General features: G+C 34.8%; 87 protein-coding genes and 1 pseudogene (1 of these 88 running past the window's edge). 51 read left to right on the top strand and 37 right to left on the bottom strand.

The annotated features are described in order from the left end of the window. From H6X70_RS00430 to H6X70_RS00415, 4 genes are all read right to left on the bottom strand, one after another. A protein-coding gene (locus H6X70_RS00430) for a family 16 glycosylhydrolase (RefSeq protein WP_194765706.1) crosses the window boundary here: on the bottom strand, positions 1–940 show its 5' portion. The gene continues 98 nt to the left of window position 1, outside the view; 940 of the gene's 1,038 nt are visible here — the first part of the coding sequence; it begins with the start codon at positions 938–940; its stop codon lies beyond the left edge, outside the window. 87 nt (positions 941–1,027) lie between these two features. Next, a complete protein-coding gene (locus tag H6X70_RS00425; RefSeq protein WP_194765705.1) occupies positions 1,028–2,476 on the bottom strand; it encodes a hypothetical protein in 1,449 nt (482 codons plus the stop codon). A 35-nt stretch (positions 2,477–2,511) separates the two neighbouring features. Further along, on the bottom strand, positions 2,512–4,029 hold the full coding sequence (locus H6X70_RS00420) for a RagB/SusD family nutrient uptake outer membrane protein (RefSeq protein WP_194765704.1): 1,518 nt from the start codon (positions 4,027–4,029) through the stop codon (positions 2,512–2,514). A 13-nt stretch (positions 4,030–4,042) separates the two neighbouring features. Then, positions 4,043–7,159 carry a SusC/RagA family TonB-linked outer membrane protein gene (locus tag H6X70_RS00415; RefSeq protein WP_194765703.1) on the bottom strand — a complete coding sequence of 1,039 codons (3,117 nt, stop codon included), beginning with the start codon at positions 7,157–7,159 and terminating at the stop codon, positions 4,043–4,045. Between the two features lie 1,377 nt (positions 7,160–8,536). Here H6X70_RS00415 and H6X70_RS00410 point away from each other — a divergent pair. Together H6X70_RS00410 and H6X70_RS00405 are read left to right on the top strand one after the other, a co-directional pair. After that, the gene (locus H6X70_RS00410) at positions 8,537–8,878 is read left to right on the top strand and encodes a hypothetical protein (protein ID WP_194765702.1); all 342 of its coding nucleotides are present in this window, start codon (positions 8,537–8,539) and stop codon (positions 8,876–8,878) included. 327 nt (positions 8,879–9,205) lie between these two features. Continuing rightward, entirely contained in the window at positions 9,206–9,958 is a 753-nt protein-coding gene (locus H6X70_RS00405) for a ThuA domain-containing protein (protein ID WP_194765701.1), read from the top strand. 138 nt (positions 9,959–10,096) lie between these two features. Here H6X70_RS00405 and H6X70_RS00400 read toward each other — a convergent pair whose 3' ends face one another. The 3 genes from H6X70_RS00400 to H6X70_RS00390 all read right to left on the bottom strand — a co-directional run bounded on the left by H6X70_RS00400 (position 10,097) and on the right by H6X70_RS00390 (position 13,260). Then, complete coding sequence (locus H6X70_RS00400) at positions 10,097–10,798, bottom strand: DUF1080 domain-containing protein (RefSeq protein ID WP_194765700.1); 702 nt, start codon at positions 10,796–10,798, stop codon at positions 10,097–10,099. Positions 10,799–10,895: 97 nt separating this feature from the next. Further along, on the bottom strand, positions 10,896–11,528 hold the full coding sequence (locus H6X70_RS00395) for a gluconate 2-dehydrogenase subunit 3 family protein (protein ID WP_194765699.1): 633 nt from the start codon (positions 11,526–11,528) through the stop codon (positions 10,896–10,898). 4 nt (positions 11,529–11,532) lie between these two features. After that, positions 11,533–13,260 (bottom strand): GMC oxidoreductase, encoded by a 1,728-nt coding sequence (locus H6X70_RS00390; protein ID WP_194765698.1) that lies wholly within the window; start codon positions 13,258–13,260, stop codon positions 11,533–11,535. A gap of 143 nt (positions 13,261–13,403) precedes the next feature. Between H6X70_RS00390 and H6X70_RS16985 the strand changes: the two genes are divergently transcribed. From H6X70_RS16985 to H6X70_RS00305, 17 genes are all read left to right on the top strand, one after another. Beyond that, positions 13,404–14,435: an AraC family transcriptional regulator gene (locus tag H6X70_RS16985; protein ID WP_194765697.1), complete on the top strand. Its 1,032-nt coding sequence runs from the start codon at positions 13,404–13,406 to the stop codon at positions 14,433–14,435. A gap of 125 nt (positions 14,436–14,560) precedes the next feature. After that, the gene (locus H6X70_RS00380) at positions 14,561–15,523 is read left to right on the top strand and encodes a sugar phosphate isomerase/epimerase family protein (protein WP_194765696.1); all 963 of its coding nucleotides are present in this window, start codon (positions 14,561–14,563) and stop codon (positions 15,521–15,523) included. A gap of 30 nt (positions 15,524–15,553) precedes the next feature. Beyond that, positions 15,554–16,744 (top strand): MFS transporter, encoded by a 1,191-nt coding sequence (locus H6X70_RS00375; protein ID WP_194765695.1) that lies wholly within the window; start codon positions 15,554–15,556, stop codon positions 16,742–16,744. 5 nt (positions 16,745–16,749) lie between these two features. Continuing rightward, on the top strand, positions 16,750–17,898 hold the full coding sequence (locus tag H6X70_RS00370; protein ID WP_228530217.1) for a Gfo/Idh/MocA family protein: 1,149 nt from the start codon (positions 16,750–16,752) through the stop codon (positions 17,896–17,898). A 17-nt stretch (positions 17,899–17,915) separates the two neighbouring features. Further along, a complete protein-coding gene (locus H6X70_RS00365) occupies positions 17,916–18,968 on the top strand; it encodes a sugar phosphate isomerase/epimerase family protein (protein ID WP_194765694.1) in 1,053 nt (350 codons plus the stop codon). A 3-nt stretch (positions 18,969–18,971) separates the two neighbouring features. After that, a complete protein-coding gene (locus H6X70_RS00360; RefSeq protein ID WP_194765693.1) occupies positions 18,972–19,751 on the top strand; it encodes a DUF1080 domain-containing protein in 780 nt (259 codons plus the stop codon). 157 nt (positions 19,752–19,908) lie between these two features. Continuing rightward, positions 19,909–20,325, top strand: coding sequence for a hypothetical protein (locus H6X70_RS00355; protein WP_194765692.1), 417 nt, complete (start codon positions 19,909–19,911; stop codon positions 20,323–20,325). Between the two features lie 75 nt (positions 20,326–20,400). Further along, on the top strand, positions 20,401–22,473 hold the full coding sequence (locus H6X70_RS00350) for a TonB-dependent receptor (protein WP_228530216.1): 2,073 nt from the start codon (positions 20,401–20,403) through the stop codon (positions 22,471–22,473). Positions 22,474–22,497: 24 nt separating this feature from the next. Then, the gene (locus H6X70_RS00345; protein ID WP_194765691.1) at positions 22,498–23,352 is read left to right on the top strand and encodes a hypothetical protein; all 855 of its coding nucleotides are present in this window, start codon (positions 22,498–22,500) and stop codon (positions 23,350–23,352) included. A gap of 338 nt (positions 23,353–23,690) precedes the next feature. Further along, positions 23,691–24,200 (top strand): c-type cytochrome, encoded by a 510-nt coding sequence (locus tag H6X70_RS00340; protein WP_194765690.1) that lies wholly within the window; start codon positions 23,691–23,693, stop codon positions 24,198–24,200. A gap of 7 nt (positions 24,201–24,207) precedes the next feature. Beyond that, the gene (locus tag H6X70_RS00335) at positions 24,208–24,786 is read left to right on the top strand and encodes a fasciclin domain-containing protein (RefSeq protein ID WP_194765689.1); all 579 of its coding nucleotides are present in this window, start codon (positions 24,208–24,210) and stop codon (positions 24,784–24,786) included. A 28-nt stretch (positions 24,787–24,814) separates the two neighbouring features. Continuing rightward, positions 24,815–26,779, top strand: coding sequence for a Sec-dependent nitrous-oxide reductase (gene nosZ, locus H6X70_RS00330; RefSeq protein WP_194765688.1), 1,965 nt, complete (start codon positions 24,815–24,817; stop codon positions 26,777–26,779). A 124-nt stretch (positions 26,780–26,903) separates the two neighbouring features. Next, positions 26,904–27,518 (top strand): hypothetical protein, encoded by a 615-nt coding sequence (locus tag H6X70_RS00325; protein WP_194765687.1) that lies wholly within the window; start codon positions 26,904–26,906, stop codon positions 27,516–27,518. Beyond that, the gene (locus H6X70_RS00320; protein WP_194765686.1) at positions 27,515–27,964 is read left to right on the top strand and encodes a nitrous oxide reductase accessory protein NosL; all 450 of its coding nucleotides are present in this window, start codon (positions 27,515–27,517) and stop codon (positions 27,962–27,964) included. The genes H6X70_RS00325 and H6X70_RS00320 overlap by 4 nt, the downstream gene beginning before the upstream one ends. A gap of 38 nt (positions 27,965–28,002) precedes the next feature. Further along, positions 28,003–29,214 carry a nitrous oxide reductase family maturation protein NosD gene (locus tag H6X70_RS00315; protein WP_194765901.1) on the top strand — a complete coding sequence of 404 codons (1,212 nt, stop codon included), beginning with the start codon at positions 28,003–28,005 and terminating at the stop codon, positions 29,212–29,214. Then, positions 29,211–29,918 carry an ABC transporter ATP-binding protein gene (locus H6X70_RS00310; RefSeq protein WP_194765685.1) on the top strand — a complete coding sequence of 236 codons (708 nt, stop codon included), beginning with the start codon at positions 29,211–29,213 and terminating at the stop codon, positions 29,916–29,918. Before H6X70_RS00315 ends, H6X70_RS00310 begins: the two co-directional genes overlap by 4 nt. Further along, positions 29,911–30,693, top strand: a complete 783-nt coding sequence (locus H6X70_RS00305; RefSeq protein ID WP_194765684.1) for an ABC transporter permease — start codon at positions 29,911–29,913, stop codon at positions 30,691–30,693. The genes H6X70_RS00310 and H6X70_RS00305 overlap by 8 nt, the downstream gene beginning before the upstream one ends. A 135-nt stretch (positions 30,694–30,828) precedes the next feature. On the opposite strand, the gene manA is transcribed toward H6X70_RS00305, so the two are convergent. The 16 genes from manA to tssD all read right to left on the bottom strand — a co-directional run bounded on the left by manA (position 30,829) and on the right by tssD (position 48,828). Then, complete coding sequence (gene manA / locus H6X70_RS00300) at positions 30,829–32,031, bottom strand: mannose-6-phosphate isomerase, class I (RefSeq protein WP_194765683.1); 1,203 nt, start codon at positions 32,029–32,031, stop codon at positions 30,829–30,831. A gap of 400 nt (positions 32,032–32,431) precedes the next feature. Then, entirely contained in the window at positions 32,432–33,523 is a 1,092-nt protein-coding gene (locus tag H6X70_RS00295) for an SH3 domain-containing protein (RefSeq protein WP_194765682.1), read from the bottom strand. A 3-nt stretch (positions 33,524–33,526) separates the two neighbouring features. Beyond that, a complete protein-coding gene (locus tag H6X70_RS17050; RefSeq protein WP_410529798.1) occupies positions 33,527–33,940 on the bottom strand; it encodes a M23 family metallopeptidase in 414 nt (137 codons plus the stop codon). Between the two features lie 43 nt (positions 33,941–33,983). Further along, entirely contained in the window at positions 33,984–35,033 is a 1,050-nt protein-coding gene (locus H6X70_RS00285) for an SH3 domain-containing protein (protein WP_194765681.1), read from the bottom strand. Between the two features lie 9 nt (positions 35,034–35,042). Beyond that, a complete protein-coding gene (locus H6X70_RS00280) occupies positions 35,043–36,116 on the bottom strand; it encodes a hypothetical protein (protein WP_194765680.1) in 1,074 nt (357 codons plus the stop codon). 56 nt (positions 36,117–36,172) lie between these two features. Then, positions 36,173–36,985: a hypothetical protein gene (locus tag H6X70_RS00275; RefSeq protein WP_194765679.1), complete on the bottom strand. Its 813-nt coding sequence runs from the start codon at positions 36,983–36,985 to the stop codon at positions 36,173–36,175. An 11-nt stretch (positions 36,986–36,996) separates the two neighbouring features. Further along, a complete protein-coding gene (locus H6X70_RS00270; RefSeq protein ID WP_194765678.1) occupies positions 36,997–39,138 on the bottom strand; it encodes a M23 family metallopeptidase in 2,142 nt (713 codons plus the stop codon). 744 nt (positions 39,139–39,882) lie between these two features. Next, positions 39,883–40,596: a hypothetical protein gene (locus tag H6X70_RS00265; protein ID WP_194765677.1), complete on the bottom strand. Its 714-nt coding sequence runs from the start codon at positions 40,594–40,596 to the stop codon at positions 39,883–39,885. A gap of 10 nt (positions 40,597–40,606) precedes the next feature. Continuing rightward, complete coding sequence (locus H6X70_RS00260) at positions 40,607–41,848, bottom strand: hypothetical protein (RefSeq protein ID WP_194765676.1); 1,242 nt, start codon at positions 41,846–41,848, stop codon at positions 40,607–40,609. Positions 41,849–41,867: 19 nt separating this feature from the next. Continuing rightward, positions 41,868–42,386, bottom strand: coding sequence for a hypothetical protein (locus H6X70_RS00255; RefSeq protein WP_194765675.1), 519 nt, complete (start codon positions 42,384–42,386; stop codon positions 41,868–41,870). 226 nt (positions 42,387–42,612) lie between these two features. After that, positions 42,613–43,125 carry a hypothetical protein gene (locus H6X70_RS00250; protein WP_194765674.1) on the bottom strand — a complete coding sequence of 171 codons (513 nt, stop codon included), beginning with the start codon at positions 43,123–43,125 and terminating at the stop codon, positions 42,613–42,615. 1 nt (position 43,126) lies between these two features. Next, complete coding sequence (locus tag H6X70_RS00245; protein WP_194765673.1) at positions 43,127–45,100, bottom strand: DUF3289 family protein; 1,974 nt, start codon at positions 45,098–45,100, stop codon at positions 43,127–43,129. Continuing rightward, positions 45,100–45,537: a DUF4280 domain-containing protein gene (locus tag H6X70_RS00240; protein WP_194765672.1), complete on the bottom strand. Its 438-nt coding sequence runs from the start codon at positions 45,535–45,537 to the stop codon at positions 45,100–45,102. The genes H6X70_RS00245 and H6X70_RS00240 overlap by 1 nt, the downstream gene beginning before the upstream one ends. After that, on the bottom strand, positions 45,534–46,400 hold the full coding sequence (locus H6X70_RS00235) for a hypothetical protein (protein WP_194765671.1): 867 nt from the start codon (positions 46,398–46,400) through the stop codon (positions 45,534–45,536). The genes H6X70_RS00240 and H6X70_RS00235 overlap by 4 nt, the downstream gene beginning before the upstream one ends. A gap of 4 nt (positions 46,401–46,404) precedes the next feature. After that, positions 46,405–48,222: a type VI secretion system Vgr family protein gene (locus tag H6X70_RS00230; protein WP_194765670.1), complete on the bottom strand. Its 1,818-nt coding sequence runs from the start codon at positions 48,220–48,222 to the stop codon at positions 46,405–46,407. Between the two features lie 207 nt (positions 48,223–48,429). Next, positions 48,430–48,828 carry a type VI secretion system tube protein TssD gene (tssD, locus tag H6X70_RS00225; protein ID WP_194765669.1) on the bottom strand — a complete coding sequence of 133 codons (399 nt, stop codon included), beginning with the start codon at positions 48,826–48,828 and terminating at the stop codon, positions 48,430–48,432. A 677-nt stretch (positions 48,829–49,505) separates the two neighbouring features. On the opposite strand from tssD, the gene H6X70_RS00220 reads away from it, so the two are divergent. The 13 genes from H6X70_RS00220 (at position 49,506) to H6X70_RS00160 (ending at position 64,554) form a co-directional block, all read left to right on the top strand. Then, positions 49,506–49,964 carry a hypothetical protein gene (locus tag H6X70_RS00220; protein ID WP_194765668.1) on the top strand — a complete coding sequence of 153 codons (459 nt, stop codon included), beginning with the start codon at positions 49,506–49,508 and terminating at the stop codon, positions 49,962–49,964. A gap of 34 nt (positions 49,965–49,998) precedes the next feature. Beyond that, on the top strand, positions 49,999–51,360 hold the full coding sequence (locus tag H6X70_RS00215; protein WP_194765667.1) for a DUF5458 family protein: 1,362 nt from the start codon (positions 49,999–50,001) through the stop codon (positions 51,358–51,360). Positions 51,361–51,608: 248 nt separating this feature from the next. Further along, entirely contained in the window at positions 51,609–52,031 is a 423-nt protein-coding gene (locus H6X70_RS00210; RefSeq protein WP_194765666.1) for a GPW/gp25 family protein, read from the top strand. Positions 52,032–52,044: 13 nt separating this feature from the next. Continuing rightward, the gene (locus tag H6X70_RS00205; RefSeq protein ID WP_194765665.1) at positions 52,045–53,817 is read left to right on the top strand and encodes a type VI secretion system baseplate subunit TssF; all 1,773 of its coding nucleotides are present in this window, start codon (positions 52,045–52,047) and stop codon (positions 53,815–53,817) included. Between the two features lie 5 nt (positions 53,818–53,822). After that, complete coding sequence (locus H6X70_RS00200) at positions 53,823–56,261, top strand: AAA family ATPase (protein ID WP_194765664.1); 2,439 nt, start codon at positions 53,823–53,825, stop codon at positions 56,259–56,261. A gap of 4 nt (positions 56,262–56,265) precedes the next feature. Further along, a complete protein-coding gene (locus tag H6X70_RS00195) occupies positions 56,266–57,228 on the top strand; it encodes a hypothetical protein (protein WP_194765663.1) in 963 nt (320 codons plus the stop codon). 18 nt (positions 57,229–57,246) lie between these two features. Continuing rightward, positions 57,247–58,122, top strand: coding sequence for a TssN family type VI secretion system protein (locus H6X70_RS00190; RefSeq protein WP_194765662.1), 876 nt, complete (start codon positions 57,247–57,249; stop codon positions 58,120–58,122). 80 nt (positions 58,123–58,202) lie between these two features. After that, the gene (locus tag H6X70_RS00185; RefSeq protein ID WP_194765661.1) at positions 58,203–59,384 is read left to right on the top strand and encodes a hypothetical protein; all 1,182 of its coding nucleotides are present in this window, start codon (positions 58,203–58,205) and stop codon (positions 59,382–59,384) included. 58 nt (positions 59,385–59,442) lie between these two features. Then, a complete protein-coding gene (locus tag H6X70_RS00180; RefSeq protein WP_194765660.1) occupies positions 59,443–59,934 on the top strand; it encodes a hypothetical protein in 492 nt (163 codons plus the stop codon). Between the two features lie 32 nt (positions 59,935–59,966). After that, complete coding sequence (tssO, locus tag H6X70_RS00175; protein WP_194765659.1) at positions 59,967–60,422, top strand: type VI secretion system TssO; 456 nt, start codon at positions 59,967–59,969, stop codon at positions 60,420–60,422. Between the two features lie 5 nt (positions 60,423–60,427). Further along, positions 60,428–61,372, top strand: a complete 945-nt coding sequence (locus H6X70_RS00170; RefSeq protein ID WP_194765658.1) for a PKD domain-containing protein — start codon at positions 60,428–60,430, stop codon at positions 61,370–61,372. Next, complete coding sequence (gene tssR, locus H6X70_RS00165; RefSeq protein WP_194765657.1) at positions 61,369–63,771, top strand: type VI secretion system protein TssR domain-containing protein; 2,403 nt, start codon at positions 61,369–61,371, stop codon at positions 63,769–63,771. Before H6X70_RS00170 ends, tssR begins: the two co-directional genes overlap by 4 nt. A gap of 3 nt (positions 63,772–63,774) precedes the next feature. Next, the gene (locus H6X70_RS00160) at positions 63,775–64,554 is read left to right on the top strand and encodes a DUF5457 domain-containing protein (protein WP_194765656.1); all 780 of its coding nucleotides are present in this window, start codon (positions 63,775–63,777) and stop codon (positions 64,552–64,554) included. A gap of 419 nt (positions 64,555–64,973) precedes the next feature. Here the strand turns inward: H6X70_RS00160 and H6X70_RS00155 are convergent, their stop codons facing one another. From H6X70_RS00155 to H6X70_RS00140, 4 genes are all read right to left on the bottom strand, one after another. After that, a complete protein-coding gene (locus H6X70_RS00155) occupies positions 64,974–66,980 on the bottom strand; it encodes an OmpA family protein (protein ID WP_194765655.1) in 2,007 nt (668 codons plus the stop codon). 11 nt (positions 66,981–66,991) lie between these two features. Next, positions 66,992–67,924, bottom strand: coding sequence for a type IX secretion system membrane protein PorP/SprF (locus H6X70_RS00150; RefSeq protein WP_194765654.1), 933 nt, complete (start codon positions 67,922–67,924; stop codon positions 66,992–66,994). A gap of 41 nt (positions 67,925–67,965) precedes the next feature. After that, positions 67,966–78,621: a PKD domain-containing protein gene (locus H6X70_RS00145; RefSeq protein ID WP_194765653.1), complete on the bottom strand. Its 10,656-nt coding sequence runs from the start codon at positions 78,619–78,621 to the stop codon at positions 67,966–67,968. Positions 78,622–79,031: 410 nt separating this feature from the next. Continuing rightward, positions 79,032–80,630: a DUF6377 domain-containing protein gene (locus tag H6X70_RS00140; protein ID WP_194765652.1), complete on the bottom strand. Its 1,599-nt coding sequence runs from the start codon at positions 80,628–80,630 to the stop codon at positions 79,032–79,034. Positions 80,631–81,057: 427 nt separating this feature from the next. On the opposite strand from H6X70_RS00140, the gene H6X70_RS00135 reads away from it, so the two are divergent. From H6X70_RS00135 to H6X70_RS00100, 8 genes are all read left to right on the top strand, one after another. Beyond that, positions 81,058–81,576: a DUF5004 domain-containing protein gene (locus tag H6X70_RS00135; RefSeq protein WP_194765651.1), complete on the top strand. Its 519-nt coding sequence runs from the start codon at positions 81,058–81,060 to the stop codon at positions 81,574–81,576. A gap of 97 nt (positions 81,577–81,673) precedes the next feature. Beyond that, entirely contained in the window at positions 81,674–82,756 is a 1,083-nt protein-coding gene (locus H6X70_RS00130; protein WP_194765650.1) for a hypothetical protein, read from the top strand. A gap of 25 nt (positions 82,757–82,781) precedes the next feature. Continuing rightward, the gene (locus H6X70_RS00125; protein ID WP_194765649.1) at positions 82,782–85,718 is read left to right on the top strand and encodes a SusC/RagA family TonB-linked outer membrane protein; all 2,937 of its coding nucleotides are present in this window, start codon (positions 82,782–82,784) and stop codon (positions 85,716–85,718) included. 27 nt (positions 85,719–85,745) lie between these two features. Further along, positions 85,746–87,254, top strand: a complete 1,509-nt coding sequence (locus tag H6X70_RS00120) for a RagB/SusD family nutrient uptake outer membrane protein (protein ID WP_194765648.1) — start codon at positions 85,746–85,748, stop codon at positions 87,252–87,254. 114 nt (positions 87,255–87,368) lie between these two features. Next, complete coding sequence (locus tag H6X70_RS00115; RefSeq protein ID WP_194765647.1) at positions 87,369–88,619, top strand: glycoside hydrolase family 71/99-like protein; 1,251 nt, start codon at positions 87,369–87,371, stop codon at positions 88,617–88,619. Positions 88,620–88,646: 27 nt separating this feature from the next. Beyond that, positions 88,647–90,665 carry a glycoside hydrolase family 97 protein gene (locus tag H6X70_RS00110; protein WP_194765646.1) on the top strand — a complete coding sequence of 673 codons (2,019 nt, stop codon included), beginning with the start codon at positions 88,647–88,649 and terminating at the stop codon, positions 90,663–90,665. 326 nt (positions 90,666–90,991) lie between these two features. After that, a complete protein-coding gene (locus tag H6X70_RS00105) occupies positions 90,992–92,851 on the top strand; it encodes a tetratricopeptide repeat protein (protein WP_194765645.1) in 1,860 nt (619 codons plus the stop codon). A gap of 97 nt (positions 92,852–92,948) precedes the next feature. Next, complete coding sequence (locus tag H6X70_RS00100) at positions 92,949–93,302, top strand: hypothetical protein (protein WP_194765644.1); 354 nt, start codon at positions 92,949–92,951, stop codon at positions 93,300–93,302. Positions 93,303–93,351: 49 nt separating this feature from the next. Here the strand turns inward: H6X70_RS00100 and H6X70_RS00095 are convergent, their stop codons facing one another. Then, positions 93,352–95,262 (bottom strand): ABC-F family ATP-binding cassette domain-containing protein, encoded by a 1,911-nt coding sequence (locus H6X70_RS00095; RefSeq protein WP_194765643.1) that lies wholly within the window; start codon positions 95,260–95,262, stop codon positions 93,352–93,354. Positions 95,263–95,348: 86 nt separating this feature from the next. Here H6X70_RS00095 and H6X70_RS00090 point away from each other — a divergent pair, with 86 nt between their 5' ends. Further along, positions 95,349–95,732 (top strand): DUF983 domain-containing protein, encoded by a 384-nt coding sequence (locus H6X70_RS00090; RefSeq protein ID WP_194765642.1) that lies wholly within the window; start codon positions 95,349–95,351, stop codon positions 95,730–95,732. A 50-nt stretch (positions 95,733–95,782) separates the two neighbouring features. Here H6X70_RS00090 and H6X70_RS00085 read toward each other — a convergent pair whose 3' ends face one another. The 8 genes from H6X70_RS00085 to H6X70_RS00050 form a co-directional block, all read right to left on the bottom strand. Continuing rightward, the gene (locus H6X70_RS00085) at positions 95,783–96,856 is read right to left on the bottom strand and encodes an FAD-binding oxidoreductase (RefSeq protein ID WP_317171431.1); all 1,074 of its coding nucleotides are present in this window, start codon (positions 96,854–96,856) and stop codon (positions 95,783–95,785) included. Between the two features lie 78 nt (positions 96,857–96,934). Next, positions 96,935–97,825, bottom strand: a complete 891-nt coding sequence (gldN, locus tag H6X70_RS00080; protein ID WP_194765641.1) for a gliding motility protein GldN — start codon at positions 97,823–97,825, stop codon at positions 96,935–96,937. Positions 97,826–97,980: 155 nt separating this feature from the next. Continuing rightward, complete coding sequence (gldM, locus tag H6X70_RS00075; RefSeq protein ID WP_194765640.1) at positions 97,981–99,543, bottom strand: gliding motility protein GldM; 1,563 nt, start codon at positions 99,541–99,543, stop codon at positions 97,981–97,983. Positions 99,544–99,598: 55 nt separating this feature from the next. Then, positions 99,599–100,237 carry a gliding motility protein GldL gene (gldL, locus tag H6X70_RS00070; RefSeq protein ID WP_194765639.1) on the bottom strand — a complete coding sequence of 213 codons (639 nt, stop codon included), beginning with the start codon at positions 100,235–100,237 and terminating at the stop codon, positions 99,599–99,601. 69 nt (positions 100,238–100,306) lie between these two features. After that, complete coding sequence (gene gldK, locus H6X70_RS00065; RefSeq protein ID WP_194765638.1) at positions 100,307–101,674, bottom strand: gliding motility lipoprotein GldK; 1,368 nt, start codon at positions 101,672–101,674, stop codon at positions 100,307–100,309. Between the two features lie 160 nt (positions 101,675–101,834). Further along, positions 101,835–103,001, bottom strand: a complete 1,167-nt coding sequence (locus H6X70_RS00060) for a formimidoylglutamase (protein ID WP_194765637.1) — start codon at positions 102,999–103,001, stop codon at positions 101,835–101,837. A 6-nt stretch (positions 103,002–103,007) separates the two neighbouring features. After that, a complete protein-coding gene (gene topA, locus H6X70_RS00055) occupies positions 103,008–105,515 on the bottom strand; it encodes a type I DNA topoisomerase (RefSeq protein ID WP_194765636.1) in 2,508 nt (835 codons plus the stop codon). 135 nt (positions 105,516–105,650) lie between these two features. Beyond that, the gene (locus tag H6X70_RS00050) at positions 105,651–106,433 is read right to left on the bottom strand and encodes a hypothetical protein (protein ID WP_194765635.1); all 783 of its coding nucleotides are present in this window, start codon (positions 106,431–106,433) and stop codon (positions 105,651–105,653) included. 183 nt (positions 106,434–106,616) lie between these two features. Here H6X70_RS00050 and miaB point away from each other — a divergent pair, with 183 nt between their 5' ends. Then, positions 106,617–108,056: a tRNA (N6-isopentenyl adenosine(37)-C2)-methylthiotransferase MiaB gene (gene miaB, locus H6X70_RS00045; protein ID WP_194765634.1), complete on the top strand. Its 1,440-nt coding sequence runs from the start codon at positions 106,617–106,619 to the stop codon at positions 108,054–108,056. A 116-nt stretch (positions 108,057–108,172) separates the two neighbouring features. Further along, a pseudogene (locus tag H6X70_RS17045) lies at positions 108,173–108,664 on the top strand (sigma-54 factor interaction domain-containing protein); the annotation flags it as partial. Between the two features lie 275 nt (positions 108,665–108,939). Here H6X70_RS17045 and H6X70_RS17040 read toward each other — a convergent pair. Then, on the bottom strand, positions 108,940–109,110 hold the full coding sequence (locus H6X70_RS17040; protein ID WP_410529797.1) for a helix-turn-helix domain-containing protein: 171 nt from the start codon (positions 109,108–109,110) through the stop codon (positions 108,940–108,942). On the opposite strand from H6X70_RS17040, the gene H6X70_RS17035 reads away from it, so the two are divergent. The 8 genes from H6X70_RS17035 to groL all read left to right on the top strand — a co-directional run bounded on the left by H6X70_RS17035 (position 109,049) and on the right by groL (position 115,124). Then, on the top strand, positions 109,049–109,447 hold the full coding sequence (locus H6X70_RS17035; protein WP_410529795.1) for a helix-turn-helix domain-containing protein: 399 nt from the start codon (positions 109,049–109,051) through the stop codon (positions 109,445–109,447). The two genes, H6X70_RS17040 and H6X70_RS17035, sit on opposite strands and share 62 nt — an antisense overlap. Before the next feature lie 33 nt (positions 109,448–109,480). After that, a complete protein-coding gene (locus H6X70_RS00035; protein ID WP_194765632.1) occupies positions 109,481–110,182 on the top strand; it encodes a DUF922 domain-containing protein in 702 nt (233 codons plus the stop codon). Then, complete coding sequence (locus H6X70_RS00030) at positions 110,169–110,936, top strand: hypothetical protein (RefSeq protein WP_194765631.1); 768 nt, start codon at positions 110,169–110,171, stop codon at positions 110,934–110,936. The genes H6X70_RS00035 and H6X70_RS00030 overlap by 14 nt, the downstream gene beginning before the upstream one ends. A gap of 83 nt (positions 110,937–111,019) precedes the next feature. After that, positions 111,020–111,529, top strand: a complete 510-nt coding sequence (gene lptE, locus H6X70_RS00025; RefSeq protein WP_194765630.1) for an LPS assembly lipoprotein LptE — start codon at positions 111,020–111,022, stop codon at positions 111,527–111,529. 25 nt (positions 111,530–111,554) lie between these two features. Continuing rightward, positions 111,555–112,526 carry a hypothetical protein gene (locus H6X70_RS00020; protein WP_194765629.1) on the top strand — a complete coding sequence of 324 codons (972 nt, stop codon included), beginning with the start codon at positions 111,555–111,557 and terminating at the stop codon, positions 112,524–112,526. Then, positions 112,526–112,879, top strand: a complete 354-nt coding sequence (gene secG, locus H6X70_RS00015) for a preprotein translocase subunit SecG (RefSeq protein WP_194765628.1) — start codon at positions 112,526–112,528, stop codon at positions 112,877–112,879. Before H6X70_RS00020 ends, secG begins: the two co-directional genes overlap by 1 nt. 172 nt (positions 112,880–113,051) lie before the next feature. Further along, positions 113,052–113,327 (top strand): co-chaperone GroES, encoded by a 276-nt coding sequence (gene groES / locus H6X70_RS00010; RefSeq protein WP_194765627.1) that lies wholly within the window; start codon positions 113,052–113,054, stop codon positions 113,325–113,327. A gap of 168 nt (positions 113,328–113,495) precedes the next feature. Next, complete coding sequence (gene groL, locus H6X70_RS00005; protein ID WP_194765626.1) at positions 113,496–115,124, top strand: chaperonin GroEL; 1,629 nt, start codon at positions 113,496–113,498, stop codon at positions 115,122–115,124. Positions 115,125–115,343: the final 219 nt, after the last annotated feature.

The following is a 115,343-nucleotide window of genomic DNA, read 5'->3' as shown; positions in this document are numbered from 1 at the left end:
ATGCCAATACAAAATAGAATTTATCATTAAACGGATATGGTTGCCCGTTTGCTTCAGTAATGCTTGGTGTTAAAGTATGGTAAGGCACATCGTTAACCAACCAGGTTATTTTATCTTCTTCCCAAACAATAGAATACACATAATAGGCTTCGTTAAAAGGTTCGCCATTTTGCGACTTATAATGTTTAGAATTGTAACGATGATTATCTGGAAAATCGGTACCGTAATGTCCTGTACCCATAATATCGTTATGATCTTCCCCTAAATATTCCATAATATCGATTTCACCACCACTTGGCCAATACGCCCCTGGATTTTGGATATCGTAATTTTTATTCATCATAAATAAAGCCGTCCATGTACCAACAGGATTTGGCATAGCTGCACGAATATCTACACGTCCATACTGAAATTCATATAAATCATCGGTATGAATTCTTGATGATGTATATTTATGTCCTTCAATGTTTTCATTTTTGGCTTCAATAATAAGGTTTCCCGCATCGAAATACACATTGTCTTTCCGGTTGGTAAAATATTGCAATTCGCTATTCCCCCAGTAACATAAACTCGGACAACCATTTCCTAAATGAAATCCCCATTTATTAGTATCCAAATCATTGGATTCAAATTCGTCATTCCATTTTAGAGAATAACCACTGTAGTTCTTTGGGGCATCATAGCCTATTTTCGGAATATTTAACTGCGGAATACAAGCATCGCAATTGCCGCCACAATCAATTCCAGTTTCATCGCCATTCATAATTCCATCATCGCAAGTGGCGCAAGGTTCGCAATCGCCACCACAATCTACTCCTGTTTCTGTTCCGTTTTTAACCCCGTCAATACAAGAGGCTTTTATTTCGTAATGATCTTCATTTGAAGAGGAACAAGAGCAGAGAAACAGCAATAGAACACTATAAAAAACAGTAAACTTCATGTAATCTAGAATTTATTATTAAAAATAGAGGCTATTCAACAATGTAACAGCCTCTATAAACTAAAACTAATTAACAATCATAATGACTTATTTTGAAACAAATCCATTAAAACTTCTAACATAAAAAGTCGCTGCATCTTGATGATTTGATCCTCCTAACCTGATTCCAATTTGATCGTAAATTGAAGTACCAACAACTGGAGTTCCATCAAACTGAATAGTTTCCCATTCGCCTGTTTTAGTTAATACGCCTGTTAAAATTGTCCAAGTTTCCCAGAATGCAGAGTTGCTTTTATCTAGAAAAATCAACTCGACTGTTGGCGTTACATCACCATGAATTGTGCCCTCGGGTGTAAACACTTCAATAACAAAATTGGTTCCTGACTCAAAATTATATTTGGCATCGTTTACACCAAATTTATAATCTGAAAATCCATCAGAAATTAAACCTTCTGGACGGTTATAACGACTAACAATACCTTCTTTAGGTCCTGCTACACCAAAACTCATCATAGGTAAAGCGGCACCCTGATCTACATCTACATTATTTCCTGGATCGCTTGTTAAATCTAAGTTATAGCCCATATCATTATTGAATAATGCTTGCATAAATACGTCTTGACTAACTACAGCGAAATCTTTTACAAAGAAAGTCGCTCCTGTTTGATGATTCGAACCACCAATTCGTATGGCAATTTGGTCGTAATCTGTTTTTCCTACTAAGCTAGAACCATCAAACATAATTGTTTCCCATTCTCCAGTTTTGGTTAACACACCAGATAAAATCGTCCAGGTTTCCCAAAAAGCAGGATTATCTCTATCTAAAAAGATGAGTTCAACTTGAGCGGTTACATCACCAGTTATTACTTCTGAAGGTGTGAATACAGAAACTTCAAACTGGTTTAAATTATCGAAGTTATACTTACCTGTTTCGCTTATCGCGAATTTGTAATCTGAAAAGCCATCAGAAATTAAACCCTCTGGTCTATTATAACGTCCTACCATTCTAGTAGCATCTACAGGATCTGCAACACCAAACGTCATCATTGGTAAAGCGGCACCTTGATCTACATTAACATTATTTCCAGGATCACCATCAATAACACCCACACTAGTATCTTCAGACTCAAATGTGTGGAACATCGGGTTACCTAGTGCCATATAATTATGGTAACTTACTATTGCTTGATCTACAGCAACAGCACAAGGCTCGCAATTTGGCCCGCCACAATCGACTTCGGTTTCACCATTATTTTTAATACCATCGTCACAGGTTTCTGGACATGCATCACAATCTGGTCCACCGCAATCTACACCTGTTTCATTTCCATTTTGAATACCATCATCGCAAGTGGCACATGGCTGACAATCGCCACCGCAATCCACACCTGTTTCTATACCATTCATGGCACCATCAAAACAAGTTTCTGGTAATTTATTAATATCGTCGTCTACACACGATTGCATTAGCCCCATAGCCCCTACCAATAGGATAACTGCAAAAGCATACTTAATTTTTGTTATTGTATTTTTCATAATTCTGAATGGTTTCATTATTAGTATTTGTTTAGTTAATAGCCTGGGTTTTGTGTTATTACACCAACACTCTGATCGATTTCCAGTTGTGGAATGGGTAATAATTCATCTCGACCTGTAGTAAATCCTTTTTCGGATAATACTGTTGAAGCATCACCCCAACGTACTAAATCTGAAAATCGATCTAGGCCTTCAAAAGATAACTCTGCTCTACGGTTATACTTAATATCGTTCATGGTATAACCACTAGATAATGGTAATCCTGCTCGAGAAATAACTTGACCTAAAGCGGCATCTCCTGCGCCTGGACCATTTAACATGATTTGAGCTTCCGCTTTAATTAATAACACATCGGCAAAGCGCAAAATCAAATCGTTTATATCACATTGCTGTGTATTTCCGGTAGCATTTAATCGCGCTATTTCATCAGGTGTTAAATAATATTTACGCTGAATAGCGCCCACATTAGGAAACGACACTGCTATAATTTGGGTTTGAGCTCCTGTAAGACCCTCTTGAGGTTCACCGCCAACAACTAGAGTTCCCAGTTTACGTTTATCATTTGCTACAAAAAAATCGACAAACTCTTTGGTAGGCAACATGTTATTCCAAGTAGAATTAACACCACCAATTCCTCCTGCCATTTGGTAAATTCCAGAACCTTGCATTTCTGAAGTTTCTGCGGCAGACTCGAACCCTAATCCAGATAATCCCTGAGTATAAGGCACTTCCAGAATGGTTTCATTTCGGTGTCCTTCTGTTGATAATCTAAAATTATCTACAAACTCGCTTTCTAGAGTATAACCGCTAACCATATTAGCATAATCTATAGCCTTACTATAATCCTTTTTATAAAGGGATACTTTTGCAAGTAAAGCGTAAGCTGCTCCTTGAGTTGCCTCATATTTTTCTGAAGGATTGTTATCTAAATCTGAAACAGCCTCTAACAAATCTGAAATAATTTGATCGTAAACCACATTAACAGAATCTGGTCTTGGCAAGGCCGTTGCCTGATTTAAATTGGTTACAGCTTCTAATCGAATTGGAACTGCTCCGAAATTTTTGGCTAATTCAAAATAAAAATAGGCTCTAAAAAATTTTGATTGTGCAATTAGGTTTTTCCGCAATGTTTCATTAGAAAATCCTTGATAATTAGTTAAATTTTCAATGGAAGCATTTGCTCTATTTATCCCTTTAAACCACTTAGACCAAAAGGCATACACGCTAGGCTGACTAGGTGTTATGGTTGAAAATTGATTAAAATCTCGACCCGAAATCCAGTTTACAGGATTTTTTTCTGAAACCGCATTTCCGCCGCGTATATCTTGAAACATGATTCCAAACGTATGCGAATTGGCAGACGGACTATTAGAACTTTGCCATTTTAAAACATCTTTTACATTATATGCTATTTCAATCACATCATTTTCTGATAAATCTAAGGTTGTTGTAGAGTCTTTTTGTACAACATCCACATCGCAAGATCCCATAGTAATTGCGCTAATACTAAATAATGCAGTAATGAATAATCGGTTATAATTTACTTTTCTCATATCTTATATTTTATTAGTATTCAAATTGAAAACCCAACATAAACGTTGTTGGTTGTGGATAAAATCCTCTATCAATTCCGACATCTAAGGCCGAGTTAGGATTATCTGAAGCTGGGCCAATTTCAGGATCACCACCTTTATAATTCGTTATTGTCCAAAGGTTTTGACCTTGAATAAAAATGCGCAATTGCTCTAATCCAACCTGTTCGGCAGCTTGTTTAAAAGAGTAGCCAAGCGTTACATTTTTTAATTTAGCGAAAGACCCATCTTTTACATAAAAATCGGACACTTCGCCTTGCGAGCCAGCTAAACCAGATAATACAGGTCTTAAACCATAGGTTAAATAATCTCTAGAACGGTTAGAAAATGGTACCGCTGAATTATAACGAGCATCGAAAATATCATTTCCTGTCGCGCCATATAAATTTGCGTTTAAATCGAATCCTCGATACGATGCGCTAATTAGCAAACCATAGGTAACATCGGGGTAAGGATTTCCAATAATAGTTCGGTCGTCTAAATCTGTAATTGAAGCACCATTACTTCCAACGCTATTAACAACGCCATCACCATCTAAATCTTTAAAAATTAATTCGCCGCGATTATTAATATAATCGACTTTATAACCATAAAAAGAAGAGATTCCATAACCGCCTAAAGTATTGGTTACAGGGGTTCCAAACTGTCGTAAATTACCTCCCGTTAACGACCCCGGTGGAATACTAGGATCTGCCTCGAATGTGTTTTTGTTAAAACCAACATTAGCACTTGCGCTCCATGAAAAACCACCAACTTCTTTCGCAATAGAACGGAAACTTAATAAGGCTTCAAAACCTTCATTTTTCACCCCTCCAGCATTTTGAAATGTTTCTCCTGGTGCACCAGAACTTAATTGAGGTGGCAATTCTAATAAAATATCATTTGTGTTTTTAATGTAATAATCTAAGGTTAATCCCAATTTATTATTGAAAGCATTTAAATCCAATCCTATATTAGTTTGTTCGATTTCCTCCCATTTTATGTCTGGATTCCCCAATCGTGAAATTTCAAAATCATCATTATAAACGGTATTGTATTCGTCCTCTCGTATATTATCTACTCCATTAATACCCCAACTTGCTCGTAATTTTAATAGGTTAATAGCATCAGAATCTTTTAAAAATGATTCCTGAGAAATAACCCATCCTGCAGATACTGCTGGAAAATATCCAGTTTGGTTATTTGGTCCAAATTTTGAAGATTTATCAGCTCGAATAGAAGCTGTGAATAAATACTTTTCATCGAAATCGTAAATTGCTCTTGCATAGATTGAGAATAATTTTGATTCATTACTCGATGTTGTAAATCCGTTTGTTTGATCTGCTGGATTTAAAATGGTAACAACACTGGCTTGATCTAAAGAAGCCTTATCGAAAGTATTCTCTGTTAAGTTATTCCCCTGTCTAAACAAAGCAGTCCCTTGATCGTGTTGGTAGGAAGTACCAATCAATCCTCTTAAATGGTTTTTGCCTATATTTTTAAAAGTATACTCTGCGTTGGCATCAAAATTATCGATATCTCTTGTCCATTCATTTTGATTTAACTGATTGCCAATTAAAACAAAATAATACTGCTCATCGGTAATAGGTGTTCCTGCGAAATCTGGCTGAAACGCTTTAAATGTTGCTTTTGAAGAAAACCGAGAATACGAACCAACAACCCTTAAATTATCAAGAGGATCCCATTTAATATTACCGCCGTATTGTTGAACATCTGTGGTTTGTAATTGATCGGCTGCCATTAACATAAACAACGGCGATGTATAAATATTCATTGAGTTTAATAAAACACCATTCGAATAGACTTGATTATTTGCATTTGGTCCACCTGTTCCAAAACTCGGATTTATTGGCACGCCCTTATCATCATAGGCTTGATAAATAGGAGCTACAGCATTGGCCGCTGTAACAATTCCAATACCATTTGTTTCGTTGTTTTCATTTTCTAAAACCCTTTTCTGATCCATACCTACAAGGTCTGCATTCGCGCTAACAGTTAGGTTTTTAAGGATGTCGAAATCTAAATTTAAATGAATGTTCTTCCTTTCAAAATTAGATTTATCGGGACCGCCAACAACACCGCCTTGCTCAAAAAAGCCTGCTGAAACACCCCACGAATAGGTCTCGCCACCATCTGATACAGAAGCATGTAAATTTTGAATAGGTGCATTATCAGCAAAAATTAAATCTTGCCAATCTGTATCCGGCAAAGCATCTTGGAAAGCTGTTACCTCTCCAATCGTATTAAAAACCGCTGGACGGTACTGTTCTCCAAATGTATTAGCGTACTGTAACGCGCTCTTATAAAAGAATGTGTATTCATCTCTATTCATTAAATCGGATTCTCTTCTCACATTTTGAAAACCGTAATAACCTTCTATAGTTGCCTTAAAGCGATCCATATTACGAACCCCTTTTTTCGTTTCTACGAGTACGACTCCACTACCACCACGCGCTCCATAAACAGCAACTGCTGCTGCATCTTTAAGAATATTAATGGTTGCAATATCTCCTGCATTTAGATGCTGAAGATTTGGTACCTGAAACCCATCGACTAAATACAAGGGGTCTGCACTATTTGGCGTAGACACCCCTCTTACTCGAACAGCTAATGGCGCTCCTGGTGACCCTGAATTTTGAGCAACTACAACCCCAGGCATGGTACCTTGTAAGGCTGCTTCTGGTCTTGTAATAGATAATTCCTTAATTTCCTCAGAGGACACTTTAGCTATAGCGGTAGAGACTGTACGCTTGTTTTGGGTTTGACCAAGACCAATAATTACGACTTCATCTAGAGTTGCGGCGTCTTCAACCAAAACAACATCTACTTTATCTCTCCCATTTACCATAAACTCTTGAGTTTTAAATCCCAAATAACTGCAAGTAATCACAGCATTGGGTGGTACGTTTTCAAGAATGTACTGTCCCTCAAAATCTGTTTGAGTACCCTGTAAAGTGCCTTTAATTACAATATTAACACCAGGCAGTGGTTGAGAATCGCTTGTAATTGTTCCAGAAAGTGTCTGGGAAAAAGCATTAGCAGCAAACAAGAACGTTGCCGATAACACGATTTTAAACAAATAGTTCTTCATAGTTTAGTTAGTTTGAATGTTTATCAATAAAACACCAAGTATTTTATTTTATCAACAAATTAGTTGAAACAAAACTACCTTTTATTCGAGTATTCCCTAAAAAATTTCACAAACACGCAATTTTTTAACCAAACAAAAAGATTAACAAAACAAGCCGTAAAACATCAAGTCCAAATACTGATAAACACAGACATAGCTTGACCTTATAGGCTTTTCAAAAAAATTAAATTTAAACAGAAATGAAGCTACACAAACCTTTACGTAAATTTTTAAATATTTACTTCTACAGAAGTCATTTCACAAAAAAAACCTTATTATAATTTAATTTCAAATCTGTTTTTGAAGAAAGAAGAAATCAATACAGTACAATCACTCTCAAAAGGTAAAATACAACTAATATTGGGTAAGTCCTTTTAGAGAAAATTGTCGTTAATTTTGCTACTTTGAAGATTACTTTTTAACTTCAACTAAATGAGAACTCTTATTAAAATCACTGTAGGTTTATACTGTATATTAGCGTCTTTTCAAGCCTTTGCGCAACAAAAACAAGCGCATTAAGTGTCGATTCTCCTAATGAAGTAAAGTCATTTATTTACCCAAACCCTTCCGATAACAACATACATTTTAGCTAAACAGAAGCATGGGAAATTACCAATATTATAGAAAAAAAGGTTTTAAGAGGTCGTGACAAAACAGCTAATATTAGTTTTCTACCTAGCGGTTTATATTTAGTAAATCAAGGACTTGTGGTATTTAAATTGATAGTTAAATAAAGAAAGCTCTTTAAATGCAGAAACAGAATTCATAAATTAGTTGATTATAGATTGATTGATTTAATTTTTATGAATTTTAAGTCGTTAACAATATTTATAAAATATTGCTACTTTAGCACAAATAGTTTAGGCGTTTTTTTTCTGATTTAAACTACGTTCAGAAGTATATTCACACTTATTCGTCACAACAAAATCATACGAATCTTAAACACATTTATGTAAAAATATGGAGAAAAAAATGCTTAGTTTATTAAATATCATAAGCTTAATTTTAGTTTGTTGGATACAATTAAAACTATTTCCTCTAATCGAAGTTTCAAATGAGAGGTTTGATGTCAATGGCATAAATAATATTGTGCTTACATTATCTTATGGGATAATCACCAGTACCATATTTTATATAATTGTCGTTCTTATTCCTAATCAAAAACGTAAAAAAACAACTAAACTAGTCATTCAAAGACATATCAATTTAATTACGGATAAACTTACAGTTATTTTCCTCTACTTGTATAAAAAGAACAACAATAAAATTGAAGAACTACATATCGAAAAATTTTCAATTTCAACTTTTGGAAAAACCGTAATCTACCCCAATTAACCAATGAACTTTGTTTGTCAAAGAGAACGTGACTCAGGAGAATGGAATGGAATTAGCACTGGAGCCATATACCTCAAAAAGTACTTAACAAACGAAATAGAACAAATTGTAAAATCAATAGACAGTATATTAAATAACCCTACTATTTCAAGTCAAAATGATGACTTTATCAAATCGCTTATTGAAATACGTGAATCCTGGTTTTTTACCGTAATAAACACTTTTAAAGACTTAAATAATAATTCTACTGGAATTCAATTTCATAATGACGCAGAATACTTACTTTATAAAGAGTATCTGTCGGTAAGAAAGTATTCGGACAAAAGAGGGTTTACTTTAAAATAATTATACACAGCAAGGTTTTCATTCTCATTACCATTACTTAAAGAATAAAAACTTAATCATTGAGAAACCAGACAATAAATTGATATACAATATATTTAAAAGTAAATTAAACATATTTATTGTTTAACCAGATTCTTATAATAAACATTGTTACTTTAGCATAAACAGCAATGGACGTAACTTCTTATTTATGCTGATTTTCCTGCGGAAAATCTAGCTCATAAATCGCAATGTTTATTTTACGAGGCTGATAACTTACTGTTTCAATTCAAATTCCTTATTTCATTACAATACAATTAACTATATTTAAAGCTAAATATTTTTTTAATGAAAACTGCTACGCTCCGATTATTAATTCCTGTTTTTTGTTTCATTGTTACACTGTCTTCAAACGCTCAAGAAAAGGCTTCAGCTGAATTACCTTCACTTAAAAACAAACATGTCATTTTAGTTTATGGTGGTTGGGAAGGCCATCAGCCAAAAGCTTCAGCAGAAAAAATTCAAGAATGGCTTTTAAAGGAAGGCGCTCAAGTGACTTTAAGTGATTCTTTGGGAGTTTATACACAAACCGAAATTATGAAACATGCCGATTTGATTATTCAGCATTGGACCATGGGCGAAATTTCAAACACTCAAATTAAAGCGCTTGAAAATGCTGTTAAAAACGGTGTTGGTTTAGCTGGTTTTCACGGCGGATTGGGCGATGCGTTTAGAAACAATACAGAATACCAATATATGATTGGAGGCCAGTTTGTAAAACACCCAGGCGGTAAAGTTGATTACAAAGTAACAATTGCTGATAACATTAATCCAATTACCAAAGGCCTTAAAGACTTTAAAGTTTCGCATACCGAGCAATACTATATGCACATGGACCCTAAAGTGAATGTATTGGCAACTACCACATTTTCGGGCGCACATGATAGTTGGATAAAAGGTGTTGTCATGCCCGTTTGTTGGACCACCCAATACGGAAAAGGAAAGGTGTTCTATTTATCGATAGGCCACCAACCTTCCGATTTAGACACTTACGAAACAAGACAGTTATTAATTCGTGGTTTTCGCTGGGCCTGTAAATAAATTTAAGCTCGAATTATTCAATCAAACCTTAACACTTAATTCCAAAAGCGAAGCCATCTTGAAACTAAAGCAAAGCGGTCATAACTCATAACTCATAACTCTTGACTCTCAACTCCCAACTCCCGTCTCAAAAAAAACCTACAACTCTAAAATTTCAATATTTCTAAAGGCTACAGGATGACTTTCACTTTGTAAAGAAATAAAGCCCTTTTTAAGCGATTTTCCTTGTTGTTGTTCCCAATAATCAGCTCTTCCAGAATCTGCTACGCCACCACCGCCAATTTGTGGTTTAGTGTATGACATGACCGTTTTTCCATTAATTTTATGAGTTATTAAAGAATCGTTTAGAACCGTAATTTCTAAAGTTACCCATTGATTGCCGTTATATGTTTCTGAACTTGAATTGACACAATGGTCGGTAACCCGTTTTTCATCAATTACCACATCTGTTCCTGGTGTGCATAAATTTCCTGTTGGCCGTTCTCCTGAACTTAAACCACCTAACAACTGTACTTCTAAGCACACAGGGAAATTTTGATTTAACCCCATGTTTTTCGGGTTTTCACAGTGAATCATCACCCCACTATTTCGGGTTGCCCAGTCCGCCCCACCTTCAATCTGATTGCCAGTAAATTGATATTGAAGTCTGAGTTTATAATTAGAAAATTCTTGATTATAAAAAATATGTCCGAAGGCATCATTAAACGATTCATATAAATCATAATTTACCTTAAGCACTCCGTTTTCCAACCTAAAGGTGTTTTTATAATTTTCGCCAGCAGGATGTCCTTTTATTTTAACGGTCCAATTTTTTAAAGTTGAATCTTGCAATAAATTCACCCAACCGGATTCTGAAACCTTTTTTCTTCCGTCTGATTTTTACAGTTAGTGAAGCAAAAAATCAACAATAAAAAAACAATGTATTTTGAAATCTTCATCATAACGACCACGCTTTTCCTTTTGAAGCTTCTTCCACAGAAATACAACCACGATAAACGCCCGGAATAGGATCGTACGTCAAAATATTTTCACCAACTTCTTCTGAAGTACAATAGCCAAACAGGGCATAATAGCGTACAGCTAGTAAAAAATTATATACCATATAACGATCTGTATTTTTGGCATCAATAGTATCAACCGAAGCTTTTTGCTCTTGCAGCACCAAGTGTTCTTCAGCTTCAGGAAGGTTGAAATAAGACTCTAATAGCTTTTCAAAATCTTTCTTTTCTCCATTTAAAACTTCCGTATTAAACTCTGTTTTAAATTTTTCAGCAAAAACCATAGCACCTTTTTTAAACGACTGCTTAATGTGATCTTCTTCAATTTCTGCATACATCATGTCTAAAAACTGAGGCACATTTACAGCCAAAGCCCCAGGGATTTCGGTTGCTGGCAAAATGATGTCTAGCAATTGTGTTACCATATATTTTTCTTCATCGGACAAAAACAAAGGGGTCCAGGTCGAATCTGGTTTTGATGAGCACGAACTAACCATATTTAAAATGGTTGGCATGGCTACCGTATAACCAAGCCCCATACACAAATTTTTTAATGCGATTCTTCTATCCATAATCTTAACTCATTTTATTCTTTTTAAAAGCTTCTGCAGCATGATTTGCTGCTCTTGCTGTTATTGCCATATAGGTTAAAGACGGATTTTGGCATGCCGAAGAGGTCATACATGCTCCATCGGTAACATAAACATTAGGTACGGCATGAATTTGATTATTTTCATTTAACACCGAAGTCTTAGGGTCACGCCCCATTCTTGCTGTACCCATTTCATGAATACAAGCACCAGGAACTGCTTTTCCCATATGCCCATGCACATTTTTATAACCCGCCGCTTTAAGCATAGCAACTGCCTGATCCATCATATCTTGTCGCATGTTTTCTTCGTTTTCTTTAAACTCGGCATCAACATCAATGGTTGGTAAGCCCCATTGGTCTAATTTTTCATAATTTAAAGTTATTTTATTATCGTGATACGGCAAGCATTCGCCAAAACCGCTCATACCAATGAACCAAGGTCCTGGTTTTAACGCCTCTTCCTTTAATTTTTTACCATAACTTAATTCGGAAATTAAATGGGTCCAATCGGTACGACTAGCACCGCCTTGATACCCAAAACCTCTGATATAATTTTTCTTAGCCGTAGCAGCATCGCCTAAATTTTGAAAACGCGGAATATAAAATCCATTTGGACGACGTCCCTTATAATATTTATCTTCAAAACCATCTACTTGTGCCGAAGCACCTACCTGATAATGATGATCCATAAGATTATGTCCGAGTTCTCCGCTATCATTCCCCAAACCATTTGGAAATCGTTTGGATTTAGATTGTAAAAGGATGGATCCTGTTGCTAATGTTGAAGCACAATTAAAAATGATTGAAGCTTTAAAAAAGAATTTTTCATGCGTTTCAGAATCAATAACTTTTACGCCTGAAGCCAATCCGGTGCTTTCATCGTACACAATTTCGTAGGCTATAGAATTAGGTCGTAAATGCAAATTTCCTGTACGTTCGGCAGCGGGTAAAGTTGATGAATTACTACTAAAATACCCTCCAAAGGGACAACCACGAATGCATCTATTTCGATACTGGCAATTGGAACGCCCTTCGTGCATGGCGTTTCCGGTAAGATGCGCCACACGACCAATGGTTAATAACCTGTTGTCTTTAAAATTTTTAGGTAGGGTTTTCTGAAATTCTTCCTCGACACAATTAAGCTCCATAGGTTCGGAAAACTGACCATCGGGCAAATGCGGAAGCCCTAAGTTTTTGCCCGATACTCCTATAAAAGTTTCAACTTTGTCGTACCAAGGCGAAATATCTTTATAGCGAATGGGCCAATCAACGCCATGTCCATCTTTTTTATTCGCTTCAAAATCTAAATCACTTAATCGATAAGTTTGTTTTCCCCACATAATTGAGCGTCCGCCAACATGGTACCCCCGTAACCAATCGAAAGGTTTCACCTCATTATAAGGATGTTTTAAATCATCAACAAACCAATGCCTACTCTCTGGCTTGGTTAAACCACCACCCCAAAGTCTGCTTTGCACCTTTTGATTAGCCAATTCTTTATCCGACTGCATACCTCTATGCTTCAAATCCCAAGGATCCATATACATGGTTGGATAATCTTCAATATGCTTCACCATGCGACCACGATCTAAAACCAATGTTTTCAAGCCGTTTTCGCATAATTCCTTAGCAGCCCAGCCGCCGCTTATCCCCGTACCAATTACAATGGCATCATAAACTGTCGGGTACTCGGTAATCCCAGCTTCTTTCATTTTAATTATTTATTGTTATGGCTTACTACAGGAAATTAAATAATCAACAAAACATCCTGCAAAAACTTATTAAATTACTAAATAAACTCATAATTAATGGAAAAATAATTATTTTGCAGAATAATCATGTTTAAATTATTTCAGTGAAAATAAACACACATAAAATCCAACCCTATAAAGCAGATGGCATTACGTATCAAGCAGACACTTGCATACCACTTATAGACGCCGCTAAACGCAATAAAGTGAAATTTAAAGCATTAGCACGACACACTTACCCTGGAGACCGTTTGGACGAACACACTTTAGGCCTTAACAGCATAGGCTATTGGGATGCCAACGAACCACAAGATTGGGGTCTTGATTGGCATAGAAATGAAGGCATTGAATTTCATTTTTTAGAGTCTGGTACCATGCCATATTCTCAAGAAAACAAAGAGACCATCTTAACACCCAACCAACTTACCATTACACGCCCATGGGAAGCCCATAAAGTTGGAAATCCCAATATTGGCATGGGTAAATTTTATTGGGTTATAATCGATTTAGGCGTTCGCCGACCACACCAAAACTGGGTTTGGCCAGACTGGATTACCTTAACCGACAAAGATTTAGACAGGCTAACTGCTATTTTAAGGAAAAATGAAAAATCCATATTAAAAACCAATCTACGTGTTCGAGATTGTTTTGCGCGCATACAAAAAATTGTAGATACCGATATAAATGGCAGTAACGCTTCCAAAATTAGACTCCAAATTAACTACCTCCTCATTTTATTATTAGATTTATTAGATACTAATGACATTGTTTTAAATGAATCCTTAACAGATAGCTCCAGAAGCGTCGCTTTCTTTTTAAAAGAATTAGAAAAAAAACTTTCTGAAAATTGGACTATCGATCGTATGGCACAGTCTTCAGGCGTTGGCCTTACTCGTTTTACCCACCACTGTAAACAACTAACCAACTTAACCCCCATGCGCTATTTAACCATGAAACGTCTAGAAATGTCTAAAGACATTTTAATTAAAGACCCGACACTTTCTATTGCTGAAGTCGCCTATATGTGTGGTTTTACAACCAGTCAATATTACTCTACGATATTTAAAAAACATGAAAAATGTACACCAAATGCATATCGAATGAAACATAATATTGAAAATTTTCAGTTTTTGTAATTATAAATTGAAACAAACTCTATTTTGTATAAATTCTTTCACTGAATAATTATACACAGTTTTAAAAAATCATTTTTTTATTTTCACAATATCTGACGGTCTATTTGACTACTAAACAAGATATTATGAAACGCCGTAACTTTATTTCAAAATCTGTTGGAGCAGCCACTGCCTTAACGCTACTGGGTTTAAGCGCATGCAAAGATAAATCCAATACAAAAAGTGATTCCCAAAACATAAATCACAGTAAAACCAACCCCTTATTTTTTAAACTTTCCTTAGCGCAATGGTCTCTGCACCGTGCATTATTTAACAAGGAGATGCAGCATTTAGATTTCGCTGCCAAAGCAAGACAATTTAATTTTGAAGGTTTAGAATATGTGAATGCCTTTTTTCACGATAAAGCGAATGATAAAGCTTTTCTAAGTGAAATGAACTCGCGAGCAAACTCTGAAGGCTTACAAAATGTATTAATCATGATTGATGGTGAAGGTGCTTTAGCCGATCAAGACAACGCAAAACGACTTCAAGCCATAGAAAATCATTATAAATGGGTGGAAGCTGCTCATTATTTAGGCTGCCATGCCATTCGCGTTAATCTTGCCGGAGGTGTACATGCTGATGAAGCTGCTAAAGCAAGTCTAGATTCTTTATCAAAACTTTCAGATTTCGCAGCAGGTTCAAATATTAATATTTTGGTTGAAAACCACGGTGGTTTTTCGTCTAACGGCGCTTGGATGGATCAGGTTTTTTCAAAAGTTAAAAACAAAAACTGCGGCACACTTCCAGACTTTGGAAACTTCTGTATTGAAAAAGATAACAATGGGCATTGTATTGAAGCCTACGATAAATTTCAAGGCATTAAAGATTTACTGCCTTACGCCAAAGCCATAAGCGCAAAGTCATACGATTTTAATGATGAAGGTGATGAAACACAAATCGATTATTATAAAACCATCAAACTAATTAAAGACTCGGGCTACAATGGATTTATTGGTGTTGAATATGAAGGCAAAAACACTTCAGAAGAAAAAGGCATCATACTTACTAGAGATTTGCTAATACGCGCAGGAACACAGGTTTCCTAACCAATACAAAACCAAACTAAACCACTACATATGCAGGATATTAATAAAAAACACCTTTTTATAGCAAGTTGCCTTGCTTTAATTACCACCGCCATGACCTTTGCAATACGCGCCCGTCTAGAAACGGTTTTCGGACCAGAAGGCGTTGGTTTAACTTTAGAACAAATTGGATACGCCTTTACGCCGGCCTTTTTTGGTTTTACTTTGGCCATGCTATTTGGAGGTCCTTTAGTAGATTTTTTAGGCATTAAAAAAATTACATGGATTGCCTTTTTTACACATATAATTGGGATAATCTGGACCATTATGGCAAGTTCCATGACCTCTTTATTTCTTGCCACCCTATTTGTTGGCATAGGAAACGGTATGGTTGAGGCTGCTTTAAATCCTCTTGTTGCCTCGATGTATTCCGATAAAAAAACTAAAATGTTAAACCGGTTTCACGTTTGGTTTCCTGGAGGCATCGTTATTGGATCGCTTGTAGGTTGGTTGGTTATGGACGTTCTAGGCTTAAGTTGGCAGATTATGGTGGCCACTTTATTTATACCAACCATTATGTATGGGCTTCTATTTTTTAATCAAAAATTCCCTGTTACAGAACGCGTTAAACTAGGCATAAGCACAAAAAGCATGTTTCAAAGCTTAGGAAAACCATTATTCATATTTATGGTATGTTGCATGTTTTTAACCGCTGCATCCGAATTAGGCACCACACAACGCATTGAATCTTTATTAAAACAATCGGTAGAAGTTCCGTTACTTGTTTTAGCGTTTATCAACGGTATTATGGCTTTAGGCCGTTTGTTTGCAGGCCCTATAGTTCATAAATTAAAACCTGCAGGTATGTTGCTGTTTTCTGCAATTTTCACTTTTATTGGTTTGTGGCTACTCACCGTTACTAGCGGGGGCATGACTTTTATTGCTGCTGCTGTTTTTGCCGTAGGAGTTACCTTTTTCTGGCCAACCATGTTGGGTTTTGTTGCCGAATATTTACCAGAAACAGGCGCTCTTGGCCTATCCATCATGGGCGGAGCTGGCATGTTTTCGGTATCACTTGTACTTCCCGTTATGGGAAATCTTATGGACAACGCCAGTGCTACCGAAGCCCTACGCACCATGTCTATTTTACCAGCTCTATTAATTTTAGCTTTTTTAGGACTGAATATTTATATGAATAAAAGAAACCAAGCAGAAGCAGAAGCAGAAACTGTATTAGAATAAACAATATGGAAAGAAAATTAAGAATGGGAATGGTTGGCGGTGGTGCCGATTCCTTTATTGGCGATGTACACCGAAAAGCATCGGCAATAGATGGCATGATTGAATTGGTTTGTGGTGCGTTTAGCAGTAACCCTGAAAAATCGATCGCCTCTGGCAAAGCTTTATTTCTACCTACAGAACGCTGTTACGGAAGTTTTGAAGAGATGATTTTAAAAGAAAAAGAACGTCCAGAACAGGATCGCATGGATTTTGTTGCCATTGTTACGCCCAATCACATGCATTTTCCGCCTGCTAAAATGGCTTTAGAAAATGGTTTTCATGTCGTTTGCGACAAGCCAATAAGTTTAACCTTAGATGAAGCCATCACTTTAGAAAAAATTATCGCGAAAAGCGGAAAACTATTTGCCTTAACCCACAATTACACAGGACATCCTTTAGTAAAACAAGCTAAAGCTATGGTTGCTCAAGGCGATTTAGGAAATATTAGAAAAATACAAGTACAGTATTTACAAGGCTGGTTGGCCACTTCGGTTGAAAAAACAGGGCAAAAACAGGCCTCTTGGCGCGTCGATCCAAAACGCTCTGGTATTGGAGGCGCTTTAGGCGATATTGGCACCCATGCCGAAAATTTAGTGGAATATATTACAGGTTTAAAAATTAAAGAACTCGCTGCCGATTTAGGCAAATTTGGTGACGGACGTGTTTTAGACGACGATGGCAATATGCTGCTTCGCATGGAAAACGGCGCCAAGGGTACCATGTCTATTTCGCAAATCGCTTTGGGCGAAGAAAACAATTTAGCCATTAAAGTTTATGGAGACAAAGGCAGCCTAGAATGGCGCCAAGAAAACCCCAATCAATTAATAACACATAAACTGAATGCGCCAATAAAAATATTCACCACAAACGGCCCTGATTTGTATCCTGAAGCAGTGCAAGTATGCCGAATTCCAGCCGGGCATCCCGAAGGGTATTTGGAAGCATTCGCTACCATTTATAAAAATTTCGCCACACATCTTATGGCGGTTTTAGATGGCAAAAACATAAAAAAACCAGATTACCCAACGGTTAAAGATGGTATTCGTGGCATGCAATTTATTTATGCAGCCGTAGATAGCGACCGCCATAACGCAGCATGGACAAAATTAGACTAGCACAAAAGAGATAGCTTATGAAAACAATAAAAGGACCAGCCCTATTTTTAGCGCAATTTGCAGGAAGCGATGCCCCATTTAATAGCCTTGAAGGCATGTGTAAATGGGCTGCAGATCTGGGCTATAAAGGCATTCAAATTCCTACTTGGGAATCTAGATTAATCGATATTGACACCGCTGCCGAAAGTCAGACTTATTGCGAGGATTTAAAAGCCAGAGTGCATGCATACGGATTAGAAATCACCGAATTATCCACTCATTTACAAGGTCAGTTAGTTGCCGTAAACCCTGCTTACGACACTCTGTTTGATGGTTTCGCTCCAGATGCCGTTAAAAATAATCCCAAAGCACGCACAAAATGGGCTATTGATACCCTAAAAAAGGCAGGAACCGCAAGCGGACGATTGGGACTAAAATCGCATGCAACATTTTCGGGAGCTTTATTATGGCATACGGTTTACCCCTGGCCACAACGCCCGAATGGCTTGGTAGAAATGGGCTTCGAAGCTTTAGCGGAGCGTTGGTTACCAATTCTGAATCATTTTGACGAACATGGTGTAGATGTTTGTTACGAACTTCATCCGGGAGAAGATTTGCACGACGGCGTATCATTCGAACGTTTTTTGGAAGCTACCAATAATCATAAACGCGCCAATATATTGTACGACCCGAGTCATTTTGTATTGCAACAACTCGATTACTTAGCGTTTATCGACCATTATCACGAACGTATTAAAGCCTTTCATGTTAAAGATGCAGAATTTAATCCCACAGGAAAACAAGGGGTTTACGGCGGATATTCCAATTGGAAAGACCGCGCAGGACGCTTTAGATCCTTAGGGGATGGGCAAGTTGATTTTAAAAGTATTTTTTCTAAACTAACAACTTACAACTGCGATGTTTGGGCAGTTATGGAATGGGAATGCTGTATAAAATCTTCGGAACAAGGAGCTAGAGAAGGCGCTCCTTTTATTCAAAATCATATTATTGAAGCCGCAGAACGCAGTTTTGATGATTTTGCTGGTGGCGAAACAGACAGCAAGCATTTAAAATCCATTTTAGGTTTATAACTCATGAAGAAATTCAGTCTTAGTCTTTTAATCTGCTTCATTTTAATGGCCTGTTCAGGCTCTGTAAAAAAAGAAAACACCATCCCGTTAAAGGAACCAACCGACCCCAAAGACACAGAAATTTGGAGTCCTGCACCCCCTACGGTAAATCCTGTTAGCCAAAATGGCGCGCCTAGTGATGCTATTGTTCTTTTTGACGGAACCAATTTTGATGAATGGGTTTCCGCCGAAGGCAGCGAAGCGATTAATTGGAAAATTAACCAAGCCGAAAAAAGCATGACCATTATTCCAGATAGTAGTTCTGGCAGCATTAAAACCAAACGTGATTTTGGAAGCGTACAACTGCATTTAGAGTGGAAATCGCCATCTATTATTGATGGCGACGGACAAAACCGAGGCAATAGCGGTGTATTTCTTCAAAGTAAATACGAGGTTCAAATATTAGATAATAACAATAACGAAACTTATGTAAATGGTCAAGTAGGTGCGATATACAAACAAGCCATTCCATTAGCAAAAGCTTCTGTTCCCACTGGCGCATGGAATACTTATGATATTATTTATCATGAACCAATCTTCAATAAATCAGGAGAAAAAACAAAATCGGCAACCATTACTGTACTTCATAATGGTGTTTTAATTCAAGATCATTTTGAAATAAAAGGCACAACTGAATATATCGGCTTTCCAAAAAACATCAAACACGGCAAAGCACCTCTATTTTTGCAAGACCATCATTGTGCTGTGAGTTTTAGAAATATATGGATTAGAAATCTAGATTAAAATTTAGAAAAACAAGCTTCAACAAGCACACTATTTTCAAAACAAGCACATCAATTCGTGATTTATTAGTTAAAATTCAAGAACATTCAAACATAAAAGACAAAAATATCCTCAATATGACTTTTGTCATCTTTTTTAGTACTTTTGCGCTTTAAATTTGAAACCACAAACTAAGTTAGCACAAGCTGTAGCGTTACAAATGAAAAGCATCATTCCTGTAATTTTAGCCTTTACCATACTTTTAAAGCCTTTATGGCCTGTGCTTGAGTATGTTTCAAATTACGACTATATTGCTACCGTGCTTTGTGAAAACACAGATAAGCCAGAATTAGCTTGTAATGGAAAATGTTACCTCACCAAACAACTTGCTAAAGAAGCACAAGAATCGGAAGAAACGCCTAATAAATCACAAAATAAAATAGAATCTCATAACATTCTGTTTCAAGACTTTGAGGCAAACTACAACTTAGCTCAACCTATACCTAGTCTGGTAAAACACACTTTTAGTACTTCGCAAGAATTATACTCTAAGGTATTTATCACGACCATTTCTCCGCCGCCACAAATTGCATAGTTAAACACCGAATACTGTAGTTAAAAAACAAGCTACGGTAATCTACTGTATTACATAACTATCAAAAACTATAGCATGCAACATATTAAAGCTATGGGCATAATGCTATACCCAAATCAAGCTATTAACAAGCTAAAACGGGTATGTTTTCTTGTGGCACTAACACTTCCCTTATGGAGCTACAGTCAGCAAGAAAATCATAAAAAACATGCACAAACAGAAGTCGATTCTGTTAAAACAAACATTCTTAAGGAAGTGGTGTTAATCGCTTCTAAGAAAAAACTTTTTTATCAGCAAGAACCTAAACCATTGGCATCGGTTGATGAATTTTTAGATAGCGCTCAAAAAGTTAACATGATAAAAAGAGGCGCTTATGCTTGGGAACCCGCCGTAAATAATATGGTTTCAGAACGCTTATCGGTTACTATTGATGGCATGCGTATTTTTGCTGCTTGTACCGATAAAATGGACCCAATTACATCGTATGTCGATGTGTCGAATCTTTCTAAAATCACGGTGGCTTCTGGTCAAGAAGGCAGTGAACACGGTGTTTGTGTAGGTGGCGCCATCGATTTGGAGCTCGATAAAACGGGTTTTAAAGAAGATTATTTTAAAGTAAACATAGAAAGCGGTTTTGAAAGCAATAACAAGCAAAAAATAATTGGTGCCGACCTCAACTTTGCAGACACAAATTTCTACGTCGATGCCGATGTTATTTACCGAAACGCAGATAATTATTTTGCTGGAGGTGGCGAAGAAGTGCTTTACTCGCAATTTGAAAAGTACAACCTGTCCTTTAACGGCGGTGTATTATTGAAAAATGAAAGTAAATTAACTACGAGTTTTATTTTTGATGAAGCTAGAAACGTAGGCTACCCTGCTCTGCCCATGGATGTTTCGTTGGCGCGTGCTTTTATTGGCTCGGTAAGTTATGAGCAGTTACATTTAGGCCAACTTACGCATTGGGAATCTAAACTGTATGCCAATTCGATAACACATATTATGGACGATTCCAAACGTCCAGATGTGCCTATTCGCATGGATATGCCAGGTTGGAGCGACACTTACGGCTTTTACTCGCAAGCCCAATTAAATAAGCAAAAGCACAATGTTTTGTTCAAAGTAGATGGGTATTACAATCGCGCTTTAGCAGAAATGACCATGTACCCTAACGACCCGAATCAATCTGCCATGTTTATGCTCACTTGGCCAGATGTACATACTTTAAATTCGGGAATTTATGTTCAGGATCAGATCACTTTTGCGCAATCAGATTTAAAAGTATCTACACGACTTTCGTTTCAAAACAACCGTGTCGCCGATGAGTTTGGCTTAAACAGTTTAAAGATTTTTTATCCAGACATGGAAGCCTCACAAAATCGTTTTTTAACAAGCATGGCAGCGCAGTATCACAAAAAAATAAATGCGTTTGATGTTGCTGCAGGCCTATCGTATGCTACACGTGCTCCATCGGTTTCCGAAGGTTATGGTTTTTACTTGTATAACAGTTCAGACAATCATGATTATATAGGAAATCCTAATCTTAAAAACGAGCAAGCGCTAGAGTTAAATGGTTCGGTGGCTTTAAATAAGAAGACCTTTAATATAAGTTTGGACGCCAATGCTTTTAAAATGCCCAATTATATTATTGGAGAAGTGGATACAAATTTAAGCCCCATGACCATTGGTGCCGAAGGTGTTAAAGTATATCAAAACCTTGATTACGCAGTGATTACTAATGTGGCGTTAAGTTCGGCGTATAAAATATCGAAAACGCTAAACTTAAACGGGGTAATTTCATACCATCGCGGGATAGATAACGACCAACGCAACTTACCTTTTATTAGTCCTTTGGCTTACGGCGCAACGCTTAAATATCATAAAAAAACATTTAACGGCGAATTGGCCATGCGTGGCGCAGGAAAACAAATCCATTACAACCCCGATTTTGGTGAAGACCAATCTGATGCCTACACCATTTTTTCATTAGCATTAGGTAAAACATTTTATGTTTCAAAAAATCAATTGTATCTAAAAACTGGTGTTGAAAATATTTTTGACACCTATTATTCAACCTATTCCGATTGGAATAATATTCCAAGAATGGGACGTAATATCTATGTCTCACTTTCTTATAAAATCAATTAATAAAAACCTTTTAAACCATATACAATGAAAACAATTAAGTACCTATTCGCAATCACTATTCTTTTTACAAGTTTCGTTTCATGTTCATCAGATGATTCCGACGATCTTAAAGAAGAAAACCCTGTTGAAGGTTTAAACTTGGTAGAAACCATTGAAACAGATCATCATGATATTGAATTATATTCAGCAAACAAAAGCTTCATGATTGGATACAATGATATTTCCATCAGAATTAAAGATCAAGCTACAAACACATACATTTCTAATGCAGAAATAAGCTGGACACCTGTTATGCACATGACAAGCATGATGCACTCTTGTCCTACTTCGGAAGTTTCACTTACTGAAAACACAACGGTTTCAAACGGCTTTATCGTTTTTCAAATGCCAGGAAACGATACGGAGTATTGGAATTTAAAACTAAACTACAGCATAGATGACGAATCTTTTGAAGCTTCAAAAAACATTGAAGTCATTGCTGATGAAGATGATATGCGCAGTGTAAGTTCCTTTATGGGGAGTGATAATTCAAGATATGTTCTTGCTATGGTAACGCCAGTAAATCCAGAAGTTAAAGTAAACGATTTTACTGCAGTTTTATACAAAATGGAAGACATGATGACTTTCTCTGTAGTTGAAGATTTTACTGTTACGGTAGACCCAAGAATGCCAGGCATGGGAAATCACAGTTCGCCAAATAACGAGGACTTAACATATAATGCAGCCTCTAACATGTACGACGGAAAACTATCCTTAACCATGACAGGCTATTGGAAAATGAATTTGAAACTACTTAATGAAGATGGCGATGTATTAAAAGGTGAAGATGTTACCGAAGAAAACATTGAAAGTAGCTTATACTTCGATTTTGAGTTTTAAAACTCGATTATAATTAAAACTAGCCTTTTATAAAGCATCCCTTTCTCACAACGTGAAGAAGGGATGTTTTTTTTACAACATTTTCTAACATCGAAAACACAAAACTAAAACCACAAAACATTAAATAACAAAATATTAAACCCCACAAGTGTTTCCTTTTTTATATTGAAAAATCCTTTTTCTTACCTCATCTAGGACAAAAAGGTCTTTTTATGACAAATGTCATCTTTTCAATTAAATGCTTCCTATATTTTTATGATGTTAAAAAGGGCTGTCTTTTTTAGCGCTTATATATAATAATCTCAACTTAATTTCAGTAACTAAAAAATCAAAAATCAATGAAAGCACTAATCAAATTTGTATTTCTCATCACAGCAGGCATTCTAATAAGTTGTGGCGGAAAAGAAGAAAAAAAGACCAAAAAATTTGAATACAACCAACAACCAGCAACAGAAAAAACAGTTGAGCAACCCGCTGCAGCCTCTGAACTTCCTGCTTCAAAAAGAGCTTCATTGGATAACAAAGGGGTTGGAAAAGTAAAACATGTAGAATTAAATCCAACCATAGACGAAGCTATGGCTGCAAGAGGCGCCGAGCTTTTTAAAACCAATTGTACGGCTTGCCATAAACCAAACAAGCGTTTTATTGGTCCGAGTCCTGCAGGAATACTAGAACTTAGAACACCTGAATGGGTTATGAACATGATTCTAGACCCCAAATTAATGACCGAACAAGACCCCATTGCAAAAGCATTATTGGTTGAATTTAATGGTGCTGCCATGGCCAATCAAAACCTTACCGAAGCTCAAGCTCGCGACATTTTAGAATATTTTAGAACACTTAAATAATTCCATTATGAAGAGTTTTCCATTTTTTAAAATAGGCACTTTACTAGTGTTTTTAGTCCTTTTTTACAACTGTAAAAATGAGGTAAAACAAGACAATACACCTGTACAAACAAGTTCCGAGGCTACTTCAAACAGTCAAAAAGGTCAGGCCTTTATAGACGACAGCAGCTCCACGCCAAACATTTTACAAATAGCCATGCAATCGCCAGATCATACCACATTGGTTGCTGCGGTTCAGGCTGCAAATTTAGAAAATGTGTTAGTAAATGCAGGGCCTTTAATGGTTTTCGCTCCTACTAACGAAGCCTTTGATGCTTTACCAGCTGGAACGGTAGAAACCTTATTAAAACCAGAAAACAAGGAGAAATTAGCTGCCATTTTAAAACACCACGTTACTGCTGCCAATTACAGCAAAGACTTTTTAAAGAAATTTAAAAAATTAGGTCAGGCAGACGATACCAGTACTACCGTTGAAGTTAAAGGAGACGATGTGTATGTAGGTGGTGCAAAAATAATAGCGAGCATAAAAGCAGGCAATGGCATTATTCACGTTGTGGATAAAGTGATTTTACCAGAAACCAAGTAACCTAAAAATCTTTCAAACTATATATCCCATGAAAAAACATAAATTACAATTACTTACCCTATTTGGTGCGTTAATGCTACTTACAAGTTGTGGCAATAACAATAACCAAAACAAATCAAGTGGCGCATTAAGGTCTAGTGCCGCCGAAAAAGTATATGTAGCACCAGGAGAACATGACGAATTTTATGCGTTTATGTCTGGTGGTTACAGTGGCAACGTTACCGTTTACGGCTTACCGTCTGGTAGAATGTTTAAGGAAATTCCTGTTTTTTCTCAATTCCCTACCTCTGGTTATGGTTATTCTGAAGAAACCAAACCTATGTTAGAAACTTCTCATGGTTTTGTGCCTTGGGATGATGCCCACCACCCCGATATTTCTCAAACTAATGGCGAATTAGACGGACGTTGGATTTTTATAAACGGGAATAACACCCCTAGAATAGCAAGAATAAGTCTAACCACATTCGAAACTGAAGAAATTATAGAGGTTCCAAACAGTGCTGGTAACCACAGTTCATCTTTCGTTACCGAAAACACAGAATACGTGGTAGCAGGAACCCGATTCTCGGTACCAGTTCCGCAACGTGATATGCCTATAAAAGAATACAAAAGTGAATTTAAAGGTGCGCTTTCATTTATAAGTGTCGATCCTGAACATGGCCATATGGATATTAAATTCCAACTTATAATGCCCGGGTTTAATTATGATTTATCGCATCCTGGTCGCGGAAAATCTCACGGATGGTTCTTCTTTACAACATATAACACCGAAGAAGCACACAGTTTATTAGAAGTAAATGCATCACAAAATGATAAAGATTTTATAGCAGCCATAAACTGGAAGAAAATAGAAGACTATGTAAATAATGGTGGTGGTACTAAAATGCCTGCAAATTATGCGCATAATATTTATGATGAATCTACACATACAGGTACTACTACCATGAAAAAGGAAGTGCTTACCGTAGATCCGCTTAAAGTTCCTGGCGCTATTTATTTCTTACCAACTCCAAAATCGCCACACGGTTGTGATGTCGATCCTACAGGGCAATACATTATTGGAAACGGAAAATTATCTGCGGATTTAACAGTACATTCATTTGATAATATGATTGCCGCTATTGAAGCTAAAAAATTTGATGGTGAAGCTTACGGAATTCCAATTTTAAAATTTGAAGATGTCCTTGCTGGAACTGTAAAAAGTAGTGGTTTAGGCCCATTACACACCGAGTTTGATGATAAAGGCAATGCGTATACCACATTCTTTATTTCTTCGGAAGTGGTAAAATGGAAACTAGGAACTTGGGAGGTTTTAGACAGAAAACCAACCTACTACTCAGTTGGTCACTTAATGATTCCTGGCGGAAATTCAAGAAAACCATTTGGTAAATATGTGGTAGCTTTAAACAAAATCACAAAAGACAGATACTTACCAACAGGTCCTGAGATGGAACACTCTGCACAGATTTATGATATTTCTGGTGATAAAATGGAGCTTATTTATGATTTCCCAACTCATGGCGAACCGCATTATGCCGCTGGTATTCCTGCAAGCATCTTAGCGCCAAAATCTAAAAAAATATACCGACTAGACGAAAATAAACACCCGTATGCGGTAAGCAGTCCAGATCAAGCTAAAGTTGTACGAGAAGGCAAAGAAGTTCATATTTATATGTCTACCATTCGCAGTCACTTTACACCAGATAATATTGAAGGCATTAAAGTTGGCGACAAAGTTTACTTCCACATTACAAACCACGAGCAAGATTTTGATGTTCCTCATGGTTTTGCAATGATAGGACAACAAACTTCAGAATTATTAGTTATGCCTGGGCAAACTAAAACCTCGGTTTGGTACCCAAAACAAGTTGGTGTTTGGCCGTTTTATTGTACCGATTTCTGTAGCGCACTGCACCAAGAAATGCAAGGTTATATAAGAGTTTCTCCTGAAAATTCTAATATAGAAATAAGCTATTCACTAGGTGAAGATTAACAAACAATTTTATACAGGCAGTACCCAAAAAGTGCTGCCTGTGTTAAATAGTATGGTTTCGATGGAAATAATATAAACTGCCCCAAATTTACTATTGAAGCACAACCAAACTAAACTAACTATTATGAAAAAGGCAAGTATTCTAATGATTATTGGAGCGCTGCTGTTAACCGGCTTGTTTAAATTTCCTTTATGGAATATTACACTGGGAGCGCCGCAATATCCAGAACCATTAGGCATGAACATCCATATTAATGGTATTAAAGGCATGCACGAGTTTGATATTCAAAACATTGATGGCCTGAATCATTATATTGGAATGAAAATTATTCCTAAAAATGAAGATATGTGGGAATTTAAAGTGTTTCCTATAGTAATTGGTAGCATGGTGGCTTTAGGACTACTCATTGGAATCTTAGGCTTTTTAGGGAAAATAAGCTATCACTGGTTCTTAGGCTGGCTCGTTTTAATGACCATATTAGGCGTTTTAGGCATGTACGATTTTAATGCCTGGATGCTAGATTATGGCACCAACCTTAATCCGAATGCCATTATAAAACTAGAAAAACCTGATGGTACACCTATGACTTACAAGCCCCCGTTATTCGGACATGAAAAGCTGCTTAATTTCGATGCTTATTCTTACCCCAGATTTGGCGGTTATTTAATGGGATTAGGCATGTTTTTTACGCTTCTAGCCTTTGTAATTGGAAAACACTCTAAAACCACAAACTCATGAAAACAATATTAAAAACAACTTTAACCTTAATAGCGCTGGTGGTTTTATGCAGCTGCAATAGTGGCCCACAAGCCATAGACTATGGCAATGATGGTTGTCATTTTTGTAAAATGACCATTGTAGATAAAATTCATGCTTCCGAACTTATAACCGATAAAGGCAAAGTTTTAAAATTTGATGCAACCGAATGCATGCTAAATTTTGTAGAAGAAAACAATACCCTTTCCGTAAAAGAATTTTTGACAAATTATTATGAAGCGCCTACTGCATTTATTAACGCAAAAGAAGCCATTTTTTTAATAAGCAAGAACTTACCCAGCCCAATGGGCGCATATTTAACGGCGTTTAAAACCAAGAAAGCTTCAGATCAAGCCCAGAAGGAACACGGTGGAAAACTCTACACTTGGGAAAGTTTAAAAGCGCACCTCATAAATAAAGCGCAATAATCCTTTTGAAAACATTCACCCTACATAAGGTCCTATTTATTCTTATACTGTTTGTATCGCAGTTCTCTTCCGCGAAAGCGAAAACGGTATGCAACACCTGTGAGCTAAAATCATTAAAAGAAGCCATTGCTGTTGCGCATGCGGGCGATACCATTTTAGTGAAAAAAGGCACCTACAAAGAGTACAACATTGTCGTAGATAAGCCGCTTACTATTATAGGCGAAAATTTCCCGGTTATAGACGGTGAAGACCAAGGCGAAATTATACGAATTGTATCAGATTATGTAACCATAGACGGCTTATTCATAATTAACGTAGGCACGAGTTACACGAGCGACCACGCCGCCATTCGTGTTGTAAGAAGTAAAAATTTCTTGATACAAAATGTGGTTCTAGAGAAACTCTTTTTTGGAATTTATATTGAAAAATCTAACCACGGAAAAATTTATCACAATAAAATAATTGGCGATGCCCAAAACGAATACAATTCGGGGAACGGCATACAGTTATGGTATTCAAAAAATGTGGTCGTTGAAAAAAACATTGTTCAAAAAGTACGTGATGGTATCTATTTAGAATTTTCAGATCATATTTTAATAAAAGATAATATCAGCACTAAAAACCTAAGATACGGCCTGCATTTTATGTTTTCTAATGATGATGTTTACACCAACAATACATTTGAAAACAACGGTGCCGGTGTAGCTGTTATGTTTTCAAAACGCATTAAAATGAATCAAAATACCTTTAGGAATAATTGGGGACCTGCAGCCTACGGCTTACTACTTAAAGAAATAAACGACGCCGAAATATATAACAATGTTTTTGAAGAAAACACCACCGCCATTCATATTGAAGGTTCTAACAGAGTCACTTATTCTGGAAACAATTTTACCCGTAATGGCTATGCTTTAAAAGTACATGGTGCTTGTTATGCGAATGTTTATGAAAAAAATAATTTCGCGCACAATTCATTCGCCGTTTCTTATAACAGTAAAATTAACGACAACGTTTTTAAAAACAATTATTGGAGCAGTTACACGGGATACGACCTTGATAATGATGGCGTAGGCGATGTGCCTTACCGACCTGTAAAACTGTTTTCTTATATCGTAAACCAAACCCCAGAAACCATCATATTAATGCGAAGTTTGTTTATAGGTATTATAGATTTTTCTGAAAAAGTATCACCTGTTTTTACACCTGATAATTTATTGGATATGTCGCCACAAATAAAACGGTACGAATGATTAAAATAGAGCAATTACATAAAAAATTTGGCAAAAACCAGGTGCTTAAAGGCATTGATTTAGACATTTCTCAACAAGGTGTGTTTGCCGTTTTAGGCCCCAATGGTTCTGGAAAAACTACATTAATTAAAACCCTACTAGGCATGGTGATTCCAGATCGGGGCAATTTATCTGTGGATGGCAAGTCAATTAAAAACAACTGGAAATATAGAAATCAAATAGATTATCTGCCACAAATAGCAAACTTTCCCGAAAATCTTACCGTGCAAGAACTTATTGCTATGATTAAAGACTTACGCAATCGTCCTGTAGAAGATGAAAGATTAATTACTTTGTTTAAGCTCGAACCCTTTTTAAACAAAAAACTAAGTAACCTTTCTGGAGGAACTAAACAAAAAGTTAATCTGGTACTCACCCTGATGTTTGATAGTCCTATTATTATTCTAGACGAGCCCACAACAGGACTAGACCCCATCGCTTTATTACATTTAAAAGCCATTATTAAAGCCGAAAAGGACAAAGGGAAAATTATTTTGATTACCTCGCATATTATGAGTTTTGTTGAAGAAATGGCCGACGAAATTGTGTTTCTACTTGAAGGCAAAATCTATTTTAAAGGCCATATTGAAGCCCTTAAATTACAAACCAAAGCATCAAATTTTGAACAAGCCATTGCCAACCTTTTAACTCAAGACCATGTTTAAAATATTAAAATATAGTTTTTACGATTTAATTCGTAGCCGATGGAGTTTCGTTTACTTACTATTCTATCTTATGTTAGGCTCGGTTTTACTTTTTTTGAATAACGACCTTTCAAAAGCAGTCATCACACTAATGAATGTGATTATTATTTTAGTCCCATTAATAGGAACCATTTTTGGGGTGATGTATTATTACAATTCCAAAGAATTTACTGAACTCCTACTCGCTCAACCCATTAAGCGATCCACTATTTTTATTGGGCAATATTTAGGGGTCGCCTTATCCCTCTCGTTAAGTCTTATTATCGGATTAGGTATTCCGTTTGTACTTTATGGATTATTCCAATCGAATGAGATATGGGATTTTGTTTTATTACTTATAACCGGATTATTTCTCACCTTAATATTTACGGCACTAGCATTTAATATTGCGCTTTATAATGAAAACAGAATTAAAGGTTTTAGTTACGCCATTTTAGCATGGCTTTTTATGGCTGTGATTTATGATGGCTTGTTTTTAATGTCGCTAATTGCGTTTCAGTCGTATCCTTTAGACTCCTTTTCAATAACAGCAACCATGTTTAACCCCATCGATTTATCTCGAATTTTAATCTTATTAAAACTAGATATTTCAGCATTATTAGGGTATACAGGGGCGGTGTTTCAAAAGTTTTTCGGCACGGGTTTTGGCCTTTTACTTTCAACTAGCGCATTGTCGGTTTGGGTACTTCTCCCTGTATTTAATATGTATAGAAAATGCAGAAAGAAAGATTTTTAAAATTTCTATCTGCATTTTACAAGATGCGTTTTCAATAAATTTATGAATCCTACAAAGTTTCTTTTGGACTGATTTTTATTTCTGAAAAGAAAAAATTCGGAAGGAATTTCAATTATAATTCAATCAGCTACAAAATTAAGGTGCTGTAGCTTTATAGAGTACCGCTGAAGCTGGAGATGTTATTTGATAGCTACTATTTGCCAACAAAATAACTGATTCACCTTTTTTAACGGTTATAACGGTATCGCCTTCACTAACTTTTGCTCCACCATCTACAACAATTAGGATTTGAGCAGTTTTAGATTTCGAGTTATAAATATCGGAATTATTTAAAATAATCTGACTCAATTCAAAATCTGGCGCTGGACTTTTATAAATGCGTTCTAACCCATCGGCTTGCAATTCGCCTTGCATGATATTGGGATGCGTAGCTTCAAAAGCAACATGTTTTAATAATTCTGGCACATCAATATGTTTTGGTGTTAATCCGCCACGCAATACATTATCTGAATTTGCCATAAGCTCCATATTCTGCCCTTCTAAATAGGCATGAGGAATTCCGGCATCTTGAAAAACAGCTTCTCCTTTATTGGCCTTAACGATGTTGAAAAAATATATGGAATAAATACCTTTATCTAAAACAGAAGTATCCTCAGCTGAATCTACCGCTTTTGCAGCCCAATAATCTGGACTAGATTTATCAAGTTTTCCTGCTTTGTACAAGGGCAAAATTCGATCGACAAGCGGCTGCAACATGTGGTTACTTTCCTCTACCGACTGCTCCATTACTGTTTTGTAAAGTCCGTAATATCCGGCGGTTTCAAAAATTGGAAGTAATGAAGTGAATTCTGGGGTGTTTTTTAGAATGCCAGTAAGATTAGCTTTTGGTAAAAAACCATGCAACAACCAAAACTCGCTAAGCGCGACCATGATTTCTGGTTTATGGTTATCGTCTTTATAATTTCTATTTGCAGCAGTAAGCGGTATTCCTAATTCGTTTTCTTTTTTAAAGCCTTTTTCCGCTTCAATTTTAGTAGGGTGTACTTGAATGGACAGCATATCATGTACGTCTAAAACCTTGAACAGAAATGGTAGTCTTCCAAATTTGTTGGCGATATCCGCTCCTAATTTTGCAGTTAAATCGGAGTCCAAAAAGCTGTTTAAATTTTGCTCCCCGTCATTAGTTTTTAATACAGATGGGGCATTAGCATGAGCGCCCAGCCAATATTCTGCACATTTTTGGGTAGTGGGTTCCTCCCCTAACAAATGTGATATAAATTGCGTCCCTCCCCATGCATAATTTTGAATTTTTCCTTTAAGTGAAAATAATTTGGTCATTTTGATTTTTTAAATAGTTGTTGTTGTCAATTTCAATGTCCAAATTTACAATTAGTTTTTTAGGTGAGATAAAATTTAATAACCGTTAATTATGAACTTTATAAAACAATCCTACACTTATTTAACAATTTAACTAAATACAATAACTTTAAACCTGTCTTAGAGATGTAAGTTGTTCTAATATGGGGAAGCCTACAGCATCATGTATATCAAAAGAATCATCCTCTAAAAAAAACATTTGCATTTTACAAGAAACAAGTTTTCAATAGTTTCACTTTTTATTAATTAAGTGATTTTACACTCACAGTCGCTATATCCCTTTTTCAATTTACTTAGCTAGATCTATCGACCTTAATATTATTTACAATGCTATTATTTTAGTTCGAGAACTGCAAAGTTGTCACAAACATGGACACCCAAATAGATCCAAATGACTCGATAAGTGATAATATATTTTATTATCGTCAAAACTAACTATATATCTATAAGGCTCTATACTGTTATGATCGCTATAATTAGAGTCGTTCCTATATCCAAAAAAATAATTTTCGTGTTTCAAAAAAAAAGTAATATGCTCATTGTCATTTTCAAATAAACAGTCTGCCCATAAATGGCATATATCCGTTTTGTAGTTAAAATGTGTTGTTTCCTTTTTAAAAGAATTAAATTCAATATTTTCTAATCTTCTTTTTGAAGCAAAAAGAGGTATACCTGTAGTTTCATTAAATAATTTTTCATCAAGTTTTAACATAATAAAAGATACTGAGCATTCGTCAGTATGAAAAAACACATCTTCAACTTTAGCCTTTACAATTTTATTATAACAATAAATATAAAAATCTTCCCCAACCATTGAGTTATACTTTGACGTAACCAATTTATTCTTAAATAACCTAACAAAAGTATCTTTATACAAAGAATGACTATTTACTGAATCTATAAGCTCATTAAAATAATTTTCATTTGTTTTATTAAAATCAAGTTTTGCGTCATTGCCTTCTTCATCACTTTCTAATAAAGCTATTCCAATGACATTATTACTAAATTGATAGACTCCATAAAAATCTTTCCATTTTTTTTCTTTATAAACATACATTGGTCTTTCACAAGCTTCCTCTATTTGTCTAATAGTTTTTAAGAAACCGTTAAAAACGTAAGATTCATTATTAATTGAATCATTCTCAATCCGAACCCAATGTCCTTTAATTTTAAAGCCATTTTCTGTAATTGTTAATGAATCATATGTTTGATTTATAACTGTAACCTCTGTTCCATAAGGTAGTAAATTAGCCTTTTCAGCATTAATGCTTGAGTTAATTCTAACAAAAAGACCATTTGAAGCGGTTACGAGATATTTTTCCTTTAAATCTTCATTATTTAAGTTTAAATCTTTTTTTTTCTGTTTATTATTTATATTGTCTACAGTGTTTTTTACATCAGGCTTACAGAAGCAGATAAAGAAGCATACAAAAGGATATATAAAATATTTCATTCTTTAATTTAGTATAGAAAGTTTTGGTACAGGGTTATGTTTATATTTTTTATTTTTTCTATCTAGTTGTATTTTCTTGTCGGATTCCGTTAAATCTTCCAATTCTTTCCAGTTCACATAATAGGCTGGATTAACTAGATAATTCTCTTGCTTTTTAGTACTATAAATATTAAAGTGTAAGTGAGGATCATGTGTACCCAAAGCAATTCCAGAAACGCCAGATTTACCGATAACATCTCCTACTTTTATATTATCACCCTTTTTAACTAATATATCCTCTAAGTGAGCATAGCGTAAATAAAAAACATCCGAATTCTCATCAAAGCTTGATTTCTTATCTAAATCCGTTGAAAATGCTTTTGTGTATTCTCTTTTTCTATTTCTTAATTCTTGAGGATTTTTTACTTTTAAAGTTATATTGTGACCATAACCACTTTTTGTCTTGCTTGTCCATTTTATATCAAAGGAATTTTAATATAAAATATTGAAATGATTTTTTTTGTGTTTTCCCATCGCTCCACTCTACCCCATATTCTATATAAAGATTATCATCATTAAAAACAAAATCACTTACTTCTATGTCTAAGGTAAAAGTATGCGTTAATTTATACTCTTTATTATCTAAAGAATAAATCACAAATTCGGAAACCTTATAACTATCAGTATCTACAGTAATTATTTTTGAATTATCAGAATTGAATACAGGATATCCCAAATATTCAACAAATTCGCATGAATTCTTATTTATTAAAAGATAAGAACTCCATTCATAACCATTCTTCTCTATCAAATATGAATTAATATTTTCAAATGTCCCTAAATAATAATATGTTTCAATCTCCCAATCATCATCTGGGTTCGTATCCTTATACATTAAAATTTTGTTGTTAAGGCATTTTAAGGTAATGACACTATCTATTTTTTTTATCTGTTCTTTATTACTAAGGTTTTTATATTCTTTAGAGACAGTTTTATACCCATCTTTTTGTATTTTACGAACACTCATAAAAGAATTAACAGGAATCTCTTTAATAATAACCGAATCATTAACAAGCTTACTTACGTATGGATTTGTTTTGAATAAGTCATCTGTTTTTTTTATAAAAAACTCATTCTCTTCTTGTAAATCACTTACATCTTTATTTAACGATAAAAATGCACTAAACACATATACCGTATCTTTTTTAACTAATATAGAAACCCATTCTCCTTTCAAAATTTCACCTTCATCTAATATTTCTTTATAGACACCAGTAGTTCCAATTATATTAAGTTTTGTATTATATGGTAATTTACCAATTACGTTTCCCTTTGGTGTGTCTCTGTAATTTAATCCATTTTCAGCATTTACGTACCTTATATCGTTTTCTTGACTACTATATTTTATTTGCGATATACTATCTTTTTTATGACTACTCTGCGAATATGCTGACTTCTTTTCCTCTTTAATATTTAAATGACAACTGAAAAGGAAAATGAGAGTTATTAAATAATATAATATTTGTTTCATTTTATTTTGTTAATTTTTATAATTAGGCTTAATCCCTTGAATATGTAGATGATTCCAGTGATGAGAATCATTTTTACAATGGTTAAATTTTTTATTTTCAGAAGTTTTATTTGCAAGATTCTTTTCTGTTACTCCCCAACCAAATTTATGTAAGGCGTCAATAAAAGTATTTTGTCTATCTATATCCAGTTCTGAATCATTAGAGAGAATTATGGGGATTAAAGCTCCATTAGCATCCTTATCAATTTTGGCTTTTTTCTTATCTTTTCTTAAAAATTTAAAATCAGTACTAATTCCATTATAATGTGTAAGACTATAAGCGCCTGTGGCATCTATCCCAACAGAACCATTACACACAACATCACTAAAACCAACTTCTGCTAAAGCTCCGAATATCGTAGCCATAGCAATCGGGTTGTGGTACTCTCTATCTGTCTTTTCATAAAGTTCAATATTAATTCCTTCATGAGAATATGAAAATAATTTATCTTCTCCTAAGTTATTAAATGGTGTTACTAAGGGAGTTTTCCTTTTTTCATCATACTGATAATACCTTGTTTGACCTCCAACAGTTACTTTTTTCCATCCCAAATCCCCTCCTTTCCAACTATGTTTAGTAGCATCTTTCCATTTCTGCGCCCAAACAATATTAAACTTTCCTAGTTTATGCTTCTTTTTAGAGGAATCGTGGTAAATGAATTTTACTTTTTTCATTTTTACTTCACCTACTTGATATTCTACTCTTCCTATTTTGCCATCATGATAAATATCCTGAACTACTGTAGTACCATTCATATTAAAAGGCTTACCCTCCAAAAACACCCCGTCGTTTACTACCTTCAACCCATTTTCAGCAACCTCTACTTTTATAAACAATTCAGCTGTTTTTAACTCGCCCTTGTCTGGGTCTAGTCTATTTTCCCAATCTGTATTATCTGTGTCCTCTTTACAGTTTTGTAATTTTACTTCGGCAACAGCAAAACCTTCAGTAACCTCAACTTCCATACGACAAACAGGGGTTTCTTCATATATAAAATGTAGAGCTTCATCTTTTTTTGCTAATAATCCTGATTTATCAAACACTTGAAAGCTTACCTTTTTACCTTCTAAGTTGGGGTATTAGGCTATAAATCGCTCTTTTAACGTTGTAAAACCTTATTTCTTAAATCTTCAATTTTATAAAACTGGAAGCTTTTTAAATCTTCAATTTTATAGAAACTTTCTTTATTACCTTTAAACAATAACACAGGTAATTGTTTTTGCCATTTGGGATACCTTCCTTCTCTATCATCATTAATAAACGTATAATTTTCAATACATTTAAAAACAATATTATTTTTCTCTTTTTTATATATAATGTCCTCTATTAAATGTTGATAACCCAAATAATAATTACCGTCATACTCTATGACTGGCAAAAAGTAAAATAATTCTTTTTCCCTTAAATTATTTACATCACACAAAACATAATCAACAATTTCTTCTCCATCAATGCGGATATATTCTAACTCAGTATCATTGTCTATATTTAAAAACCCGAAAATATAGGAATAAGCGTTTGTCCTATAAGAACGTATTATTTCTAAATCCTTTGTTATCCAGTATTCTATGATTGGTTTTTTCCCTTCTTGGATATCTTCAACTCTTGTAATGTATCTTAAACCATTATTGCCAACAACATCAACAATAAAGGTCTCTGAAGCTCCTTTTATTAGATTAGATATTTCTTTTGGAGTTTTTATATACTTAGTCTTTCGCAAAAATTTATTTTCTAGTATGAAAGTATCACTTATCACTTTAACTTTTATCTTACTTTCATATTCAACCCTAGACAAAGAGTCTTTAGTTTTTATTAATTTGTCTTCTATCTGTTTTTTTGCTACTCTCTCTTCTTGTTTTTTATTTTCCTTACACGAAAAAACAAATAATAGTAATATAAATAATATCCTCATCTGAAATATTTTTAAGGTTGTGTGCTTTCTAAAGGTGTTTTATCTAAATTTTCTTCAATTTCTGGTATTGTTGCTAAAACAGCTAATCGTCCTCCTGTTTTAGTATCTATATTTCTTACCTCAAAATGCAGGTGATTTTTTCTAGACTGAGTACTTGCGTTTCCTGTAATACCTGCATATCCAATAACATCTCCTGCCTTCACCTTCATTTTTTTGTTAAAAAGAGCAGGGTCTCTTAAATGTGCATAGAAAAAATAATATGTGTTACCATAATAATTTGCTTTTATTCCAAATGTGTTACCATAAGTATCCGATTTATAATTCATATAAACTTCTCCATCCATACAAGCATAAACAGTAGTACCTACTGGTGCATATAAATCTAACCCTTCGTGCTTACCACTTCCTCTATATATTGTAGACGGCAAGTATTCACTTCTTTCAGGGTGCCATTTATCTGCTCCAACACCATACCAACCTCTATATGCCATAGCATCTAATGGATCATGCCATTTGCAAGCTTCTAGCTTGAATGCGCTATCTTTTAAAAACTCGCCTTTACTTTTTACAATAAATACATTCTCTTTTGCTTCTACTTTTAGATATAATTGTGCTGTTTTATAAGAGTTGGAATCTTCTCTTAAAATGTTTTTCCATTTTTTTAAGCCTTCTTCTGTGTTATCCTTTAGTAATTTTATCTCTGCAACGGCAAAACCTTCAGTAACCTTGGCCTCTATACGGCAAACAGGGGTTTCTTCATATATAAAATGTAGGGCTTCATCTTTTTCTCCTAACAATCCTGTTTTATCAAACACTTGAAAGCTTACTTTTTTGCCTTCCAGATTAGCACAGGCTGCTACAAGGTTTACTTTTTGCCCCAGCACACCATTGTCTATTTTTTTATAATAGTTTACCTTGGCTTTTGGAGACAGCCTGGTATCTCCTGTTTTTTTATCTTTAATTTTGGGTGCATCGGCTTGTACTTCTTCCTTCTCTATTTCTGCAAAAAAGGCATTAGAAATAAGCTCTTTGGTAGTCAGTTTTAAATTGGCATACGCATTATCTTCAGGTAGTTTTAGGGTTTTCCAATCGGGAAAATGGATGTATAACTCTAGGTCTTCATTGTTTTTTTCGGTTGAATCAATTATAGTAAAAAAGTTATCTTGAGAAATCGCAGTATCATACCAAGTTTTGTATTCCCCATCCTCGTCTGCAGCAGCATTCTCATACCGTTCTTTATCGCCTACTTTAAATTGTTTTATGGTGTTTCGATCTTCTATTTTTATGGTATTATTTTCCCATACAATAAGATCGTCTTGCGGAGTACTCCCATAAAAAATAGCGGGTTCGAGAGGTGTAGGGTAATAGTCTTTATCATAAACATTTACTTCTAATTCCTTATTGTTTAGCCCTAGTGTTTTTAGGTACAAATAAACATCTTGAACAAAGCCTGTTTGTAGAATCTTTTTACCTTCTGCATTAAGCCAATAACTCTCAACGAGCTCTGGATTTGCCTGCACAGTACGTGAGAGCGTAGTCGCTGCTCCATCGCCTTTTATAGGATCGCCTAATAAGTAGGACTCTACACGTATTTTATAGGTGTCCATCCATTTGGAGAATTTCACCTGTAGTTTAACTTCTTTCTTTTCCTTGTCTACAGTTATAATGGCATAATAATAACTGTGGTCTGCTACATTCTTAGTAAAATTCTCACCTGCTTTTATTTCTAAAAAATCAGATTGGTATCCGGTGGAAGCCTTGTTTCCTTTTTTTACAATTTGTATCGCATTACGTGAAGCCTTTTGGGTTTTGACGGCCTTGCCAACACCAAGTTCTAACTTTACATCTTTTTTATCTTTGTCTTGCAGCCAAAAACAAAATTTAACCATCCCTAGGTCTTTATCTAGAGTATCTTCATAGTCTCCGTCTAGTTTTACGGTATACGTGACTACATCGTCTGGAATTATAATTTTTGTCTTTGTTTCGAAAGTTTTAATCTTGTTTTTTGCTTTTGTTTCTACATCAGTAGTTCCATTATTTACCAAAGTAGTGAAATTACCTGTTCCTGTACGGGCTTGCTTTTCTAGCTGAGCAACCCTCTCGGCATAGGTAGCTGGGTTTTTCTGTAATATTTTAATGTTAAGATCTCCCATTACCATATTATTTGATGTTTTCTATACATTTTTTAAAATCGTTACTTTTATTTTCACAGTATACACAATTGCTTTCTTCTTCTTCAGATTTATTAAATATAGGATGAGTGAGCGTGTTTAGGGTATCTTTAATGACATCATTATAATTGGAAACCGTACATATTTTTACTGCTGGAACATGCTCGAAATCATTTTCTCCCAGTTTTTCTTATAAGATTCATTTTGATAAGTAATGAACGAATTGATTCTCAAATATTTTTTAGCATCAGTGATTTTTAACAGAATCCTATTAATATATGTTGATTTTCTTTTTAGTTCGATAATATGCTCATCAGCTATAGTCTTCGTCTTGACAGAAAATAATTTATCAAACCTTTTACCATTGCTAATCACCTCAAGAGAAATAATAAATGTTATTTTTTTATTTAACAGTAATACCGTTTCATACACATAACAAGTCTCACAATCGCCAATTGTATTATTTAACAGTGTTGTTAATTGATTACTATCCTTGTAAACGTATATTGTATCATTTTTTCGACTACTTAAATCTCTTTGAGCGCTTACTTTCTTTGAGTTGCTACAAGAAACTAATAGCGATGATATTATTAATAAAACTGTTCTTTGTTTATACATTGGTTGTCATAATTAATCGCTCCTGTATATAAAATGCTGATTTTGTTTTTTAGAACCATTGTTATAAAATATTCATGTTAGCAATAGATGTCTTAGATTAAGATAGACCTATTGAGGGTCGGTTAATTCTAAATCACCAACAACGAGTTTATATGTTCCTTGTTCTTTTACAAATAGATATTTGCCTTTAACTAATTTGTAACCTGCCAACCCTCTATTTAAACTATCATTTGTATAATTAAATAAACTAAAAGAAAAAGGTAAATTTGCGTCTTGAATAAAGATTGTTTTATCAAATGCAAAATCTTTATAAAATTCACCTTTTCTGGTATAAATACTATCTTTAATAGAAAACTTTTGTTGTACTTTTTTTAAAAGATTAGAATGGTTTATTATTTGAATTGTATTAACTGATTTCCCGTCGCTACTCAAATGGTAAAATCTTTTTTTGCTTAAAAAACCACTACCTGGCCAAAATTCAAAAAAAATTAAAAATAATTGATTGTTGTTTTTTAAAATAAATGGAAATGTTAATCTACCGCCGTCTTCATGATTAAATATCAATAAGGTATCCTTATTTTGATTAGTAATAATAAGCTGCTCTTCTCCTTCTTCAATTATTTTATGTTGGGCAAAAATTTTAACGGTCTTATCTCTCCATATTAAACTGTCTATATTTTTTAACTCAGGTTTATTTGACCCCGAAGTTGTTTGAGAAATTAAAGTATCATTATTTTCTACTAAGATCTCAATATTTTTTTTACCAACTGTATTACAACTTAATAAAGTGATTAAGAATATGTAATATAAAAGATTTTTCATAACTATAGGTTTATTCATCTTGATTACAAATATGCTGAACATAAAATCCTGATTGCTCTGAATCTCGGTCTATTTCCCAATAGGGTTTTTGATTTTCATTTACTCTTAACCTATGATAATACCCACCATTATAATACCTTATTAAGCAAGCGTCTATAAAAGACTTGGTTGTATCATAATCTTCAGAATCATTAAAGTAATCGTTTATAGTCTCAGAAATATCATCGATATAGCTTTCAATACTACTAAATGTAATACTACCTTCTACTTGGTCTTCATACTGTTCAACTAAATCAAGAGGATGTGCTCTATTCCAAGTATTTGCAATATTTACCCATTGATTATATTTATTATTGATGGTTTGCTTTTTGATATTCAAAAACTCAATAACAGTATCTAGATTTTCTTTCCAATTCCAAACCTGATTATCAGATGCTACAATATACCCTTGCCAGTCTATGGTCCTATTTTCATCATCCAAAATGGTCTCACCTCTTTCTACATCAATCAACCCTAATTCTTCTCTTTGAGAGGTTGTCAACATTGAATATCCAGAAACTAACCTTCCAAAGTTATCAATTTGACCTATTCCGAAACCTCTTGGCAAACCTAAATTAGGTAAGCCATCTAAAGCATCAATAGTAAAATCAGTGCCCTGATTAAAATGTCTGAAAACATCATCATTTCCAGTACCCGACTCATGTCTAATTAGCCTAATTAAAAACCAATATTGGTTATCATAACCTTGTTCTTCAATATAGGCCACCACCTCATCTTGTGATGGATTTAAGCCTCGTAGATAAAAAACAAAAGTTTCTATGTTATCCTCATTCCATTCATCTACTCCTGTAATATATTCTACAGTTACTTTACCACCACGTATATCGTCTCCAAAATCAACATTCCAATTTTCATGTGGCTTTATTGTTTGCGTTTGAACTGTGTCATTTTCCTCAGCAGGATAATAATTTAACCACTTACGAACTATATTCCCTCCAGACTCTTTAGTATAATCAATTTTAAGTCTAACTTTAATATCTTCACTCGAATTATTAGCAATAGTAATATAAGGCATACTAGGTTCTGTTGTAATGCGTACAAACCTTTCTGTTGTTTCATCCTTACTATTAAGTTGGGAGTCATTTGCAAATATCTCTATATCTGGACGAGGCAATAAATCTACTATTGCTGTTTGCGAGGAACCTTCGTAACTTACCGTTGCTTTTAGTTTTATAATTTTGTTTTCAGACATTTATTCGGTTTCGGTTTATTTAGTGTTGTGGCATATCTGGTAACTTTACTTTTTTATGGTTTAGCTCACAGTAAATGGTGTCATGATATTCATAACCAAACAACTCTTCTTTCATATTAGCAACCCATAAATTTGGATTTTTTTTATCTCTTTCGTAATAAAAAGAAAATAACTCATCACTTTTACAATCTTCAAAAATTACTGTTCTAGAAAATCCTCCAAAATCATTTTCTCTATCAATGAAATACTCAGTACAGCTTGTCTTTTTGTAAAACGTCATACTGTAATAATCTTTAGTTTCGCTTAATAAACATATTTTATTTTTAGAATTAAAATAAGCTTTTTGAATAGATAATATTGTATCCTTTTGTGTAGGTAAATTATCTATGAGTATGACTTCTCCATAACCAGAATTACCTCTATCAGAATCAAAAACCTTATCACTCGATTTGTCGAGATAAATAAACTTTATGGTGGGATTTTTTGTTTTACATCCAAATAATATTAATCCTATAATTAAGATAATATGTTTCTTCATCTTTACAATTTTGGTCCTATTGGCCATGGGTTAGTCGCTCTATTGAATGCCTGTTTATTTCTTACTTCTATCTCTGCTTTTTTAAGAGTTGCTTCTTTAGCTTTTAGATACGCTCTACGCTCTTCTCTACCTTCGTTGATATTACATTTAAATTCTTCTTCAAAAGTTATTTTGTCATATAGAGGTCTTATAGTCCTGTGATATTCTGTTTTTCTCGTCTCAATCTTTATTCACATTCATTTATTAAAGAATATTTTTTCACATTAAGTAGTCCTCCTTTATCATCTCGTATTTCTATATATATACCTCCAACCCATTTATCGATCAATTTATCACACTTTTTAAAATAAATAGTTCCTAAATAATCAGAATCCGCATAATCATATATATATATATTGCTTAAAAAGTCTGGATGCTTTGTTCCATTAATAAAAGGCGTTGTGTTTGTCGTTTTATAATAGAACTGCATTGTATAATTTTTAGTTCTGTTCTCTATTATTGTTTTAATCTTCTGTCTTCCAAATTTTTCTTGATAATTTAGTAATTGTAATTTCAAGCTATCGGAATTTTTGGAAGGATTTTCTACTAATACAACTTCTTTGACTCTAGTATTGGTATCCTCCAGATGTTTACTTAAATAAGTAAATCTCAAAGGTTTGTCTTTAGTCTCTTTTGATGTATGACATGAATTGCATACAATCAAAAAAAATAATACTTGTATAAATATTTTTGTTTTCATATCACATTTCCCCTGGTTTTCTACGCCCTATTTGTCGTAATTCTTCCATTCTTTTTGCCGCTATTTTACGTTGCAATGCTTCAGTTTCTCTTTGTTTTATACGTTCTGACTTTCCAGTATTAAGATTACCTTTAAACTCTCTTTCAAAAGTCATTTTAGTTACAAAAGGTTTGTAACCTCTTAAATGTTGTAATACAAACCAACAAATAAAAGCTTCTTTCACACTAAAATAACTATTAAATCTTTTTCGCATATCGGGAAGGTCTAGTCCAAAATGATCCCAAAGGGTTATTTGGTATTTTATAGTATAATTTTCTTCTTTATTTTTAAGTTGAGTTAATATTACCTCGGTTGCCCAAATATCATTTAATGCTATAGTCAATCCCTTTGTAGCATCCCAATAACCTTTATCATAAGAATATTTAGGTTTAGAAAAGTCCTTATCTACGTTTTTTCTATTTCCTTTAGAATTTTTAAATTCAGGTTTTTCTCCTACCTCATATAAAAAATAAGGTTGTTTATCTTCAATTTCACCAATATTGGTTTCAAACTCCTGTTTTAACCTCTCTGCTAAATAATCCTCAATAGCTAAACAATATTCGTCTGTATTAGGATGATTGTTCACATATTTAGTTAGAATATCATTTTCATAGATGCCTCCTGTATTGCTTTTAAATTTCTCAATCATTCCATCTAAGTTCGTTTGTAATTCTCCTCTTGCGAAATATAACTCGGCAGTGTTCTTAAAATTCCAAAAAAGAGAATCATCGTCTCTCCATTTTCCTGTTAAAGGTGATTTTCCTTCATGAAAATCTTTAAGATCTTTTCCAGATTCATAATCGCTGCTTGTTTTTACCGCATACATTTCTTTTTTATTATACTTAGCTTTTTGATTTACTAATAATTCTATTGCGTTTTGTCTAACAAGTAAATAAGGATCTATACGATTTTGGGTAGTTACATAAGTTTTATCTATTTCAATTTTATTTTTTTCTGTAAGTAATGATGCTTTGTTATTATCTGCTGTTGTTATGCCCTCTTCTTCTTGTAGTCTCTGAATGTCAGGTAATTTAGGATATAAACCTTCTTTATTAATAAATATCCCATGTTTTTCTTCATTAAACCCAGATACGGCATAAGCATCTTTATATGCAATAAGCTGTTGTGCTGTATAAATTATTTCTTTTTGTGGGTTTCCAGTACCATAAGTAAGATCATCCGCAATGTCTGTTCCCGATGCATTTAGTCCTGGCATTTTATAACGATCGATAACCAACGTACCTACTACCAAATAATCCTTTGGAGTTGTAGGTAACTCAACATGTTCATCATTATAACTACACCTAAAATATAGTTTTATCTGCTTATTTACATCATTTTTAATTAATCCATCTAAATTATCTAAACGTATGGATTTAACTAGTTTTCCATCTGTTACAGTTTCATGAGTCGAAGGTTCTTTAGTCACGGAACTTACCAAAGGTTGATGCTCATCTTTATCGCCTGTTCCTGTTTCTTCTTTTTCATTATTATCGTCTTCATACAATTCTATATGGACTACTTCTCCATCTAAAATTGTAGTATTTACATGAAAATAAACAAGCATTCCTGGCACTGCTCTGGTAATCGGTTTTTCTCCTGCGGCATCTATAGACCACCAGCCCTCTTTAATATATTTGGCTTCGTCTATATTAGTTATTGCTATTTGTTGTGATGCACCTGTATTTTGATCAGAAGTGATATTCTCATTAGGAACATCAGAAGAAAGTAGTACAGATGATTTCCCTGAATGGTCAACATAAGATGAAAGCTTTATTTTCTTTTCTCCTTTTTGTATTTCTTTTGTTTCATCATTGTTTTCTAACTCAATAAGAACCTCTTCTCCTGGTAATATATTTAGAGTGGTTACTTCTAACCAAACTTTAGTATTGTTGGTAGAAGATTTTTCAATCGTTTTATCTGGTGCATTACTCATTATTTTACGATTTTATTATTCTTCCATTCTACTTTAATAATTTTAGCCTCCTCCACCGGCAATACTACTGGAGCCATAAGCGGTTGTAGCTCTGTAGGCGCATTAACCTGTAAATGATCTGTGATTTTTATAGTAGATCCTCCAAAACCACAAATAATAGTAGAATCTTCTAGAAGCGCCTTAGCATCCTGTATAGTGGTATCCGCTGTACCTTGCCACATTATTGGAACAATGACTCCTTGACAAGGCGAGGCTTGGTAAGGACTCGCTTTACAGTTACCCTGAAAAACAAGGTTGGTTTTCTCTTTATCATTGGCATTCGCAAAAAGTTGCCCTTGTATTTTTATCTGATTAGAGCTAACCTTTAATGTGCCTTCTGGTTTTGTACATAACTGACATTCGATTTTTGCGCCATCGCAGACATAGTTTTTACTCATAGATCTTGTTTTTCTAATGTAAATTGCATGTATCGTCGATAACCTCTACCGTTACTTAAGGTTATTGAGATATATGCACTTTTGGTCCAAGCCGTATATTTATTAATAACATAATTTCCAGTATAACTTTCTAAATACACCGCTTCTTCCCCTGCTTCATAATACTTAAGATACTTTTCTATTCTGCTTTTGGTATCGTCATCAATAGGTTGTAATGTACCAGTTACAGCATACGTGAGTTGGCTTGTAACGACATCTTCACTTACCAATGTTAATTGCTCTAAAATACTAACCGGTAAACAATGGATTATATTATTAAATGTACGCAATCGTGTTTGGGTTGTCTTGTCATCAAAAGGAATCCGTAATAAGCTATTAAATAACATACCGAATAAACGGTACTGTTTTAAATCTGCTATAAAACGTTTTTTATCTGCAATTTTTTCTGCAATAGCATCTAAGTACCCATGCGCTAACACACCTTGATGAGTTCGTTTAAGTTTTGGTGACAGCAAATTCCATTTTTCTTTAATTTCATCGTGATTTATAAGTCTTTCAATATCTCCTGAAGTATTAACACCTAACTCTACTTTTTCAGTAATACTGGTTAACTGTCGTATTAAAGCTTCTTGCTTTTTAAGACTCGGGGCTAATTCATATTGCTGATTACTAGTAATTAATTTAAAAACAAAAGCACTTTTACTGTATTCAGATATTAAATCAACTTCTATATCTTGACGATATCTATTTGTAATACGCTGCTCATGGAATTCAGTATATTCCTCAATATTAAAATGATATTGAACAGCTTTTTTTAACCTTTCATACACGTAAGGCGATTTCTTGTTTTGTACAATTAACATAAACTTACCCTTTGCTAACTTTTACATCTGAGCCTCCTTGAAAAGTTGCAACTCCAGCTCCTTGCACATTGATATCGCCATTACCTGCTATAAGATCGACTTCTGCAGCATTAACACTTAAACTACTTTGAATATCAACAATTTTATTACCTTCAATAGTTTCGGTTAATTCTGTGGTTTGCACCGTATAATTTTGCTCTACCACTGTACTCATGTTATTACCTACTCCTATTACCAAATCTTCACTTAATTGAACATCCATATTCTTGGCCTGATGGGTAATCATTTCTGAAGCCCTTATATTAATATTCTTAGCCTCAATATCTATGGTCTCAGGAGCTGATATTCTTATGTTCTTGTTCGCCGTATCAATAAAAATAATATTACTATGCTTATCGGTAATCGTAATAGATTCTGCTTTTTCGGTATCGTTAAATTCAATGGTATGCCCGCTTTTGGTAATGATGCTTTTGTAATTATTTTGGTCTTTTCCGCCGGCTCCTGTACTGCCATTAAATAGGCTTCCCATTACAAATGGACGGTTTGGGTCGTTATAGCGAAAACCAACCATAACTTGGTCGCCCGCTTCTGGAATAAAAACCTGTCCTCTGTTTTGCAAATGATTAGCGCTACTGCCTGCATCGGGAGACATAACGCGCAGCCATGAGGTTTTCATTTCTCCTTTTTGCCATTGAAATTTAACCTGTACGCGCCCTTTTTGGTTGGGATCTTCATTGGACAATACCGTAGCTATTTGCGCAGTAGCTTGTGGTAATGCAACTTCGGGTTCTGGTAAAATATTAATACCAGCTGAAATCGCTTCAAAAGCATTGGCATATTCACTTAGTCCTGAAGCTTCATGTTCAATTTTGGTAATAATATATTCTCCATAGTTTTTAACATCAAAAGCGCCAATACCCCGTTGCGCGGCTGTCACTTTAATGACCGAACCTATGGTAAGACCCTGCTTGGTACTTGTACCACTTAGCACATTGGCTGTGGCCACTTTACTGCCTTGTTTATTTTTAACATAAAGATCTATTTCACTTTTATCTTTTGCTCGTGCAGAGGTATAATCCGTGGCATTTAAAGGGAACAGTTTTTTAGAAGTTTCAAAAGCATAATTACCCAATTCGTTAAGGCCTTGGGCTTCACCTCTAGTTTTCGATTCAATTTCTACATCATCTAATGCATGATAGGAAAACGTAGTACTTTCGCTTGTAATGGCTTTTATATCAATATGAATGGTATCCATATCGGCACCGTACTCTATAGTTATAGGGCGTTCTAGCGTTGGTTTTCCAAAAACAAGTTGCAACCCGTCGTAGTACAACCATTCATTATATTGCTTAGCCAGACGTTGTATAAATTGAAAATGATGCTCTCTGTATTGAGTTTGGTATTCAATAGGATTTGTAAAAACAGGATTTATTTGAGCCGGTATGCCCACGGTGTTTACGGTATCATTGATAATGGTATTCAGGTTTTTATTCAACCAGGAATGCATATGTGTTCCGTTTTCTAGTAAAATCGTTTTAGAAAAACCACTAACCTCCAGTTTTCCATTAAAACCATGATCGTGTACAAGCTTAACATTGGTAATTACCCCTAAAAACTCCGTGTCATTAAAATTAATTACAACCGATTTTCCTAGCCATTTTTTAGATTTATCGAGGGTGTATGTACCTACATTTTCTACCGTATCATAATCGACGGTAATGGTAAAAGTATGGTGTTCATTAATGGATTGCTTCAAATTTATTTTCTCGAAATTAAATAGAAATTCTCCATCTATACTAAGCGTAGTTTTTGGCTTTATCATGGTAGGTTTGGGGTAAATATCAAAAGAACTTTCGTTTAAGGCTATCTAACTTTTCAACGAAATAACGATAAACAGTTTATATAAATTAAGACTTTGAAGCTGTGCTACTTTATTGACTATTATGGTTTGCAGCGCACTAAAAGTTGCCCTTTATTTATATCAAAATAAAAGAGCAAGCCAAACTAAGCCTGCTCTTTTAAAATGTGATTAGGCAACTGGCCAACGGTTGTCGATGGCAGCATTACCAACACTAATTTGTTCAGCCGACACTGTAAAAGAAATGGTCATTGGAACATCTCCATTTACGTCTAATGCTTCTTTATAATACACGATGTATGCATTTTTAAATTCTATTTCTTTCATTTTTGCATCTTCGTCTGTTTTCTTGTAAACAATTTTACCTTCTACAGATTTAAATTGACTATTTAACATCGCTTCGATTAACGACGTGTCTTCTGTAGATTCGATGGTAAGCGAAATTCTTCCGCCATAAACGTTTGAAGAAATTTTTCCTTTTTTATCAGTATCTCTACTGAAGGAGTAATCTGAATTTAATACATCAAATTCTTTTCCACCAATTTCTAATGATGCTCTGAATGATCCCATAATGTGTTCTTTTTAAATTGTTAATTAAATTAATTTAGCCTTGATTTTTTTACTAGTATTAAAATCTTGAACTTTTTAAAATAACTTTAAAAAATTTCTAATTGATACAAAAAATCTTGTCGGGGATATCTTAAGAATATCATTGGAAGACATTCTAGGTAGGATATTTGACAGTTTATTTTATAAAGAAAAAGAGAATTCTAAATTGTCATTTACAGCGCTAAACTAGGCATTAAAAAATCGCATATTAGTATTTGTTAACAAAACTTTAACAAATAAAGGACTACTTAAAATGAAAGAATTACAACTTTTATTTGTCGTCTTTTCGCTTAAACAAAGGCTTTCATCGTATTTTTTTGCCTGTTTTTTCTGATGTTTTTTTAACATTTGAAACCCATTTTAATCTAAAAGGGAAAAAAAGCCTCCAATAGCACGAATATTTAAATATAACCTTTCCTACAAAAATTTTAACATTTCGTAAGTAGTTGCGCTTCATTGATTTATGTTTTTTCTTACTTATTTTATAAGAAAAAGATTTATTTATTGATATAAATTCATTTTATTTAGAGCGAATTTTCGTTAAAAAAGAGAATCAAACTATCATTTTTAGGTTGGATTGCTTTTGAAAATGCCCTAGAAAAACTTATGAATTTTAAAATAAATAAAACCCTTACAATATGTCAATGTACAATTATGGAATTGGTGGAAACGAAGTAAAAGTTGACACCAGTGAAGCTATCGCTAACATTCCTTCAAACAAAACTTTATTAATCCAGAAACTAACCCACGAACCTCCTGTAAGTCCAGAAGCGGTTTACAATCTACAAACCGTAGAAGAGGTTTTCGAAAAATTTCAACCTTCGTTAAATCTTGAATTTCAAGATGAAAATGGAACCGACATAAAAGAAACCATGGCTTTTAAAAACTTAGGTGACTTTGGTGCTAAATCGATAAAAGAAAATAGCCAATTTTTAAGTCAGCTGAACATTGAAAAAGAGCAGAACACTAAAATCACACGTCAATTAGCCTCAAATAGAGGTCTGAAAAAAGCTTTAGAAAATCCAGAAACTAGAGCCGCAATTATCGAGCTGTTAGAAGACTCATTAAAAGAAATTAATGAAACAGATAGCAATTAGTTTAGTATTCACACTTTTAATTTAAAACAAAACCATGGAAGTAAAAGCACAAGAAATAAAAGCGGCTCCAAAACAAAAGCAAAGCACACAAATATCAAATACCTCAATAGATGCCTTAGCAGAATATGGCGGATTTTCATTTTTAGAAAACATCATAGATGGATTTTCTAATTTAAACCCTAAAAGAAAAGCAAGAAGAAACATCTTTCTTAACGATGAACAATGGCAAGCTGAACGAAAAAACCTTTCTAGCAGATTAAACGTTTGGCTAGATTTATTAAAAGATGGCAAAGACATTGAAAACATGCTGGATGTTGCAAAAGACAACGCTGCTAAGGCAGACAAAACTTTAAACAGCAACCTAAAAACGGCCCTTAAAGCTTCTGAAGATTTAGAAAGAGCTTACCGATCTGTCGCTTTCTTTTATAAGAACACAGAATCTGACAAAGTAAAAAATGTAACAATTCTAAATGCCGATTTAGATCAGATAAAAGATTTAGACAACACGCTATTTATTGATTATGTCGCTAACGAATTAAATCAAAATTTCGACCGTTTAGACCTTAGAGAAAACTATGGTATTCTTAGTATTCCAGGCTATTTAGGATCGAATCCTGTTTTAGATAAGTGGTCTAAAATAGCATACGACAATAAAGCTATTTTGGTTACCGATTTTCAAGATTTAGAATCTGCCGATGATGTGGTCGATATCTTTTTTAACGCAAACCATACGGGCGGAGACATTTTTAAATCGAATACCGTAATGTCGTGCAACTGGTTATTAGGAAGAAAAAAAGATGATGTTGTAGGCGAAGAGGAAAATTTATACGTACCACCATCTACCGCTTTGGCAGGAAAAATATACAGCACCTTAATGTCGCAAGTGGTTGCAGGAAAGAAATTTGGAGGTATTAACGACGTGGAAAGCGTGCGTTTTGACCTTAAAAAAGGTGAAATCTCCGAACTAGAAAAAATGGGATTAGTGCCTATGGTTAATGAGTATAGCAAGGTTATGGCATTCTCAGCAAAAACCTTATTTAATGGCGACAACTTAGGCTTACAAACCTACTCGGTAGTTCGCGTATTTGACCACATTACTAAGGTTCTTTTTGATTTCTTAAACCGAAGAGCTTTTGAAAATTGGACTACACGTACAGAAGCCGACCTTAGAAGTCAAATCGTTAAATTTTTAGACGGTATTCAAGGACCTTCAAATTTAATTGAACGCTTTAAAGTCATGAAAATCGAGCAAGACCAAAATCAAAAAGACCGCGTTTTGTTAGATATTCATATCACCCCTTATTTTCCAGCTAAAAGTTTTGTAATTCAACTAGACGGACACAAAGGTGATGGTCCAGAAAATGCAGAATGGCAAAGTGAATACAAACAAGTATAACCATAATATACTTGTTGAGTTTATGAATAGAGATGTTTAATATCATACTTTCTGGTATTAAACATTTCTAATTTGTTTGGCTAAAGGTTGAAATACATAAAAACAGTTAATTCTATGGGAACTTCATTTTAAGAGTAATTAAACTCTTAAAGTTTCATATGCTGTTTTTTATCACAAAAGCACAAATCCTATAAATTTCATAAAATCTCTTCAGGTATTAAATCGAGGTAGACAACTCAATATTTTACATGAAATATATAAAGTTACCCATGGATTTTTCAAATCTGCTCAATGGGAAAAAGGTATGTTCTTTAGAAGAATCTATAGCTCAATATTTAATGATGCTTATAACTAGCAGATATGGCGAAGTTGCAGGAAAAAATGACTTTGGATCTGATATCTGGGAACTCGAATTCAATCAATTGGTTAAGGTTTATGAGTGGGAAGAAAAAGTAAGAGTATCTCTTGTTAACGCCATAGCCAAATATGAAAAGCGACTTTTAAACACCAAAGTTATTGTGGCGCTAAGCGATATAGATACCGATTTAGACTCCAAAACATACTCCCAAGTAAGACGCAAAGCCATAATTGGGGTTACAGGAACCATTGTAAATACAGGGATGCCTTTCAATTTTGACACCTCAATATATGTTAGTCCATTATCTCAATAATTAAGGCATAAGTATGGTTAACAGCAATTATGAAGAAATAAAAGCACGCATGAAAATGCGAGCTATGGAATTATGGGGCATAGATAAAAATCAAATCTTAGACCCTTTAATTGAAATGTTTTTGGATGTGTTTTCTTTTGAATTATCAAAGGTATATCAAGATGTAAAAATATCTGATGCCAAATTATTAGAGCGTATCTCGAAAATATTGGTTAATGAAAACTGGTCTTTACCCATTCCTGCGCATGCATTAATAAGTTTACAACCTTCCGAAGATACAGGAGAAATAAGTAAAAAAACACAGCTTTATTTTCAGAAAATTTCAAAAGGAGATTTTACCGATATTTTTTTCACACCTTTAGATAACCAAGAATTAATCAAAGCAAAAATCTATTGCACAGCCTTCGGGAATCAGCTTACTTTTAATGATAAAAGCAGCTCTAAACCAGCTATAACATCCTATAAAGAAACCTCCGTTTCTGAATACAGCATGTGGGTAGGCATTGATATTGATGAACCTTTGTTAGACAGCCTTAATAATCTCTCCATTAGTTTATTACTAAAAGATTCAAACCTGAATTCTTATTTAAAAATGGCTAAAGTTTATGATTTTGATGAAAACGAAATCCACATCTTTCAAAAAGAAAAAAAACAATCCCTCAAAAAGGAACATTACTACGATGCCATCCATAGGTATTACCAAGATTACCTATATACTCTAGACCTTTCAAACAGTAACAAAAAGAAACACACTTTAGTAGAGCGTTGTAAAGAAACCTTTAATAGTGACGATTTGGAAGCCAATAATAAAAATCTTTTTTGGTTAAAAATTGTATTTCCAGTCGCCTTTGTAAAAGAAGAATTAGAGAAAATTAGCATTTCTTTAAACACCTTCCCCATTGTTAACAGGAAGTTCTCATACCGACAACACAACATTAAAAGAAACGGAAAAATTATTTCCTTGTTTTCTCTTGATGATGAGTTTTTTCTAAACACAGAATCGCTTATTGATGATAACGGCATCGCTTACAAAAGCGCATTGAAAAATGACATTAATAATTTAGCAGGTTCTTTTTCTCTCTATTTTGGAGATATCGAACAATTTGACGAGCGCAACGCTAAATTTATTCTAAATCAGGTGATACAAACCGTTCGAGAAGAAGGCAGCTCATTTTCAGCTATTGGTTACGATTTATTGAACGCCTATTTAGAAGATTTGAACGACAAACTAAATGTACTCGAGAAAAAAGTAAACTACAAATACAAAAATGTTAGTGATAATAATGAAAAAGTATATCTACTAACCATGCCTCACGAAACATCAAATACCTACGAGTGTGCCTACTGGACCACCAATGCCAACTTAGCGAATGGTATAAAAAAAGGCACATTACTTTGCCAATATCAAACCATTGGATTAGAATCGGATAGCATCTTGCTTCAAACCGACACGGTTGGTGGCATGGTAAAAAACGGAACTAAAGAAAAAATAAGCAGCTTTAGGTACGGATTGCTATCAAAAAACAGAATTGTTTCGAATGAAGACATTAAAGAATTTGTGTCAATGACAGTTGGAAACACTATAAAAAGTGTAGCTGTAAAATCGGGAGTAGGCATATCATCTCATAAAAAACAAGGTCTAGTTAGAACCATAAATGTTGATGTAGGCTTGCTTGAAAGTGGCCATTTAAATCATGAAAACAAAAAACGTTTAAGCCATTTTTTACAACTCGAATTACAGAACAAATCGGTTCACAACACCCCCTATCGTGTAAATATAATTTAAGATTAATGATTGAAAATAATTTCAGCCCCAGTTTAGTATCTGCTGTAAGATTAGCAATATCTTTTGCTTCAAAAGACAAACATGCCACCTACGGTGTAGCACACTTGGCTTTGTCCTTACTCATGGAAACTACAGGTGTAAGCGATATTTTGTCTAGCATGGGCAAAGACACAGACTACCTTAAAGAGTGGTTTGAGATGCGAAAAGAAATGTATGAATCTCAAGATGGTGAAACCGGAGAACCGATGCCTGATGTTGAAATAGAAAAGGTTTTTGAAGAATCCGAACGCTCCAAACTACGACTGGGCACCGATTACATTGATGGGGTTTGCATGTTTACGGCTATTATAAGAAAAGGCGTGGTTTACAACGACAAACAGTTGGAAACCATTTCGGTGACTGAAGACGAATTCTATAAACTTTATGAATCGCCAACCCATGCAACAAAACAACTTACCGATAACGAACATGCCGAATTATTGCAGTCTATCCCCCATTGCACCAACCTCATCAATCAAAAAAACTGTGATGAAGGCGCTTTAATTTTAGGCCGCGATAAGGAAATTCGAAGCATTTTAGAAAGTTTAGAACGCCAAGAAAACCGAGGCATTCTTTTGGTTGGCGACTCTGGCGTTGGAAAAACTGGCATTGTAAAAGGTTTAATTAAACACATCGCCGAATCTACAAATCCCTTATTAGCCGAAAAACAAATTATAGGGCTAAACGCCTCAAAATTATTGGCAAATAGTGCTAATGAAAATGAAGTATCTAAAAAGCTGAGTGCTATTTTCGATAAAATTGAAAAGTTAGAAAACAGTTTACTTATTATTGATGACATCCAAATTCTAACGGAAGGAGCTCAAGGCAACTCTGGAACCGTTACAAACTTAATTTCAGCACAACTTAATGAAGGTAAAGTCAATCTTATAGCCACTATTAATCCTGATGCCTACCGAAAAACCATCGAAAAGCATTCTATAAATAGAAAATTGGAGGTTATACAGTTGGAGGAATTAGAGCCATTGGTCTTATTAAAATGCTTAGAAAACCATAAATACAAACTCACGGCTTATTACCAATTAAAAATTGCTGAAGAAGCCATTACAGAATCGGTAATTTATTCCAAACGGTATTTTAAAAAAAATAAGCTACCCTACGGCGCGATTGATTTGTTAGACCGAACCCTAGCTGCGGTTTACATGAGTAACACCAACGCTTTAAAAGAAATTGAAGCTATAGAAACTCAGCTAAAATCTATTAAGTTAGGTGAAAAAAAATCGGTTTCAGAGCTAAAATTTTTATTCCGTTTGGCCACCGATAGAATCAGTCCTGTGGTATTAAACAACATCGCGACCAAGTATAATATTTTAGACATTGAATATGAAGAAGCACTCATCTTAAAGCTAACCGACTATTTAAAAGAAGCTAAAAACATCGCCCTAAAACCTATAAAAGAAGTAACTGCACACGAAGTTTCGGCTTTAGTGGCAAGCATGACAGGAATTCCAATAGGGAAAATTCAGTCTGAAGAAAAAGAGCGGCTTCTTAATATTGAAACCCGTTTACAACAACGCGTAAAAGGTCAAAATCATGCCATTACAACCTTATCGGATGCCATTATAGAATCAAGAAGTGGTTTAAGTAATCCGAAACAACCTATAGGCTCATTTTTCTTTTTAGGCCCTACCGGAACAGGAAAAACAGAACTCACAAAATCGCTTGCTGGTTTACTTTTTGATGATGAAAACGCCATGGTCCGTTTTGATATGTCGGAGTTTAAAGAAGAACATTCTGCAGCTTTATTATACGGTGCGCCTCCTGGCTATGTGGGCTATGAAGAAGGCGGTATGTTGGTTAATAAAATTAGAGAAAAACCCTATTCCATTATTCTTTTTGATGAAATAGAAAAAGCGCATAGCTCTGTTTATGATGTGTTTCTACAAATTATGGATGAAGGCGTGATTCACGATAAATTAGGACGCGAGGGCGATTTTTCAAATGCGATAATTATTTTCACTTCTAATATTGGGAGCGCATGGATTTCCGAACAATTTCAAGCAGATAAAATCCCTGCATCCAACCAGTTAATCGATGTGATGAGCGCTCATTTTAGACCAGAATTTTTAGGTCGTATTACCGAAGTGGTACCTTTTGCTCCAATTAATGCAGAAATTGCACAACTTATATTTGAGCTTCAGTTTAAAAACCTTCAACAGCAATTAGAAAAGCAAAAAAATATTTCACTCACATTATCTGAAGAAGCTACAAAACATCTCGCTGATAAAGGCTATTCAAAAACTTATGGTGCACGACCAATTTCAGGCGTCATTCGTTCTTACCTAAAGAAGGCCATCTCTAGAATGATTGTTTCAGAAAGTGTGATTTCAGGCGATCATGTGCTTGTAGATTATAAGGATGAAAATTTAATCTGGGAAAAACAATAAGCCAATGTTTACAGATTTAAACGACATTAGAAAAAGTGAGATTACCGCTTTTAAAGCAGAGGTATTCTATGAAGAATTAAAATTTGTGCTAGGCAATACTAATGGTAAAGATTTTTGGATTAAAAATCACGGCATGAATTCCAGAGCTTTTTCCAAAGACGTGCTCGATATTACCAGTTACACGCCGCAAAGCATGCAATTACAACAGGATAATATATTTATTCATTTAAGTCGTAATAGCATTTATCATCAATTACCCGAAATTATTTTTCATCCGTTAGTTATTAGTAATGCTTCCATGAGTAATCGCGAGGTTGTAGAAGCCATGCGTGAAAACAGGAAAAAAGAAGAAGAAAATCTCCATTTCTTTACGCCTTTCGACACGGCCTTATTTGATGAAAAACTAAAGCTTACTAATCGGTATATTAATATTTTCACTGATGATTACGCCAAGCAAAACTTATTCGCTTTTGCAACAGCGATTATTAAAAAAGACATTCCGCTTAGTAAAGAACAGCTTTACAAACTGTTTTTAAACCTTTGTAATTCTGAACAATTAAAAGAAAACCTACCTGAATTAGAAACCTTATTCCGATCTATTTTAGGTTTTGATGTGCTTTTAGAATACAAACCTTGTGTTTTAGAAGAAAGTCCTTTTGAAGTTTTAGGACAAGGTGTTTTAGGCTATAATCTTGGAACACAAGGCCCAGTAACTAGTGAGCAAGATGATATTTATGCCACCTTATTACTTGAAGAATCATTAGACTATAAAACCTTAGAAAAACACCGAGAAATTATCGAAAAAATATTAGCGTTTTTCATAAGCGCTAATCGAGCGGTAAAGGTTGCATATCAATTTCCTAAAACCAATGGATTTGAACTTGGCACAACATCATTAGGTTATAACACAAGGCTACTTTCAACACAAAACACAAATAAAACAAACACCTTAAAAACAAGCGCTTAAACCTACAACATCCCTTTTATGAATGTATTATTATTGTTTTTTTTAAAATATTTATTGGCCCCACTCCTACTCATTGCCGCGGGATTTTTACTTAGCACTATTGCTAAAGGAAAAGCGGTACTTAAATTAAAAAAGCTCGTTGTTTTTATCCTGCTTTTATCTATAATACTGGCATTACCAAGTTTATTGGGATGGCTTAAATATGAATTTATTTGGGGTGGTTTATTAATCTCCATAGGCTACTATCTAGCTATAGGAGCTCTTTTTAATTGGTTTTCTCGATCTAAAGCTTTCGAGAGTATCGGTTTTAAAGACAACAAATGGCTCGTCCTACTTGGTTTACTCATTACCGTTATTTTAGCTGCGTGGATTTACTATTTAGTGTTTTCTTGGGTAAATCCTTTGGGTTACGCCATTTGGGCGACGCTTTCTATATTTTGGTTTTTAGTCCCTCCTTTTTATGTGTTTTCAAGAGCCTTGTTTTTAAAAATCCCGAGTCCGTTTTACAAACTTTGGATTATGGATACCGATGCAAACGACGAGGAATACTGGAATAATGTAGACACCTTTAGATTAATGCAAGTCACCGTAAAAATAAAACGTGCTTCTAATGCCTTAGAATATTCTTCCTTTTCGGTAAAACTTCCTGAAGATGTTACGCTTGGCCGATGGTTTAACCGTTTTGTAAGCGATCAAAACATACGTTTTCCTAATAACATTATAGAGTTAGAAGACGAAAACGGGGCTTATGGTTGGATTTTATACACCAACAAATGGCTGCCTATTCCCATTTTTACAAGAATGCTCGATTTTGATGAAGATGTTATTCATAATAAAATAAAAAACAAGAAAGTGTTGTATGTGCGTCGTGTTTCTCAAGGTCAAGAAGATTAAGAGTTGAAAAACGAACTGCTAGCATCAACTAAAACATAAAACAAACTTCATGAAATTCTACAGTTTTAAACTAGAAGCACATGAAGGTTAAAAATAGAATTATCAGTACTATGAAAAACAACAACCATTACGCAGTCAATTGGACAGACGGCGTAAAAATAAATAAAGATCATTTCACCGAAAGTTATTTTAATTCGGTTAACGCACTAAGAGATGCCGTAGAAACAAACATCCATAGTTATGATTATGGTTTATTAAAAGCAAAAAAAGGAGCGCTTTCCGCATTAGAGATTGAAACCAAAACCCATACCGAAGAACGCTTAGTTCTAGAATTACACAGTTGTACTGCCCTAACTATAGGCGGATGTAAAATAGATTTTAGTACCGAAATGTATGGCGGCGAAGTACCAACAGCCACAATTAAATCGAAGGATATAGACACAAATAATAATCTTCAATTTTATTTAATTGTTACTGTTAATCCTTTTGATTTAGTACCTGTTGGCGAACCAGACCCAGAGGTTACACCCCTGCATCACCCCTACGTGCTTCCTAAGGTGCATTTCGAAATTATATCTAAAAGTCAATTCAATAGTAATTTTCTAGAAAAACATTTCTTACTGGTAGGCAAAGTAGAATGGCGCGATGGCAGCTTTATTATAGACCATGACTACACACCGCCTGTGGCTCGTATTATCTATCATAAAACACTGCACGGATTTTATAAAAAAATTGCCCAAATACTGCTGAGATTACGCAATTATTCAGTGCTTATTAACAAGAAAAATAAAGACAAATGGCAAAGTAATGCCCTTGTGCGAAACACCTTTTTATTAAGCAACAAAATTCTAGATTTTGTGAGTCAGCATAGCTATGAATTTAACCAAATTGGCGAAGAACAATCGCCAATTTATATCGGTCAGAAAATATCGGTTTTAGCGAATTATTTACTGAATGAATTAGCCATTATGGAAGACCATGAAAAAGAAAAACTACTTCAATATTACTACGAGTGGATCGATGTTAAGCCATCGGTTTTCGAAGCCACTTTAGGCGATGTAATCGCGATTAAGTACAACCACCAAGATATTAATGACACCCTTAATAAAGTAGACTATTTTATGAGTGTATTAGAAAAATTATGGAAACGATTAAGTGATTTGGAATACATCGGGCAGCGCAAAGATAATATTGTAATTAGTGAAGAAAGCCATACCATAAAACCCTTATCAAAAAATAATTCGTGGTCGATAATCGATTAAAACTTTGATAGCAATCCCTCAAAATTAAAGCAATCTACCAATCCATAACATCTATTAAGTGAAGCCATTAAATCATAAAAAAAGAGTCGCGGCTCAACTGCAATTTGCCGTGGTTTTTTCAATCACGCTTGTGGTTATATTTTGCAGTAGTTTTTTCGCCCTTTATGCCGGAAAACAAGGCATAAGTGTTTTAGAAAGTAAGCATGCGGAATACAATTCGGTTTTTGAAAAACAAGCAAACATTACTTTTTCAATAGATGAAATTACCAAATTAGTCTATAAGCTAAAAAACAAAAAAAGAACCTTGGGCGAGCATAAACAATTTCAAAGTTTAATCTCTCAGCTTAGAATAAATATTGAAAATGAAATCGCCAATACCGCATCCATCACAACCAATCAATTTCAGTTATACAATGAGCTTTTATTTCAAATAAAATCCATTCAAGCTATTATTGATGATTATGAAAACGAATCTGAAGAATACATCTACGACAAAGAATTATTAGAAAAATGTCGTGAAAAATACCGCGAAGATGGTGGTAAAAAATAAACAGAATTCAATTTAGAGATAAAAAACAGTAAATGAAAATAGAAGATTTAAGCGAAAAATTTTGGAGAAAAATTAAATACGTCTTGTTATTTATTTTATCAATGGTGCTCTTGTACATTCTTCAAACAAAATTCATTATAAGAGTTCCGGTTATGGATAACACCGAACTCCTTGAAGCCATTAGTAGCTATGAAACTATCATAGAAAAACAAACCGAATATGCAACGCAAATAAAAACCATTCATGAAGAAGTAACCGCTATGGATTTTGATATTCATCAGGTTCAAAAGCAAGATGAAATCAATCAAAAAATTTTCAGTATCCGATCCATCTTCAAAGAAAACAAAATGAATTCTAAATACTTCTTTGGTGTTCAAGCTGCTAATATTTTACAAATCTATTTTGATACACGCGAAGAACACAGTTCATTAATCAAGAACAAAAAAATCATTGTTGAAAATCTTAAAGAATGTAAAGCAAATATTTAATCATTATGAAGCTAAATAAACGACTTTTTGTTCTAATTCTATTTGCCATTTTAATTAGTATAGCCCTAATCACCGCTATTAAAATGCCCTTTAAAACGCCTATTAGTAATCTCGATTTTACCATAGCCGATTTTAACAAAAACTACAACTATGAAGTTAATGAAGAACTCGCGTTTTTGGTTAACGATGGTAATGCTTACAGTGACCGAAAAATGATTTGGCATTTGGGGAATGGCGATACATTAATGCGTACTCACGACATTAATTACAGCTATAAGAAAAAAGGGAAATATATGGTTACCCTAGAGGTCGACTCCAAATACAAAGTCTCGAAATTAATTGAAGTCATTTCACTTCCTAAGAAAAAAGCCATCGATTCTGTTCCTAGAATTTATGGTATAGATGTGGGTTACGTAGGTGAAGAACTCGTTTTTTCATCTTACAGTCCAGGCGTAGAATCTTGGTTTTGGGAATTTGGTGAGTCTGGCACTGTCGATGCTTATGAAGGCCAAGTGGTTTATGTTTATAAAAATGAAGGCACTTATAATGTTAAACTAAAAACAAACACATCTAAATATCCTGTTTACCATCAAATTAAAATTTTACCACTGTTTGAAGCTATTGAAGAATCTGGGCGTTTAGATTCCTTATCGCTTGCGCAGGAAGATATTAAAACTAATCTGCAAGTTATAGCCGATGCTTCTACCAAAAACACAAACGATTATTACAAAAGCTTAAAACATATAGAAAACCGATACACGTGTAACCAAGCTGATGATGTGGTTGTGGTCGTTAATGGCGCTAGATATAATGATTTATACAGCTATTGCCAAGGCTTGCATTTTTTAGAAGGAAAAGGCACAAAAACAGTAGTTATAAACGAAGTGGCCATTGATACTTTTAATTGTTTGAAAAAAATACAAGTCACCCAAAGCATTATAAATAAATGATTCATCTTATACCATGTACCCCAGCATACCAACGGCGTAAGATTAGTATCTTTTTAATGCTACTACTAAGCACTTTACCGCGCTTTAATTATACTTTAGAAGCACAAATAGGACGCTACTCTAAAATTGATAAACTAGAAAAGCACAGTTTCAACTTTGAAACCATTTCTAATAAAGAAATCAAGCAAAAAAAAGACAAAGGACTTTACACCGTGTTTTCAGATCGGGCTGATAATAAAGTTTATTTTAGTGCTTATGCTCAAATTGAAGGCGATAAACAACAGTTTTTAACCCCGTATTATGTCGTTAATCAAAAAGATGATTATTTAGAATTGGTGGCCAAAAACCCCGATATTATAGGCAAGCCCAAAGGGCTTTTTTCACTTTTCTATGGCGATAAATACACCTTCTCTAAACACAAAGCGGCTAAATACATTGGTTGGATTCATAAAGATTTTGTCCTAGAATATGCGCATCCTAAATTAAGTCCGTACAACTACAAACCCATTAGATATGTTGTTGGAGTACACGATTTAAAAACACTTTATAACATTGAAAACCATGTAAAAAACGATAGTGTTTTTCTTTTTAAAGACCCAAATTTTCAAACAAAAAACACTAAAGCATTGCACCTAGATCAATTCGTGTATTTGTATAAACACAGTGTTGATGAAAAAGCGGTGTTGGTCTCCAACTTGGACAATATGAAACCTGAGGATTCTACAACTAGAACAATGGGTTGGATTCCTAAAGATTTCATGAAAAAAGTTGGACAACAAAGGGTTTATGCTCTTGCTGATGCGGACTCTATTGGATTTTTAAATGAGGACTACAAATCGGTTGAATATGTGCAAAAAAAAGACATAGGCGCCAACCTTATCTTTGATCTTAGCGCACATCGAAAAAATCAGGTGACATTAAATGATACCCTGCAAGTCGTTCAACCATTTGATGTTTGGGACCATTCTGGAAACAAACTTATAAATGTTGATGGCGAAAACGTATTGTTGGCAAATTTAGAACTCATTAAACAAGAGAATAAAATAATTAATTTCCATTATGTTTTTGATTGCAATGCAGACTTAAAGCAGAAACACCTTAAGCTAATGAGTTCGTTGCAACAAATTTGGATTTTACTCAGCACCAACAAAAAATATAATGATTTTGAAATCAGTTTTAGTGCCAGTTCATACGGCTGTGGGCAGTTTTATGCATTTCCAAAAAGCAAATCCTTCTCGGCTTGGATAGATTTTCTTCATAATATTTTTATGGATAACGGCTTGGTAACAACTTCTATTCCCAACACCGAAGGCTTGCAGCAGTGCTTTGAAAATGCCATAAAAGAATTACCACAACAAAGTTTTACCAACAATATCATATTAGTTGCTGGCGAAACTAAGTTTTTCAATTTGCCAGATGTTAAACGCATCACCACGAAGCTCGCTCAAACATCGTCACGATTAATTTTTTATCAATTAGAAAATAAAGCCAACGATAAACATCAAGAATTTACTTTGCAATCCAAAGACATTTTAAACAGGGTGAGCAAGCATCATGCTGATTTTATAAGAGCTTATATCGTTGATAACGCTTTAATAAAAAACGAAAATGTATTTAGCAATATTCCGTCTGTTGATAATATCTACGTATACGACGCCCCTAAAAACAGCAGCTATCAAGGCGGTATTGCATTTCCTAAAATCAACAAAGCTTTGTTAGCAACCTCGCTCGACACGACGATTTCTAGCGTTTTAAGTGCTTCCTTAAAATTTAATTCAGAGTTGGTTAATTCATTGGAATACAACGCTAGCAAATTAGGCTTTCTACGAAGTAAACCCTCAAAAACCATATCCGATTTAATTCTTGAAAATCCTGATTATGCAAATCAATTGGGAGAAGTGCCTAGAAATGATATGCATGAAAAATATTATCTGGATAAAATATACGCACCACGAGACAACCTTAAAACGAATACGGCTTTTTTAATGAGCAAAAAAGAACTTGTTACACTTGTAGAAGCCTATAAATCTTTGATTCCGTTATTACGGAAAATTGCAAAAAGACGAGATCGTGTTCAATTGTATAAAAACTACAGAAAAACGAGTAAGGGCATTAATAAAAAAATCCACAGAAAAACACTGCGAAAAAGTGACGCCATCGCTGATTTATTCTTTATGAAAACGGGGCTGCCCGTAAAAGACAAATATTTGAAAAACACGAAAATTAAACATGTTAAAAGAAAACGAAGAACATCACACTTAGACTTCACAAAAACAATGAAAGCTTTAAGAGAAAAAATTGATGTTTTAGAACAAATCATTTTAAATGCAGATGCCACGTTTTACACCGATGGAAGTGGCGCGAACTATTACCTAATTACCGATAATTATATTTTATAACACATGAGTAAAGCGACTGAGTTACCAATTCATGAAGTGATTGTAAAAATCATGTTTAACGCCGACAGAGAAAAACCCATGGGTTTATCGGCAAGCGATGTACTTTGGAAAATTGATAACCCTGAAGTTTCCGAACGCCATATTCGAGAAGTACTCGATTGGTTAGTTCGTGAAAAAAGAGTAAAACTATACCTTGATAAGTATAGTTTAGATCGCTATGAATTTCTAGATCAGAAAGCAAAACATGAAGAAGAAACTGATGATGCTGATGAAGGCTTAGAACCAAACACCACCTTTTATATCAACCCACCTCGAAAAAAAACACGAGGGCTTAGAAATAAAATAATTTTATGTTCAGGAATATTAGCGCTTCTCTATATGACGTATTTATTCAATAAAATGAATAGAAGTTATGTGCATTCTTCAAAAGAAATCACAACCTCATCTACTTTAAGTCCAGATATACCTGTAAAAAACCTCTATTTATCAGAGGTGGAAGATGAAAAAAATTGGGAGCAAAAATTTAATGATGTTGCCTATTCTTTTTCAAGACAAAATAGCAATAATAAAAATGTTAGTGAAGCCATACATAACATGAGTAAAACCATTGACAGCTTACAAAAACAACACATCTTCAAACTAAATAAGCTTCAAAAACAAATTGATGTTAATATGAATAACAACATCAGCTATACCAATGCATTATTACAAAAAATCATGATTTGTAATTTCATTTTTTTAGCCATTATCGTTTTAACTTTTTTTAAAGGAAAACTGTCTTGAAAACTGTTTAACACCAATTTCGTCCAATACGTTTTTATAAAAATTCATTAAAATCTTTATTTAATATAAAACAATAGGATTATTGATTTTGATATCTTTTATTGAAACGGGTTTTTAAATGGCATATCGAAAATTTATCGTGAAATTTGAAGTGAAAACACCGTAAAATTTAAGGCTGTTTGAGCTAAACGTATTTTAAAATTCATATATAAATATCATAGCGAGTTCCTTAAATTTAGGTGTCGAACGAAAAATTTAGATAAAGATTCGTAAGCCTAGATTTTTTTGGTTCGTTTTTTCATCAATGAAAAAATGAACAACAACATTACTTTGAACAGAAATCATTTTAAGTAAAAAAAAAGGGCTAAGTTATTTCTAACTCAACCCTGTTTTTAAAATTTGAATTCTTAAAATGTATATTACATATTCAAAATTATAAACTCAGATCTTCTATTCATTTGATGTTCTGCTTCGGTACATGGCACACCATTAGAACATTTATTTAAAAGTTGCGTTTCACCATAACCTATAGCGCTTTCAATACGCTCCGGCGCTATACCCTGAGAAATAATATAATCTCTAGTGGATTTAGCTCTACGATCTGAAAGGGCTAAATTATAAGCATCGCGTCCTCTCGAATCGGTATGCGATTCTATTTTAATAACCATTTCTGGATATTCTTTCATTAACAGCACCACTTTATTAAGCTCTACAGCAGCGTCGCTTGGACGAATATTCGATTTATCTAAATCAAAATAAATAATACCTATTTTAATTTTAAGCAAACCACCTTCTTTTACAATAAGTTCATGTTTTAATGTGATAGGCACAAATGTTTCTCCGGATTCACTTAAAGTAATTACGGGTTTTTCTTTGGGGTTATATTTTTCTTTTGAAGCAATCACATTATAATTTGTAGCACAACTTAATGATGATTTAAATTTATAATCTCCAGTTAAATTGGTTAAAGTTGAATCTATTGCAATACCTTTTTCGCCTTGTAAAATAAGTTTAACCTCAGCGATTGGTTCTCCAGAGATCGTATCTGAAACCGTTCCATAAATCAGCTGCTTACAAATAGGTGCTTCTCTAATAAAGGAATATATATCATCATCGCCCTTTCCGGTTAACCTGTTTGAACTTACAAATCCTCGATTTTTTTCTTCATTTACAATAAATCCGAAATCGTCTAAATCGCTATTTAAAGGCGCTCCTAAATTTGTTGCTTTTTGAAAAACGCTGTCTTTAATTTTACTTTGAAAAACATCCAACCCTCCCAGACCTAGATGCCCGTCTGAAGCAAAATAAAGTGCCTTATCGCTTACAAAAGGAAACATTTCACGACCAGCAGTATTCACATTCTCGCCTAGGTTTCGTGGTTTGGAGTAACTTTCATTTGTATTAGAACCACTCTCTGTACTATGTCCTTCTAAAATATCAACAACAAAAATATCGGTTCCACCTATGGCACCAGGCATGTCCGATACAAAATACAAACGTTTACCATCTGGGCTTACCGTTGGATGCCCAACAGAATAATTTTCACTATTAAAAGGCAGTTCTTTTATATTATGCCACGAAAACGTACTGTCTTTAGCCTTTTTGCGTTCTGCTCTATACAATTTTAAATGGTTTGTGCCTTTTGAGTCGCGACCTAGGCTTCCGTTATAATTATTTCGAGTAAAATAGACAACCGATTCATCTGGCGAAAAAGCTAATGTCGCTTCATGGTATTTGGTATTTAGGTTTTTTGAAAACTCGCCAATTCTGGTTAAATCGGATTCAATACCGTCTAATTCACCAATAAACATATTTAAGTAAGGCTGCTTATTCCATTCATATAATCGGGTATGAAAATTAGAGGAATCGACTGATGAATACACCAACTGCTCATTAAAATACATAGCTCCAAAATCGGAATACGCTGTGTTTACAGACACGTTTTTAAGCATGAACTTAGGTGATATATCTAAAACGTCTTCAATTTTTAATTTTTCCTGACTGAACTCTTTAGAACGATCGTCTGTATTTTCAGTTCGTTTCGAGAATTCTTTCATCCAATATTTAGACTCTCTATACTTTCCTGTGCCTTCAAGCGTGTGTACGTATCTAAATAAATATTCGGGATTAACTTGGGTGTTGAATTTTGAAATTAATGCATCATAAAAACGGTAAGCATTTTCCATATCCGTATTAAAAAAATAAGCATCACCAGCGCGTTGTAACACCCTAAAGTATTCTTTTTGCTGTGCTGTATTTAGATTTGGCATATGTTTTTCAAGCTTTCGCACCTCGTTTTCATACAAAACAGCAGCTTCCTTATACCACATACGATCGAACAATCGGTCTGCACGTTTGGTGGTGCTTTGCTGTCCATAAACAAAGGTTATTCCGCATAATATTAATAGTGTAATTATATTTTTCATGTAGCTTTAGTTTAGAAGAAACGAGGGGATTTTAATTGCTTTTCTTTAGAGATTAATTCAAAACGAAGCATTAATTCATGTGTTCCCGAATTAAAATATTTTAAAGGTGTTGTAGTATAATCATAAGCATAACCAACCATAAATTTTGGTGTAATTTGCAATCCTATTAAACCACTTACCGAATCGTCCCAACGGTAAGCTGCTCCTAACCTCAACACATCATGGAACATAAAATTAGCCGATAAGTCTACAATTAACGGTGCGCCCTTAACATATTTAGCTAAAAATGCTGGTTTAAATTTGACGTTGGAATTAACATCAAAAACATAACCCCCTATTAAATAAAAGTGTAGTTTTTCTGTATCAACAGCATTTTGAACGCCATCGTAATATTGATTGGTTAAAAAGTTAGGAACCGATAAACCAACATAACTTTTATCACTGTGATAATAAATACCTGCTCCTACTGTGGGTAAAAACTTGTTATTTACATTGTTTCGAAATACATCTTCATCTTCTTGATGCGCGCCCTTACTCCAATCGATATTAAGAAATTTTCCACCTCCTTTTACCCCAAAAGACAGTCGTTGACTTCCTGACATGGGAATGGTATACGAGAAATCGGCATCAAAATAAAACTCTTCAGAAGGTCCTAATTCATCATTGACTAAAGAAACGCCCAAACCGACATGTTTTCCTATTGGCGAATCGACACTAAAGGATTGTGTTCTTGGTGCGCCTTCAAAACCAAGCCATTGCGACCTGTAAAGCCCTATTATTGCCAAATGTCCTCTAGACCCTGCGTAAGCTGAGTTTACGCTTAGCGGATTAAACATATAATCGGTGTACTGAGGATCTTGTTGCCCATAGCTTATTAATGTTAAAGCAAACATTAATAAGCACATGATGTATGTTGATACTTTATTTTTTAATTTCATTTTCATTTTATTTGTTTGAGGCATAACCTTATTCTATAATACAACTACTAGCGTGCTAAATACAACCAACCTGATTTTCTATCGGAACCATCGCCTAAATCAAGAATGTAATAGTATGTTCCTGCTGGCAATTCTTCACCCTTCTTAAACATTGAACCGCCGTTTGATTCGCCGTTAAATGTATTATCATATCCTGCTTTGCTATACACCAGATTTCCCCATCTGTTATAAATTTCTAAAGCATTATTAGGATAATTATTTATACAATCGATGTAAAAGAATTCGTTTTTCCCATTTCCGTTAGGCGAAAACTCATTGTAGATGGTTAAACACGATGGCGTAATGCTTGTCTCGCTAGTATCATTATCGCTATTAGCATCTATTTGATCTAAGAACTGAAGCGTTGCAGTATTTAAATAATCGTTAACATCTTTAACGGTTACCAATAGGCTTAAAGTTGTCTTAGCGCCGCCTGCAATTTCAGGAATTAACCATGAACCAGTTGCATCATCATAAGTTCCAGATGTTGCTGTGTAAGACACAAATTGATATCCAGTTGGCAGGGCGTCTACAATTTCAACGGTTGTTGCATTTATACTACCTAAGTTAGTTGCAGTGATTGTAAAGGTAATATCATCACCAATACTTGGGGTTTCAAAATCAACCTCTTTAACAACTTCAATATCTGTTATTGGAGTGTTTATAGTTACGCTGGACTCGTCATCTTCACTTTGGTCACCATCATCGTTATTTGGTGTACTATCTGTATCAAACTGATCGCTTGCGGTAATTTGAGCTTTATTAAAATACTCATTATCTTGAAGTGTTGGCATATTCACCGTAGCTTCAAAAGTTAATGTTAACCCAGATAATGGCACATTTAAGTTGGTCCAATTGATAACATTATTAGCCCATAAACCTCCATTTGAAATATTGGTAATATTACTGTATCCTATTGGTAATACATCTTCAACAGCTACGCCTGTCCCTTCATTAGGACCTGCATTATCTATTTGTAAAGTGAAGGTTACAACCTCGCCCACATTGGCATTAACATTACTAACAGATTTATCTAAACTTAAATCGGCCGTTTCAGTCATAATCAAAATACTATCTTGATCGTCTTCACTTGGATCGTTATTGTTTGGAGTTGAATCTGGATCAAAAACATCACTAGCAGAAACTTCAGCGCTATTCAAAAACTCGTTAGCTGTTCCTGTTGGCGCATTTACTGTAACGTCTACCAATAAGGTTTGTGTATCGCCACTCATTATGGTTCCTGTTCGCCATAAACCTGTGGCTTGGTTATAGGTTCCTGAAGTTGAACTGTACAACACATAGTTAAATCCAGCAGGTAGCACATCGGTTACTTCTACTCCCGTAGCCGTATTAGGCCCGCTGTTGGTTACTGAAATCTCGAATGTAATTTGATCACCAACATTAGGTGCTAAGTTATTATTAACCACTGTTTTTGTAAGAGATAAATCGGCTACAATTGCCAACGGCGTAACAACAACATTGTCTTCATCATCTTCACTTTGATCTCCATCGTCATTATTCGGAGTTGAATCTGGATCTATTAAATCTGATGCTGAAACTTGTGCCGTGTTTGTATATTCATCGGCAGCTCCTGTAGGTACTTTTACAATCGCATCGATTAACAAGGTTTGAGTTCCTCCTGTTGGAACGATACCAACCGTCCATAAACCTGTTCCCTGATTGTAAACGCCAGATGTCGCACTAAATGAAACATACTCGAAGCCTACTGGTAACATGTCAATAACAGCAACTCCTGTTGCCACATTTGGGCCGTCGTTTGCTACACTAATTTCAAATGTAATTTGCGAACCAACCAATGGTGATGTATTTCCGTTAACCACTTGTTTTGATAGCGATAAATCAGCCAAAGCATTTACTGGTGTTATTAATATACTGTCCTGATCATCTTCACTTGGGTCGTTATTGTTTGGTGTCGAATCTGGATCGTTAATAGTACTACCGGTAACTTCTGCATTATTAAGATGTTCATCTGTGGCTCCTGTTGGCGCATTCACCAAGGCATCTATTAATAAGGTTTGTGAACTACCATTAGGGATTAATCCAACGGTCCATACCCCAGTTGCTTGATTATAACTTCCTGAGGTTGCGCTAAACAATACGTAATCGAAACCAGGAGGTAATACATCGGTCACTTCTACGCCCGTAGCAATATTTGGCCCATCGTTACTTACTGTAATTTGAAAAGTGATTTGCGAGCCTATTAATGGTGAAGTATTTCCGCCTACAACTTCTTTTGTTAATGATAAATCGGCCAAAGCAACCACTGGAGATAATTGAATACTATCTTGATCATCTTCTGTAGCGTCATCATTATTTGGTGTTGAATCTGGGTCGGCTAAATCTGATGCTGAAACTTGAGCACTATTTAAATAATCGCCAAAACCATTTATTCGAGCATCAATTAATAAGGTTTCTGAAGCGCCATTAGCTATCGTTCCTGCCGTCCAAATTCCAGTTACATGATTATAGCTTCCTGTAGAAGTACTGAACGAAATATAATTAAATCCTGATGGCAATAAGTCAGTTATTTCTACCCCTGTAGCATCCTGAGGACCATCGTTTGTCACAGTAATTTCGAAAGTAACAACCGACCCTTGAATAGGCGATGTGTTTCCGTTGGCAATGGTTTTTGTCAATGATAAGTCAGCCATTGGTGTAACTGGTGTAATCTGGACGCTGTCTTGATCATCTTCGGTAGCATCATCATTATTTGGTGTTGAATCTGGATCGCCTATATCTGATGCTGTAACCTGCGCTATATTCAAGTAATCGCCAGTAGCATTTACAAGAGCGGTTATTGCTAAAGTTTCTGAAGCGCCATTGATTACAGTACCTACTGTCCAAATTCCTGTTGTAGAATTGTAGGTTCCTGAAGACGTATTAAAAGACACATAAGTAAATCCTGTTGGCAATAAATCGGTTACCGTTACGCCTGTCGCATCTTGAGGGCCTGCATTAGTGACTGTAATTTCAAAACTAATTGGATCGCCTTGTAATGGTGAAGTGTTTCCACCCACAACTGTTTTTGTTAATGATAAATCAGCCAATGGTGCAACTGGTGTTATCTGTACACTGTCTTGATCGTCTTCGGTAGTAACATCATTATTTGGTGTTGAATCTGCATCGCCTATATCTGATGCTGTAACCTGCGCTATATTCAAGTAATCGCCAGTAGCATTTACAAGAGCGGTTATTGCTAAAGTTTCTGAAGCGCCATTGATTACAGTACCTACTGTCCAAATTCCTGTTGTAGAATTGTAGGTTCCTGAAGACGTATTAAAAGACACATAAGTAAATCCTGTTGGCAACAAATCGGTTACCGTTACGCCTGTCGCATCTTGAGGACCTGCATTAGTGACTGTAATTTCAAAACTAATTGGATCGCCTTGTAATGGTGAAGTGTTTCCGCCTACGACTGCTTTTGTTAATGATAAGTCAGCCATTGGTGCAACTGGTGTTACAAGCACACTGTCTTGATCGTCTTCGGTAGCATCATCATTATTTGGTGTTGAATCTGGATCAATTTGATCTGAAGCTGTAACCTGAGCAATGTTTAAGTAATCGCCTGAGTCATTTACTATAACATCTAATAAAAGAACTTCGGTTGCTCCTGCTACAACATTTTCAACAGACCAAACGCCTGTGAGTTCATTATAAATTCCCTTGGTAGAACTATAAGAAACATAATCAAATCCTGAAGGCACTAAATCGGTTACAGCAACTCCTGTTGCAAGGTCTGGACCATCATTAGTTACTCTAATTTCGAATGTGATCTGAGAACCTTCGAGTGGTGCTGTATCATTATTTACTACCGTTTTAGTTAAAGATAAATCGGCTTCTGTTATTGTAATTGTCAAGGTCGCTTCATCATCATCAAAACCATTTCCATCACCATCTTCATCTACAGTTTCGTCTGTACTAGGGTCACTATCTGGGTCGTATTGATCGCTAGCAATTATTTGAGCAACGTTTGTATATTCGCCATTGGCACCCGTTGGTGTGTTTACAGTTGCTTCATAGGTTAAGGTGACACTACCATTATTTGCTAAAACCGTTAATCCCGACCAATTTGCCGTATTTCCAGTTTGTGTGCCCGAATTATTGACTGCTGTTAAAGTTAAACCTACTGGTAAAACATCCTCAACAGCTACATTTGTTGCTGTATCTGGCCCTGAATTGGTAACCACTAAAGTATAAATTACCGTGTCGCCACTATTAGGATGTAGGTTATCAATACTTTTTGTGATACTTAAATCGGCCTGCTTAATGGTTATTCCTTCTGCGTCCTCATCATCTTCACTTTGGTCGCCATCATCATTATTTGGAGTAGAATCTGGATCGTATTGATCGCTTGCCGTTATTTGAGTGGTATTTAAATATTCGTCTGAAGCTCCTGTTGGTGCATTAACAGTAGCATCAAAAGTTAAAATGACGGTCTCTATACCTACAGGCACTGCAAATCCAGTCCAATCGATTTGGTTTCCTGCTGCAACACCAGAGTTACTAATATTGGTAATATTAGAATAGCCTACTGGTACCATATCTTGTACAGAAACACCTGTTGCATCAACACTTCCTGCATTGCTAAGCGCTATTGTGAAAGTGACAACATCGCCAACATTAGGATTATTGTTACTTACCGTTTTATTAATTGATAAATCGGCTGTTTGAGGAGTAATAGTAAATTCAGTTTCATCATCATCTGCAATACCATCATTAAGGTCGTCTACATTTGGCCCTGTATTGGGATCACTATCTGGATCAAACTGATTGCTTGCCGTAATTTGAGCTAAATTTGTGTATTCACCAACATTGCCTGTTGGCATATTTACAACCACATCATAACTTAAAGTCATGTTTGCTCTATTAACTAAACTTAAACCTGTCCAGTTAATTTGGTTGCCTATAAGTGTTCCGCCGTTACTTATTGTTCCCGAAGTTAGCGTATAACCCGTTGGCAACACATCTTCAATAGTAATTCCAGAAGCATCATTAGGACCGTTATTTAAAAGCGTTAGCTCGAAAGTAACCGTATCTCCTATGTTTGGTGTGGTGCTACTTGTTGTACTGATGGCTTTCGTTAATTCTAAATCGGCTTCTTCAATAACAAAAGTTGCAGCATCTTCATCATCTTCACTTTGATCACCATCATCGTTATTAGGCGTAGAATCTGGATCTTGTAAATCACTTGCTGTAATTTGAACAGTGTTCGTATAATTCCCTGAATCGTTCACCACAGCATCATAAGTTAACGTTACAGAAGTTGTGTTTGCAATGGTTAAATCGTTCCAAACTATTGAATTATTTCCAAGCTGATAAACCCCTCCATTTGAAACAGTTCCAGGCACTAAATCAAAGCCGTTTGGTAATAAATCTTGAATATCAACCCCTGTGGCGTTTCCTGGCCCTTTATTTTCTACCAATACGCTAAAAGTTACCGTTTCTCCTACAGAACCTGAAATTAGCAATAATGATTTTGTAACTTCAAGATCGGCCAATTGAAGCGTTACTGTGGCATTGTCTTCATCATCCTCACTTTGGTCGCCATCATCATTATCTGGGGTACTATCAGGATCGGCTTGATCGCTTGCGATAACCTGAGCGCTATTTAAGTAATTGTTTGAACTTGTTGATGGCGCATTTACAGTTGCCGTAATGTTTAAAACTTCTGGCGTTCCAACGGCTACCGTGCCAACCGTCCATATTCCTGAAGTGACATTATATGAACCGCTAGAATCATCACTTTGATAAGTATACCCATTTGGAAGTTGATCTGAAACCGCTACATGGGTTGCTTCATCGGGTCCATCATTTGAAACCGTAAGGGTAAAAACAACAGTATCTCCAACACTTGCATCGGTTACTGAAACTGATTTATCAAGAGACAAATCTGCAGATTGCAATGAAATTTGTGCATTAGCTTCATCATCCTCACTTTGGTCACCATCATCGTTATTAGGTGTACTGTCTGGATCAAAATTTGCACTTGCAGTAATTTGAGCAACATTCACATAAGTTCCTGAACCATTAACGGTGGCATCAAATGTTAAATTTATAGTTGAACCGTTAGTAATGCTTAAGTTGGTCCATGTAATGGTTTGAGTTGCTAGATCGAAGCTTCCATTATTAGAAACTGTTCCAGGCACTAATGTATAGCCTAAAGGCAAGACATCTTGTACAGAAACGCCTGTTGCATCTGCATTAGCAGCGTCATCATTATTATTGTACACAGCCAATGTAAATGTAACTGTGTCGCCAATATTAACACTAGAAGGTGTTACACTTTTTGTTAATTCTAAATCTGAAATCGCTTGAATTGTTATGATAACTTGATCTGAAACAGCATTACATATGCCATTGGAAACCGTCCACTGAAAAACATAATCGCCAACAGTAGTTCCGGTTACCTGTGTTTTCGGATCTAATTCATCAACAAAAGTTGCATTTGTAGGCCCAGAAATTTGAGTCCACATCCGTTGACCAACCGTTGCAGGTGTCGCATCTAAATTAACAATAGAGAACTCTGGCATCAATTGATCTGGCCCTGCATTTGCGGTAAGTGGATCGGAATAAATCTCAATATTCATCGTATCAAATGACGAGCAACCACCGTCATTTACAGTCCATGTAAATTCGTAAGTACCAGCAGTAAGCCCTAAAACTAAAGTGTTAGGATTGTTAGGGGCTGTAATATTTGCTGCATTTCCTGCGGTTTGTGTCCATGTACCTATACCCACTGTTGGTGCGGTAGCTGCTAAAGTCGCTTGAGTGACATCACAATATTCTTGGTCTGGTCCCGCAACAGCTGGCGATGGTGGTGCTCCTGTGTAGGTAAGAGTTACTGTATCCGTTTTAGGCGCACATACTGCAGGTGAAGCCATAGAACCGTTAGAAACCGTCCATGTTAAAATATACACATCATCTAAGCCATCATTTCCTGCATCATCTGGTATATTGGATAGGGTGGTTTTTGGGTTATTTGGACTATCAATTACTGCAACACCACCAGAGGGGTCATCGCTAGGATTTGCAAAAGACCAAGTTCCAATTCCTACTGTTGGCGCTGTGGCATCAAGTTGGGTATTATCTTGGCAGGCTAGGTCTTGATCTGGTCCTGCATCTGCATCACTAGGTTCATCAAAAATTTCAACCCTAACCACATCGGCTTCATCGGTACAAAAATTACTAGCAAAATTTAACTCAAAAACATATACCCCTTGTACATCTAATCCAGTGACATCTGTTGTTAAAGCGCCAGGCGAAACAATTACGGTATTAGCTCCGTTTGGTTGTGATAACAAACGCCATTCTGAAGTTATATCACTTGGTAATGGCGATGTATTCCCTGACTGTAACTGAACAGGATTAGCTACTGTAATATCTGTTTCACAAAGTGTTTGATCTGGTCCTGCAAGAGGTGCTATACTTGGGCCGTTAGAAACTTCAACGGTTGTTTGTACGGTATTGTTACATGCAGCCCCTGAACCTGTATAATCTGTAGTATACTCATAAACATAAGTTGTTGCTTGAGTCGCATCAACCGGCGCATTTGCAGTATTGCTATTGTTGGGAGATTGAGTTGGTGCGAAAGGTGCAATAATGCCTGCATCGGTTGCCCCATCAACCGAAATAATAGTCCAAGTTCCTGTAGTTCCAGGGGTCGCTTCAAGAAAAACACTTGTAACATCACATAATTGCTGATTTGGAATTGACTCTGAGTGCGCATAGACATCAACCGTCACATCGGCTGTCGAATTCGGACAAAGCAAAGAACCGCTTACTGTAGTCCATCTAAACACATAAGACCCCGTTGTCATTCCTGTAACAGTAATGGTATTACTGCTTGTATCGCTTATGGTTGGAGTGTTTGGGCCTGACACTACAGTCCAACTACCAGTTTCTACATTTGGGTTTTGTATTGGGTCTGCCGTTATAGTAGTTGTAGTTGTACCACAAAGCACTTGATCTCCTCCTTGAATAACTGCAGGGGTTGGTGGTATGCCGACTTGTATAGTAACTTGATCTGGGGTTACTGAGGTCACACAACCTCCATAATCTATGTACCACGCAAAAATATAGGTGCCATTTGATAGATTAGAAAAAGTAGCGGTCGGGCTATGGATATCATCTACATTATAACCACCTGCTCCAGACACTAAAACCCATGTCCCTACGCCGTCATCTTGTGGGGCATCGGCTGCCATTGTAAAAGATAAAAGTGTTGGATCTAAACACAGGCTCTGATCGGGACCAGCCGCAACACTAGCACCTGTATCTGCAATAACTACATTTACTGTATCAGTTGTCGTTGAGCAAGCATTTGTTACAAAAGGTCTAAAAGCAATCTCCCATTGAAACTCGTAATTTCCGTTTACTAAACCTGAAACGGCAGTAGTTGGGTTATTTACATCTGCAAAAACAGCTGTTGAAGGCCCTGAAATTTGTGTCCAAGTTCCAATTTCGTCTACTTCAGTTGTATTGCCATCAAGATTCGGGATAGTTGTTGTACCAGAAGGCAAACAAAAATCAGCACCTGCATTGGCTACTGTTGGTGCACTTTCATTGGTTGTACTGATTATAACAGTACTTTCTGCAGGGGGACCACAATTTGTATATGTATTTTCTATAGTCCAAGTAAGCGTATAATCTGTAGATGGTAATGAAAACCCTGTTGCTATTGCATTAGGATCATTAACATCTGAAAAAACAATTCCAGGATCTGAAGCTGTCCATGTTCCTGTTAAAACGATATTAGGTGTATTTGCTGCCAGCTGTACAGGCGCATCAACACAAACGGTTTGCGGTGAACCCGCATCAGCTGTACCGTTATCTACTGGCGATACCACGGCAAGTGTGGTTGATGAAGCAAATGGTTGACATGCAGGACCAGCCGAAACAATATATCTAAACAAGTACAAACCTGGAACTAAGCCTGAAATACCTGTTGTTTGCGCATAAGGATCTGCTATAACCGCAGTATTAGGTCCTGAAACTTGAGACCACTCCGATGTTTCTCCTGGCTGAATAGCACTTCCTGCCAAAGAACCAGAAGTAGCACCACAATTAAATAGCTGTCTAGCGCCAGCACTCGAACCAGAAGGTGTGGTAGATATATAAATGGTAATAGATGCATTTGCTACACCACAACCTTGTAAAATATTTCCAGAAGTAGACCTTCTAAAGTTTACACTATAAGCCCCAGCAACGTCAAAATCATCAATAGATACTGTACCACTATCTGCCGACCCTAAGTTAACGTAAGGTGTAGGAAAACTGAGCGCAGAATCAGCTGGACCACTTTCAATGCTATATTCTGTTTTATTACCACCAGTAGATTGATAGGGTATTTCTATAGATTTGTCTTCACAAGCACCAACAAAATCATCGCCAGAGTTCACTGTTATACTAACAGGATCATCGTTATATCTAATATTAACCTCATCCTCTGTTGTACAATTAGTAACATTATTGATAATAGTGTATCTAAACTGATAACTATTTGGAGCTACAAGCCCAGTTACTAAAGTTGTACTGCTAGTTGGGTTTTGAATTACAGCACCTGCTGGGCCTGAAATCTGTTCCCATAAAACGGTTTCATTGGTAAAATTTGGTGTCGAACCAGATAAAGTTGCTTCTGTCGCATTTGGGTCGCAAAAATGTTGATTCCCATTTGTAACAACTGCTGTTGTAACATCTTGAGTCGCTGCAGGAACTGTAATGGTTACGGTATCACTCCCGGAAACACAAGGCCCTGTAACATCCCATCTAAATACATACACCCCTTCTACAAGTCCGCTTACATTAGTAGAATTATTGTGCACATCGGCTATATTGGGGTTTGAAGGCCCGCTTACAAACGTCCAAGTACCTTGTTGACCATTTGTGCCATCACCTCCAAAAGAAGCATCTAGATTTGTACTTTCACTTACGGTATAACAATTGGATAAGGTTTGATCGGGACCAGCATCTACAGGATCTACACCGCCATAATTGGTAATGGTAATTTCAGATGTCGATTCACAAAATTGTCCAGGGGCATATTCTGGACCTGTAATTGTCCATCGCAACACCGTAGTCCCTGCACTAGTTTCAGGCAATGTAATGGTTGAAGTTGGCGAATCTGGCTGATTAATAACAACGCCGCCACCATTGTTTCCCTCAATAGACCACTGGCCTATTTCTCCTGGGTTACTTGGTGTGTTTCCGTTAATTATTAATGCCCCTGAATCATCGGGACACGAAGCCAAATCAACTCCTGCATTAGCGATGGTTACTGCCTCTACGGTAACAGATACCGTTTGTTTAGGCTTTAATCCATTGGGACAGGTTGCTGACAACTGAAAAACATAAGTATTTCCTCCTGAAAACCCCGTAATAATAGGATCATCAATAGTCGGGTCGCTAATAATTACGGATGGCCCACTAATTTGGGTCCAAATAGGCCCTTCAGTGTAGGTGTCTGGCGTAGTACCATCTAATTGAAATACATCCGAATCGCAAATAGTTTGATCAAGTCCTGCATTTAAGGTACATGACTGAGCATCTACTGAGGTAAATGTTAAAGAAAAAACAAATATTAAAAGAGCAAGTCTAATTAAATTTTGCGTATTTGTGGTTGTGTTGGTTAAGTAGCTGTTCTTCATGTATTAAAATTTAAGAGCGATTATAATCAGCTAGCAAAAAGCAAGATTATATTTACGTTTCTATTCTTTATGATAAATTTAAGGTTTTTATTTGAAAAGGTAAACAGATATGCAAACATGAATCCTTTAAAAACTTAATGTTATGCTTTTAAAGGAGATTTGTTTTATGCCGAAATTTTTCAGTAAAAAAACAGATAAATGAAAGGCTAACCTTGACATTATGAATTAAATATTACAAAAGATAAAACAGTACTTTTAATTCCTTTTATTCAGCGTTCAGAGCCATTTGAAAATGAAAAAAACAAACTAATAAATAAAAAAGAATGCTTTATAAAAACCAATGCTAGGAGGAGACTTTATTCGTGATGTGAGGCCATAAATATGAGGCAATTTAATTAAAACATACCTCTTTAAATAGATTCAATAGCCATAACGCGTTCTTCAAAAGAATCTTTAAAATTTGACTTACTTTTTATTCGGGTTTTATAGGTGTAGATTGTAGCCACAGACAGCTCTAAAAAGGCAGCAATTTGATTACTGTCCTGTATGCCTAAACGGTATAATGCAAAAAGTCTTAATTCGGTATTTAACAATTCGCCTTTTTTAAAATCTGCTTTTTGATCCTCTGGAAAAAGCGCATTAAACTCTTTTATGTAAGAAGGGAATAATTTTAAAAAAATGGTATCAAACTGAAGAAATAAATCTTCACGTTCCTTTTTAACATTATAGCGTTTTAAATTTGTAATTAAATCATCATAACGTTTAGCTACTGTTTTTTGAATGGCATTTTTTTGAAACTGATCCATTTTATTAATTAACTCGGAAGTCGCATTAATAAAATAAGTGATATATTCCTGCTTTATCGCATCAGACTCACTTAACTTCTTATTCATTTCCTGAAGTTGTAAATAAGAAGCGGCCATTTCTTTTCTAGCGGCATTTCTTGTTTTTAGCTGTTTGAAAATAATGATTAGAAAAACAATAAAACCAATGGCTAAAACAACTAATAAGATGACGATTTTTTCTAACCTATCATTTTGCCTTTCTACCTTCTTAAGCTGTGCTTGCTCAATAATAGGAAGTATGGAAGATATTTCAATTTTCCTGTGGCGCGCGTTATAAAATGTGGCATCATCCATAGCCAAACTCACATAGGTATTCGCCTTTTCTAAATACCCTAATTTGTAAATTTCATTCGCTAGGTTTCGTAATGCAACCGTTTCTTTAGTGGCGTTCCTTATGTCTGCAATAGCTGCATAAGCAAGGTATTCAATGGCTTTTTCATCAAAACCACGTTGCGAATACAAATAGCCTAGACTTGATGTGGCAATCCCGTAATATTCTTGAGGTAAATCAAAATTATTAATCCAATATCTAAATGCGAATTCAGCCCCTTTCCAGTCTTGCTGTTTCATACGTTTTAAACTTTCGGTAGCCCAATATTCATTGGAATCAGGCTCCACATACTCCAAAGCTTTTTCTAAATAATCGTTCCCTTTTTGTATGTATTGAATATTAAAACGTTCGTCTTTATTATAATCGGCAAAATCATAATACGTTCTAGCGAGCACTGTATAATACTCAAACTTGGTTTTATTGTGTAAGATTTCAACATTTATACTATTTAAAGTATCGAGAGCTTCTTTAAACAAACCCGAAGAAAGCAAAACAAAGCCTTCCTTTGTTTTTATACTAGAAAGCAAATCTGGATCATTCAGCACTTTTGCTTTATCTTTTGCCAATTCTAAATAATAATAGGCCGAATCGTATTTAAACGATCGATACTCATCAAAAAGCAACAAATAGTTTTTATAAAGATTCTTGTTGTCTTTACTTAAAGTAAACTTCTTGGCATTATTTTTTAGCTCCTGTATCGAATCATATTTAATTTTTAAATAGCGTTTTTTATGATTCAATTCGCTATCTAAACTATCTAGAACATGATTTATATTTTGGGAAAAAGTATATAAAGATGAAAAAACAAAAAATATAACAAGTAGGTTACGCATCTTTTTTTAGTAGTCGGTTAGTGTTGGTATAAATAATGGCACAAAAGCTAATTTAAAACTTATTGCTCAATTCATTTTGAGGCGAAAATAAGATTTATTTAATATAAAGACAAAATACTACACATTATGCAAAAAACAACAAGACATAATACGTTTAAAGCAAAAAACTGCAAGAATTAACACAATAAATGTTATAAAAACGTTAAAAAAACGCTGTAAATTTCTCAATTCTATCTCGATTTTTTCAAATACACAAAAATCACAAACAACTGTTAATCAGTGATTTGAATTAAAATTCAATCTAAAATCATCTTGATTTTTCCTCAATATTTTTTTTTAAGAAACTCTAGTTTCTAATTTGGCTTTATCCTAATTAACTCAAGGATAATAATTATTAACTAATCATTTAACTAAACTAATTTAATCTATGAAATCCATTAAAGTATTAGTATTCGTTTTTTTTGGTTTATTAGCCTTAGGCTGTAACAAATCAGACGATGGTTCTTATGTAGAACCTATTACTATTTATGAAAAAATGCAAGGCAATTGGAGCTTATTGAACCTGAAAATGGTCGACCAATTCGCAAAAGCCAACGCCATTGAACCAAGCGAACAGAACCTTAGCACATTATTTAATTATGATGTATGCACCATGGCATTTAATGTAGATGCAAACATGGAGCCTACAAGCTATGAAATCTCTGGAAATGTACCACCAATATTTCAATTAAAAGGCTATTGGGGGTTAAGCAATGCATTTCAGCAAGCCAACTCTGGAGCCATCCAAATTCATTTGTATAGCGATGCTGAAAAATCTAAAATAACAGACTCTTTGTTATTAACATCGGTTCCTGGAAGCAATGAAGAAATGGAAGTACAATTGGTAAGAACCTCGGGAGGCACACCATTTATTTCCTATGTATTTAGTTTGACTTCAAACAACTAAAAATTAATACATAAAACTTTCATTCCATATTTTCTGTTCTCAAGAAAATATTGAAATGAAAGCAACATGTACCAATAAACTTAATAACTATAAACAAATGAAAAAAATTATACATTTTATATTAATAGCTTTATTTGTAGCAACCAATTTCGCGCAAGCCCAAGAGGAAGTTGGAGGTGCAAATAAAATTTGGTCCAATCCTGTGGTATACAATTACGACGAGGAAGTGACTTGGTATTTCGATTTATCGACAACATCTTTTGCTCCAGATGAAGAAATTTACATCTGGATTTGGTCACCTTCTGAACCTGATGCAGGAAACTGGGAAAACTCATCTGAATTTGCTCATTTAACCAATGAAGGCGAAATGGTATGGAGTTTTACTTTAACTCCTACAGATTATTTCTCGATGAGCGCCGAAGATATTGCTGCAAGTGCTGGTTTTTGGTTTCGTTTAAAAGATAAAACAGGATCCAAACAAACCGATGTTTCCAATGTAACATATACCCCATTTGATTCCTTTTATACGGCTGATGAACTGATTCGTGCTTATCCTGAGGCACCATCTTTAAACAGCCCGCTAAGTATTTTATTTAACTCCAACTTAGTTCCAGGGTTTGAAAACGTAGCGAGTGTACACATGCACAGCGGATTAAACAACTGGGCGATTTTGCAAGAATACCAAACTTGGGTACCAGAAGTCGTAGAAAAAACAAAGCTTAAAGATTTAGGAAATGGTTTTTATAAAATGGATTTCATTCCATCTGAATATTACGAAGGTATCCCTGATGGCTTTGTTATGGAAAACATTAACTTTTTAATGGTAGGAACCGATTGGGCTGTTAATTCTGGCGACCAAGTTATAAATGCCGCAGAATACATACCGCCACCACCACCTGTGTTTCGCTTTTTTCCTTTACAAATAAGCAAAAAAGACTTTTTAGGAATTTCAAGGATCTATAACGAAGTAGGTACCACTAAACTTATTTACACTATTACTGCTGGAAGCAAAGTAATTACAGGTGAATTTAGCGGAGGTGTAAGCGAAATTAAAGGTTTTGTTGATTTACCAACGGCGCTTCAAGGCATGAATAACATTAACGACATTCATGTATTGGTTAAGGATAATAAAGATAGAACGATATCGGAAACAACCATTCCTTTAAAAACTTTAGACTAACAAATAACTAAAAATATAAATTCTAATGAATAACAAATATTCACACATAAACTTTCCGAAAGGAAAGACAAGAAAGTCTTTTGTTTTAATTGTTGTGTTATTCTTCTTAACATTAACAATAAACGCGCAAGAGAAAAAAATAGTTACTGGTACCGTTCTAGACGAAACAGGAATAACATTAGCTGGTGCTACCATCCTAGAATCTAAAACAATAAACGGGACAACCACTAACTTTGACGGTAAATTTGAATTAGAAGTAGCCGTGGGAGGCACTTTAGAAATCTCCTATATTGGGTACACTTCACAACAAATACAAATAACAGCAAACACAAACGCGCCTCTAACAATTACTTTAAAAGAGGATGCATTTGCTCTTGATGCTGTAAAAATTGTTTCTGTAGGTTATGGAACAATGAAAAAATCTGATTTAACAGGAGCAATTTCAACCGTATCTTCTAAAGAATTAGTACAAGGTACCATAACCTCAACCGAGCAAGTATTACAAGGAAAAGTTGCTGGTTTAGTGGTTACACAAGACACGGGAGACCCAAGTAGTGGTTCGTCATTACGTTTAAGAGGTGGTACATCTTTAACCGCTAGTAACAATCCTTTAATTGTTGTTGATGGTGTTTCTGGTGTTGATATTAACGTGGTACAGCCTGCCGACATTGAGTCTGTAGATGTTTTAAAAGATGCCTCTGCTACCGCTATTTACGGATCGCGTGGTGCCAATGGTGTAATTATTATTACAACCAAAAGCAAGAAAAAAGGATTGTCTTTTAATTATAACGGTTTCACAGGTATAAGTCAAGCTTCAAATCATTTAGATATGCTTTCTGCAAACCAATGGAGAGGCTATGTAAGAGACAATAACTTAACCGATGCTATCGATTTTGGCGCCGATACAGATTGGCAGTCAGAATTAGAAAGAAATATGGCGTCTACACAATCGCATGTTATAAACATGGCATCTGGAACCGAAACTGGTGGTTTAAGAGCTTCTATTTCATACTTAAATAAAGAAGGTATTATTAAAACCACAGGCATGGAACGCTTAAACGCGAGTTTAAACACCCACCAATACATACTTGATAAAGCCATTAAATTTGATGCTGGTTTATTTGCTAATATTGATAAATGGCATCCTTTAGACTACAGAATTTTCGAACGTGCTTTTAACTTAAATCCAACCATTCCAGTTTATGATGCTGATGGTAACTTTACTGAAGTTGGAGGAACTCTTTACGAAAACCCTGTTGAAATATTAACCAACAGAAATGCAGACAGCAAACGCAACAGACTTTTAGGATACTTTAAAACGGAAGCTAATTTCTTAAATGACTTTCAAGCCATTTTAAACCTATCTGTAGAGCATAATGCCAACACAGGAAACACCTACAAGCCAACTTATGCTGTTATGGAAGGGCGAAGTGAAAATGGTTACGGACAAAAAACTTATGGTGAATACACCACCATGCAACTTGAAGCCTATTTAAATTACAACAAAGAGTTTGGGAAAAGCACTTTAAATGCCATGGCTGGATATTCATACCTTAACAATATTTATGAAGGGTTTGGAGCACAACGTAGTGGTTTTGTTACCGATTTATTTGAATACAACAATTTAGGAGCCGGACAAAACTACCGCTTAGGTGATGTGTATTCTTATAAAGGAAAATCGAATTTAGTGTCACTATTTGCTAGAGCAAACTACGCTTACGATAGCAGATATATGTTTACAGCTACCATAAGAAAAGATGGTTCTAGCCGTTTTGGTGAAAACAACAAATGGGGAATCTTCCCTTCGGGCTCTGTAGCTTGGAACGTAACAGGAGAAGATTTTATGCAAGCTTCTGAAGATTGGCTTACAAGCTTAAAATTAAGAGCGAGTTATGGTGTTACAGGTAATCAAGATGGCATTGGCGAATATAAATCATTATCAATTTTAGGTGTTGGTGGCGATAGTTATTACGATCCTGCTACAGACTCTTGGAGTTTAGCCTACTCGCCTGCACAAAACCCAAATCCTGATTTAAAATGGGAATCTACAACCCAAGTTAACATTGGTTTAGATTTTAGCTTATTCAATAGAATTTCTGGGTCCTTAGATTGGTACAATAAAAAAACAGAAGATTTATTATACACTTACGAAGTACCACAACCACCTTACTTAGTGGGTACCATTCTCGCCAATGTGGGTGAGCTAACCAACCAAGGTTTAGAGCTTACTTTAAATGCGAACATCATTCAAAATGATAATTTTAACTGGGACACCAATTTTACTTTTGCTAAAAACACTCAAGAAATTGTAAAATTATCCAATCAAATTTACGAAACTGATGTTATTTATAGCGGTTCGCTTCATGGCTTATCTGGCATGTCTAACCAGTTTTCGCAAGTGATTAAAGAAGGGTATCCTGTAGGTACATTTTGGGGCTATGAGAGTTCTGGTCTAGATGAAAATGGCGAGTTTATTTTAAGTGATGAAAAAACCGCAATTGGCAATGTTCAACCTGATTTCACAATAGGTTTCGGAATGAATTTCACCTATAACAACTTTGATTTTGGATTTACAAGTTACGGCAGCTTCGGACAAGATGTTTTAAATGCAACAAACATGATGCTTTACGACCCAAACAGATTGCCTGCTTATAATGTGCCTGATGCCTATTTGGATAGTGGCATCAACTCGGCGCCAACTTTCTCTAGTTATTGGATTGAAGATGCTTCTTTCTTCAGATTACAGACCGTGACTTTAGGATATACCATTCCGTTTAAAAATTCAACTTCTAAAATTAGATTCTATGTATTAGGAGAAAACTTAGCAGTATTTACAAATTATGAAGGTGTAGACCCTGAAGTAAACTTAACAGGATTAGACAACCCTGGTATCGACAGATTTAACAATTATCCAAGACCTACTACGGTTTCTTTAGGATTGAATCTAAGCTTAGGGTATTAATCAATAATAACGATAAAACGAATTATAATGAAAATAAAAAATATAACCTTAATAGTATGCACGGCGCTATCCATATTTGCTTGTACAAATTTGGAAGAAGAGTTATTTGATAAAGTTAAAGATGAAGATTTTGGTAAAACACCAAAAGAAATTGAAGCCCTTGCAGGAGGAGCCTACTCCTCTTTAAGAGGTTTTCAAGACGATATCTCTAATGCTTTTCCGGCTTCAGAATATGTATTTTTCTTAAATGAAGTCGTTTCAGATGAAGCTAACATTCCAACAAGAGGTACCGATTGGTATGATGGTGGTCAATATCAAAATGCACAAAGACATACCTGGACACCAGATAACGGCATGATTTTATCTGCTTGGAGATACTGCTACGCCGGGATTGCAAAAATAAACTCAATTATTTATCAAATTGATCAATCTGGATTAACAGAAGATGCTAAAAAACCCATTTTTGCTGAATTAAAATCTGTTAGAGCCTATTACTATTACATGCTTTTAGATTTATTTGGTAATGTGCCAATTGTAACAGATTTTGAAGATTTAGGATTGCCTGCAAATTCATCAAGAAAAGAAGTTTACGATTTTGTTGAAAGCGAATTAACAGAAGCTCTACCTTACTTAAGAGCTGATATTGCGTACTCAAAATTTACTAAAAATGTAGCCTACGCGCTTTTAGCTAGATTATATTTAAACTCTGAAGCCTTTATAGGTCAACCACGTTGGCAAGATTGTATTGATATGTGTCAGAATATTTCTGGATACGCGTTAGAACCTGATTACTTTGCCAATTTTGCAACTCAAAATGAAAACTCTACCGAAATCATTCTTGCCATTCCTTACGATAATGATGCTGGTACTATAGGAAACTATATGAGTTCGATGTCCTATCATTATTTACAACGTTTTGCAGTTTCTCCAACTGGAGACTACCCATGGTCTGCAAATGGTATGTGCGCGCAACCAGGAGTTTACTCCGATTTTGATGATTTAGATCGTCGTAAAGCTTCTATGTTAGCAGGCGAACAAATTAATTTATCTACAGGATCTGTAATTATTATGGATAGTGGTCAACCTCTAAATTACACCGAAGACATCTCTAACTTTGAAGATGCCAAACAAAATGAAGGGGTACGTTTAAATAAATACCAAATTAACGCGGGCGACCAATGGGAACGCGATAACGATTTTGTACTTATTAGATATGCTGAAATTTTAATGATGCAAGCCGAATGTTACGTACGTTTAGGATCACCAGATCTAGCACGTCCTTTTCTTGATCAGATTAACACAAGAGCAGGCATGACAACGCCAAGTACTATCGATTTGGCTTACTTAGACAAAGAACTACTTCGTGAATTTATTTTTGAAGGACACCGAAGAACAGATAACATTAGGTTTGGAACATTTTTTCAGCCTTGGTGGGAAAAAGGACCTACAGAAGCTTATAGAGCTATATTCCCAATTCCAACAACTGTTTTAAGTGCCAATACAAACCTTACCCAGAATCCTGGGTATCCAAATTAATTAATTGTTTGAGTTTGTTTTCAGTTAGCCTTCTATTTTTTTTAGTTAGTTTTTTAGAAGGCTAACATTTTTTAATCATCACATAAATCATCTTTTTTAATACATATTTTAACCATGACTAAGTTCATTTCAAATTTAAGCATCCTACTTTTCTGCTTACAAATTTCAGGTTGTGATTCCGATTCTGATACTATGAAAGATGAAAAAGAACCTTCTTTTAAATTAGAGGTTTTTGATGCTGTTCCTATAAATAAAACTAATAACACAAAAGTTTATATGCACTATATGCCTTGGTTTGAAACTAAGGCAAGTAGTGCAAATAATCAATGGGGCTACCACTGGACCATGAGTAACAAAAACCCAGACATTACAGATGCCTCAGGAAAACGAGAAATTGCTTCACATTATTACCCTTTAATAGGTCCGTATCACTCCGGAGATAAAGATGTTATTGAAAATCATTTATTACTCATGAAGTATGCAGGTATCGATGGCGTTTTAATTGATTGGTATGGTGCTTACAATTTAAATGATTATAAAATTGTAAAAGACAATGCCGAACAACTTATTGCTATGTTGGAAGATGTAGGACTGGAATACGCTATTGTATACGAAGACCGATTTTTACCCCAAATTGTAGATGCCAATTTAGCACCAAACGTAGAAAGTGCAGCAAAAAAAGATATGGCATACATGCAAAATAATTACTTTAACGATGCCAATTACATAAAAATAAATAATCAACCTTTACTTTTAAATTTCGGTCCTATTACACTAAGCACTCCAGATCAATGGACTCAAGTATTTAGTGCTTTAAATCCGAAACCAACATTTTTAACCTTATGGAACGAATCTTCAGAAGCGGGAGATAATGCGCAAGGTGAATATGCTTGGGTATATAAAGACAATTCATATCTATCAAATTTTTACAGCAATGTGCTTCCAAACCTTCAAGTTGGCATAGGAAGTGCCTACCCTGGCTTTCATGATTTTTATAAAGAAGGTGGTACATCTACCGATATTGGATGGACCATAGCACACAATAACGGCGCTACTTTAGATGAAACTTTATCTATGGCAAAAAATGCCAATCTAAAATATTTACAACTCATCACCTGGAATGATTTTGGCGAAGGCACCATGTTCGAGCCTACTCAAGAGTTTGGCTATTCCTATATAGAAAAAGTAAAAGCTTTTGCAGGTGTAGAAAACACAGGTAATGTGTTTAGCAACATAAGCAACCTGTATAATTTAAGAAAAGAATTTAGCGACAATGCAGCGATTCAAAAAAAGCTAGACCAAGTATTCTATTATTATGTTTCCCTGCAAACCAATAAAGCTACCGAACTTCTGGAAACCCTATAAAATATAACCAATCATTACAACATCATAATGAAAAATTCACGATACACTTTCTATTTCATTCTTTTATTAAGCTTCGGATTGCTGTCCTGCAATTCAACTAATAAAACCTATCAAATAGAGTCGCCTAACCACAATAACATCTTAACATTTAGTTTGACTGAAAAAGGCGAACCGCAGTATAATTTATCACATAACGGTAAAACAGTCATTAAACCTTCATTTCTAGGCATTGAATTTGAAGATGTTAAGGCCATGACCTCTGGTTTTGAGGTTTTAAATGTTGAAAAAAACACAGTAAATACCAATTGGGAACAGCCTTGGGGAGAATTTAAAACCATTACCGATAACCACAATGAACTTATTGTTCATTTAAAAGAAACTAAAGGAAACAACCGTTTAGTTAATCTTGTTTTTAGAGTTTTTAATGACGGATTAGGGTTTCGCTATGCATTCCCAAAACAAGATAACCTTAATAAGGTAAAAATATCGAATGAAATTACAGAATTCACCTTTCCTTTCGATAATGATGTTTGGTGGATTCCTGTACATGCTGAAAATAGTTACTACGAGAGTTTCTACAGAAAAACCCCAATAAGCAAAACAGATACCATAAACACACCAGCAACTTTTGAAACTAAAGACAGTTTATTTGTAGCCATTCATGAAGCTAATTTAACCGATTTTGCTTCCATGACATTACTTAAAACCAATAACAACCAATATGAGAGCAATTTAGTACCTTGGGCAGATGGCGTAAAAGTTTATGCTGAAACACCTTTTAGTACCCCTTGGAGAACCATTATTGTAGGTGATACGCCTGGCGATTTGGTGACTTCAACACTCATGTTAAATCTTAACGAGCCTTCAAAAATTGATGATGTTTCTTGGATAGAGCCTTCAAAATACATTGGAATTTGGTGGGGTATGCATTTAGAAAAATACACCTGGGGACAAGGCGAAAAACACGGCGCCACAACCGAAAACACAAAGCATTATATCGATTTTGCAGCTAAAAACGGTTTAGATGGCGTGCTTGTTGAAGGTTGGAATGTAGGCTGGGATGGCGATTGGACTGCCGATGGTACTGCTTTTAGTTTCACCCAATCGTATCCAGATTTTGACTTAGAGGAAATAAGTAAATATGCCGCTAAAAATAATGTGCGCTTAATTGGACACCATGAAACGGCTGGAGCTTCTAAACATTATGAAAATCAGCTAGAAGATGCTTTTGCTCTGTATAACAAACTAGGTGTCAATGCTGTAAAAACAGGTTATGTAAATAAATTTTTAGATAAAAAAGAATGGCATGATGGCCAATACGGCGTAAGACATTACAGAAAAGTTATTGAAACGGCCGCTAAATACCATATTATGATTGATAATCATGAACCTGTAAAAGGAACAGGATTACAACGTACATATCCTAATTTAATGACTCAAGAAGGTGGCCGCGGACAAGAATATAACGCTTGGTCGGCCGATGGGGGAAATACGCCAGAACATACCACCGTTATGCCTTTTACCAGAATGTTATCTGGACCTTTCGATTTTACTCCTGGAAACTTCAATTTTGATTATAAAACACCAAATAATGCCATGGTTCAAACTACCTTGGCAAAGCAATTGGCTTTGTATGTCGTTATTTTTAGCCCCTTACAAATGGCTTCCGATTTGCCTGAAAATTATGAAGGAAAACCAGAATTTGAATTTATAAAAGAAGTGCCTTCTATTTGGTCTGACACCAAAGTATTGGATTCAAAAATAGGCGATTATACAACTATAGTTCGTAAAGATTGGGATGGAGACAATTGGTATTTGGGAAGTATCACGAATAAAGAACCGCGTAACCTGAAAGTAGACTTATCGTTTTTAAACGCAAATAAAAAATATACCGCCATAATTTATGCCGATGGCGATGTTGCCAATTACAAATTAAACCCCTACCCTGTTAATATTTCTAAACAAACTGTAGATAACCAAACGGTATTAGATTTAAAATTAGCTGCGGGAGGTGGTACTGCTATAAAATTCACACCTATTATGTAAGCTGAACTCGTACTACTCTTAATAAATTAAAGCAAAACCGCTGTTGAATTTATAATTCAACAGCGGTTTTGTAGTTTAGTATTATTAATAAAAGTCAAAAAACTTAAACAAAAGCCTTTTAGCAAACCTTAAAGAAATGCCTAAATTACGCCTATCTTTTTTCCATTTTCGTAGTAATAATAGTTTCTCTTATCAATTTATTTAAAAACATCACTGTAAGTATAACATTAGTAAGAAGTAAGAATAGAATTCTATATTTTAGCTCTTAGAAAATCAATTAACATTTTTTTTGAATTTATCGAAAAGCACCTCAAGAACCACTTAAAATGATACTTCTTAAAAAAATAAGTACGCTTTTTTTTATTCTAACTATTTCTTATTCAACGGCACAAACTCCCATAGATAGCCTTATTAGTTTCGCTGAAAACTCTAAAAGCGATACAGAGAAACTTCAGTATTTGGATACAATTACAAAGCATTTCATTAGAGAAAACAGCCCTAAACAAGTCGCCCATATTAAAACATATATCGATATAGCCCTTAAAAATAATGAGTTTGACCAAGCCGCATTAAAATCTCGATTTTTAATGCAGTATTATAATGACACCAATGATTTAAAATCTCAGAAAAAGTGGATCGATTCCATGTTAGGTTTTGCCAATAAGTTTAAAAAACCAAATACTAAAGCGCATATTTTATTAAAAAGAGCTGGATACCATTTTGTTAATACGAATTACCAATTAGCTTTAAAAGATTACAAAGCAAGTATCCCGTTGTTTCTTAAAGAAAAGGACTCTATTTATGCTGCAGATGCTTACTTTTTTTCAGGACAAGCTAGTTTTAGAAGCAACAACTTCCCGCAAGCGGTACAAATGTTCGAAAAAGCAAAAGGCTTATATGACAAACTGGGTGATCTTGAATATACTATAAATGCGACCTACGAACTTACTAGTCTTTATAATATAAACGGACTTAAGGATCTAGCATTAGAACAGCGTAAGGAGCTAAAAAAACTAACCGAGAAACATAAATCGCCATGTACTCAAGCCTTAATTACTTTACAAACAGCAGCATCTGTATTGAAAGGAGGAGGGAATATGGACTTTGAAAAAGAATTTGATTTGGTAGAAAAAATGATTTCTAACTGCGACAACCCTTACTTCAAAGAACGCTTTACTTACTATTTAGAAGCCCATAGAACGGCATATTACGCTGATAAAAAAAATAAAGCAAAAGCCCATGCCTCTTTTAATAAAATGATGGCATTGGAAAAGCAGCTAAAAAATAATTATGAAGAAGCATATTCCCTAAAACCAAAAGCTAAATATTATCAACTTACAGGAAAAACCAACCTGGCTATAAAAAGTATTAAAAGCTATTTACAAAAATTAAAAGATACGCCTTTAAACATTGAAATTATCGAGGCTCAAAAAATATTAGCTGATTTATACCTTAGCCAAGGCGATAATAAGCTTGCAAACACCTTTTTACAAAAGTATCTAACTTTACGAGATTCTCTATATAATAAATTTGTCGCCAATTCTTATGCTTTCTATCAAACGCGGTTTGAAACCTCTGAAAAAGAAAAACAAATTATAAAACAAAATGCCGACATTAAAATTCTTGAAGATCAAAAAAAATTAGCCAGTACAAGGTTTTATTTATACCTAGTGTTGGGGTGTACAATACTTATCATTTTATCTGCCATCTTTTATCTCTTTCACCTAAATTCTAAACAAAAAAGAAAAAACCTGCTAGCACAGTTAGAAGAAAAAGAAAAAGAGCTTAATAGCTTCACTAAAGCCCTGCTTAATAAAAGTGAAGAACAAAAGGCCTTGGAAGTTGAATTTCAAAATCTAAAAAATACTTTTGGCGATCATGAAGAACTTACCGAACTAAAACAGCTTACGGAATCGAAAATTTTAACTGCTGATGACTGGAGCCTCTTTAAAGAAAGATTTAATGAAGTTTATCCACACTTTTTTATCAACCTTAAAAATAACCATCAAAAGTTAACGAATTCGGAAGAGCGTCTGCTTGCTCTTGAAAAACTAAATTTAAACACATCTGAAATTGCATCGATGTTAGGAATTTCTCCTGATAGTGTTAATACCTCTCGATACCGCCTTCGAAAAAAGCTAGATGCTCCAAAAGAAAAAACCTTACTAGAAGTTATTGAAATATAATGTGTTATAATTTTGTCTAGAATTTTGTCTAGCCACTATTTTAGCAAAAACCTAATCTAAATCGTCTATTTGTTTATCGATTTTAAACAAATAGACCATGGTGATATTTAACAGCTCTAAAAGAAAAAGAACTTTACAATTAATAGACTTTTTAACAGCAAATAAAATAAATTCTAAAAAAGACAGTGATGTGTTAAAACTATTATTCAACAAACTATTTCCCTTATTTCTTTATAAGATAAAACTTTATGGGATTACACTTTCTAACCAAGATGAAATGGTTATAATCTTAGAAAAAATTGGGTATAATGTAAACCAAATTTCTAAATCACTAGAGATTTCAGTCGAAGAAGTAAACCAAATAAGGCAAAACTTCTACAACAAATTTAACTACCTTAAACCCGATGCTTTATTAACCTACATAGAAAATCCTTTTGAAGCGTTTTTATAATAGATTAAAAGCATTAACCAAAATATCAAATGCTTCTTATTTAAATCCCTTATTCGCTAAAAGCATCAATATCCATTTGAATGGTTTCCCATTGCTCCATAAAAGCTTCTAAATCCTTTTTCTTCTTCTGATAGTTATCAAAGAAATTGGGCTTGGATGTGGTTTCTTCATAATTAACTTCTAGTTCCAAATCAATCGCCTTTAAATCGCGTTCTAACTGATTAATTTTAGACTCCACATTACTTAGTTTATTATTTAAAGACTTCAGCTTCTTCTGGTCTTCATAAGAATGTTGAGTTTTAACCTTAGGGGTTTCCTTAACCACAGTACGCTTTTCAACTTCTCTTAAATTTTCAACTTGACGCTGTTCTAGGTAAAAATCGATATCACCTAAATATTCTTTCAGTTTATGATCTTTAAACTCGTATACTTTATTGGTTAGGCCTTGTAAAAAATCACGATCATGTGAAACTAAAATCAATGTCCCTTCAAAACGTTTTAGAGCTTCCTTTAGAACATTTTTAGATTTAATATCCAAGTGATTGGTAGGCTCATCCATAATAAGCACATTAAAAGGCTGCAACATTAATTTAGCCAAAGCCAAACGGTTACGTTCCCCTCCCGAAAGCACTCGAACATATTTATCGGCTTCATCGCCTCTAAATAAAAAAGAGCCTAAAATATCACGAACTTTACTTCTGTTGGTTTCATTTGCGGCATCAACCATGGTGTCGTATACCGTTTTATTACCATCGAGATATTCAGCTTGATTTTGAGCAAAATAACCTATCTGAACATTATGCCCCAGTTTTAAGTGCCCCTCATATTTAACATCGCCAACGATAATTTTTGCTAGCGTAGATTTTCCTTGTCCGTTTTGTCCAACAAAAGCCGTTTTCCCATCGCGTTCAATTAATAAATCGATATCCTGTAAAACGTGATTATCACCATAGCTTTTAGAAATCGCTTCAGCTTCAACAACCACTTTTCCAGGCGTAATTGAAACCGGAAAATTAAGAGTCATCACACTATTATCATCTTCATCAACCTCAATTCTATCAATTTTATCAAGCTTTTTAATAAGCGATTGTGCCATGGTTGCTTTAGAGGCTTTGGCTCGAAATTTTTCAATAAGCTTTTCAGTTTGCTCGATTTGTTTTTGCTGATTTTTTTGTGAAGCCAACTGCTGGGTTCTCAATTCTTCGCGTAACACTAAAAACTGTGAATAAGGCTTCGGATAATCGTAAATACGTCCTAACGAAATTTCTATGGTACGATTGGTTACATTATCTAAAAACATTTTATCGTGCGATACAATGGCCACAGCTCCGGAATAATTCTTTAAAAAACCTTCAAGCCAGATTATCGATTCGATATCTAAGTGGTTGGTTGGCTCATCTAAAAGTAAAATATCATTGTTTTGAAGCAGCAATTTGGCTAACTCAATACGCATACGCCATCCCCCAGAAAAAGTATCGGTAAGCTTATTAAAATCTTCGCGTTTAAACCCTAAACCTTGAAGAATCTTTTCTGTATCGCCTTGATAATTATACCCCCCTAAAATCTCATATTGGTGTTGCAATTCATTAATATCAATCATTAATTGATGGTAGCCTTCACTTTCATAATCAGTTCGTTCTGCCATTTGATTATTTACCAACTCCATTTTAGCTTCCAAGGCCTTAATTTCGGTAAAGGCTTCGTAAGATTCTTCTAAAACAGTACGCCCCAAAATAAAATCGATGTCTTGCTTTAAAAAACCAATTTTAAGGTCTTTATCAGCTGCAATTTGTCCCGTATCGGGTTCCATTTCCTTCGATAAAATTTTTAACATGGTTGATTTACCGGCACCATTTTTCCCTATTAACCCGATCCGATCACCATTACCTAATTTGAAAGTAATATCTTCAAACAGGTATTCCCCTTGAAATGAAATCGATAAATTATGAATGTTCATCATAGAAATGTAACTTTTATCACGGACGTTTAATGTTTTAAGTCTTATTTTTGTACCGTAATTGCGGTTGCAAAAATACGTTAAATTATATGTTTAAAAAAGGAAGTAAATTATATAGTATTTTCATGGGTGTTTGTCCGAAATGCCATGAAGAATCTATGTTTAAAAACAAGAATCCCTACATCCTTTCTCAAGCCTTAGACATGCATGAAAAATGCTCTAATTGTGGTACGAAATACAAAATTGAACCCTCCTTTTTTTATGGTTCTATGTACGTAAGTTATGCAGTTGGTATCGCTTTTGCTGTTGCTGCATTTATTATTTCCTTTTTTATTTTTAAAGCCGGAATTAATGCTGTATTTATTTCAATAGTCCTAACATTAATAATTTTTATGCCTATAATTTTAAGGGTTTCAAGAAATATTTGGATTAACTTTTTTATGAGTTACGACAAAAAATTAGCAAAGAAATAAGCCTGTTCCTTACCTAATAAAGCATTGTTCAGCATTAAAACAGTAGTAATTTAATGCTCAAATCTTTTAATATCAATCGCCTTTTCAAGCGGTTTGTTATTTTCAATAAAATCGTAAAGTTGTTTGGCTACATAAGGCCCAATCATCACACCACGAGTCCCTAAACCATTCAAAACAAATAAATTTTTATGTTTGTCATGCTGTCCAACCAAAGGACGTCTGTCTTTTACAGTGGGACGAATCCCTGCCACTTGATTAACGATTTTATAAGGACAACTTATTAGCTTGGTTAACTTGGCTGCAAGTTCGTCTTTAGCTTTAATTGAAACATTATTAGTTAAATCTTTCCACTCGTAAGTTGCGCCAACAATGTAAGTATCATCGCCTAGCGGAATTAAAAACACGCCGGCTTTTAACACAAAATCGATTTGTAGTTCTGGGGTATGAATAATTAACAATTCGCCTTTAGCAGGAACTAATGGTAAGTGCTTAAAAAACGGATTTTGCTTTATACCGTAGCCTTCAGCAAAAACAACTTGTGCTGCTGATATGTTTTTATATTGAATACCATTATTAGTTTCTTCAATCAAATCATACTCAAAAGCATCTTCAAAAAGTAGATTTTTACTATTTAAATCAGATTTATATGCCTCAATCATGGTTTTCACATCAATACGACCCGTTTCTAAAACTTCTCCAAAACCAAAAGGCGCATCGATAGCGGCGTTATCATTTTTAATGATTTTTGCTGAAAGCCATTTAGAAAGTAGTGGTTTATCGGAAGCCGAAAACCAATCATTTTGCTCTTCTAAAGAAGCAAATTTTCTGTAAACAGGAATTTTATAATCTAGTTTTACATTGAGTTCGCTTTCAATTTTGGCATAAAGGGGTAAAGCTAAGTCGAGTTGCTCATCACTTTTCCAAACGGATGTAAAGCGTTTTAAAACTACAGGATTATACAAACCTCCTGCTACAGTTGAAGATTGCTGTGACGCATTATCAAACACCACAAACGATTTGTTATTCGCTTTTAATTGCTCGCAAAAACTAATACCAGCAATACCTGTACCTACAACGATATAATCTACTTTCATAATAGCGCGAAGATACGCTGTTTTAAGCAAAATTTTAAAGACAAAAGAGTCCAAAAAAAACGCCTACTTAAAAAGCAGGCGTTTCATATCATTTTAAATCTTTAAAACTTAGTATGTCCACATATCAAGTTCAAAATCTCTAATTTTATCTTTAATTCTTTGCGATTCTAGAAGTTGCATTAAAGCATTTTGCGAAACATATTCTGAAATAGCTCTATCTCCTTGAACATTTTCTTCTCTGTAAATATAACCATGGAAACGTCTTGCATTTAATACGTGGTCGTATGAGAATGGCATCGAGCTGTTTACGTTATTAAAAGATTTTGCTTCATGTAACACTTCTCTAGCATCTGGGAAAAACACCCAAAATAATTCAACTAAATCTGGTTGTTCGTCATCTATAAAGTTAACATCGGGAGCAACTGGCGCAATACCAAGTAAACGGTATTTCATTTCTGCTTGACGCTTATCAAAATACCATAATCCTTTAATGTGATATGCTTTAATATCGGCTCCTGTAATTTCTCTTCTGTTAATATACTCTGCCGATAAAGTTTCACCCGCATTTAATTGCTCGATACCTAACTCGGTAGTATCAACTTTCATTAAAGCAAATTGGATATCTTTAAGCGTTCTTTTAGAAGTAAAATAAGAATCGTCATAGATGTTCTCTATTTTTCCATTCCTAATGTTTTTCATAAGAACATCATAAAGTGAGCGTCTATCGCTACCAATATTATTGGTATCTATTGGGTAATACAATGGGAAGTTTGCACGCTCATCAAGCACTACTTTTTCCCAAACCATTTTAGAAAACAAGATATCTCTATCATCAACATAACCATATTCTAAAGGTTTATCATTGTCTACTGCCTTTTGATCTGCTGTTCTAACACCAATTTCATCTGGACTTTTTGCATTTAATATATTCGCTTGAGCAAACATACTAGAAGCTGTAACAACAGTAACAACGGTTAATAAAAAACTTTTTAAATTCATGTGTTTATATTTATTGTTTTTCAATGGTATTATGTAACATCCATATAATTTCAAGTTGAAATTCAACCTCACATGATATGGATGTTTCATGTTGTATTTTTTACCTTTTAATACTTTATAGTATTAACAATCGCTTTTATTTTATAAACTCAAGCTTAGTTTGTAAGCTCGATAAAAACTGGAGATACTTTTTTAAGTATCACACTAACACCGCTAGCTTTAGCTTCAATATCAAATATTTGAACACCAGAACCACGTTTTGCTTTTAATAAAGCTTGTTGTGCTCTACTATCTAACTTATTTCCATTAACATTTATTGTAGGCTGCCCAGGAACTTTAAATTTAAATCCTGTTACACGTAATGGTAATTCGAAATCGAAATCGTCAAATTTAGCACCAATAGTTGAGATTTTAAGACTATTACGTTGCATTTTTAATGCGCCGTCTTCACCTCTAACTGTTCCAGTTGGTTTTGGTAAATCTTTAATTCTGAATTTAGCTTTATCACTTACTCTACCGCCATCAGGTAATGTACCAGATACGTTAATAGTAACCTCTCTACCTTGAATTCTTGTTGCATCCATTACGTAACTGCTACCAGATTTTCTAGATAAACCTTGAGCACTAGCGCTCACTTTATTATCAGGAATACCTGCAAAAGAAATGGTCATTGGGTTTTTAACACCACGGTAAACCACATTCATTTTATCAGCAGAAATGGTTGCTGAATTTGGCTTTGCTACAGTAGCGAAAGATGAATTTACAGGAACCTCAACTTCTTCTCCATCTTGAGCAAAAATTAATTTTCCTTCAATTTTGTGTTCTCCAACACTGCCTGTTCCAATTTTTAATTTCACTTTACCTTCTTCAATAACGTATTGCTCTTCAGTAAGTGCTCTACCGTCTAAAGTTAATTCAACTCGTGATGGTTTTGTTGAAGCATCTTTACGACCTAAAACAATTTGTCCATCAAACTGCTCACCATTAAAGTAAGCCGATTTTGAAGTTTCCATTAAAGTGGTATAGTTTGTCATAGACACCTCGCTAGAAAGTGTTCCTTGTAACATTGTTGATAAAACTTCAGATTCAGTCGTTTTAATATCTGCTTGAAGTTGTGTCATTTTAGTTAATGAAGCTACTAAAGGAAATCCTTTATAATGGTAATCTAGCCAATCAACTTTGATGCCATCTCTATTTGTAACTTCATCAGTACTAAATTCTGCTTGTACATCTTTAATTACAGACTCCATACCTTTTTCATCAGATAAAAGATTAACAACGCCATCTCTAAAAGTAGAGATTTGTGCTAAAAACTCTTGTCCGCCTTCACTAATTTTTCCGCCTTTAAAGAAATATTGATCAAGGTAATCGCCTTTGTCCATAATTTCATAATCCGTAGGATCATCAATTTTAGCGGTCATATCACCTTTTAATTTATCTAAATAAGCATCAAACTCTTTAGCTAAAGCATCAATTTTTGCTGCTTTTTGCTTTAAAGGCTCGTATTTTTCAGGTTGATCTGTAGCTTTCTGATCTAAATTCGCCATAAAACTGTTGTTTTGAACAGTGCTTGTAGCGTTAGATTTAGTAAGCTTTTCGTTCATTAATCCGAAGGCTGAAAGTACTTCTTTCGACATATTTAAAGCGAGCATCGCGATAAATATTAAATACATCAGATTAATCATTTTCTGTCTTGGTGATAAATTTCCTCCTGCCATGTTTTGTAATTAGGTTTTTGGTTAATTAATAGTAATTTGGGATTAACGCTCCTAATTATTTATTCATTGCAGATAACATACCGCCGTATACACCATTTAAAGAAGATAAGTTTGAAGCTAATGCTTTCATTTGCTCCTCTAATTTAGCAGCATTATCAGCAGACTCTGCATTAACAGACGCTTGTTTGCTTACGCTTTCTAATTGTACTTTATATAAGCTGTTTAATGATTCCATTTGAGCAGCAGCTAAAGTAAGCTCTTCACCATATTTCTTAGTAGCTTCAATTGAATCTACAGTAGAACCGATGTTTTTAGCAGCACCTTCAAAGTTTCTAATGCTTGTTCCTAAGCTTGACATTAATTCAGCATCAACTTTAGCTTCTTTTAATAAATCATCTAACTTTTTAGATAATAATCCTTGTGCATCTTGCTTTTCTTCTCTCTTTCCTGATTGTGCTCCACCAGCTAATTCTGGGTATACTAAAGACCAATCTAAATCCTCATCAACAGGTTCGAATGCTGATAATGCAAAAATAATTGCTTCTGTTACAAGACCTATAGTTAACATCACGTTACCTGTTAGTGGTCCGATTTCAAAGTGAATAATTTTGAATAGTGCACCAACAATTACGATTGCTGCTCCTAATCCGTACGCCATATTCATGAACTTTTTACTTGCTTTTGACTTTGCCATAATATTCGGTTTTAAAAAATTTAGTAGGTTAATTTATTATTATTGTTATTGATTAGATTGATTTTAGAATTACTGACCGTTTTTGGTTACTTGTGTCCCCATGTAATCTTGAACGGTTCTGAATCCTATATAACTTCTTGCAGAATCTGCATACTCGTAATCTCTTGAACTAACTTGTAAAAAGTAAGCTACATCTTTCCATGAACCACCTCTTACAATTTTACGTTGGTTATCTACATCGTTCACACTTGGGTTGATAGTAGATGTATATTGATATGCAGAAGGATCATAAGATGCATTTACCCATTCTGATACGTTACCAGCCATGTTGTATAAGTTATAATCGTTTGGCTCGTAAGACTGTGCTTCAACAGTATATAAAGCTTGATCGGCTGCATAATCCCCACGTACAGGTTTAAAGTTTGCCATAAAACAACCTCTATCGTTTTTCGTGTAAGGTCCTCCCCAAGGGAATGTTGCTGCTTGCAACCCACCTCTAGCGGCATACTCCCATTCTGCCTCAGACGGTAATCTGAATGTATTTACAGCAGCTGCACCAGCTTTAGAATTTTGGTAAGTATTCTTCCAAAGTGTTCTCCACTCGCAAAATGCTTTGGCTTGTTTCCAAGTTACTCCAACTACAGGATAATCACTGTAAGCATCATGCCAGAAATAATCGTTGTGCATTGGTTCGTTGTAAGAATAAGCAAAATCTCTAATCCATACTGTTGTATCTGGATAAATTTCAATCTCTTCTTTTATAATAACATCTTTACGCTTAACACCTCTGTTTCTTGCGGCTTCTTGGATGTCCATGTGGTTGTATTGAAATTTAAATTTCGTTACATCCCAAGTACGTTTTCCGTTATATGATTCTTCTTTAGGTAAATACATGGTATCCATAACTTCAGTATAGTATTCGTCTGGATACTCTTCGGTATTGTAAATTAAATCTACGTCTTTATTTATTTTTCGGCCTTCATAACCTGTTGGACCAAGACCCGTATAGTTTTCGAACATATACTTCTCGTAAACCGACATGTTTGCAGTATCTGCATCTTTAAACGCAAATTCTCCAATGCCACCATCTTCAGGAGTTAAACCTACTTCATCAGCTAAAACAGCAAGTTTCATTCTTACGATTGAATCTCTTACCCAATTAACAAACTGACGGTATTCACTATTGGTTATTTCAGTGGCGTCCATATAAAACGATCTTACAGTTACAGTTTTTGCAGGTGCATCATGAACTCCAGCTAGATCGTCATCGGCTTTACCCATAATAAAAGCGCCCCCAGGAATAAGTTCCATCCCATAAGGCTTTTCAGGATGCCATTTTTTCCCTTTCACACCAACTAGCTCGCCCCTGTCTTTAGAGCCACAACTGGCAAGAACTACTAATACTGCGGTTAATAATAAAAACTTCTTCATATCCATAGTAAACTCGAGGTTAATTTATTTAGCTTTTTCGATTACGAGAGCGTAAACATATTTATATATTATTTAAAAAACAACTTTTTATCTAAAAAAATAACGTTTCATCGTAAAAAAATAACACTTAAACGGTGGTTAAATCCATTTAACTAATCTTTATCTGTCAAACGCAATTTTTCTGAAATGCTTTGTACCAACGCTCTGGAACCAAATTATTACAAGCATCCAAATAATCTTGGTGCATGCATGGTAATAACGTATGACGTTTCAATTTATTATTGACTTCGGATAAAAATGGAATTTCTATCCACCAACGGCCTGTTTTATTGCTCTTATAGAAGACTAATTCTTCCTCTTCAATAAGAACAGTAAACTTTTGATAACTTCTTTCATCTGAAAAATCATCATCTAGAACGCGATAATTTACCCCCTCAATAAAATACCAAAGCATTTGAGAAATTAACATGGACGTCATATCGTCGTCCTTTGATGGTTTGTATTCGTAAATCCCAAAAGAACTCACTTTATTACTTATGCCTGCATAACGCGCAATGGCACAAATTTCTTTTCCATCTAAACCATTTGGAGAGTACCGTTGATTCAAGCCTAATTCGGAGCCTTTTACTGCGTTTAAATCTACCGTTACAATATTGGCATCACGCAAAGCTGGTTCAACAGATTTGATGTCGTGGGACACTTGCCCTAATCGATAGGATTCAAAATAGAGACTATCCATTAAATCCAATTCTTCTTGAGAATTAAAATAAGTTTGATAGCCAATAGTGGCGTAATTAAAAAGATTATAAGGCTGATCTAATATGATTTTACCAACAAAACTGTTATTTTTTATAGGTTTTGAAGAATCGCCTAGATTAAACTGCGCATCTACATTTACGATATTTACCATAGGTACAATATCATCATAAGCGCGATAATTAGCATAAGTTAGATCCTGTGAACCCCCTAAAATAATAGGAATTACATTTTTTTTAACCAACACACTTATCGCTTCACGCAAAGCGAAATAAGTATCTTCTACGCTTTCACCTTTATGAATATCGCCCAAATCGGCAACAGTCGTATTCCAACTTCCAGGAAACAAACTATAAAAGCTTTTTCTAATTTCATTTAACTGAAACTCTTCACCTATATAATTAACATCGTTCCTGTTTTCTAAAACCCCAATTATTGCGATTTTCACGTCATCCAAATCCGGCATGCCGTGCTGCGCCGAGTGTATTTTAAGTTTTCTTCCTAATGCTTGTGTTGAAAGTAACTCGTTATGAGCCAATACTAAATCTGAAACAGGAGAAAGGAAATTAAAATTCATAAGGTTTTATTTCTTTTTTGGCGCCGCCTTCTTTTTAGCCGCAGGTTTTCTTTTGGTTGCTTTTTTCTTAGGTGTAGCTGCTTCAATAATACCTTTAGCTTCTTCTAAAGTCATTTCAGAAACATCAACAGTTTTAGGTAATTCTACCTTTATCTTTCCTTTTAATACGTTATGTCTGCCCCATCGTGCTTTTTCAACACGAATGCCTTCATCTTCCCAGTTATGAATAACCTTGTCGATTTCCTTCTGAATTTTTGTTTCAATTAACTCAACAATATCTTCATCGGATAACTCGTCCCAATCGTATTTTTTGTTCACATTAATGAACATGTTGTTCCATTTAATATATGGCCCAAAACGTCCTTTACCTTTTTGCACAGGCAAATCTTGATACATATATATAGGAGCATCTGCTTTTTGCTTCTCTTTTATTAAAACAATAGCATCATCTAACTCCACACTTAATGGGTCGGTACCTTTTGGAAGCGACACATAAGCTTCACCAAACTTTACATAAGGCCCAAAACGCCCATTATTTACAAGTACTTCTTCACCTTCATAATTACCTAAAGTTTTAGGAAGCTGAAACAAATCCATGGCTTCCTCGTAAGTAATTGTGGTTAATTGCTGGTCTGGACTTAAACTAGCAAACTGTGGTTTTTCTTCGTCATCAACTGTTCCTATTTGTACCATAGGCCCAAAACGCCCTAAACGCACACTTACTTGCTTACCTGTTTTAGGATCTGTTCCTAAAATACGTTCACCAGATTCTCTGTCGGCATTTTCTTTAACATCTTCAACAACAGGATGAAAACCTTTATAGAAAGTCTTCATCATTTCAATCCAATTTTCGTTGCCTTCAGCAATTTCATCAAAATCGGCTTCCACTTTTGCTGTGAAATTGTAATCTAAAATGGCATCAAAATGATTCACTAAAAAGTCGGTTACAATCATACCAATATCAGTTGGCACAAGTTTCCCTTTATCGGAACCTACTTTTTCAGTCAATAAATTATCTTTAACGCTGCCTTCACTTAAAACAAGTTGTGTATAACTACGCTCTACACCTTCAACCGTACCCTTTTCAACATAATTTCTGTTTTGAATGGTTGAAATTGTCGGGGCATACGTTGATGGTCTACCAATACCTAATTCCTCTAATTTCTTAACCAAAGAAGCCTCGGTGTATCTTGATGGCGGACGCGTATAACGTTCGGTAGCAGTAATAAAATTATTAAGTAAGGTTTCGTTTGTGCGCATAGCTGGTAGCATACCATCGTGCTCTACATCTTCATCATCGGTACCTTCTAAATAAACTTTTAAAAAGCCTTCAAAAGTAATAACCTCTCCATTTGCTGTGAAAGTTTCATTATGAGTCGAGGCACTAATTTTAACATTGGTACGCTCTAATTCTGCTTCACTCATTTGTGAGGCAATGGCACGTTTCCAAATTAAATCGTATAAACGCGCTTGATCTCTATCGATATCTACAGAATGAGTTGCAAAATTGGTTGGACGAATAGCCTCGTGCGCCTCCTGTGCTCCTTTTGATTTTCCTGTATAATTTCTTGGTTTGCTGTATTCGTTACCGTAAGCGTTTTTAATTTCTGCTTCGGCACCTTTTCGTGCTTCGTCAGATAAATTTACGCTATCGGTTCTCATATAAGTAATTAAACCAGCTTCATAAAGGCGTTGCGCCATTGTCATGGTTTTACTTACTGAAAAATATAATTTACGCGATGCTTCTTGTTGAAGCGTTGATGTTGTAAATGGTGCTGCTGGCGATTTTTTAGCTGGTTTTTTTTGTAAATCGGCTACTTTAAAATCGGCTGCTGCGTTTTGTTCTAAGAATTTCTGAGCTTCTTCTTTTGATGAAAAATTCTTCGGAAGCTTCGCCTTAAAGGTTTGTCCGTCTTCATTAGAAAATTCGGCATCAATACGGTAAGATGCTACAGGTGTAAAGCCTTCAATTTCACGTTCTTTTTCAACAATTAAACGCACTGAAACCGACTGCACACGACCTGCTGAAAGACCGCCTTTTACTTTTCTCCAAAGTACGGGCGATAACTCGTAACCTACAATTCTATCTAATACACGACGCGCTTGTTGCGCATCGACTAAATCGTAATCGATACCTCTTGGGTTTTCAATGGCTTTTTGAATTGCAGACTTAGTAATCTCATGAAAAACAATACGTTTCGTCTTGTCTTTATCCAATTTTAAAGTTTCTGCTAAATGCCATGCTATAGCCTCTCCCTCGCGATCCTCATCACTAGCCAACCAAACCATTTCTGCTTTTTTAGCTAAATCCTTCAGTTTTTTTACAACTGCTTTTTTATCTTTTGAAACTTCGTATTTGGGTTTGAAATCCCCTTCAACATCAACCCCTAATTCTTTTGAAGGTAAATCGGAAATATGTCCGAAACTAGATTCAACTTTAAAATCTTTACCTAAAAATTTCTCAATGGTTTTTGCCTTAGCAGGTGACTCTACGATTACTAAATTCTTCGCCATACTTCATTTTTTGAAGCTACAAATGTATATGAAAAAAAGTATATCTACAGTATGTTAGCAATTATCTGTAGAAATTTTAAATAAAAAAGCCTGCTTTTACTACTTTAAAAACAGGTTTTTCTATTTAATAAAATCTTATTCAATTGTTGCGCCTATTTCATCAATAACATCTATTTGATTAAAACCAAACACCTTTTTATATATTAAATAAATAGGATGATAAACAAAAGTTGCTGTAAACAAAAGCCCTATACCACAAGCCAAATAGCCCACAATTTGCGATAAAATAGTGCTAACAACAATAAGCCCGAAAGCGACTAACCAGTTTTTATTCGCCAGTTTAACGCTTAGCTTAATAATTTCTCCCGTGGATAATTCTGGGTTGAATGCAAAAACAACCACGAAAAAACTTAATGGCACAATAGCATATATAAATGGAATATAACAAAGCATCATAGACACAATAGTTATTACTATAGAAATTAGTAAAATTAGTAGCCCCTTGCTTAAATATTGCATTTTAACAAAATAGAAATAATCTTTAGTATCTACCTGCTCATTATCGTCTATTTTTTTCATAATTCGATAAAACCCCGCATTAAGAACGAAAGTGATCGATCCTAAAACAAAAATACCCACAACTACAAAAAGGATATATAATATGGACATGCTACCAAAAAAATTGGTCATAGCACTATCGTCTATCTGTCCGTTTTCGCCTTGCGCGATAATCATACCTATAAGCGGGATGTACAAAATAATTATTAACGGAAGCATGATAACCAGCGTCATTAAAAAAAGAATAAAGCCTTTAAGCCAAGTCTTTTTAAACAACTCTATGGATTCGCCAAAAATTTCTCCAAAGTCTAGTGATTTGGCTTGCTCTATTTTTTTCAATAAATCGGTAACTGTATTCATATTTTTATATTGGTTTAATTTGGTTCGATAAAAATAGACGATTATAACACAAAATAAAATGAATCCTAAAATTTTCGTTAAAACAATGTAAACTGCATTATTTTTCAAACTGTCACTTTGTCACAAATCATTAAAATATTGTATCTTTGCAAGCTAATTGACCGATAACGGTTTCTTTATATTATGGAGAAGATTATAGACGAAAACAAACAAGGAGACGCTTTAGTTTTAGAACAAAAAAAAGAAAATAAACGCAAACTTTTTATTGAGAGTTATGGCTGTTCCATGAATTTTAGCGACAGCGAAATTGTGGCTTCCATTATGGCCGACCAAGGTTTTAACACAACGCAAAACCTTGAAGAAGCGGATTTAGTTTTAGTAAATACCTGCTCGATTAGAGATAAAGCCGAACAAACCGTTCGCAAACGTTTAGAAAAATATAATGCTGTAAAACGCGACCAAAACCCAAAAATGAAAGTGGGGGTTTTAGGCTGTATGGCCGAGCGTTTAAAAACTAAATTTCTTGAAGAAGAGAAAATAGTTGACCTTGTTGTTGGCCCCGACGCTTATAAAGACTTACCAAATCTTTTAGCAGAAGTTGATGAAGGTAGAGACGCCATAAACGTAATTCTTTCTAAAGATGAAACCTACGGCGATGTGTCGCCAGTGCGTTTAAATTCTAACGGCGTTACCGCTTTTGTGTCCATTACACGTGGTTGCGATAATATGTGTACGTTTTGTGTCGTACCGTTTACTCGTGGTCGTGAACGCAGTAGAGAACCCCAAAGTATTCTTGAGGAAGTGAACGATTTATGGAATCGTGGCTACAGGGAAATCACTTTATTAGGACAGAACGTAGACAGCTACCTTTGGTATGGTGGTGGATTAAAAAAAGACTTTGTAAAAGCTAGCGCGATGCAAAAAGCTACGGCGGTAAACTTCTCTAAACTTTTAGAGCTTTGCGCCAAAGCACAACCTAAAATGCGCATTCGTTTTTCAACATCAAACCCTCAAGATTTAACGCTTGATGTGATTGAAACCATGGCGAAATACGATAATATATGTAATCACATTCATTTGCCTGTACAAAGCGGAAGCAACCGTATTTTAAAAGCGATGAATCGTTTACACACTCGTGAAGAGTATTTCGAATTAATAGATAATATTCGTCGTATTCTACCAGAATGTGCCATCAGTCAAGATATGATTGTTGGATTTCCTACCGAAACCGAAGCCGATTTTCAAGACACCATTTCTTTAATGGAATACGTAAAATACAATTTTGGGTATATGTTTACCTATTCGGAGCGCCCAGGAACCATGGCGGGACGAAATATGGAAGACGACGTTCCTGAAGAAACTAAAAAACGAAGACTTCAAGATATTGTTGATTTACAACGTATACATAGTGAAATTAGAACCAAAGAATACTTAAACAGCGTTGTAGAAGTTTTGGTTGAAAAAGAATCTAAAAAATCGAGCGAAAAATGGTCTGGAAGAACCTCACAAAACATTGTTTGCGTGTTTCCAAAAGGCGACTATAACATTGGTGATTTTGTAAATGTTAAGGTTACAGATTGTACGAGTGCTACCCTTATAGGAGAGGGAATAAGCCCCTCCTAACCTCCCCTAAGGGGAGGAATTCTTACCCAAATGAATAAATATAAGTATGACTCAAAATAGAAAGAATCAAAATATTCACTTTTTAAATTCCCCTTTTTGGGGCTAGGGGGCTAATTATGGAATCAGTTCAAGCAATTAAACAACGTTTTGGTATTATTGGAAATGCTCCTGCCTTAAACCGTGCTATCGAAAAAGCCATTCAAGTAGCGCCTACAGATATTTCGGTTTTAGTTACAGGAGAAAGTGGTGTTGGTAAAGAAAGTATTCCTAAAATAATTCACCAATTATCGCACAGAAAACACAATAAATACATTGCTGTAAACTGTGGCGCCATTCCCGAAGGCACGATTGACAGTGAATTATTTGGTCACGAAAAAGGCGCATTTACAGGTGCATCGCAAACCCGTGCAGGCTATTTTGAAGTTGCCGATGGCGGAACTATTTTTTTAGATGAAGTTGGCGAATTACCACTTACCACACAAGTGCGTTTATTACGTGTTTTAGAAAATGGCGAATTCCTAAAAGTAGGTTCTAGTAAAGTACAAAAAACCAATGTACGCATCGTTGCTGCAACAAACGTAAACATGTTTGAAGCTATTGAAAAAGAAAAATTTCGTGAAGATTTATTTTACAGATTAAGCACGGTAGACATCAATTTACCGCCGTTACGCGAGCGCCAAGAAGACATCCATTTATTGTTTAGAAAATTTGCTAGCGATTTCGCTTTAAAATATAAAATGCCCACGGTAAAACTTAGCGACAATGCCATTCAATTGCTTTTAAAATACAGATGGAGCGGTAATATTCGTCAGTTACGAAACATCGCCGAGCAGCTTTCAGTATTGGAACAAAACAGAACCATTACTTCCGAAATTTTAAGAAGTTATCTACCAGATTCTGTTCGAACAAATCTGCCTGCCGTTATAAAAACATCAAAATCTGAAAGTGATTTTAGCAGCGAACGTGAAATTCTGTACAAAGTGCTTTTTGATATGAAAAGTGATTTGAACGATTTAAAAAAGCTGACTTTGGAATTGATGAAAAACGGCAACACCAAAGATGTTGAGAAAAAGAATGAAAGCTTAATTCAGAAAATTTATGGTGATGATTCTAATGAAGATACCGATTATGAAGAATCATTAGACACAGACACCGAAGTGCTTTCTATTCCGGAGCATACTATTGAAAAAGACGATATCGCACCAACTACAGATAAATATCATTTTGCTGAAGAAATTGAAGAAGAAGAAACACTTTCACTACAACATAAAGAACTCGAACTTATTAAAAAATCGCTCGAGCGCCATCAAGGCAAACGTAAACTAGCTGCCGCCGAATTAGGCATTAGCGAACGTACTTTATACCGAAAAATTAAACAGTATGATCTTTAGTGAAGTTATGTCATTAATTAGAAAAGTTTTCAAATGAATGAAAATTTAATAGCAACTTTAATATTACTGCTATATTTCTCGCCTGTTTTTTATCAACTAATTCAAGTTATAAAAGAAAGAAAACGAGGAAATCTTATTCCTTTAAAGAAGCTTCTAAAGTTCACAAAATACTCTTTACTTGTATTAACCCCAATTCTCCTTCTATTTGCGGCGCTTATTCATACAAACTATTTGAATTATGAAAAGCCTCTTACATTTGATAAATATGAACAAATTACATTCGAAAATTTTAGAGGCTTAGAGTTTTTTAGAAAATCACTGTATGGTAATGAAAAATTCGCATATGTAGTAACCACAATTGAAAGTGATATTCAAGAAAATTCGGTTGAAGTTAAATCTTTATTTCACCCATCACGGTCATTTGTCTACAATACAAAAACCTATAGTAAAGACCTTTTAAAACACGAAAAATACCATATCAAAATCACAGAACTATTCGCTCGAAAAGCAAAACAAAAAATAGCCAATCTTAAAGCCTTCAATAAAGAACAAATTGAAAATATTATTCAAAACACAAAAACAGAAGAAAGGGCGTTTCAAAAAGAATACGATTACAACACTTTTCATTCCTATGTATTTAGTGAACAAAAAAGATACGAGAAACAAGTTGACAGTTTATTAACTTTACTTTCAGAATTTAAAAAACCAAAAATAATAATTGATGCCAAAATTTAAGTACATCCTTCTAGCCTTCACCGTATTAATATTAAGCAACTGTAAAAACGAAGAAGAACACGAATACCCTTTAAATAAAAGGTATTGGGATCTTAACGATTACGACGCAGCAGTTCTTGAACTGAGATTTGGCTACACTAACGATGAGAAAAAACCAACCTTTGATAATCCTGAACAAAGTATCATAGTTAAAAAACTAACTGACGAACAGAACTACAAAATTGTATTAAATGATAATGAATTAGGTTTAAAACATCGAAATACTGTTGCTCAAGAATTCTTTAAGCATTGGAAAGACATGCAAGACATCTACCCTGCAACCGACCGTAAAGACCAATATATCTATGACATAGAAATGTTAGCTGTATGGCAATTTGGATTAGGTTTACAGCTTGATTATTTTAAATTAGGAAACGACGAAATACAAGAAAGTGCAGACGACCCAAATGCACAAAAAGTAAAAAGAAATATTAATTCTAATATTAAAATTTTGATTAATAATTACACTTATTATTTAGATGAGATAAATAATGAAAACGCTTTTTCAAATGAAGGAAAAATAAAATTAGCTGAAGGTATCGATAAATACTTTTCGAAGCTGATTACCCTATACCCTGATGGTGATTATAGTAAAATGAAAAAGAAAGCTGAATTATTGTTCAAAAAAAGTGAATCTGACAAAATTAAAGCATCGCTAACAAAACTTATTGCTTTAATAGATTCTCATAAAAAAGAAGCATTGCCACAACAATAAAAACACATATTTAATAGTATTTTTGCCCTTTACAAAACAGTTTCCTTGTTAAAACTTTAAAATTCACAGCATCACATAAAACCATGAAAAAATACGTCTTATACTTTTCACTCCTAGCCTTAAGCTTTTCATTTACAAGCTGTGGTTTTTATTCGTTTACAGGCGCTTCTATTCCTGCAAATGTAAAAACCTATCAAGTAAATCATTTTGAAAACACCGCTTTACTTATAGAACCTGGCTTAGAGCGAGATTTTAAAATTGCTTTAGAGGATTTAATACAAAACCAAACCAACTTAAATTTAGTTCCAAACGGTGGCGATTTAATTTACGAAGGTGAAATTACAGAATATCGAATTTCGCCAACTACTGCAACTGCCGAACAAACCGCAGCACAAAACCGATTAACAATTACCGTAAAAGTGCGTTTTTATAACACCAAAAAAGAGGAAGATGATTTAGAACAAAGTTTCTCGTTTTTTTACGATTACCCAGGGACAGACCAACTTATAGGCGACATAAAAACAACAGCAGTAGAAGAAATATTTGCACGTATTACGCAAGATATTTTTAACGCCACCTTAGCGAAGTGGTAACAACACATTAATTTTGGCACAAACAATGAACCAATCAGATTTTATACAAATCCTTCAAAAACCGCAAGTTTTAACTAACGCGCAAACCGATGGACTAAAGTCTATTATTGCCAAATACCCCTATTTTCAATCGGCGCGTGCCATATATTTAAAAGGTTTAAAAGACCAAAGCAGCCTTCAATACAATCAGGAACTTAAAACAACAGCGTCTTACACCACCGATAGAAGTATTTTATTTGATTTTATTACTTCTGAAGTTTTTGTTCAGAATGAAATTTCAGAAACCATCAAAAACAATAGTTCGCATTTAAATGATATTCAAGTTGAAGCTGAAGACATTTCAGTACATAAAAACGTTACTATTGATGATCATTTAAAACAACAAATTAAAGATACCGATGGTGTTCTAGACCCCGCTCTTTTTGAACCCAAAGCACTCCAAACACCAAAAGCACCTTTTCTTGTAGAAACTTCAGAAACCACTGAAGAAAAACCAGAGATAAACCCCGAAAAAGCAAAAGAACAAGAAACCACTGCCGAAGCTGTTTTAAAGTTGGGGGAGCCACTTCAATTTAACAACAAAGAATCGCATTCCTTTAATGAATGGCTAAAACTTACCCGTTTTGATCCTATTGAACGTGATTCGGTAAAAATAAAGAAAGAAAAAAAACTAAAAAAAGACACTAAAAAATTAGATTCTAGCGGTTTAGAAAGAAAAGAAAAGTTTAAACTTATCGATAAATTTATTGCCGAAAACCCCAAGATAAGTCCAACAAAACCCTTGTCGCAAAAAGGAAACTTGGCAAAAGCACAAATGATACAACCTGAAGCTTTAATGACTGAGACTTTAGCACGTATTTATGTAGAACAAAAAAACTACAGTAAAGCAATTCAATCTTATAAAATTTTAAGTTTGAAATATCCAGAAAAAAGTAGTTTCTTTGCAAACCAAATTAGAGCAGTAGAGCATTTACAAGAACAAAATAATAAAAAATAATGAGTACGTTTACAATATTTTTAGTCCTTATCGTAGTGGTAGCGTTTTTACTTATCGTAGTAATCATGGTTCAAAACCCTAAAGGAGGCGGATTATCATCATCTTTCGGTGGTGGTGGCACACAACAATTAGGAGGTGTTAAGAAAACCACGGATTTCTTAGATAAAAGTACTTGGACCTTATCAACTTTACTTTTGGTATTAATTTTAGTATCTAATGTAGCGATAAACAGAGGGCCAGGAAATGCAGAATCTAAAGCTTTAGATTTAGATGCACCAACATCTGCTCCTGTTGCTTTACCAGACGCACCAGCACAATCTAATGACACAACTCCTGCGAAAGAAGCAGAATAGTTTTTACAACATAAAATAAAGACAAAAATGCCAGCTTTTTAAGTTGGCATTTTTCGTTTTTAAGCCATCCTGCAAGACCATCTGCAAGTTTGTCAGTTATATGTCATTGGCACATTTTTCGTAGGCTACTAGCCAATAAATTAACACTTAAATAATTAAAAATATAAAACAAATGGGAGTAAACATTAAACCATTAGCAGATCGCGTACTTATCGAGCCTGCTGCAGCTGAAACCAAAACAGCTTCAGGAATTATTATTCCAGACAATGCTAAAGAAAAACCTCAAAAAGGCACTGTAGTTGCTGCTGGACCAGGAACCAAAGACGAGCCAATTACTGTTAAAGTTGGCGACACTGTTTTATATGGCAAATACGCTGGAACAGAACTAAAACTTGAAGGCTCAGATTATTTAATTATGCGTGAGAGCGATATTCTTGCGATAGTGTAAATTAGCCTTTGGCTATTGGCGGTTTGCCTTTAGCTAAAACCAACAAAATTTAATTTAGTAAAAACTAGTTCTTAGCTATTAGCCCTTCGCTTTTAGCTTTAATAAATTAACAACACAAGCTTTGCCAATAGCGAACAGCTAAAGGCCAAAAGCTAAAAATTTAAAAAAATGGCAAAAAATATAAAATTTGATATTGAAGCACGCGACGGTTTAAAACGTGGTGTTGATGCATTAGCAAATGCGGTTAAAGTAACTTTAGGTCCTAAAGGACGTAACGTAATTATTAGTAAAAGTTTTGGAGCGCCTTCTGTAACTAAAGATGGTGTTTCTGTAGCTAAAGAAATTGAATTAGAAGATGCACACGAAAATATGGGTGCACAAATGGTTAAAGAAGTGGCTTCTAAAACCAACGATTTAGCTGGTGATGGTACCACTACCGCTACTGTTTTAGCACAAGCAATCGTGAAAGAAGGTTTAAAAAACGTGGCTTCTGGTGCAAATCCTATGGATTTAAAACGTGGTATCGACAAAGCTGTTGAAGCCATTGTTAAAGATCTTGAAGCTCAAGCTCAAAAAGTTGGGAACTCTTCAGAAAAAATAAAACAAGTTGCTGCTATTTCTGCAAATAACGATGATACAATTGGCGAATTAATTGCTACTGCTTTCTCTAAAGTTGGAAAAGAAGGTGTAATTACGGTTGAAGAAGCGAAAGGAATGGATACTTATGTAGACGTCGTTGAAGGAATGCAATTTGATAGAGGCTATTTATCACCTTACTTTGTAACCGATTCTGATAAAATGGTTGCCGATTTAGAAAATCCATACATTTTATTATTCGATAAGAAAATCTCTAACTTACAAGAGATTCTTCCAATTTTAGAGCCTGTTGCACAATCTGGTCGTCCTTTATTAATTATTGCTGAAGATGTAGACGGACAAGCACTTGCTACTTTAGTGGTTAATAAATTACGTGGTGGATTAAAAATTGCTGCTGTAAAAGCGCCAGGATTTGGAGACAGACGTAAAGCTATGCTTGAAGATATCGCTATTTTAACTGGTGGAACTGTGATTTCTGAAGAACGCGGATTTACTTTAGAAAACGCCGATTTAAGCATGTTAGGTACTGCTGAAACCGTAACTGTAGACAAAGACAATACAACCATTGTAAACGGTTCTGGCGATAGCGAAACTATTAAAGCGCGTGTTAATCAAATTAAAGCGCAAATTGAAACAACAACTTCAGATTACGATAAAGAAAAACTTCAAGAGCGCTTAGCTAAATTAGCTGGTGGGGTTGCTGTACTTTACGTTGGTGCTGCTAGTGAAGTTGAAATGAAAGAGAAAAAGGACCGTGTTGATGATGCTTTACACGCAACAAGAGCTGCTGTAGAAGAAGGTATTGTTGCTGGTGGTGGTGTTGCTTTAGTAAGAGCAAAAGCTGTTTTAGCAAAATTAACAACCGATAATTTAGATGAAACTACAGGAGTTCAAATTGTAAACAAAGCCATTGAAGCACCTCTTAGAACAATTGTTGAAAATGCTGGAGGCGAAGGTTCTGTAGTTATCAATAAAGTTTTAGAAGGTAAAAAAGACTTTGGTTACGATGCTAAATCTGATACTTATGTAAACATGCTTGAAGCTGGAATTATCGACCCGAAAAAAGTAACGCGTATCGCTTTAGAAAACGCTGCTTCAGTTTCTGGAATGATTTTAACAACAGAATGTGCTTTAATTGATATTAAAGAAGATGCTCCTGCAATGCCTATGGGCGGAGGCGGAATGCCAGGCATGATGTAATGGCGAATCGCCATAGATAAATTTTACAAAAACGCTTCAATCCTATAGCAATCGGGATTGGAGCGTTTTTTTATGTCAAAATTAAACCTATATAGGCACATTCAGAAAACGCGTTATCCCTTGTAAATACAAGTATTTTTACGTAAATTTAAGTACATAAAAACCCCGAAAAAGGCTGATCAGAGCCAAAAACGGGGTTTTCTTATTCTTACGTTTATG

Source organism: Tamlana sp. I1, from assembly GCF_015355625.1.
Lineage (GTDB): Bacteria > Bacteroidota > Bacteroidia > Flavobacteriales > Flavobacteriaceae > Pseudotamlana.
This window is presented reverse-complemented; position numbering and strand designations above follow the sequence as displayed.

Coding starts and splice junctions, on each gene's coding strand:
- H6X70_RS00425 (WP_194765705.1), bottom strand. CDS start 2,476: ATGAAAAATACAATAACAAAAATTAAGTATGCTTTTGCAGTTATCCTA.
- H6X70_RS00420 (WP_194765704.1), bottom strand. CDS start 4,029: ATGAGAAAAGTAAATTATAACCGATTATTCATTACTGCATTATTTAGT.
- H6X70_RS00415 (WP_194765703.1), bottom strand. CDS start 7,159: ATGAAGAACTATTTGTTTAAAATCGTGTTATCGGCAACGTTCTTGTTT.
- H6X70_RS00410 (WP_194765702.1), top strand. CDS start 8,537: ATGAACTTTGTTTGTCAAAGAGAACGTGACTCAGGAGAATGGAATGGA.
- H6X70_RS00405 (WP_194765701.1), top strand. CDS start 9,206: ATGAAAACTGCTACGCTCCGATTATTAATTCCTGTTTTTTGTTTCATT.
- H6X70_RS00395 (WP_194765699.1), bottom strand. CDS start 11,528: ATGGATAGAAGAATCGCATTAAAAAATTTGTGTATGGGGCTTGGTTAT.
- H6X70_RS00390 (WP_194765698.1), bottom strand. CDS start 13,260: ATGAAAGAAGCTGGGATTACCGAGTACCCGACAGTTTATGATGCCATT.
- H6X70_RS00380 (WP_194765696.1), top strand. CDS start 14,561: ATGAAACGCCGTAACTTTATTTCAAAATCTGTTGGAGCAGCCACTGCC.
- H6X70_RS00375 (WP_194765695.1), top strand. CDS start 15,554: ATGCAGGATATTAATAAAAAACACCTTTTTATAGCAAGTTGCCTTGCT.
- H6X70_RS00370 (WP_228530217.1), top strand. CDS start 16,750: ATGGAAAGAAAATTAAGAATGGGAATGGTTGGCGGTGGTGCCGATTCC.
- H6X70_RS00365 (WP_194765694.1), top strand. CDS start 17,916: ATGAAAACAATAAAAGGACCAGCCCTATTTTTAGCGCAATTTGCAGGA.
- H6X70_RS00360 (WP_194765693.1), top strand. CDS start 18,972: ATGAAGAAATTCAGTCTTAGTCTTTTAATCTGCTTCATTTTAATGGCC.
- H6X70_RS00350 (WP_228530216.1), top strand. CDS start 20,401: ATGCAACATATTAAAGCTATGGGCATAATGCTATACCCAAATCAAGCT.
- H6X70_RS00345 (WP_194765691.1), top strand. CDS start 22,498: ATGAAAACAATTAAGTACCTATTCGCAATCACTATTCTTTTTACAAGT.
- H6X70_RS00340 (WP_194765690.1), top strand. CDS start 23,691: ATGAAAGCACTAATCAAATTTGTATTTCTCATCACAGCAGGCATTCTA.
- H6X70_RS00335 (WP_194765689.1), top strand. CDS start 24,208: ATGAAGAGTTTTCCATTTTTTAAAATAGGCACTTTACTAGTGTTTTTA.
- nosZ (WP_194765688.1), top strand. CDS start 24,815: ATGAAAAAACATAAATTACAATTACTTACCCTATTTGGTGCGTTAATG.
- H6X70_RS00325 (WP_194765687.1), top strand. CDS start 26,904: ATGAAAAAGGCAAGTATTCTAATGATTATTGGAGCGCTGCTGTTAACC.
- H6X70_RS00320 (WP_194765686.1), top strand. CDS start 27,515: ATGAAAACAATATTAAAAACAACTTTAACCTTAATAGCGCTGGTGGTT.
- H6X70_RS00310 (WP_194765685.1), top strand. CDS start 29,211: ATGATTAAAATAGAGCAATTACATAAAAAATTTGGCAAAAACCAGGTG.
- H6X70_RS00305 (WP_194765684.1), top strand. CDS start 29,911: ATGTTTAAAATATTAAAATATAGTTTTTACGATTTAATTCGTAGCCGA.
- manA (WP_194765683.1), bottom strand. CDS start 32,031: ATGACCAAATTATTTTCACTTAAAGGAAAAATTCAAAATTATGCATGG.
- H6X70_RS00295 (WP_194765682.1), bottom strand. CDS start 33,523: ATGAAATATTTTATATATCCTTTTGTATGCTTCTTTATCTGCTTCTGT.
- H6X70_RS00285 (WP_194765681.1), bottom strand. CDS start 35,033: ATGAAACAAATATTATATTATTTAATAACTCTCATTTTCCTTTTCAGT.
- H6X70_RS00275 (WP_194765679.1), bottom strand. CDS start 36,985: ATGAGGATATTATTTATATTACTATTATTTGTTTTTTCGTGTAAGGAA.
- H6X70_RS00270 (WP_194765678.1), bottom strand. CDS start 39,138: ATGGGAGATCTTAACATTAAAATATTACAGAAAAACCCAGCTACCTAT.
- H6X70_RS00265 (WP_194765677.1), bottom strand. CDS start 40,596: ATGAAAAATCTTTTATATTACATATTCTTAATCACTTTATTAAGTTGT.
- H6X70_RS00260 (WP_194765676.1), bottom strand. CDS start 41,848: ATGTCTGAAAACAAAATTATAAAACTAAAAGCAACGGTAAGTTACGAA.
- H6X70_RS00255 (WP_194765675.1), bottom strand. CDS start 42,386: ATGAAGAAACATATTATCTTAATTATAGGATTAATATTATTTGGATGT.
- H6X70_RS00250 (WP_194765674.1), bottom strand. CDS start 43,125: ATGAAAACAAAAATATTTATACAAGTATTATTTTTTTTGATTGTATGC.
- H6X70_RS00245 (WP_194765673.1), bottom strand. CDS start 45,100: ATGAGTAATGCACCAGATAAAACGATTGAAAAATCTTCTACCAACAAT.
- H6X70_RS00240 (WP_194765672.1), bottom strand. CDS start 45,537: ATGAGTAAAAACTATGTCTGCGATGGCGCAAAAATCGAATGTCAGTTA.
- H6X70_RS00235 (WP_194765671.1), bottom strand. CDS start 46,400: ATGTTAATTGTACAAAACAAGAAATCGCCTTACGTGTATGAAAGGTTA.
- H6X70_RS00230 (WP_194765670.1), bottom strand. CDS start 48,222: ATGATAAAGCCAAAAACTACGCTTAGTATAGATGGAGAATTTCTATTT.
- tssD (WP_194765669.1), bottom strand. CDS start 48,828: ATGGGATCATTCAGAGCATCATTAGAAATTGGTGGAAAAGAATTTGAT.
- H6X70_RS00220 (WP_194765668.1), top strand. CDS start 49,506: ATGTCAATGTACAATTATGGAATTGGTGGAAACGAAGTAAAAGTTGAC.
- H6X70_RS00215 (WP_194765667.1), top strand. CDS start 49,999: ATGGAAGTAAAAGCACAAGAAATAAAAGCGGCTCCAAAACAAAAGCAA.
- H6X70_RS00210 (WP_194765666.1), top strand. CDS start 51,609: ATGAAATATATAAAGTTACCCATGGATTTTTCAAATCTGCTCAATGGG.
- H6X70_RS00205 (WP_194765665.1), top strand. CDS start 52,045: ATGGTTAACAGCAATTATGAAGAAATAAAAGCACGCATGAAAATGCGA.
- H6X70_RS00200 (WP_194765664.1), top strand. CDS start 53,823: ATGATTGAAAATAATTTCAGCCCCAGTTTAGTATCTGCTGTAAGATTA.
- H6X70_RS00195 (WP_194765663.1), top strand. CDS start 56,266: ATGTTTACAGATTTAAACGACATTAGAAAAAGTGAGATTACCGCTTTT.
- H6X70_RS00190 (WP_194765662.1), top strand. CDS start 57,247: ATGAATGTATTATTATTGTTTTTTTTAAAATATTTATTGGCCCCACTC.
- H6X70_RS00185 (WP_194765661.1), top strand. CDS start 58,203: ATGAAGGTTAAAAATAGAATTATCAGTACTATGAAAAACAACAACCAT.
- tssO (WP_194765659.1), top strand. CDS start 59,967: ATGAAAATAGAAGATTTAAGCGAAAAATTTTGGAGAAAAATTAAATAC.
- H6X70_RS00170 (WP_194765658.1), top strand. CDS start 60,428: ATGAAGCTAAATAAACGACTTTTTGTTCTAATTCTATTTGCCATTTTA.
- tssR (WP_194765657.1), top strand. CDS start 61,369: ATGATTCATCTTATACCATGTACCCCAGCATACCAACGGCGTAAGATT.
- H6X70_RS00160 (WP_194765656.1), top strand. CDS start 63,775: ATGAGTAAAGCGACTGAGTTACCAATTCATGAAGTGATTGTAAAAATC.
- H6X70_RS00155 (WP_194765655.1), bottom strand. CDS start 66,980: ATGAAAAATATAATTACACTATTAATATTATGCGGAATAACCTTTGTT.
- H6X70_RS00150 (WP_194765654.1), bottom strand. CDS start 67,924: ATGAAAATGAAATTAAAAAATAAAGTATCAACATACATCATGTGCTTA.
- H6X70_RS00145 (WP_194765653.1), bottom strand. CDS start 78,621: ATGAAGAACAGCTACTTAACCAACACAACCACAAATACGCAAAATTTA.
- H6X70_RS00140 (WP_194765652.1), bottom strand. CDS start 80,630: ATGCGTAACCTACTTGTTATATTTTTTGTTTTTTCATCTTTATATACT.
- H6X70_RS00135 (WP_194765651.1), top strand. CDS start 81,058: ATGAAATCCATTAAAGTATTAGTATTCGTTTTTTTTGGTTTATTAGCC.
- H6X70_RS00130 (WP_194765650.1), top strand. CDS start 81,674: ATGAAAAAAATTATACATTTTATATTAATAGCTTTATTTGTAGCAACC.
- H6X70_RS00125 (WP_194765649.1), top strand. CDS start 82,782: ATGAATAACAAATATTCACACATAAACTTTCCGAAAGGAAAGACAAGA.
- H6X70_RS00120 (WP_194765648.1), top strand. CDS start 85,746: ATGAAAATAAAAAATATAACCTTAATAGTATGCACGGCGCTATCCATA.
- H6X70_RS00115 (WP_194765647.1), top strand. CDS start 87,369: ATGACTAAGTTCATTTCAAATTTAAGCATCCTACTTTTCTGCTTACAA.
- H6X70_RS00110 (WP_194765646.1), top strand. CDS start 88,647: ATGAAAAATTCACGATACACTTTCTATTTCATTCTTTTATTAAGCTTC.
- H6X70_RS00105 (WP_194765645.1), top strand. CDS start 90,992: ATGATACTTCTTAAAAAAATAAGTACGCTTTTTTTTATTCTAACTATT.
- H6X70_RS00100 (WP_194765644.1), top strand. CDS start 92,949: ATGGTGATATTTAACAGCTCTAAAAGAAAAAGAACTTTACAATTAATA.
- H6X70_RS00095 (WP_194765643.1), bottom strand. CDS start 95,262: ATGATGAACATTCATAATTTATCGATTTCATTTCAAGGGGAATACCTG.
- H6X70_RS00090 (WP_194765642.1), top strand. CDS start 95,349: ATGTTTAAAAAAGGAAGTAAATTATATAGTATTTTCATGGGTGTTTGT.
- gldN (WP_194765641.1), bottom strand. CDS start 97,825: ATGAATTTAAAAAGTTTTTTATTAACCGTTGTTACTGTTGTTACAGCT.
- gldM (WP_194765640.1), bottom strand. CDS start 99,543: ATGGCAGGAGGAAATTTATCACCAAGACAGAAAATGATTAATCTGATG.
- gldL (WP_194765639.1), bottom strand. CDS start 100,237: ATGGCAAAGTCAAAAGCAAGTAAAAAGTTCATGAATATGGCGTACGGA.
- gldK (WP_194765638.1), bottom strand. CDS start 101,674: ATGGATATGAAGAAGTTTTTATTATTAACCGCAGTATTAGTAGTTCTT.
- H6X70_RS00060 (WP_194765637.1), bottom strand. CDS start 103,001: ATGAATTTTAATTTCCTTTCTCCTGTTTCAGATTTAGTATTGGCTCAT.
- topA (WP_194765636.1), bottom strand. CDS start 105,515: ATGGCGAAGAATTTAGTAATCGTAGAGTCACCTGCTAAGGCAAAAACC.
- H6X70_RS00050 (WP_194765635.1), bottom strand. CDS start 106,433: ATGAATACAGTTACCGATTTATTGAAAAAAATAGAGCAAGCCAAATCA.
- miaB (WP_194765634.1), top strand. CDS start 106,617: ATGGAGAAGATTATAGACGAAAACAAACAAGGAGACGCTTTAGTTTTA.
- H6X70_RS17035 (WP_410529795.1), top strand. CDS start 109,049: ATGAAAAGTGATTTGAACGATTTAAAAAAGCTGACTTTGGAATTGATG.
- H6X70_RS00035 (WP_194765632.1), top strand. CDS start 109,481: ATGAATGAAAATTTAATAGCAACTTTAATATTACTGCTATATTTCTCG.
- H6X70_RS00030 (WP_194765631.1), top strand. CDS start 110,169: ATGCCAAAATTTAAGTACATCCTTCTAGCCTTCACCGTATTAATATTA.
- lptE (WP_194765630.1), top strand. CDS start 111,020: ATGAAAAAATACGTCTTATACTTTTCACTCCTAGCCTTAAGCTTTTCA.
- H6X70_RS00020 (WP_194765629.1), top strand. CDS start 111,555: ATGAACCAATCAGATTTTATACAAATCCTTCAAAAACCGCAAGTTTTA.
- secG (WP_194765628.1), top strand. CDS start 112,526: ATGAGTACGTTTACAATATTTTTAGTCCTTATCGTAGTGGTAGCGTTT.
- groES (WP_194765627.1), top strand. CDS start 113,052: ATGGGAGTAAACATTAAACCATTAGCAGATCGCGTACTTATCGAGCCT.
- groL (WP_194765626.1), top strand. CDS start 113,496: ATGGCAAAAAATATAAAATTTGATATTGAAGCACGCGACGGTTTAAAA.